100 protein-coding genes and 12 pseudogenes (2 of these 112 cut by a window edge) are annotated in these 115,343 nt (G+C 61.3%); 58 read left to right on the top strand and 54 right to left on the bottom strand.

Features of this window, described 5'->3' with window-relative positions:
• A protein-coding gene (gene poxB, locus V1289_RS02065) for a ubiquinone-dependent pyruvate dehydrogenase (RefSeq protein WP_334395422.1) crosses the window boundary here: on the top strand, positions 1-1,016 show its 3' portion. Its footprint begins 721 nt before the window's first position; 1,016 of the gene's 1,737 nt are visible here — the last part of the coding sequence; its start codon lies off the left edge, out of view; the stop codon is at positions 1,014-1,016.
• Positions 1,017-1,037: 21 nt separating this feature from the next.
• Here the strand turns inward: poxB and V1289_RS02060 are convergent, their stop codons facing one another.
• The gene (locus V1289_RS02060; RefSeq protein WP_334395421.1) at positions 1,038-1,592 is read right to left on the bottom strand and encodes a PAS domain-containing protein; all 555 of its coding nucleotides are present in this window, start codon (positions 1,590-1,592) and stop codon (positions 1,038-1,040) included.
• A 453-nt stretch (positions 1,593-2,045) separates the two neighbouring features.
• Between V1289_RS02060 and V1289_RS02055 the strand changes: the two genes are divergently transcribed.
• Positions 2,046-2,840, top strand: a complete 795-nt coding sequence (locus tag V1289_RS02055; protein WP_334395420.1) for a rhomboid family intramembrane serine protease — start codon at positions 2,046-2,048, stop codon at positions 2,838-2,840.
• A 232-nt stretch (positions 2,841-3,072) separates the two neighbouring features.
• Positions 3,073-3,501: a CBS domain-containing protein gene (locus tag V1289_RS02050; protein WP_334395419.1), complete on the top strand. Its 429-nt coding sequence runs from the start codon at positions 3,073-3,075 to the stop codon at positions 3,499-3,501.
• On the opposite strand, the gene V1289_RS02045 is transcribed toward V1289_RS02050, so the two are convergent.
• Entirely contained in the window at positions 3,502-4,545 is a 1,044-nt protein-coding gene (locus V1289_RS02045) for a patatin-like phospholipase family protein (protein ID WP_334395418.1), read from the bottom strand.
• A 231-nt stretch (positions 4,546-4,776) separates the two neighbouring features.
• Here V1289_RS02045 and V1289_RS02040 point away from each other — a divergent pair, with 231 nt between their 5' ends.
• Complete coding sequence (locus V1289_RS02040; protein ID WP_334395417.1) at positions 4,777-5,841, top strand: hypothetical protein; 1,065 nt, start codon at positions 4,777-4,779, stop codon at positions 5,839-5,841.
• Between the two features lie 207 nt (positions 5,842-6,048).
• Here V1289_RS02040 and V1289_RS02035 read toward each other — a convergent pair whose 3' ends face one another.
• Together V1289_RS02035 and V1289_RS02030 are read right to left on the bottom strand one after the other, a co-directional pair.
• Positions 6,049-6,720 carry a hypothetical protein gene (locus tag V1289_RS02035; protein ID WP_334395416.1) on the bottom strand — a complete coding sequence of 224 codons (672 nt, stop codon included), beginning with the start codon at positions 6,718-6,720 and terminating at the stop codon, positions 6,049-6,051.
• A 313-nt stretch (positions 6,721-7,033) separates the two neighbouring features.
• Positions 7,034-7,684, bottom strand: a complete 651-nt coding sequence (locus tag V1289_RS02030; RefSeq protein ID WP_334395415.1) for a hypothetical protein — start codon at positions 7,682-7,684, stop codon at positions 7,034-7,036.
• 939 nt (positions 7,685-8,623) lie between these two features.
• On the opposite strand from V1289_RS02030, the gene V1289_RS02025 reads away from it, so the two are divergent.
• Positions 8,624-11,098 carry a putative bifunctional diguanylate cyclase/phosphodiesterase gene (locus V1289_RS02025; RefSeq protein WP_334395414.1) on the top strand — a complete coding sequence of 825 codons (2,475 nt, stop codon included), beginning with the start codon at positions 8,624-8,626 and terminating at the stop codon, positions 11,096-11,098.
• Positions 11,099-11,107: 9 nt separating this feature from the next.
• Here the strand turns inward: V1289_RS02025 and V1289_RS02020 are convergent, their stop codons facing one another.
• The 3 genes from V1289_RS02020 to thrS form a co-directional block, all read right to left on the bottom strand.
• Positions 11,108-11,671, bottom strand: a complete 564-nt coding sequence (locus tag V1289_RS02020) for a nitroreductase family protein (RefSeq protein WP_334395413.1) — start codon at positions 11,669-11,671, stop codon at positions 11,108-11,110.
• Positions 11,672-11,825: 154 nt separating this feature from the next.
• On the bottom strand, positions 11,826-12,032 hold the full coding sequence (locus tag V1289_RS02015; protein ID WP_334395412.1) for a hypothetical protein: 207 nt from the start codon (positions 12,030-12,032) through the stop codon (positions 11,826-11,828).
• A complete protein-coding gene (gene thrS / locus V1289_RS02010; protein ID WP_334395411.1) occupies positions 12,032-14,080 on the bottom strand; it encodes a threonine--tRNA ligase in 2,049 nt (682 codons plus the stop codon). The genes V1289_RS02015 and thrS overlap by 1 nt, the downstream gene beginning before the upstream one ends.
• Before the next feature lie 527 nt (positions 14,081-14,607).
• Between thrS and V1289_RS02005 the strand changes: the two genes are divergently transcribed.
• Positions 14,608-15,789: a hypothetical protein gene (locus V1289_RS02005; RefSeq protein ID WP_334395410.1), complete on the top strand. Its 1,182-nt coding sequence runs from the start codon at positions 14,608-14,610 to the stop codon at positions 15,787-15,789.
• Between the two features lie 75 nt (positions 15,790-15,864).
• On the opposite strand, the gene V1289_RS02000 is transcribed toward V1289_RS02005, so the two are convergent.
• From V1289_RS02000 to V1289_RS01985, 3 genes and pseudogenes are all read right to left on the bottom strand, one after another.
• Entirely contained in the window at positions 15,865-16,104 is a 240-nt protein-coding gene (locus tag V1289_RS02000; RefSeq protein ID WP_309177742.1) for a hypothetical protein, read from the bottom strand.
• A gap of 118 nt (positions 16,105-16,222) precedes the next feature.
• Positions 16,223-17,984 (bottom strand): annotated as a pseudogene (locus tag V1289_RS01995) (IS1634 family transposase).
• 126 nt (positions 17,985-18,110) lie between these two features.
• On the bottom strand, positions 18,111-19,553 hold the full coding sequence (locus tag V1289_RS01985; RefSeq protein WP_334395407.1) for a S8 family peptidase: 1,443 nt from the start codon (positions 19,551-19,553) through the stop codon (positions 18,111-18,113).
• Positions 19,554-19,835: 282 nt separating this feature from the next.
• Between V1289_RS01985 and V1289_RS01980 the strand changes: the two genes are divergently transcribed.
• Entirely contained in the window at positions 19,836-21,002 is a 1,167-nt protein-coding gene (locus V1289_RS01980; RefSeq protein ID WP_334395406.1) for an MFS transporter, read from the top strand.
• On the opposite strand, the gene V1289_RS01975 is transcribed toward V1289_RS01980, so the two are convergent.
• Both V1289_RS01975 and V1289_RS01970 read right to left on the bottom strand, forming a co-directional pair.
• Positions 20,999-21,325, bottom strand: coding sequence for a GrlR family regulatory protein (locus V1289_RS01975; RefSeq protein ID WP_309177739.1), 327 nt, complete (start codon positions 21,323-21,325; stop codon positions 20,999-21,001). The genes V1289_RS01980 and V1289_RS01975 overlap by 4 nt on opposite strands.
• A 164-nt stretch (positions 21,326-21,489) precedes the next feature.
• A complete protein-coding gene (locus tag V1289_RS01970; protein ID WP_334395405.1) occupies positions 21,490-22,767 on the bottom strand; it encodes an alpha/beta hydrolase in 1,278 nt (425 codons plus the stop codon).
• A 309-nt stretch (positions 22,768-23,076) separates the two neighbouring features.
• On the opposite strand from V1289_RS01970, the gene V1289_RS01965 reads away from it, so the two are divergent.
• Entirely contained in the window at positions 23,077-24,447 is a 1,371-nt protein-coding gene (locus V1289_RS01965; RefSeq protein WP_334395404.1) for an APC family permease, read from the top strand.
• Between the two features lie 41 nt (positions 24,448-24,488).
• Positions 24,489-25,676: a hypothetical protein gene (locus tag V1289_RS01960; protein ID WP_334407220.1), complete on the top strand. Its 1,188-nt coding sequence runs from the start codon at positions 24,489-24,491 to the stop codon at positions 25,674-25,676.
• A gap of 22 nt (positions 25,677-25,698) precedes the next feature.
• On the opposite strand, the gene V1289_RS01955 is transcribed toward V1289_RS01960, so the two are convergent.
• Together V1289_RS01955 and yidD are read right to left on the bottom strand one after the other, a co-directional pair.
• Positions 25,699-25,866 (bottom strand): hypothetical protein, encoded by a 168-nt coding sequence (locus V1289_RS01955; protein WP_334395403.1) that lies wholly within the window; start codon positions 25,864-25,866, stop codon positions 25,699-25,701.
• Positions 25,867-25,969: 103 nt separating this feature from the next.
• Positions 25,970-26,314 carry a membrane protein insertion efficiency factor YidD gene (gene yidD, locus V1289_RS01950; protein WP_309177734.1) on the bottom strand — a complete coding sequence of 115 codons (345 nt, stop codon included), beginning with the start codon at positions 26,312-26,314 and terminating at the stop codon, positions 25,970-25,972.
• A 248-nt stretch (positions 26,315-26,562) separates the two neighbouring features.
• Between yidD and V1289_RS01945 the strand changes: the two genes are divergently transcribed.
• Positions 26,563-27,483 carry a hypothetical protein gene (locus V1289_RS01945; protein ID WP_334395402.1) on the top strand — a complete coding sequence of 307 codons (921 nt, stop codon included), beginning with the start codon at positions 26,563-26,565 and terminating at the stop codon, positions 27,481-27,483.
• Between the two features lie 169 nt (positions 27,484-27,652).
• Here V1289_RS01945 and V1289_RS01940 read toward each other — a convergent pair whose 3' ends face one another.
• Positions 27,653-28,108 (bottom strand): iron-sulfur cluster assembly scaffold protein, encoded by a 456-nt coding sequence (locus V1289_RS01940; protein ID WP_074275379.1) that lies wholly within the window; start codon positions 28,106-28,108, stop codon positions 27,653-27,655.
• 232 nt (positions 28,109-28,340) lie between these two features.
• Here V1289_RS01940 and folE point away from each other — a divergent pair, with 232 nt between their 5' ends.
• From folE to V1289_RS01890, 10 genes are all read left to right on the top strand, one after another.
• The gene (folE, locus tag V1289_RS01935) at positions 28,341-29,033 is read left to right on the top strand and encodes a GTP cyclohydrolase I FolE (RefSeq protein ID WP_334395401.1); all 693 of its coding nucleotides are present in this window, start codon (positions 28,341-28,343) and stop codon (positions 29,031-29,033) included.
• A gap of 34 nt (positions 29,034-29,067) precedes the next feature.
• Positions 29,068-29,484, top strand: a complete 417-nt coding sequence (gene hisI / locus V1289_RS01930) for a phosphoribosyl-AMP cyclohydrolase (protein WP_334407218.1) — start codon at positions 29,068-29,070, stop codon at positions 29,482-29,484.
• A gap of 207 nt (positions 29,485-29,691) precedes the next feature.
• Positions 29,692-30,303 carry a c-type cytochrome gene (locus V1289_RS01925; RefSeq protein ID WP_442896159.1) on the top strand — a complete coding sequence of 204 codons (612 nt, stop codon included), beginning with the start codon at positions 29,692-29,694 and terminating at the stop codon, positions 30,301-30,303.
• A gap of 80 nt (positions 30,304-30,383) precedes the next feature.
• Complete coding sequence (locus tag V1289_RS01920) at positions 30,384-31,571, top strand: c-type cytochrome (protein WP_334407216.1); 1,188 nt, start codon at positions 30,384-30,386, stop codon at positions 31,569-31,571.
• A gap of 10 nt (positions 31,572-31,581) precedes the next feature.
• A complete protein-coding gene (locus V1289_RS01915; RefSeq protein ID WP_334395399.1) occupies positions 31,582-31,758 on the top strand; it encodes a hypothetical protein in 177 nt (58 codons plus the stop codon).
• Positions 31,759-31,760: 2 nt separating this feature from the next.
• Positions 31,761-32,324: a cytochrome C oxidase subunit II gene (locus V1289_RS01910; RefSeq protein WP_334395398.1), complete on the top strand. Its 564-nt coding sequence runs from the start codon at positions 31,761-31,763 to the stop codon at positions 32,322-32,324.
• Positions 32,314-33,939: a b(o/a)3-type cytochrome-c oxidase subunit 1 gene (locus tag V1289_RS01905; RefSeq protein ID WP_334395397.1), complete on the top strand. Its 1,626-nt coding sequence runs from the start codon at positions 32,314-32,316 to the stop codon at positions 33,937-33,939. Before V1289_RS01910 ends, V1289_RS01905 begins: the two co-directional genes overlap by 11 nt.
• Positions 33,936-34,727: a c-type cytochrome gene (locus V1289_RS01900; protein ID WP_334395396.1), complete on the top strand. Its 792-nt coding sequence runs from the start codon at positions 33,936-33,938 to the stop codon at positions 34,725-34,727. Before V1289_RS01905 ends, V1289_RS01900 begins: the two co-directional genes overlap by 4 nt.
• A gap of 130 nt (positions 34,728-34,857) precedes the next feature.
• Complete coding sequence (locus V1289_RS01895; RefSeq protein WP_334395395.1) at positions 34,858-35,895, top strand: transglycosylase SLT domain-containing protein; 1,038 nt, start codon at positions 34,858-34,860, stop codon at positions 35,893-35,895.
• Between the two features lie 314 nt (positions 35,896-36,209).
• A complete protein-coding gene (locus V1289_RS01890; RefSeq protein WP_334395394.1) occupies positions 36,210-37,385 on the top strand; it encodes a DUF2336 domain-containing protein in 1,176 nt (391 codons plus the stop codon).
• A 146-nt stretch (positions 37,386-37,531) separates the two neighbouring features.
• Here V1289_RS01890 and V1289_RS01885 read toward each other — a convergent pair whose 3' ends face one another.
• From V1289_RS01885 to V1289_RS01875, 3 genes are all read right to left on the bottom strand, one after another.
• Positions 37,532-38,110, bottom strand: coding sequence for an Hpt domain-containing protein (locus V1289_RS01885; protein ID WP_334395393.1), 579 nt, complete (start codon positions 38,108-38,110; stop codon positions 37,532-37,534).
• A gap of 27 nt (positions 38,111-38,137) precedes the next feature.
• Entirely contained in the window at positions 38,138-38,683 is a 546-nt protein-coding gene (locus tag V1289_RS01880; protein ID WP_074814934.1) for a response regulator, read from the bottom strand.
• A 118-nt stretch (positions 38,684-38,801) separates the two neighbouring features.
• Positions 38,802-39,581 carry an NAD kinase gene (locus V1289_RS01875; protein ID WP_074275390.1) on the bottom strand — a complete coding sequence of 260 codons (780 nt, stop codon included), beginning with the start codon at positions 39,579-39,581 and terminating at the stop codon, positions 38,802-38,804.
• A 185-nt stretch (positions 39,582-39,766) separates the two neighbouring features.
• On the opposite strand from V1289_RS01875, the gene V1289_RS01870 reads away from it, so the two are divergent.
• The gene (locus V1289_RS01870) at positions 39,767-41,326 is read left to right on the top strand and encodes a S10 family peptidase (RefSeq protein ID WP_334395392.1); all 1,560 of its coding nucleotides are present in this window, start codon (positions 39,767-39,769) and stop codon (positions 41,324-41,326) included.
• 291 nt (positions 41,327-41,617) lie between these two features.
• Here V1289_RS01870 and V1289_RS01865 read toward each other — a convergent pair whose 3' ends face one another.
• Positions 41,618-42,415, bottom strand: coding sequence for a substrate-binding domain-containing protein (locus V1289_RS01865; RefSeq protein ID WP_334395391.1), 798 nt, complete (start codon positions 42,413-42,415; stop codon positions 41,618-41,620).
• Between the two features lie 146 nt (positions 42,416-42,561).
• Here V1289_RS01865 and cnbZ point away from each other — a divergent pair, with 146 nt between their 5' ends.
• Positions 42,562-43,311 carry a 2-amino-5-chloromuconate deaminase CnbZ gene (gene cnbZ / locus V1289_RS01860; RefSeq protein ID WP_334395390.1) on the top strand — a complete coding sequence of 250 codons (750 nt, stop codon included), beginning with the start codon at positions 42,562-42,564 and terminating at the stop codon, positions 43,309-43,311.
• Between the two features lie 78 nt (positions 43,312-43,389).
• Here cnbZ and V1289_RS01855 read toward each other — a convergent pair whose 3' ends face one another.
• The gene (locus tag V1289_RS01855; protein WP_334395389.1) at positions 43,390-44,316 is read right to left on the bottom strand and encodes a LysR family transcriptional regulator; all 927 of its coding nucleotides are present in this window, start codon (positions 44,314-44,316) and stop codon (positions 43,390-43,392) included.
• Positions 44,317-44,529: 213 nt separating this feature from the next.
• Here V1289_RS01855 and V1289_RS01850 point away from each other — a divergent pair, with 213 nt between their 5' ends.
• Genes V1289_RS01850 through V1289_RS01825 form a run of 6 tightly spaced genes read left to right on the top strand, consistent with a single transcriptional unit; the run spans position 44,530 to position 50,690 of the window.
• Entirely contained in the window at positions 44,530-47,712 is a 3,183-nt protein-coding gene (locus V1289_RS01850) for an efflux RND transporter permease subunit (protein WP_334395388.1), read from the top strand.
• A gap of 14 nt (positions 47,713-47,726) precedes the next feature.
• Complete coding sequence (locus V1289_RS01845; protein WP_334395387.1) at positions 47,727-48,923, top strand: efflux RND transporter periplasmic adaptor subunit; 1,197 nt, start codon at positions 47,727-47,729, stop codon at positions 48,921-48,923.
• Between the two features lie 12 nt (positions 48,924-48,935).
• A complete protein-coding gene (gene opgC / locus V1289_RS01840) occupies positions 48,936-49,544 on the top strand; it encodes an OpgC domain-containing protein (RefSeq protein WP_334395386.1) in 609 nt (202 codons plus the stop codon).
• Positions 49,541-50,293 (top strand): COG4280 domain-containing protein, encoded by a 753-nt coding sequence (locus V1289_RS01835; protein WP_334395385.1) that lies wholly within the window; start codon positions 49,541-49,543, stop codon positions 50,291-50,293. The genes opgC and V1289_RS01835 overlap by 4 nt, the downstream gene beginning before the upstream one ends.
• Positions 50,290-50,496, top strand: coding sequence for a hypothetical protein (locus V1289_RS01830; protein ID WP_334395384.1), 207 nt, complete (start codon positions 50,290-50,292; stop codon positions 50,494-50,496). The genes V1289_RS01835 and V1289_RS01830 overlap by 4 nt, the downstream gene beginning before the upstream one ends.
• Positions 50,497-50,537: 41 nt before the next feature.
• Positions 50,538-50,690 (top strand): hypothetical protein, encoded by a 153-nt coding sequence (locus tag V1289_RS01825; protein ID WP_334395383.1) that lies wholly within the window; start codon positions 50,538-50,540, stop codon positions 50,688-50,690.
• Between the two features lie 181 nt (positions 50,691-50,871).
• Here V1289_RS01825 and V1289_RS01820 read toward each other — a convergent pair whose 3' ends face one another.
• Complete coding sequence (locus V1289_RS01820; protein ID WP_309177711.1) at positions 50,872-51,420, bottom strand: tetratricopeptide repeat protein; 549 nt, start codon at positions 51,418-51,420, stop codon at positions 50,872-50,874.
• 22 nt (positions 51,421-51,442) lie between these two features.
• Positions 51,443-51,985, bottom strand: a complete 543-nt coding sequence (locus V1289_RS01815; protein WP_334395382.1) for a tetratricopeptide repeat protein — start codon at positions 51,983-51,985, stop codon at positions 51,443-51,445.
• Between the two features lie 285 nt (positions 51,986-52,270).
• On the opposite strand from V1289_RS01815, the gene V1289_RS01810 reads away from it, so the two are divergent.
• The 4 genes from V1289_RS01810 (at position 52,271) to V1289_RS01795 (ending at position 54,635) form a co-directional block, all read left to right on the top strand.
• Complete coding sequence (locus V1289_RS01810) at positions 52,271-52,588, top strand: His-rich protein BRANT (protein ID WP_334395381.1); 318 nt, start codon at positions 52,271-52,273, stop codon at positions 52,586-52,588.
• 206 nt (positions 52,589-52,794) lie between these two features.
• Positions 52,795-53,217, top strand: a complete 423-nt coding sequence (locus V1289_RS01805) for a hypothetical protein (protein WP_074278430.1) — start codon at positions 52,795-52,797, stop codon at positions 53,215-53,217.
• 265 nt (positions 53,218-53,482) lie between these two features.
• Positions 53,483-54,199, top strand: a complete 717-nt coding sequence (locus tag V1289_RS01800; protein WP_309177707.1) for an outer membrane protein — start codon at positions 53,483-53,485, stop codon at positions 54,197-54,199.
• A gap of 196 nt (positions 54,200-54,395) precedes the next feature.
• The gene (locus V1289_RS01795; protein WP_334407214.1) at positions 54,396-54,635 is read left to right on the top strand and encodes a hypothetical protein; all 240 of its coding nucleotides are present in this window, start codon (positions 54,396-54,398) and stop codon (positions 54,633-54,635) included.
• 38 nt (positions 54,636-54,673) lie between these two features.
• On the opposite strand, the pseudogene V1289_RS01790 reads toward V1289_RS01795, so the two are convergent.
• Positions 54,674-54,910: pseudogene (locus V1289_RS01790) on the bottom strand (hypothetical protein); the annotation flags it as partial.
• Between the two features lie 201 nt (positions 54,911-55,111).
• Between V1289_RS01790 and V1289_RS01785 the strand changes: the two are divergent.
• From V1289_RS01785 to V1289_RS01775, 3 genes are all read left to right on the top strand, one after another.
• Positions 55,112-55,225 carry a glucose transporter gene (locus V1289_RS01785; protein WP_334395380.1) on the top strand — a complete coding sequence of 38 codons (114 nt, stop codon included), beginning with the start codon at positions 55,112-55,114 and terminating at the stop codon, positions 55,223-55,225.
• 111 nt (positions 55,226-55,336) lie between these two features.
• Positions 55,337-55,705, top strand: coding sequence for a hypothetical protein (locus V1289_RS01780; protein ID WP_334395379.1), 369 nt, complete (start codon positions 55,337-55,339; stop codon positions 55,703-55,705).
• Positions 55,702-56,457, top strand: coding sequence for an alpha/beta fold hydrolase (locus tag V1289_RS01775; protein WP_334395378.1), 756 nt, complete (start codon positions 55,702-55,704; stop codon positions 56,455-56,457). The genes V1289_RS01780 and V1289_RS01775 overlap by 4 nt, the downstream gene beginning before the upstream one ends.
• 118 nt (positions 56,458-56,575) lie before the next feature.
• On the opposite strand, the gene V1289_RS01770 is transcribed toward V1289_RS01775, so the two are convergent.
• Positions 56,576-56,992 (bottom strand): hypothetical protein, encoded by a 417-nt coding sequence (locus V1289_RS01770; RefSeq protein WP_334395377.1) that lies wholly within the window; start codon positions 56,990-56,992, stop codon positions 56,576-56,578.
• 345 nt (positions 56,993-57,337) lie between these two features.
• Positions 57,338-57,511: a GGDEF domain-containing protein gene (locus tag V1289_RS01765; RefSeq protein WP_334395376.1), complete on the bottom strand. Its 174-nt coding sequence runs from the start codon at positions 57,509-57,511 to the stop codon at positions 57,338-57,340.
• 49 nt (positions 57,512-57,560) lie between these two features.
• On the opposite strand from V1289_RS01765, the pseudogene V1289_RS01760 reads away from it, so the two are divergent.
• The 10 genes and pseudogenes from V1289_RS01760 to V1289_RS01715 all read left to right on the top strand — a co-directional run.
• Positions 57,561-57,803, top strand: a pseudogene (locus tag V1289_RS01760) (CAP domain-containing protein); the annotation flags it as partial.
• Positions 57,804-57,947: 144 nt separating this feature from the next.
• Positions 57,948-58,193 (top strand): hypothetical protein, encoded by a 246-nt coding sequence (locus V1289_RS01755; RefSeq protein WP_334395375.1) that lies wholly within the window; start codon positions 57,948-57,950, stop codon positions 58,191-58,193.
• Positions 58,194-58,383: 190 nt separating this feature from the next.
• A complete protein-coding gene (locus V1289_RS01750) occupies positions 58,384-58,770 on the top strand; it encodes a helix-turn-helix domain-containing protein (protein ID WP_334395374.1) in 387 nt (128 codons plus the stop codon).
• 144 nt (positions 58,771-58,914) lie between these two features.
• Positions 58,915-59,871, top strand: coding sequence for a hypothetical protein (locus V1289_RS01745; protein ID WP_334395373.1), 957 nt, complete (start codon positions 58,915-58,917; stop codon positions 59,869-59,871).
• Positions 59,868-60,857: an aldo/keto reductase gene (locus tag V1289_RS01740; RefSeq protein WP_334395372.1), complete on the top strand. Its 990-nt coding sequence runs from the start codon at positions 59,868-59,870 to the stop codon at positions 60,855-60,857. The genes V1289_RS01745 and V1289_RS01740 overlap by 4 nt, the downstream gene beginning before the upstream one ends.
• 525 nt (positions 60,858-61,382) lie before the next feature.
• A complete protein-coding gene (locus tag V1289_RS01735) occupies positions 61,383-61,982 on the top strand; it encodes a hypothetical protein (RefSeq protein WP_334395371.1) in 600 nt (199 codons plus the stop codon).
• 1,133 nt (positions 61,983-63,115) lie between these two features.
• The gene (locus V1289_RS01730; protein ID WP_334395370.1) at positions 63,116-66,160 is read left to right on the top strand and encodes an ATP-binding protein; all 3,045 of its coding nucleotides are present in this window, start codon (positions 63,116-63,118) and stop codon (positions 66,158-66,160) included.
• 699 nt (positions 66,161-66,859) lie between these two features.
• Positions 66,860-68,035, top strand: coding sequence for a cytochrome P450 (locus V1289_RS01725; protein ID WP_334395369.1), 1,176 nt, complete (start codon positions 66,860-66,862; stop codon positions 68,033-68,035).
• Between the two features lie 363 nt (positions 68,036-68,398).
• Positions 68,399-69,385, top strand: coding sequence for an ABC transporter substrate-binding protein (locus V1289_RS01720; RefSeq protein ID WP_334395368.1), 987 nt, complete (start codon positions 68,399-68,401; stop codon positions 69,383-69,385).
• A gap of 841 nt (positions 69,386-70,226) precedes the next feature.
• Entirely contained in the window at positions 70,227-72,035 is a 1,809-nt protein-coding gene (locus V1289_RS01715; protein ID WP_334395367.1) for an adenylate/guanylate cyclase domain-containing protein, read from the top strand.
• A 698-nt stretch (positions 72,036-72,733) separates the two neighbouring features.
• Here the strand turns inward: V1289_RS01715 and V1289_RS01705 are convergent.
• The 19 genes and pseudogenes from V1289_RS01705 to V1289_RS01615 form a co-directional block, all read right to left on the bottom strand.
• Positions 72,734-73,753, bottom strand: a pseudogene (locus V1289_RS01705) (PAS domain S-box protein); the annotation flags it as partial.
• A gap of 24 nt (positions 73,754-73,777) precedes the next feature.
• Positions 73,778-74,713 (bottom strand): malonate decarboxylase subunit epsilon, encoded by a 936-nt coding sequence (locus V1289_RS01700; RefSeq protein WP_334395366.1) that lies wholly within the window; start codon positions 74,711-74,713, stop codon positions 73,778-73,780.
• 13 nt (positions 74,714-74,726) lie between these two features.
• On the bottom strand, positions 74,727-75,674 hold the full coding sequence (locus tag V1289_RS01695) for an AEC family transporter (RefSeq protein ID WP_334395365.1): 948 nt from the start codon (positions 75,672-75,674) through the stop codon (positions 74,727-74,729).
• Entirely contained in the window at positions 75,662-76,561 is a 900-nt protein-coding gene (gene mdcB / locus V1289_RS01690) for a triphosphoribosyl-dephospho-CoA synthase MdcB (RefSeq protein ID WP_334395364.1), read from the bottom strand. Before mdcB ends, V1289_RS01695 begins: the two co-directional genes overlap by 13 nt.
• Entirely contained in the window at positions 76,558-77,238 is a 681-nt protein-coding gene (mdcG, locus tag V1289_RS01685) for a malonate decarboxylase holo-[acyl-carrier-protein] synthase (protein ID WP_334395363.1), read from the bottom strand. The genes mdcB and mdcG overlap by 4 nt, the downstream gene beginning before the upstream one ends.
• On the bottom strand, positions 77,213-77,938 hold the full coding sequence (gene mdcE, locus V1289_RS01680; RefSeq protein ID WP_334395362.1) for a biotin-independent malonate decarboxylase subunit gamma: 726 nt from the start codon (positions 77,936-77,938) through the stop codon (positions 77,213-77,215). The genes mdcG and mdcE overlap by 26 nt, the downstream gene beginning before the upstream one ends.
• Positions 77,925-78,871, bottom strand: a pseudogene (locus tag V1289_RS01675) (biotin-independent malonate decarboxylase subunit beta). The gene mdcE and the pseudogene V1289_RS01675 overlap by 14 nt, the downstream one beginning before the upstream one ends.
• The gene (gene mdcC / locus V1289_RS01670) at positions 78,868-79,185 is read right to left on the bottom strand and encodes a malonate decarboxylase acyl carrier protein (protein ID WP_334395361.1); all 318 of its coding nucleotides are present in this window, start codon (positions 79,183-79,185) and stop codon (positions 78,868-78,870) included. The pseudogene V1289_RS01675 and the gene mdcC overlap by 4 nt, the downstream one beginning before the upstream one ends.
• 13 nt (positions 79,186-79,198) lie before the next feature.
• Positions 79,199-80,845 (bottom strand): malonate decarboxylase subunit alpha, encoded by a 1,647-nt coding sequence (mdcA, locus tag V1289_RS01665; protein WP_334395360.1) that lies wholly within the window; start codon positions 80,843-80,845, stop codon positions 79,199-79,201.
• 120 nt (positions 80,846-80,965) lie between these two features.
• The gene (locus V1289_RS01660; RefSeq protein ID WP_334395359.1) at positions 80,966-81,517 is read right to left on the bottom strand and encodes a cytochrome b; all 552 of its coding nucleotides are present in this window, start codon (positions 81,515-81,517) and stop codon (positions 80,966-80,968) included.
• Complete coding sequence (locus V1289_RS01655; RefSeq protein WP_334395358.1) at positions 81,514-82,635, bottom strand: catalase family peroxidase; 1,122 nt, start codon at positions 82,633-82,635, stop codon at positions 81,514-81,516. The genes V1289_RS01660 and V1289_RS01655 overlap by 4 nt, the downstream gene beginning before the upstream one ends.
• Before the next feature lie 141 nt (positions 82,636-82,776).
• On the bottom strand, positions 82,777-83,175 hold the full coding sequence (locus V1289_RS01650) for a tautomerase family protein (RefSeq protein ID WP_334395357.1): 399 nt from the start codon (positions 83,173-83,175) through the stop codon (positions 82,777-82,779).
• A gap of 111 nt (positions 83,176-83,286) precedes the next feature.
• Positions 83,287-84,261: an MBL fold metallo-hydrolase gene (locus tag V1289_RS01645; protein WP_334395356.1), complete on the bottom strand. Its 975-nt coding sequence runs from the start codon at positions 84,259-84,261 to the stop codon at positions 83,287-83,289.
• Between the two features lie 120 nt (positions 84,262-84,381).
• Positions 84,382-85,152 carry an alpha/beta fold hydrolase gene (locus V1289_RS01640; protein ID WP_334395355.1) on the bottom strand — a complete coding sequence of 257 codons (771 nt, stop codon included), beginning with the start codon at positions 85,150-85,152 and terminating at the stop codon, positions 84,382-84,384.
• Positions 85,153-85,354: 202 nt separating this feature from the next.
• A pseudogene (locus V1289_RS01635) lies at positions 85,355-86,503 on the bottom strand (ATP-binding protein); the annotation flags it as partial.
• Positions 86,504-86,529: 26 nt separating this feature from the next.
• Positions 86,530-86,949, bottom strand: a pseudogene (locus V1289_RS01630) (transposase); the annotation flags it as partial.
• A gap of 55 nt (positions 86,950-87,004) precedes the next feature.
• Positions 87,005-88,141 (bottom strand): annotated as a pseudogene (locus V1289_RS01625) (ISAzo13 family transposase); the annotation flags it as partial.
• Between the two features lie 309 nt (positions 88,142-88,450).
• The gene (locus tag V1289_RS01620) at positions 88,451-89,464 is read right to left on the bottom strand and encodes a c-type cytochrome (protein WP_334395353.1); all 1,014 of its coding nucleotides are present in this window, start codon (positions 89,462-89,464) and stop codon (positions 88,451-88,453) included.
• Positions 89,465-89,707: 243 nt separating this feature from the next.
• Entirely contained in the window at positions 89,708-91,492 is a 1,785-nt protein-coding gene (locus tag V1289_RS01615) for a PHA/PHB synthase family protein (RefSeq protein ID WP_334395352.1), read from the bottom strand.
• A gap of 241 nt (positions 91,493-91,733) precedes the next feature.
• On the opposite strand from V1289_RS01615, the gene V1289_RS01610 reads away from it, so the two are divergent.
• A complete protein-coding gene (locus tag V1289_RS01610) occupies positions 91,734-91,889 on the top strand; it encodes a hypothetical protein (RefSeq protein ID WP_334395351.1) in 156 nt (51 codons plus the stop codon).
• A 991-nt stretch (positions 91,890-92,880) separates the two neighbouring features.
• Here the strand turns inward: V1289_RS01610 and V1289_RS01605 are convergent.
• The 3 genes from V1289_RS01605 to V1289_RS01595 are packed head-to-tail and all read right to left on the bottom strand — an operon-like array spanning position 92,881 to position 95,814.
• Positions 92,881-93,921, bottom strand: coding sequence for an alpha/beta fold hydrolase (locus V1289_RS01605; RefSeq protein ID WP_334395350.1), 1,041 nt, complete (start codon positions 93,919-93,921; stop codon positions 92,881-92,883).
• Between the two features lie 44 nt (positions 93,922-93,965).
• Positions 93,966-94,997, bottom strand: a complete 1,032-nt coding sequence (locus V1289_RS01600; protein WP_074274787.1) for a glutathione S-transferase family protein — start codon at positions 94,995-94,997, stop codon at positions 93,966-93,968.
• Between the two features lie 37 nt (positions 94,998-95,034).
• Positions 95,035-95,814 (bottom strand): SDR family oxidoreductase, encoded by a 780-nt coding sequence (locus tag V1289_RS01595; RefSeq protein WP_334395349.1) that lies wholly within the window; start codon positions 95,812-95,814, stop codon positions 95,035-95,037.
• 126 nt (positions 95,815-95,940) lie between these two features.
• Here V1289_RS01595 and V1289_RS01590 point away from each other — a divergent pair, with 126 nt between their 5' ends.
• The 7 genes and pseudogenes from V1289_RS01590 (at position 95,941) to V1289_RS01560 (ending at position 105,986) form a co-directional block, all read left to right on the top strand.
• Positions 95,941-96,843 carry a LysR family transcriptional regulator gene (locus tag V1289_RS01590; protein ID WP_334395348.1) on the top strand — a complete coding sequence of 301 codons (903 nt, stop codon included), beginning with the start codon at positions 95,941-95,943 and terminating at the stop codon, positions 96,841-96,843.
• A 115-nt stretch (positions 96,844-96,958) separates the two neighbouring features.
• A pseudogene (locus tag V1289_RS01585) lies at positions 96,959-97,487 on the top strand (ribonuclease Z); the annotation flags it as partial.
• Positions 97,488-97,920: 433 nt separating this feature from the next.
• Entirely contained in the window at positions 97,921-99,075 is a 1,155-nt protein-coding gene (locus tag V1289_RS01580) for a nuclear transport factor 2 family protein (protein WP_334395347.1), read from the top strand.
• A 685-nt stretch (positions 99,076-99,760) separates the two neighbouring features.
• Positions 99,761-100,714, top strand: a complete 954-nt coding sequence (locus V1289_RS01575; RefSeq protein WP_334395346.1) for an integrase core domain-containing protein — start codon at positions 99,761-99,763, stop codon at positions 100,712-100,714.
• 490 nt (positions 100,715-101,204) lie between these two features.
• Positions 101,205-103,148, top strand: coding sequence for a PrkA family serine protein kinase (locus V1289_RS01570; RefSeq protein ID WP_334395345.1), 1,944 nt, complete (start codon positions 101,205-101,207; stop codon positions 103,146-103,148).
• A gap of 13 nt (positions 103,149-103,161) precedes the next feature.
• Positions 103,162-104,445, top strand: a complete 1,284-nt coding sequence (locus V1289_RS01565) for a YeaH/YhbH family protein (protein WP_334395344.1) — start codon at positions 103,162-103,164, stop codon at positions 104,443-104,445.
• On the top strand, positions 104,442-105,986 hold the full coding sequence (locus tag V1289_RS01560) for a SpoVR family protein (RefSeq protein WP_334395343.1): 1,545 nt from the start codon (positions 104,442-104,444) through the stop codon (positions 105,984-105,986). Before V1289_RS01565 ends, V1289_RS01560 begins: the two co-directional genes overlap by 4 nt.
• A gap of 39 nt (positions 105,987-106,025) precedes the next feature.
• Here the strand turns inward: V1289_RS01560 and V1289_RS01555 are convergent, their stop codons facing one another.
• The 4 genes from V1289_RS01555 to pqqA all read right to left on the bottom strand — a co-directional run bounded on the left by V1289_RS01555 (position 106,026) and on the right by pqqA (position 108,673).
• Positions 106,026-106,235 carry a hypothetical protein gene (locus V1289_RS01555; RefSeq protein ID WP_334395342.1) on the bottom strand — a complete coding sequence of 70 codons (210 nt, stop codon included), beginning with the start codon at positions 106,233-106,235 and terminating at the stop codon, positions 106,026-106,028.
• A 603-nt stretch (positions 106,236-106,838) separates the two neighbouring features.
• The gene (locus tag V1289_RS01550; protein ID WP_334395341.1) at positions 106,839-107,402 is read right to left on the bottom strand and encodes a transposase; all 564 of its coding nucleotides are present in this window, start codon (positions 107,400-107,402) and stop codon (positions 106,839-106,841) included.
• 569 nt (positions 107,403-107,971) lie between these two features.
• Positions 107,972-108,424 (bottom strand): hypothetical protein, encoded by a 453-nt coding sequence (locus V1289_RS01545; RefSeq protein WP_334395340.1) that lies wholly within the window; start codon positions 108,422-108,424, stop codon positions 107,972-107,974.
• Positions 108,425-108,592: 168 nt separating this feature from the next.
• A complete protein-coding gene (gene pqqA / locus V1289_RS01540) occupies positions 108,593-108,673 on the bottom strand; it encodes a pyrroloquinoline quinone precursor peptide PqqA (protein WP_074277799.1) in 81 nt (26 codons plus the stop codon).
• A 212-nt stretch (positions 108,674-108,885) separates the two neighbouring features.
• Between pqqA and V1289_RS01535 the strand changes: the two are divergent.
• Both V1289_RS01535 and V1289_RS01530 read left to right on the top strand, forming a co-directional pair.
• A pseudogene (locus V1289_RS01535) lies at positions 108,886-109,113 on the top strand (aminotransferase class I/II-fold pyridoxal phosphate-dependent enzyme); the annotation flags it as partial.
• 153 nt (positions 109,114-109,266) lie between these two features.
• Entirely contained in the window at positions 109,267-110,268 is a 1,002-nt protein-coding gene (locus tag V1289_RS01530) for a hydrogen peroxide-inducible genes activator (protein WP_334407210.1), read from the top strand.
• A gap of 481 nt (positions 110,269-110,749) precedes the next feature.
• Here the strand turns inward: V1289_RS01530 and V1289_RS49455 are convergent.
• Positions 110,750-110,899, bottom strand: a pseudogene (locus V1289_RS49455) (SOS response-associated peptidase); the annotation flags it as partial.
• Positions 110,900-111,301: 402 nt separating this feature from the next.
• Here V1289_RS49455 and V1289_RS01525 point away from each other — a divergent pair.
• Positions 111,302-111,505 carry a hypothetical protein gene (locus V1289_RS01525; RefSeq protein WP_334395339.1) on the top strand — a complete coding sequence of 68 codons (204 nt, stop codon included), beginning with the start codon at positions 111,302-111,304 and terminating at the stop codon, positions 111,503-111,505.
• Positions 111,506-111,587: 82 nt separating this feature from the next.
• Here V1289_RS01525 and V1289_RS01520 read toward each other — a convergent pair.
• A pseudogene (locus V1289_RS01520) lies at positions 111,588-111,984 on the bottom strand (SOS response-associated peptidase); the annotation flags it as partial.
• A gap of 539 nt (positions 111,985-112,523) precedes the next feature.
• Between V1289_RS01520 and V1289_RS01515 the strand changes: the two are divergent.
• Both V1289_RS01515 and V1289_RS01510 read left to right on the top strand, forming a co-directional pair.
• Complete coding sequence (locus V1289_RS01515; protein WP_334395338.1) at positions 112,524-114,311, top strand: adenylate/guanylate cyclase domain-containing protein; 1,788 nt, start codon at positions 112,524-112,526, stop codon at positions 114,309-114,311.
• Positions 114,312-114,632: 321 nt separating this feature from the next.
• Positions 114,633-114,812 carry a hypothetical protein gene (locus V1289_RS01510; protein WP_334395337.1) on the top strand — a complete coding sequence of 60 codons (180 nt, stop codon included), beginning with the start codon at positions 114,633-114,635 and terminating at the stop codon, positions 114,810-114,812.
• Between the two features lie 494 nt (positions 114,813-115,306).
• Here the strand turns inward: V1289_RS01510 and V1289_RS01505 are convergent, their stop codons facing one another.
• On the bottom strand, positions 115,307-115,343 hold the 3' portion of the coding sequence (locus V1289_RS01505) for a superinfection immunity protein (protein WP_334395336.1). 296 nt of this gene lie beyond the right edge of the window; only the last 37 of its 333 coding nucleotides appear in the window; its start codon lies off the right edge, out of view; it ends in the stop codon at positions 115,307-115,309.

The following is a 115,343-nucleotide window of genomic DNA, read 5'->3' as shown; positions in this document are numbered from 1 at the left end:
AGCACGTCGAGTTCGATAACCCCTACGATGTCGGCATGACCGGGTTTATCGGCTTCTCGTCCGGCTACGCAGCGATGCACGCCTGCGACGTGTTGCTCATGCTGGGGACGGACTTTCCCTACAAGCAGTTTCTGCCGGCCGACGCGAAAATTGCCCAGATTGATATCCGGCCCGAGAATCTGGGCCGCCGGTGCAAGCTCGATCTCGGCATTGTGGGTGACGTTGGCGCCTCGATCGACGCGCTGCTGCCGAGATTGTCGGCAAAGACCGACACCAAACATCTCGACGACAGCCTGAGCCACTACAAGAAGGCCCGCGCAGGACTGGACGAACTTGCCCGCGGCACGCCCGGCCAAAAGCCGATCCACCCGCAATATCTGGCGCGCCTGTTGAGTGAGCTCGCGTCCGAAGACGCGGTCTTCACTGCCGACGTCGGCACGCCAACCATCTGGGCGGCGCGTTATCTTGTCATGAATGGGCGGCGTCGCCTGGTCGGATCATGGGTTCACGGCTCGATGGCCAACGCCATGGCCCATTCGATGGGCGTTCAGGCCTCGCAGCCGGGGCGGCAGGTCATTTCGATGTCGGGCGATGGCGGATTCGCCATGTTGATGGGCGACCTGATCACGCTGACGCAGATGAAGTTGCCCGTGAAGGTCGTGATCTTCAACAATGGCGTACTGGGTTTTGTGGCGCTGGAGATGAAAGCCGCGGGATTTATCGAGTCCGGTGTTGAATTGCAAAATCCCGATTTCGCGGCCATGGCCCGCGCAATGGGTATTCACGCCGTGCGGGTCGACGATCCAGGAGACCTGCCATCTGCGATCCGCGACGTATTCTCCCACGACGGCCCGGCGGTCCTCGACGTCGTCACAGCGACGCAGGAACTGTCCATGCCGCCGACGATCACCGTGGAACAGATCAAGGGCTTCAGCCTGTGGGTGCTCAAAGCCGTGATGAGCGGCCGCGGCGACGAGGTCTTGGACCTGGCAAAGACCAATCTGTTGTCGCGTTGACGTGAACCGGCGCTCGCGGCGCTAGCTCAGCCCTTCATACACCATGAAGCCACGGGCGATCGCGAGCTTGCGCAGGGCACGGGGAACCAGTTTTTCCGGCCGGTGCAGATAGCGCCACGAAGTCAGCCTGAAATCCCGCAATTTACCCAGATCGCCTTCGAACGGCGCCAGCGATCCGGTCAGGCTGATCGGCGCATGCGCGCGGTTGTTGAACGGCAGCAGCAGCAGTTCCAGATGGGCCGGGCGGCCATCTTCGGAGGTGGCGGTGATGCCGGCGACGGCGGCCAGCATTTCCTCGGCAACGCAGGTGATGATGTCTTCGATCTCGCGCCGGCCGTCGTCCGCAAACAGGCCGGAGAAGCTTTGATCCTTCAGATCGCGGCCGAGCAGGGCGCAGACACGGGTTCCGGCCACCCGAAAGGGATAGCCGGCGTCGTTATCGTAGGAGAGCACGAAGATATCGCCGAGCAGGTCGCGTACCGCGCCGGGCTCGATCTCGCTGCGGTCCGGTGCGCGCGCATTGCTGCGTTTCGCGTCCCAATAGGCGAAAAACTCGCGGCTTGACGGATGTTTCATACCTAATCCTTGCCCCGTGCCTGCCTCGGCGGGACACATCTGTCCCGCTTTCGCGCACGCGCCTTGCCTTGGTTGTTGTGCAGGACAGGCTTTGCAGCGTCCATGCCGCAGCCGCGTTTTGGGGCGGCTTTGCGTTGTTAACGTTAAGTTAACTATGAGCTTGGTGATTACCGTCTGCCGTGAGTAGGGTGGAACGCATCAGGTCGCGCCGGCTTATCTCCAGGTTACCGGCGCGGTTGGTACACAGGTGGCGTCAAACAGTTTGGTCATCGCGCGGGGAGGGGTGGGGATGTGTCCCCGTTCCCTTTGGGGCGCGACAAGATCGGCACATCAGGGAGGGCTTTCTCAGAGCCCTCCCTTTTTCGTTGCGATTTGTGCACTTGCACAGTGCGGGTAAAGCCGCCTATCTCAGTCCATTGCTCGCCGAGCCATCCGTCTGAGGTCCTGGACCCCTTGGAATCCCAATTCGAATCTCCGCCAGAATTGCCGCCGGACACCCCGCGCGAGCCGATCCTGACCCTGCCGGGTGCGCTGACCGCCTATGTCGCGCTGCTCGCGGTCGTTCACCTGCGGGTGTTGCTGCCGCCGGAACTCGAGAACTGGACCATTGACGTCTTCGGTTTCATCCCGAAGCGCTACGATTCGACGCTGCTCGACATCACCTTTCCCGGCGGCGCCGGCGCCAAGGTCTGGACCTTCGTCACCTATTCGCTGCTGCACGCCAATCTCACCCATATCGGGTTCAACGTGTTGTGGTTGTTGCCGTTCGGCAGCGCGCTGGCGCGCCGGTTCGGCGCTGTCAGGTTCTTCCTGTTCATGGCGGTGACGGCCGCGGCCGGCGCGCTGGCGCATTTGCTCACCCATGAACATGCGATCGCACCGATGATCGGTGCCTCGGCATCGGTGTCCGGCGCCATGGCGGCCGCCATTCGCTTTGCCTTCGTGCAGGGAAGCTTCCTTTCGTTCAGCCGGGGCGATGCCGACGCCGCGGCAAAAGTACCCGCGCTCTCGCTGGCGCACGCGTTGCGCAATGGGCGCGTGCTGGGGTTTCTGGCGGTCTGGTTCGGCGTCAACATCATCTTCGGGATCGGATCGATCGCGATCGGCGCCGACGGCGCCAGCGTCGCCTGGCAGGCGCATATCGGCGGATTCCTCGCCGGGCTGATGCTGTTTTCGCTGTTCGATCCGGTGCCGCGCGCAGCAGCGCATGCTGCACATGCGTCGCGGGACGGATCGGGCCGAGTCTGATTGGCAAGTCTGATTGGCAAGTCTGACTGCTGCGTCTGATCGCCGCTTGCGGCGAAAGGCGATTTCATCCATCATCTTCGAATGTTGTGACGAACACAAAGCCTGCTGCCGTGCATGACAGCCGTGCTTGCCTATCGCGCCCCGAAACGAAACCGGCGCGGCGCTGTTGATTGAAGACTCGCGAACAAAGTCGAGCCCTTGAAAGGGCACGAACGGATTCAGGGAGACGACAATGACGGTACGTTCAATTCTCGATACCAAAGGCCATCAGATCCTGAGCGTCGAGCCGGACGCCAAACTCTCGGCTGCCATCAAGACCTTGGGCGAGCGCAAGATCGGGGCGGTACTGGTGATTAGCCAGGGCCGCGTCGAAGGCATCCTGTCGGAGCGCGACATCGTGCGCGTGCTCGGCGAGCGCGGTGCAGCAGTGCTCGACGAGCCGGTCAGCGCCGTCATGACGCGCAAGGTCGTCAGCTGCCGTCAGTCGGACACGGTTGCCGCCATCATGGAGATGATGACGCAGGGCAAGTTCAGGCATTTGCCGGTCATCGAAGATGGCAGGGTGGTTGGCCTGATTTCGATCGGCGACATCGTCAAATGGCGGGTCAGGGAATTCGAGCTCGAGCAGGAAGCGCTGCGCGATTACATCAAGACGGCCTGATTATTCCTTGGTCTTTTCGACCGCCTTTTCGGCGTCGCGCGGCGACGGCGGCGCCAGGATGTGGATCGCCTCCTGGATAGAATCGATGGCACGCTCGGCTGCCCGCACGCCGTGGGCGATCAGGTCGTCGGCGCGGTGAAAATCGAACCAGCCGATCTCGCCGACCCGCGGCGAGATCAACAGGTCGGGCGGGTCACCGGCGAGCCGCGCGCGGGTGATGCGGTCCTGCATGATGTTGAAGGCATCGACCATGACGCTGGAGATGCCGGGCCGGCCGCCGCTGCCGAAGAACTCGCGCTTCATGGTGCGTTCGGCGGAGAAGAATTTTCCAAGGCCGCGTTTCGGCAGCTCGGGTTCGGGCTCCGGTACGACTGAGACGTCGGCCGACGGGCCGTGCGAATAGATCGTCGTGCCATGGGCGAAGATGTCGCTGGAGAGATTGGCGGCGATGACGATTTCCGCGCCAAAGGCGCGCGCCGCCGACACCGGCACCGGATTGACCAATGCGCCGTCGACCAGCCAGCGGTCGCCGACCAGCACCGGCGAGAAGATGCCGGGCAACGCATAGGAGGCGCGCAGGCCATCGACGACGCGGCCATGGGTCAGCCAGATCTCGTGGCCGGTGCGCACTTCGGTCGCCACGGCGGCGAATTTCACTGGCAGGTCCTCGATCAGGGCCTGTCCCATCGCCGCCTCGAGCTGGGCGGCCAGCTTGGCGCCGCCGATAAGGCCGGAGCCGTTGAGGCGGATGTCGAGATAGCCGAGGATGTTTCGCGGCTGCAGGCTGCGCGCCCATTGCTCCAGCGTGTCGAGATGCCCGGTGGCATAGGTCCCGCCGACCACGGCGCCGATCGATGTTCCGACCACGATGTCGGGAATGATGCCGTGGGCTACCAGGGTGCGGACGATGCCGATATGGGCGAGCCCGCGCGCGGCGCCGCCGCCCAGCGCCAGCCCGATCACCGGCCGGCGGATACTGCCGAGCCCTACCTTGTCGCGGCCGTCGGAGCCCTTTTGGCCGCGGCCCATCCAGTTATCCAACACCAAAACTCTCCTGCGGCCGACGATACGCGCCGCGACGTGGCCGCGCCAGATTCGCCCCCAGGCATTTCCGTATGCATGGTTTATGCCCAGCGAAAGCTGGCCTAGGCAGGGAATGTGACTGGACCACGACGGCTGACTAACATTTGGGTCTCGATGCCGGTTCCAAGGCGGACCTGCCTTAGTCGGGTCTGGAGGCTTGAATTTGCCGCGTTTTCAGTGAAAAGCATGGCCATGACTTCGCGGGGTAACGGTATCGGTGGATACAGGCGGGCCGGGCGGCTTTTCCCGGCGCTGGCGCTTGCGACCGCGCTGCTGATTCCGGCCTCAGGCTCAGCCCAGATGTTCAGCGACCGCCCGCCGCCGGTGCCGCCGGCCTCGGTTCCGGATGCGCCGTCGGGTGCGGCGATGAACCTGGCGCCGCCCTCCGGGCCGGCATCGATCCCGAGCCTGCCCGCGCCGTTGACGCAACCGACCATCGTGCAGCCGTCGATCGCCACCGTCCCGCCGGTGGTGCCGCCGCCGGGGGCGCCCACCGCGGGCCAGGCGGTGCTGTCGCTGACGGCGCGTTACGGCAAGGATCTGCCGGTCATCAACAGCGGGTTGGTGTGGCGGGTATTCGCCGACAAGCCCGACGACACCGGCACCTTCAAATTGATCCGCGAGGAGCGCGGCGCGACGCCGAACATCGTGCTGCCGCCGGGCAACTATGTCGTTCACGTCGCGCTTGGCCTCGTTAGCGCGGTGCGCACGGTGAGTCTGAAGTCGGAGACCGACCGCGAATCCTTCGTGCTGCCGGCCGGCGGACTGCGCATCGAGGGCCGTGTCGGCACGTCGAAGATCCCGCAGAACCAGATTTCGTTCGCGATCTTCAAGGGCAGCCAGTTCGAAACCTCCGAGCGCGGTGCGCTGGTGCCCAACGTCGCGGCCGGCGATGTCGCGCTGCTGCCGGAAGGGACCTACTACATCGTCTCCAACTACGGCGACGCCAATTCCGTGGTGCGTTCGGATATCCGCGTTCAGGCCGGCAAGCTCACCGACGTGATCGTCACCCATCGCGCCGCGGTGATTACGCTGAAACTGGTCAGCGACAAGGGCGGCGAGGCGCTGGCGAACACCGCTTGGTCGGTGATCACGCCGGGCGGCGACGTCATCAAGGAATCGATCGGCGCGTTTCCGCGCGTGGTGTTGTCGGAAGGCGAATACCGCGCCATCGCCAAGAACGAGGGCAAGGTGTTCGAGCGGCCCTTCAACGTCGTCAACGGCGTCGACGGCGAAGTCGAGGTCGTCGCGCGGTAAGAAAAACCGTTCTTGGTGAGAGGTGCGGCTCGAACTACGGGCGCGACGAGCCATAACGTGTGATGCCTGCGAAGGTGCAACGGGTCAATTGAGTGCACTGTCGTCGTAATTCGAGGGACACATGATTACGCGAGGATCGAAGCCGGCCGATGGCCGAGACGCACACGGCTCGGTTTAGGAGAGCCGATCCGGTGAAACCGGACGCGCTCATAAAACCGACAGGCATACATCCAGGTCACGAAGTTTGTAGGTGATGTCTTCGGGGCGATCATACGACGCTAAAGTCCCGCCGCCCTTGAACTCGCGCCCCAATTCAGTCAGAGGATCGGCAGTTTGCTTTTGTTCGATCCGCATACGAGCGACTTCAGGCCACGCGACCCAACAGGCACGGTCATCGAGACGGTCGTTCAGCGTGAACTTGGCCGTATAGCGCGGAATGACCATGAGTATCGGATGTCGTAATTCCGAAGCTCCATCTCCGATGCCTAGGGCCTTCGCAACCTGTTTGGCATTTCGGTCCGCGATCCAGCCGGAGGTGCGATCGACCCATTCGTTGGCCTTGAGCAGATTGAGTCGCCGGCTTTCGCGCTCCTTTGGCGACAGGCCGAATATGTCCGGCCACTTCAATTGAACCAGGGCAAGCGAGCCGGTCTCCCGATCAAGGATCGCCGCATCCGCGTCGGTGATATGGCTTCCATCCTTGCGGCGTAGCGTCATGCCATGATCCGGCACGAGAAAGCGTGGCTCGTCGAATTGGTTCTTGATGTCTCTGCGGAAATACAGTTCGCGCTGATCAACGACTTTGTCCCAATCGCGGGTGTGCCTAAGGCGCAGCGTACGGACAAGGCCGCAGATTGGGTTGAGGAGCCCGCCGAACAACGGAAGAAGTTACCACCCCCCGCCAACATCCACATAAAAAGGAGCAGGAATCTCATGGTGGAGCTGCCAGGGTCCGACGGACTGTGCATCCAGGGCCAAGTGGGAGATCGTATCGTTCGCATGTTCCGGGCGGTCTCCCGCTTCGATCCAGACAGCTCGGGCATCGCTCTGTAGCACGGGCACCGTCAGCAGGTTTCGGATCGACAGAGCGGGAAACGCGCCCTGAGACGTGAGGCGTAGGCGACGTGATTGAACACCCGACCAAGCGCGGCCACACAAACCGCACGCCATTCCGCAAATGGCCTGCCACCGATCATGGCTTCGTGAGGCAACGCTTCGGCTTCGACGCAACCAAGAACTTCAACCATCGCGCGTTGACGGTAAGTTTCGATGAGGTCGTGATGACCCTCGTAACTGACAAACCATCCGTCATGCACACTGGAAGTCGCGTCGAGCAGGCCTTCCATGGTGGCGGACCCTGCATAAACCCAACGCGGCGCATGGTCTCGCCGTTCAACCAACGCGCAGCATGCCGGTCCATCAGCTCCGCCACACCGGCCTGCATCTCCAACCGCATCGTTGCCGCATCGACCATTTCGCTTCGTGACAAGCCATATCGCTCCATGGCGGCAAAGCGCTGCAATCGAGCTAGCTTGCCGAACTCGATGAGCATTGAGTCGATCCAGTCGGCAATTTGAGGTGTGGCTGGGCCAAAGGGCAGTCCCTTGCCCCCTTTCATCAAGGGCAGAAAGGTGGCAAGCGTGGGCGCGACACTATTAAGGATCAGCCGCAGCTCGTCCAAAGACTCGTCGCCGGACGAGCTATGGATAATATAGGCCGCATAGTCAGCGGAGCGGACGATTTCAATGACGGCTTCGCGTTCAAGTCCGCTCCACGCCTTACGAGCCTGGGCTTGCAGCTCCGCAAGCTTCTCCCGCAAAATGGGTTCGGCAACACTTGTCATGGGCGCAGTCTAATGGAGTTTCGAACCCGCGTACTAGGTGATGTCGTTGCGCACGTCTCGCTCTGGTTGGCCCGGTAGCTGCCAACCTAATCCTGAAGATGACCTTAAGAAGTGGCTTTCTGCTTTCTGAGTGGTTGCGCGAGTCCTTAGGTCGGGTTCCGATCGGGCCTCGGGGCTGAATGCGAAACGCTGACTGGGTCGGCTCGCACGCAAGCACAATCTCGCGACCCGCGTGCGACAAATCAACCCGACGGGCAAATCACTTCGGATTTTCCGAAATTCTGTCAAGCCCAAGAATCAAAAATATTTCGCTTTCGCCGTCGGGCAAATCAGCGGCATGAATCTGCCCGTCTCACCCGATAAGAGGGGCGGATCGCGAGTCGTCACGAACGCGCGGTGGGATGCGGTGGACGCGAAGCTTGCGGAAGACGAACGCAAACTGCGCGGACGGCGAAGACGTGTGGTTCTGGCGCCCGAAAGCTGGCGTCAAGTTCGCGGGAATTATCTCGCGGGCGACGGTGGCAACAGAGCACGGCTCACCGGGAAGAGCGCGTTATAAGCCGTAACCCATTGCGCAGGGAAGGCCGGATGTTCTCCGCTGAACCTGTATGCTCGTGTGCGCAATTTCTTGTGCAAATTGCACACGAGACCGCGGGTGCAGCGCGCACCCGGCTTTCCCTGCGCCCTCTGATTTCCGGGTGCGGCAAACGAAAAGCAAGACTCGGGCGCATCGCGCCGCGAGATCGTGGATTTGTATCTGGATTTGCTGATCGCTCGGCGTTTCAGCCGCTGTCATAGTTGCTAACGGGCACTAACCATCGCATGACTAAAAACTGTCATAATCGCCGCACTGGCGTACCGCGCGCGCAATTTTTACACCCCCTTAAGCCCGACGGAATTGGATGCGATCCGATAAGCGTTGGGGTTGCGGGGACAGTCATGATTGCGGCGAAGAAGTCGTCCGGAAAATTCAATACCGTGATGTTCGGTGATGTCCCGGTCCTGCAACGCAAATGGCTAGCCGCGTTACGCCCGGGCGAAAGACTGCCGCGGTATGAAGACGTGATGCTCGGCAGCCTAGGTCGGCTGGCCGATCATATCGCGCTGCTCCGGGATCACGACGAAACGCTCTGCGTATCGCACACCGGCCGTTACGTTCAGCAATGGCTCAACGACGATCGCTGGGACATTCCCTTGAGCGCGCTGCCGCCGGATTGCGCGACGGCGCTGGGCGAAGCCGCGTCAAGCGCGCTTGCGAACGGGCGTCCCTATCTCGCCGCCGCCCATTGCGTGCGCGACGGGCTGGTCAAGACCTACGACGTGCTGGCGATGCCGACGTCTTCGCGCTGGGGCGGCACGCTGATCGGCGCTTACGTCAACGAGCGCGACACGCAGTATAATCTGCTGGATACGATCTTCTCGGCAACCGACGAAGGGGTGTTGTCGCTGGCGGCGATTCGCGATGCAAGCGGACAGCCGTTCGATTTCCAGATCGTCCATCTCAATCAGGGCGCATCGCGGCTGCTCAAGCAGCCCTCGACCGAGCTGTTGTGGCGCCGGCTCGGCAGCGGCGGAAACCTGCTGGGATCGCCGGAGGTGATCGAACGGTTGCGCGACATCATCGGCAATGGCTGTGGCGGGCAATTCGAAATCGACAGCGATGATCGCTGTCTGAAATTGGGCGCAACCGCCTTCGGCGACATGCTGTCGCTGACGGTATCCGATGTCACGGCGATCAAGCGGCGCGAAGTCTCGTTCCGGCTGCTGTTCGACAACAACCCGATGCCGATGTGGGTGTTCGATGCCGAGACCACGAAGTTCCTCAGCGTCAACGACGCGGCGGTGCAACATTACGGCTATCGCCGCGAGACATTCCTCGGCATGAAGCTGCAGCAGATCTGGCCGGAAGATGAATGGGCATCCCACAGCGAGGCGCTGCGGGAGATCGGCGAAGTCTATCAATCCGCCCGCGACTGGCGGCATATCCGGGCCGACGGCAGCGAGGTCCATGTGTTGACTTTCGGACGGCGGGTGGTGTTCGACGGGCGCGACGGCTATCTGGTGGCCGCGGTCGATATCACCGAGCGCCGCAAGGCCGAGGCGCGGATCGCCCACATGGCCCATCATGACGGCCTGACCAATCTGCCGAACCGCGATTTCTATCAGGATCGCCTGCGCCAGGCGCTGGAACGCAGCCAGCCCGGCAACAAGCGGGTGGCGGTACTGTGCGTCGATCTCGACCTGTTCAAGAACGTCAACGACAGTTTTGGCCATCCGATCGGCGACCGCCTGTTGAAGCAGGTCGCCGAGCGGCTGAGGTCCGAGGTTCGCGGCGATAATCTGGCGGCCCGGCTGGGCGGCGACGAATTCGCGATCGTGCTGGTGTCCGACGTCTCGCCGAACGAGGCCAGCGATTTTGCCGACCGGCTGATCGCCGTGCTGAGCGCCTGCTATGACATCGACGGCATCGAGGTCGTCGTCGGCGCCAGCATCGGCATCGCATTGTCGCCGGGCGACGGCGCGACGTCGGAGGAGTTGATGCGCAACGCCGACATGGCGCTGTACCGGGCGAAGTCGGACGGCGGCGGCGTCCATCGCTTCTTCGAGCGCGAGATGGACCGGCAGGCGCAGACGCGCCGCGACATGGAGCGCGATCTGCGCCGGGCCTCTGCCAATGGCGAGTTCGAACTTCACTATCAGCCGCTGGTCGATATCGCAGCCGACCGGATCAGCGGGTTTGAATCGCTGTTGCGCTGGCGCCATCCGGACAACGGCATGGTCTCGCCGGCGGAGTTCATTCCGGTCGCCGAGGACATCGGACTGATCATCCCGCTCGGCGAGTGGGTGTTGCGGCAGGCTTGCTCCGAAGCGATCAATTGGCCCGCCGACGTCAAGGTCGCCGTCAACCTGTCGCCGGTGCAGTTTCGCGGCCGCAATCTGGTTCAGGCGGTGATTTCGGCGTTGGCGCATTCCGGCTTGTCGCCGCGGCGGCTGGAACTGGAAATCACCGAATCGGTATTCCTCGCCGAGACCGAAGCCAACCTCGCGATCCTGCATCAGCTCCGCGAACTCGGCGTCAGCATCTCGATGGACGATTTCGGCACCGGCTATTCCAGCCTGAGCTATCTGCGCAGCTTTCCGTTCGACAAGATCAAGATCGACCGCTCGTTCGTGAAGGATCTTGCGCGCCGCAGCGACTGCGTCGCCATCGTCAGGGCGATTTCAGGCCTTGGCCGCAGCCTGAACATCACCACCACCGCCGAGGGCGTCGAGACCGTCGATCAGCTGGACTGGCTGCGGGCCGAAGGCTGCAACGAGGTGCAGGGCTTTCTGTTCAGCGCGGCACGGCCCGCGGGCGAGATCGAAGCGTTGCTGGCCGGATTTGGTACGCGGGCGTCGAATGCGGCCGCGTAAGGCGCTGAATCAAAACCGCGTCACGATATCCGACAGCGCCGGGCGCGGGCGGTCTTCGCTCGGCTTGGTCGGCGTGCCGATATGGATCAGGCCGGCGAGCTTTTCGTCCGCCTTCAATCCGAGCCCGTCGAGCACGTCGCGATCGAACACGAACCAGCCGGTCAGCCAGCATGCGCCGTAGCCGAGCGCGGTCGCCGCGGTAACGATGTTCATCGCGCTGGCGCCCGCCGACAGTTCCTGTTCCCACGGCGGCACTTTTGGATGCGGTTTGGTAAAGCTGACCACGCCGACCACCAGCGGAGCGTCGGTGAGCCGGTGTTTCTCGACCTCGATATCGGCGGCCGGCGCGCCCGGATTTTTTCTGGCGAACACCCTTGCGATGACATCGCCGGCACGGCCGCGGGCGTCGCCTTCGAACACGATGAAGCGCCAGGGCGCCAGCTTGCCGTGATCGGGCACCCGGGCACCGATGGTGAGGATGGTATCGAGTTCGGCAGGCGAGGGACCGGGCGCCGTCATCTCGCGTGGTTTCATCGAGCGGCGGGTTTTGAGGAGTTCGATGGCGTCGGGCATGGGTCTTCCTTGATCGGGCGCCGCAAGGCGGCGCCCCCGGATATATCGGGTGGAAGGACGACATTGGCAAGCGAGGGAGTCTAAACTCACCGGACCGTCGCTGCCGAGTGAGATTGATCCGGCAGGGTGGATGCGATTGCAGAACTGACGGCGGCTAGGTTTGATGCCGTTTGAATGGCATCCTTGCCGCTCGCTCCAAAAGATCCTTGCCGAGATCCTCCAGAATCTCCCGCGTGGCCAAAAACAGGCTATGGCCTTGATCCGTTTCGATGGCCAGCGCAACCACGGTCGGCTGATTGGGATCCGGGATCAACTGGTAAGCCCTGATCGGATAGGCCGGCAGTTCCTGTTCGTCGGCCATCAGGTCTCCAACCGGGCCCGCTTCACGTCCGGCGGCGTCGCTTCCTCGACCAAAGCGGCGATCGCCTCGTCGGTCGGCATCACCTTCTGGCCTTCGCTGCCGAGACGGCGGATGGAAACCGAGTGGCTTTCGGCTTCCTTCTTGCCGACCACCAGCAGCGCCGGGATCTTTGCCAGCGAATGCTCGCGGACCTTGTAGTTGATCTTCTCGTTGCGCAGGTCGATCTCGACGCGCAGCCCGGCGCGTCGCGCGGCGGCGGCGACCACCTTGGCGTATTCGTCGCCTTCGGAGGTGATCGTCGTCACGACGGCCTGCACGGGCGCCAGCCAGAGCGGGAAGTTGCCGGCAAAATGCTCGATCAAAATGCCGATGAAACGCTCCATCGAGCCGCAGATCGCCCGATGCACCATGACCGGGGCTTTCTTCGAGCCGTCGGCGTCGATGTAGAACGCGCCGAACCGTTCCGGCAGGTTGAAGTCGACCTGGGTCGTGCCGCACTGCCAGTCGCGGCCGATGGCGTCCCGCAGCACATATTCGAACTTCGGCCCGTAGAACGCGCCTTCGCCGGGATTGATCGCGGTCTTGATGCTTTGATTGTGGCTCTTCGCGGCGATCTCCGAGAGCACGGTCGCCATCACGCGCTCGGCATGGTCCCACATCTCGTCGGTGCCGACGCGCTTCTCCGGCCGCGTCGACAGTTTCACCGTGAGTTCGCCCTCGAAGCCGAAATCGGCGTAGGTCGACAGGATCAGATCGTTGATCTTCAGGCACTCGTCGGCGAGTTGCGCCTCGGTGCAGAACACATGCGCGTCGTCTTGGGTAAAGCCGCGCACGCGCATGAGGCCATGCATCGCGCCGGACGGCTCATAGCGATGCACCACGCCGAATTCCGCCAAGCGCAAGGGCAGGTCGCGGTAGCTCTTCAGGCCGTGCTTGAAGATCTGCACATGGCCGGGGCAGTTCATCGGCTTCAACGCAAACCAGCGCTTGTCCTCGGCCTCGTCGCCGGCGGATTGCGCGGCGAACATGTTCTCGCGATACCATTCCCAATGGCCTGAGGTTTCCCACAGCGCCTTGTCGAGAATCTGCGGCGCGTTGACCTCGCTGTAATCGCCGGTCAGCCGCCGACGCATATAGGCGATCAACGCCTGGAAGATGGTCCAGCCCTTGGCGTGCCAGAACACCACGCCCGGGCCTTCTTCCTGGAAATGGAACAGGTCGAGCTCGCGGCCGAGCTTTCGGTGGTCGCGCTTCTCGGCTTCCTCGATCTGTTTGAGGTAAAGGTCGAGGTCTTCCTGCTTCGCAAACGCGGTGCCGTAGATGCGCGTCAGCATCGGATTGTTGCTGTCGCCGCGCCAATAGGCGCCCGCCACCTTCATCAGCTTGAAGGCGTTGCCGACCTTGCCGGTCGACGTCATGTGCGGGCCGCGGCAGAGATCGAACCAGTCGCCCTGGAAGTAGATCTTGATCGGCTCGTTGCCGGGAATGGCGTCGACCAGTTCGACCTTGAAGGCCTCGCCCTTGTCGCGGAACACCTGCTTTGTCTTTTCGCGATCCCAAACCTCCTTGGTGAAGGGTTTGTCGCGCGCGACGATCTCGCGCATCTTCTTTTCGATCGCAGCAAAATCTTCCGGCGTGAACGGCTCGTTGCGGAAGAAGTCGTAGTAAAAACCGTTCTCGATCACGGGGCCGATGGTGACCTGCGTGCCCGGCCACAAGGATTGCACGGCTTCGGCCAGCACATGCGCCGCGTCATGCCGGATCAGTTCCAGCGCGCGCGCATCGTCGCGGTTGATGAATTCGATTTTGGCATCGTGCGCGATCGGATCGTTGAGATCGGCGACCACGCCGTTGAGCGCCATCGCCACCGTTCGCTTGGCCAGCGACGGCGAGATGCCCTTGGCGATATCGAAACCGGTGATGCCTAACGGGAGTTCGCGGGTCGCGCCGTCGGGGAAGGTGATCGCGACTTTCATCTGGGGTTCGGCCGGTTTCAAATTCGCAAGGCCATATTGGAATCCAGATGCGGGGGAACTGCTGTCAGGCATTTTCGTCTCCTTTAGCTCACTCCTGCGAACGAGCGCAGGTAAGCGGGAAGCAGCGGTATAGCAGGGGATTCGGCTCCTGCAATCCGGCAATATCAAGAAAATGGGCGGCCAACGGCGTTGGGTCGAACGTGCCGGCTGCCCCACGCAACCAACGCGGAGATGATACAAAAGGCCGGTAACGGCGCTGACATCGGAAATCCTGATGGCGGACCAGACATCCGCGACGTGCTGTGGCCACGATATCTCGATGCAACAAATTTCATGCAGCCACTGGTTGCCGTTGCACGGACTTGGTAGCGTCGGCTTGTTAGCCTTTTCGAACCTATTCGATTTCCCCCGGGATTATATTGAACGCGCCATCCTTCATGACCTTCCGCATTTTTCCGGCCGCAGTTCTTTTCCTCGCTTGCGGACCTGTGCCGGCTGTTCCCACCGCACAACCGGCGCCCGCCACGGCGCGGCCCGCGCCCACCGCGCGGCCAGTGCCTATCGCGCGGCCGGCACCCCGCGTCGCGCCGACGGCGCCGATGACCTTCTATGTTGCCAAGGGCGCGCCGGATGCGTGCGGCCGCGGCTGCGACAGCTGGATCGCGGTCGAGGGACAGGTCGATTCAGCCGCGGCGCCGCGCTTCCGGAAATTCTTCCAGAAGGTCAGGGGCCGCAACCTGCCGATCTATTTCTCCTCGCCCGGCGGCAATCTGGACCAGGCGCTGGCGATGGGCGGCATGCTGCGTGAAAAGCCCGTCACCGCCCGGGTGGCGCGCACGGTGGTGAGGGAGTGCGGCTTCGAGGCGCAGGACAGCGACGTCTGCCTCAAGCTGAAGCAATCCGGCCGCGAACTCCACGGCGAACTCTGGACCCGCGGTGCGACGTGCAACTCGGCGTGCCCCTATCTGATGCTGGGCGCGACCACGCGCGAGATTGCCCCCGATGCGGTGCTGGCGGTCCATTCGCCGAAAGTGGTGGTGCATTTCAGCGGCCTCGCTACGCCGACCCGGGAGATGCGCGCCGCCGCGACTGAACGCGGGCACGAGCGCGCCGACCGCATGGTTGCGAGCTATATTGTCAGGATGGGCGTCGATATCGGATTGCTCAGCCTCACAAGCACCGTGAAGTTCGAGGACATTCATGCCCTGACCCGCGAGGAGATCATCCGCTTCGGCATCGACCGTCGCGAACGGGTGGAAACACCGTGGATATTTGAAAACATCGGCCGCAGCACGGTGCGCAAGGTCGCCACCCAGAAGGACGACGGCGATAAATCCTATCGCCTGTCGCAATGGCGGCTGTTCTGTGTCAGCACCGACCAGTTCGAACTCGATTTCCAGCGTCCGGCAGCCACTTCGTCGGCTTTTCCAACGGTCCTGATTTCCAACGGCGGTGCGACCTCGCTGTACTTCAAATCGCCCCCTCTCAAGGCGCAGGGCTTTGAAATCTGGGGCGTGCGCATGAACAGGGCTTCGCTTCAATCGCTGGCCGATGTGCCGCAATTCAATTTCACCGAAACGTCGCAGACGCTGGACGGGCACCGGCTCGCGCATACCGCGACATTCTCCAGCGAAGGACTGGCCGGCGCGCTGGACAGTCTGCTGGCGACCTGTCCGCCGGCAAAGCCCACGGCTCCTTTCACGGCAGCTCCCTTCACAGCTTGCAGACCATCGGGGCGCGCGACGCTGCTGCGAAATAGCCTAGAGCTTGATCGGTTCTGATTGAACTAGAACCGAAGCTCCAGATTCTTGTATTGACGCGTTTTCTTTCCGATTTCCACTTCGCTTGAAAACGCTCTATTCGGATGGCGGCTTCAGGACTTTTTCGCGCGTGCTCGGGGGAGGGGTCTTGGTCTCGGCCGTCAGCCTCCACCCCTCCGCGAGCGCCTTGCTGATCGTTTGCTTGGCGCCGGTGACCAGCAGCATATTCGGCTGCTCTTCCACGATCTCGACGCCTTCCGCCCTCAGCCGCGAGGCGACCTTATCCGACGACTCCGAATTGGGGTCGGCGCGGAAGACGACAGTGCGTTCAGCCATGGACAGCGATCCTGCTCTGCCCGCGGACATTCGGGGTCAACTGCTAGGCCGAAGTTTTCACCCATGAATCGCATAAGTATCTGATGCGGTTTGATCATTCGTCCGCGAGGCTACTCGGTTACTGGACACGAACGGGATTGAGCCCGAGCAGATCGAAGGCCGCCTCCTGGAGGGCGGTTGGTTTGGAGTGAAGGGTAAAGCGGTGCTTGGGGCGCGCGGGCACGTGCATGGTGTTGCGAGCGAGTGTTCCGAGATGCGCAATGAGGTCACCGAAGCTCATGACGCGCTGACCGTCTGCCGATCGCCTGGTTGTCTTCTTGACCTTGACGACGTCTGACGGTGCGGTGGCCGCAACTGGAGAAGTTCGCTCCGCTTTGGCTGCTGCCAGATCGGTGTCGTGGAACAACAGCGGCGCTAGGGCCTCCCGTAGGAGCCACTCGACATGGTAGGCGAGCATGCACAGGAAGACATGAGCCCGCACCCTGTCCGCGGTCCAATGACGGATCGGCCGGATTTCCAGATCGACGCTCTTCAGGGATCGGAATGCCCGTTCGACGTGCGAGAGATCCTTGTAGGCCTGAACTGCTTCTGCGGCATTCAGATGCTCGGCAGGCATGCTGGTTCGGATCACATAGATGCCGTCGAGGCGCGCCTCTGCCTCGATCTGATCGAGCCGTCTATGCCAGGAGAGATGACCATCGCGGATCGTAACGACGAAGTGCTTGGCCATCTTTCTTTTGTTAAGAACCGCGCCGACCGCCAGACCTATTTCGGCAGCGTCACGCAAGGGAGCGTTCCTGCGCCGGACCTTGGCTTCGATCCGGGCCAGTTCGCGTTCAGTCACTGCTAACAAGTCCTCACGCTTGCGCGCCCGTTCGGCGGCGAGGTCGTGATTGCGGCACGCGATCAGCCGTTCGCCTGGGAACATGTCCGGCGCGCTGATTTCGGCGAGATCGCGATCATCGAACAACGACAGCTGTAACGGCCCATTTTCCGCGGCCAGCGCCTGCACCGCCGGTGCACGCAGGCAGGTGATCCAATCGAGATTCGCGGGCCTAAGTTCGTCGCGAATGCGGGCCGAGGTGATCATGCCGCGATCTCCGACCAGCACCAGACGACTGATCCTGAAGCGATCCTTCACCTTCTCGATCTGCGCGCTCAAGGTTGAGGGATCCGCGGTGTTGCCGTCGAACACCTCCACGGCGATCGGCAGTCCCTCGCGTGTGCAGAGCAGCCCATAGACAATTTGCGGCCGGTCCTTGCGGTGATCCCGGCTGTGGCCATAGCGCGCCAGCGGGCAGCAGCGGGCCCTCGAAGTAAGATGAGCTGACGTCATAGAGGACCAGCACGCCGTCTTCGAGATGCCGCCGCGCCAAGCCATTTTCGACGCGGCCCTGACGTTCGAGCAGCCAATCCAGCGCCTCATAGGCCTCCCGCTCCTTGACCCGGCCAAGGTGCAAGACCGCGCCCAGACTCGATACCGCCGTCTCCTCATCGATCGCGCGGACAAAGCCCAGCTTCGATCGTGGCGCAATCAACCGATCAACCACCATGGCGACAACGAGATCGCAGCAGCGTCGCGAGGCCGGATCCTTCGCCGCACCCAGAATCAACCGGTCGAGGCCAATCTTGCGGATCATTCCAAGCGCCGCCGCAACATGGCCGTGCGGCAATGAGCGCTCGACTTCCAGTTCCTGCGGACCAGTGCCGATGACCGTTCCGCCCTTCAGCACCGCCTTCAACGTATCGATCATATCACGCGGCAGCTTGCTGAGATTGGCCAACGTCCGCTTCTGCGAACGGCCTTGCTCGTCGCGATAACTCTCCCGCAGCAACACCGCAGGCGGAGAGTCTCGATTGGGCACCATCTCGATGAACATGCCCGAATCGAATCATATCCTCGCCGATTTGGGAATCCCCTTACATGGACACAATCACAGGATCATTCCCACCCTAACCCACTGCACTGACTCAAGTCTCTCCTGACGACACGAGCAAACTTCGGGCTAGGGTGTCGGGAGTCCGAACCCTTCATAGTCACGGCCGAAATTCTCAGGCTTGCAAGCCGCATATAAGACGTCCTTCAGTGCCCGGGAACGGGCGGCCCCGACTTTTTGTTTCAAAGTTGGATCCTTGGCGAGCAAATAGGCCGCAAATCCCGCCACCGCCGGCGACGCCATCGATGTTCCGCTCATCGAACCGTGACCGGTTCCAGGTAGCGTCGATACGATCTCGACCCCGGGGCCGGTGGTGTCGATTTCGGATCCGAAATTGCTGAAATCGGCAATAAAGTCCTTGATTGACGGATTTCCCTTCGGTGGAGCGATACTGCCGGTTCCGATCGCGTTTTTGGGGAACGACCCGACCCGCCCCATGGCGGATACCGCAACGCATTCCGGAAACGCCGCGGGGAAGGACACAGGCTTTCGGTTGTCGTTCCCGGCCGCCACGACGACGACGACACCGGCGTTGAGCGCGCGGTCAATCGCCAAAAGTGTAAGGTCGTCCTTCGGACCGCCGCCGAGGCTCATATTGATGATGTCGCATTTGTCTGCAACGGCCGTATCGATCGCCTTGGCGATGTCGAAATTACTTGCGCCGCCACCGGCATCTGGGAATACACGGTAACTTCGCAAGGTGACGCGAGGCGCTACCCCGCGGAAACCGCTCGTCGATCCTTTGCCGCCGACGATGCCTGCAACATGAGTACCGTGTTCGCCTTCGCTCAGCGCAGGCCGCCAATTCTGGGCCGCCGCGGGATTGCCGCGGGTTTCGTCACCGACGCAATTGAGCCCGCCCGACACATTCTTCAGGTCGGGATGCGTACCATCGACACCGCTATCGACGATCCCGACGGTGACGCCATCACCGGCATTCGCAGGCAATGAACCGTAAAGTTGGGTCAGCGGCAGCGAGGGATCGGTGACGACAATTTTCGCCAGCTTGATTTTCGATATCTGCGCGCCTGTGGTGCCGGTCGTGAAATACCCCCACGAGCCTGCCGGCGCGTAAACATAAACGCGTTCGAGTTTTCGGCTTGGCGAGAGGCCGTTCAGGATTGCGCTTCCGTTTGCGCCCGTCATAGCACTCGCGCCCTGGCGCGACGCGAAATCCGTGAACGCAACGATCTGAGCGCCCTTTATCGCGGCGCCGCTGGAAGCGTCGGTTACCGAGACGGTAAAACTCGCAGAGGCAACGGCCGCTTTCGCTACCTTCATCGCGCGGCCACCGGCCTTTTTCACGGCCTTCTTGGCCTTCTTGGCCGCGGGCTTTGAGGGGCGCTGGTGGATTTTGAAACGTTCCCACTGGCGATGGTAAAATACCTCGGGTACGATTTTCAGTCCGGGGACGCTAAGACGCAGACTTAGTTCGCCTTCCGGCGGCATTTCAACGAGCTTCGGCCCGTTTTCGTGCAGCGAGTCGAGCACCCGCATCTGCGGAGCCGTCACGGCCTCCGGGGGGGGCAACCGCGACCATGTTGGCGCTCGGTTTGAAGTTGTCAGCGGTGAGTGACGCGCCCAAATAGCCTTCACTGCTCATAATAATGTAGCGGCGGAGATTTTGCTTTTTCTGTGGCATCGCGAAGCTCCCAAATTTATACAACCTGAAATAGATTTATTATGCGCCGATAATTTGCGGGGACAGCAATAGAAATCGGTTTGCGGCGAATCGTAGCATCGCAGCAGGTTTCGCGCCTTTCATTTCCATGCGCACGACCTACATGCACATGCATGAAGAAACCGCCCGATTTTTTCGTCCGCCGCTTCGCTCCCACCGCATTGATGCTTGGAAATATCGTCACCGGCTGCTCCGTCCTGGCGCCGGCGGGCATGCTCGTCGAATTGTCCGGCGGTCTCGACGTCAGCATCCGCACCGCGGGTCTGCTGATCACCTTTGGCGCGATCATGCTGTGCGTCGGCTCGCCGGTGACGGCGTGGCTGACCAGTCGGATCGAGCGCCGCAGTCTGCTGACGGCGACGCTTGCGGTGCTCGCGCTCACCAATGCGGCTTCCGCCTTCGCACCCGACTACACGAGCCTGCTGATCATCCGTTTGATCATGCTGGCGGTCGGCGCGCTCTATACGCCGCAGGCGGCCGGGACGGCGGCCCTGATCGTGCCGGTGGAAAGGCGCGGCAGCACCATCGCCTACATCTTTCTCGGCTGGTCGCTGGCAGCCGCGATCGGTCTGCCGCTGATTACGTTGGTCGCCAGCCGCTACGGCTGGCGCACCGTCTATGGCGGCATTGGCGTGATGGGCTGCGTGAGTTTCCTGCTGCTGATCTGGCGTTTGCCGCGCGGTCTGGTCGGCGCACCCGTCGATCTCAAGACCTGGACCGATGTCGGGCGCAACCGGATGATCATGCTCTTGCTGTCGATCACGACGCTGCAGATGTCCGGCCAGTTCGTGGTGTTCACCTTCATGGGACCGCTGTTGGCGAAGCTGACGGGGGCGGGGCCCGACGCCATCGGGCTGGTGTTTGCCTGCTACGGAATCTTCGGCTTCATCGGCATTGCGATCGCAACCCGCATTGTCGATTCCTGGGGAGCCTGGAAGACCTCGGTGCTGTTCACGGTGCTGATGCTGCTGGGCGTGACCGGCTGGGCGCTCAGCGCCGGCATTTATCCGCTGATGGCAGCATCGGTGGCGATCTGGGGGCTGGGCTTTGCGTCCACCAATTCGATGCAGCAGGTGCGGCTGGTCGGCGCCGCGCCCTCACTCGCGTCCGCTTCGGTGTCGCTCAATACATCGGTGCTCTATGTCGGACAGGCCGTCGGTTCCGCGGTCGGCGGTTTGCTGTACGCACGCGACCTCGTGCATGCCGCGGGTTATGTCGCGGCGGTCTTTGTTGCACTGGCGCTGACGATGGTGATCCTGACCAGGCCGAAACGGGTCTAATCCGAAATCCGCGTCAGCACCGCCTTGAAGGTGACGCCGGGCAATTGCAGCGCGGTGCCTTCGAAGTCGACCATGTCGCCATTGGCGGTTCCCTTCAGCGTCAGCGTGATCATGTCGGTTCCGAACAGCGGCTTGAATGCAGGATCGGGATTGTGGCGTTGCGTCGATATCTTGACGTGAATGCCGTCGCTCTTGTCGGCGTAATTGCCGATGAAGGCGAACGCAGAATTGCCACCCCGAAGCTTGCCGTTGACGGCATAAATCACGCCGCTGCCGGTCCCATGAACAGTATGAAATTCAACCTTGTATAAGCCTTCCTGCAATTTCCGTCCCCAGAAGCTGTCAACTCATGCAATGCAAGCACCGTATGGCGCGGATAGGTGTCGAACAATGCGCGCGGGGCGAAATCGCGCGGCCATCAACATTACATTTTCGACGAGTGGTATGATGAGAAGGCGGGCGCCATATGACGGCGCTGAGCCGCCTTCTATTGGCCCGCAGGCGAAGGCGCGCTCGCGATTCTGGTCAGTGCCGGCGCCATCTTGACCAGCACTTCCTTGACCGGGTTCTCGGTCCAGGCTTGGGTGACGTAATCGCGATGGGTGACGCCATCGCGCGTCTGCACGAACACGACGCTGCCCGGCCGCAACGGGGCATCCATGTTTTCGGTGACGGTGATGCCCTTGTTGCGCAGCATCTCCATCAATTCGCGGTCATGCCGCTTGGTGTAACGGGTGTAGGAGCTGACGAAGAAACCGGACCGGTTGTTCTCGATCCAGGAAGCGAACTTGTCCAATTCGCCGTAGACGGCATCGAGCAGGAACACGCCGCGGACGCGGCCCGTGACGCCGCCGACTTCGAGGCTCCAGGCGGTCGGCAGGAACCCGCCGCTATAGCCGACGATGACGATCGGCATGCTGGCGAACGCCTTGGCCGAGCTGGGATCGCCGGTAAGGCGGGCGAGTTGGCCGGCGGATTCATCCATGAAGCGTTTGAAGCCCCCCGGCTGCCAGAACTTGCCGGCGCTGGAATCGGGGGCATCGACTGCGAACTGGGGCGCCAGCAGCACGGCATTGACGCCGGAGTCCGAGATCTGCTGCGGCACCATTTGCCGATCGCGCACGTCACGCTCCAGCGTCGCGCCATTGCCGTGGAAGAACACCACGATCACGCCGGGCTTGCGGACGTCGAACGTCTCGGGGACGTGCACCAGCACGCGGTTATCGTTGTAGGTCTCGTCCTGCCAGTAGACCCGGCCATTATAGGCGCGGTGGCCGCGGCGATCGCCCTTGCTGATATTGAGGAACGGCGCCTCGGAGCGCGGATTGTTGCCGAAATAGGGGAATGCGGAGGACTTCATGCTGACCAGCGTGGTCAGTTCCTCACGTTCGGACGGCTTTGGAAGCGTGATCGTCGGCGTCAGCGACGCAACCCTGACCGGCTCGGTTCGTACCGTGCGCTGCGGCCGGGCGAGGGCGACTTGCCGCTGCACCAGGCTTTCGCTGGCGGTCGGGAAGCGATCGTTGAACTGCGGCGTCGGGAAGCGGTCGACGAAGCTATCGCCCGACGAAGCCGGCGTGTTGGCGGCCAAGAGGCCGGCGCTGGGCGCCTTGCCGCATTGAACCAGGACGAGCGATAGCGGGACAAAGACAGAGGCAATCGCGACCCAGCGCCATCGCAGGGGCCGGACATGCGGCCGCGCGCCCGGTGATGTCACCCGGTTCGCGCGGTCACGTATTTGGAATTTCGGTTTTGCCCCGACCATCCACCCACTGCCCCAAGATCCACCGGCGACCGGCGTATGTCCGCTAGTGTTTAGGCGACGTTAAGCTTCCGGAACAAACTCCCCATCCGGAACCCCCAAAAGAGGCCACACAATCGTGTCGCGATTGTGGGGCTGCCATCATGTTTTCGCAAACGCCGTAGTGCCACGGTGAACCCTGATTTCGTTTTAGGTATTTAGATACCAAAAACATCTATCGATTTAAATCATTGTTAACGCTGCTTGAATTGAGGGACGCCAGCCTGCACCATACACAAGTTCAGGCGTGCGGCGCTGAAGGTACGGTGCGACATGGCGGCATCAGAAACGGGAAGCGCGGCATGGCCCCGCCCGCTGCCCGGCGGCGGCCCGACCGTTTCGGTGCTGGTAGCGGCGGCTATCGTCGTGGCCGACATGGTAGGCGTCGGCGTCTTCACCAGCCTCGGCTTTCAGGTCAAGGACATCCCCTCCGGTTTTTCGATCCTGTTGCTGTGGACCGTCGGCGGCGTGGTCGCGCTGTGCGGGGTGTTTTCCTACGGCGAGCTCGGCGCGATGTTTCCGCGCTCGAGCGGCGAGTATAATTTTCTCAGCCGGGCCTACCATCCGGCGTTCGGCTTCCTGGCGGGCTGGGTGTCGGCGACGGTCGGTTTCGCGGCACCCGTCGCGCTCGCCGCGATGGCCTTCGGGGAATACGGCAAATCGGTCTTTCCCGATGCCCCGCCGCTGGCGCTCGCCATCGGCGTCGTCTGGCTGGTGTCGCTGGTCCAGCTCACCGGCGTCAGGCACTCCAGCACCTTTCAGTTGATCGCGACCGTCCTCAAGGTGCTGCTGATCATTGCCTTCCTGGTGGCCGGATTTGTGATCGGTACCCCGCAGCCGGTGTCGTTTGCGCCGTCGTCCGCGTCGCTCTCGCAGATCGTCAGCGCGCCGTTCGCCATCAGCCTGGTGTTCGTGATGTATTCGTTCTCGGGCTGGAATGCAGCGACCTACATCATCGGCGAGATGCATCTGCCGGAGCGGAACCTGCCGCGCGCGATGCTGGCGGGGACGCTGATCGTGCTGATCCTGTACGTCGCGCTCAACGCGGTGTTCCTGCACACCGCGCCGATCGACAAACTGGCCGGCCAACTCGACGTCGCCCGGATCTCCGGCAGCTACATCTTCGGCGAGATCGGCGGCGGCATCGTCAGCGCGATGATCTGCATCGGGCTGATCTCCTCGATCAGCGCGATGATGTGGATCGGGCCGCGGGTCATGATGACCATGGGCGAGGATATTCCGGTGCTGCATATGTTCGCGCGGCGATCGACTGGCGGCGCGCCGGCCTATGCCATCCTGTTCCAACTCACGGTCGCGAGCCTGATGCTGTTCACGCGCAGTTTCGAGAAGGTGCTCGATTTCATCCAGTTCGCGCTGCTGTTTTGTTCATTCTTCACCGTGCTTGGCGTGATCAAGCTGCGCATCACTCATCCCGGCCTGAAGCGACCGTACCGCGCCTGGGGATACCCGTTCACCCCTGTGGTTTTCCTGCTCGTGACCGGCTTCATGATGTACTATCTTTTGACGGAACGCCCGCTGCAGTCGGCGCTTGGTATTTTGATCATGATTTCAGGCCTGTTGATTTACGCTATTTTCCGCAAGCGGGAAGCTCTCCCTGCGGCCGCAGTTCCGGGTCGCGAATGAACAGGCTTTGGTCTCGAAGAGGCTTGGCGCTGGCTGCTGCGATGTTGTTCGCGGCAGCCTTGCCCGCGCGCGCTGCCGATACCGTAACCGCCGACGATACCGCGAAATTTCTTGCGGGCATGCAGCCTTCCGCCGACTCGCCGCTGACGCCGTTGACCAGGGATCCTTCCTGGCAGCGGCACGCCAAATTCTTCGATGCGGCTTTCGCGCAGCTCGAACAGCGCCAGCTGTCGAAAATCCGCGCCTGGGCCGATGCCAATCTGGCGGCGCCGAAGCCGACCATGTTCTACATGTTCTCAGGCCCGGACTTCCTCTACGCCGACGCGTTCTATTCCAAGGCGACGACCTATGTGCTGAGCGCGCTTGAGCCGCCGGGCTCGGTGCCCGATCTGACCAGACTGCCGCGCGGCGGCGTTGGTGCCGCGCTCTACAATGTCGAGCGTTCGCTCGGCTCGATCCTGAGCTTTTCCTTCTTCATCACCAAGCAGATGAAGGTCGATCTGCACGCCGGCCAGATCAGCGGCACCCTGCCGATCCTCTATGTGTTCCTGGCGCGCTCGGGCAAGACCATCCGCAGCGTCAGTCCGGTCGCGCTCGACAACAACGGCGCGGCGTATTTCGGCGACGAAAATCCGGGAGCGAATGCGGTGCGTGGTGCGCGCATCATCTTCGCGGGCAGCGATGGCGTGGAACGGACGCTGTATTATTTCTCGACCGACCTTTCCAATTCCGGCGTCAGGGCTTCGGGCTTCCTGAAATTCTGCTCGACGCTGGCGCCTGGCAACAGCCTGCTCAAGAGCGCGTCGTATCTTTTGCACTCCGGCAACTTTAGCACCGTGCGCGACTACATTCTCGCCAACAGCGCCACGATCATTCAGGACGATTCCGGAATTCCGCTCGCCTATTACAGCCCGAAGAAATGGCGGTTCTTCCCGTTCGGCCGTTATGCCGGCCCGATCGCCGAATTCCCGGGCAGGTATCAGGAATCCTACGCCGAACTGTTCGGGCGAGCACAGCCGATGGATTTCGGCATCGGCTATCGCTGGCGCTCGCATGAATCGAACCTGTTATTGTCGATCAGATTGCCCGACGACGGCACCGCCAGCCCGGAAGCGACGTCATCGACCGATGAGCCTCCGCCGCCGCGCGCGCCGCGCGCACGAGTGCCTCGTCCGCCGGCGCCGGTCCAGCCGCAGCCCAGAGGCGGCTTCTTCTGGTTCGGGCGTTAAAAGCCTCTCGCGAATAGCGCGTTCACCATCGCACGCTCTGGCTGGGCTCGATGAAGGCCGTTGGGCTCGACGGTTCGGGGTGGCCGCCGAAATAGTGGTAGGCGGCGACGATGATGATCAGGAGCGCGAGCACGGCCAGGAGATCGATCTGTCTGGGGTCATGACCGTGGTGGCTGATTTTCCAGCGCATTGTTGGTGTCCTCCCTGCGGAAGCATCAAATCAATGCGATTGTGGAACCAAAGTTCCCGTGTGGCAGCAATGCGCGCGACGCTTGGAAGCGCCGCAGTAGATTCTACGCCGCGTTGACGCCGCGCCAGCGTCCGTATTTCCACGGCAGGTACCAACGCGCGCCCGGCGGCCGCGCCAGCGGCACGTTGTCAATGCCGGAGGTGCCCCAGGGCTGACAGCGCAATAGCCGCGCCAGTGTCATCCATCCGCCGCCCCACAATCCGAACCGTTCGATCGCCTCGTCGCCGTAGACCGAGCAGGTCGGCAAATGCCGGCAGTTGTATCCGACCAGTGGCGACAGCGTGTGCCGGTAAACCCAGATCAGCGCGCGGCCGGCATTGCGCGGCAGACGCCGAACCGTACCGGCACATTCTATGCATGAAGATGAATGTGAGAACGAATGCTTCATGGGGGTACCCGGTCGGAACAATATCCGTAACTCTGCGGGGGTTCCAACGCTGGGAACCGAGCGCTCGCAGATATTTACGCCACAGTTCAAAATTATCCAAAGGTTTGGGGGCGATGCAGCAAAGGTACTATGGACGGCACAGGTCAGCACGATTACCGTTTCGATAACGCTTCAATGACAGAATCATGTGGCGTTGAAATTGGGCCATTGCCGCTGCTCACACTCGAGCCTTGGGGGAAGGAATCAAATTGAGGTTTGTGACGTCGCTTCGCTTTCGCGGCCTGACGCTCCTCGGCGCCGCCGCCCTTTGTATCGCATTGCCCGGCTCCGTCGCGACGCTGGGCAATTCGGCGCAGGCCGGCGTCACCCTCGAAGAACGCAAACTACCGATGCACTTCAAATGGGTCGCGTGCCAGCCGAACTGCAAGGGCTGGGTCTCGGCCGTTGGCATCGTCACCGCGGACAGTCCCAAGGATTTCGAGGATTTCGCGCGCGGCCGCCAGCTTGGCGGCGCCACCATCGTGCTCGATTCCTCAGGCGGTTCGGTCAACGATTCCATTACGCTCGGCCGCAGGTTCCGCGGTCTCGGTGCATCGACGACGGTCGGCGTCAGCGTCGTGAACCAGACGCCGCAGGGCGGTCGCCCAAGCGTGGTACCGGAGGCCTATTGCGAGTCGATGTGCGTGTTCCTGCTGTTGTCGGGCAAGACCCGCTACGTGCCTGAAGACGCGCATGTCCGCGTGCACCAGATCTGGATGGGCGACCGCGCCGACGACGCCAAGGCAGCAAGCTATACCGCGCAAGATATGATGATCGTGGAGCGCGATATCGGCCGTCTCGCCAAATACACGTTTGAGATGGGTGGTGCCGGTGACTTGCTGTCGCTCGCGCTGAGCGTGCCGCCCTGGGAAGATTTGCACGAATTGTCGCCGACCGAATTGCGGCTGACCAATATCGTGACCACCGATGCGGTGGCTGACGTGCTGCCGCGCGACAATGCTTCTGTGCCGGTTGCCGAACTGAAATCCAAACCCACGCAGGATCGTTTTGTCAGCAACGCGGTCGAAGGCAACGCTTTGCCGCAAGCGACGAAGTCGACCAAGACCGCTGAAGCGACGGTGCCGACCGGCAGTGTGGCGGCGGCCGCCCCGGTTCAGCCGCAGAAATAAGTTTCACCGCATCGGTGCTGTCATCGCCCGCGAAGGCGGGCGATCCAGTACGCCGCGGCGCCTGTGTTTAATCGAAAATTCCCGGCGTACTGGATACCTGCTGGAGCCTGTCATCGGGCCGCCGTTCGGCCGGCCCGTTGGCGGGCATAACGACGGTGTGTGGCTGGGCCTACCCCTGTGCCGAAGCCGGCTGCTTCGCCTTGGCCTCGATCTGGCCGATCGCATCGACCACGGCGTCGAAGGTCAGCATGGTCGAGGCGTGGCGCGCCTTGTAATCGCGGACCGGCTCGAGCAGGGCGATGTCGGCCCACTTGCCTTGCGGCGGCTTGCCGTTTTCCTTCAGCATCTTGCGCACGGTCTCGCGCAATTCGCGCAGCTCATCCGCCGATGACCCCACGACGTGGCTTGCCATGATCGAGGAGGAGGCTTGTCCCAGCGCGCAGGCCTTCACATCATGGGCGAAGTCGGTGACCACCGGCCCGTCCATCTTGAGATCGATCTTGACGGTCGAGCCGCACAATTTGGAGTGGGCGGTGGCGCTGGCGTCGGGGTCGGGAAGCCGGCCCAAACGGGGGATATTGCCGGCCAGTTCGATGATGCGCTTGTTGTAAATGTCGTTCAGCATAGATCGGGGTCTCGGGTCGCGGGCGGAGGCGCCCTTGGCTGCCGGGTTTCACCGTCCTATATATGGACGGCAATGGCGGAAATACAGTCCGGCCATGTCGCCACTGCGGCCTAATTGGAAGCCAATTCCGCTGGTGTGATGCTAGGATAAGGGGATTCAGGCGTTCGGCGGCAAAGCTGCCCCGTCTGCCCGGTGACACTCCGGTCTGAACGACCGGTCGAACGGAGAAGACATGGACGCCTTGATCAAATCTATCCGCCCCAACAAGCCAGACACCAAGACACCGGAAACCCGCCCGGCGGAACTCGATCCTGCCGAATTTCTGGCGGCTGCCGTCCGCGCCGATCAGCCGCGCCCCTCACGGGCCGAGGCCGAGCACGCGGTGCAGACGCTGCTCGGCTATATCGGCGAAAACCCCGCGCGCGAGGGTCTGTTGGATACGCCGCGCCGCGTGGTCGAAGCCTTCGACGAACTTTATCAGGGTTATCACCAGTGTCCGGCCGAGGTGCTCGACCGCACCTTTGGCGAGACCGCGGGCTATGACGATTTCGTCCTGATCCGCGACATCGAATTCACCTCGCAATGCGAACATCACATGATGCCGTTCTATGGCAGGGCGCATATCGCCTATACGCCGGTCGAGCGGGTGGTGGGATTGTCGAAGCTGGCGCGGCTCACCGATATCTTTGCGCGCCGCCTGCAGACCCAGGAGCACCTGACCGCCCAGATCGCCGCCGCGATCGACGAAGTTCTCAAACCGCGCGGCGTTGCGGTCATGATCGAGGCGGAGCATACCTGCATGTCGGTGCGCGGCGTCGCCAAGCATGGCGCGATGACGTTCACCAGCCGCTTTACCGGCATGTTCCGCGACAATCCGGCGGAGCAGGCGCGTTTCCTGTCCATGGTGCGAGGACCGAACCGGTAACCTCGCTTGAAAATTTGCGAGGCTACCCGTGTCTATATCCGCACACTCCCATGATCGCGAGGAAGGGCTGGAATTCCAGCCCAAATTCGATGCGTCGGGTCTGGTGACCTGCGTGGCCACCGATGCTGCGAGCGGCGACGTGCTGATGGTCGCGCATATGAACGACGAAGCCCTGCGCAAGACGATCGCGAGCGGCGAGGCCTGGTATTTCAGCCGGTCGCGCAAGGGGTTGTGGAGAAAAGGTGAGACTTCAGGTCACACCCAGCGCGTGATCGAGATGCGGATGGATTGCGATCAGGACGCGGTCTGGATTCGTGTCGAGCAGACCGGCGCTGCCTGTCACACCGGACGGCGGTCGTGTTTCTATCGCAAGGTCAACGGCGACGACACACGATTGTCATTTGTCGACGCCGAGCGGCTGTTCGACCCGGAAAAAGTCTATCGCAAATAGAGATAATTGATCTAGATCAATTACGCCACTTCGAACGTGCGCTTCGTTGCCTCCGTCGGCCTGATTTGAGAAAAGTTTAGCCTCGTCATTGAGCTGGGGCGAAAGACGGTGACGCATCGCTTTCTGCCAATTGTCACTTTTCTCACCTTGATCGGGCTTGCCTGGGGGCCTGCGCAATCGCAGACCGCTGAACGTGCGCCTGACACCATGGCGGCACGGGTTCTCGCCTGCGCGTCGTGTCACGGCGCCGCAGGCGAGGGCACCAGCGACGTGTATTTCCCGCGGCTTGCGGGCAAGCCGGCCGGGTACCTCTACAATCAACTGGTGGCGTTCAGGGACGGGCGCCGCAAATACCCGCCGATGAATTATCTGCTGGAGTTTCTGCCCGACGCCTATCTGAAGCAGATCGCCGAACATTTTGCCTCGTTGCGGCCGCCATTTCCGGCGCCCGCGATCCCCACCGTCAGCAACGACATTCTGGCGCGCGGCGAAGCGATTGCCACCCATGGCGATCCGCAGCGCGGCGTTCCGGCCTGCGCCGGTTGCCACAGTCCGACCTTCGGCGGCATGGAGCCGGCAATCCCCGGTCTGCTGGGCTTGCGCGCCAGCTACATCAGCGCGCAGCTCGGCGGCTGGCGCTACGGCACGCGAACCGCCAAGGATCCCGATTGCATGCAGATCGTTGCCGGTCTTTTGACCGAGGATGACGTCAAGGCGGTCGCGGCGTGGCTGTCGTCGCGGCCCGCGCCGTCGGATCCGTCATTTGCCAAGCGCGGCAGCCTGCCGATGCCGCTGTCGTGCGGCAGCGAGCCGAACTGAGGGAGATCGCGCAGATGCCGAAAACCCTGAAAGCTCTGCTCCCGGTTCTGGCCGCAACCTGCTGGCTATTGTTCGGCGTCATGCCGGTGACGGCGCAGCAGGATACCGCGCTGATCGCCAAAGGCGAATATCTCGCCCGCGCCGGCGACTGCATCGCCTGTCACACCGAGCGCGAAGGAAAGATCTTTGCCGGCGGCCTGCCGATGAAGACTCCGTTCGGCACGCTCTACACGTCGAACATTACGCCGGATCCGCAGACTGGTATCGGGACGTGGTCGTCCGATCAGTTCTTTCGAATGATGCACAACGGACGTTTTCCGGATGGCGGGCTGGTCTATCCGGCGATGCCGTTCGCCTCCTATACCAAGGTGACGCGCGAAGACAGCGATGCGATCTATGCCTATTTACGCTCGATTGCGCCGGTGAAGCAGCCGAACCGGCCGCACGATCTGACGTTTCCCTTCAACAACCGCTCGCTGATCATCGGATGGCGCACGCTGTTCTTCACGGAGGGCGAGTTCAAAGCTGATCCGACCAAATCGGCGGAGTGGAACCGGGGGGCTTACCTGGTCGAAGGCCTCGGCCATTGCGGGATGTGCCATACCGCGATCAACGCGCTTGGCGGCAGTTCGGATTCGCAGGCGTTTGAGGGCGGTCTGATCCCGATGCAGAACTGGTACGCGCCGTCGCTGACCCAAAACAAGGAAGCCGGCCTCGGCGATTGGACCATCGAGGAGATCACGGACTATCTCCGCAAGGGCGTATCGACCCGCGGCGCGGTGTACGGGCCGATGGCGGAGGTTGTCTACAACAGCACGCAATATCTCAACGACGACGACATCCGCGCGATGGCGATCTACCTGAAGGGGCTCGCGCAGGGCACCTCGCCGGAGAAGCCGGCGGTGCCACTGCCGTCGGCCGAGAGCAGCCTGTTGCTCAGCCTGGGCAAGCAAATCTACGACCGCGAATGCGCCAGCTGCCACGGCGCTGTGGGGCTGGGCATGCCGCCGCATTACCCGCCGCTCGCCGACAACCAGTCGATCCAGATGGTATCGGCTGTGAACGCGATCCGGATGGTGCTCAATGGCGGCTATCCGCCGGGCACGGCGGGCAATCCGATGCCCTATGGCATGCCGCCGTTTGCGCACCGGCTGTCCGACGACGAGGTCGCGGCGGTCGTGACCTACATCAGGACGTCCTGGGGCAATCGCGGCGAGCCCGTTTCGGCGCGGCAGGCCAACGAACTGCGCGCGGCAACCCTGAACTAAAAGGCGTGTCATGATCAATTCATCCTCGACGCAGGCGGCTACACCCGGCTCCGAAGACGAAGCGGTCGAGACCATCGTCCGTGCCGGTCCGAGCGGCGCAGTGGCGGTGGCCGGTGTGGCGACTGCCGTTGTGCTCGCGCTGTGGTTTGCGTTTTATTTGCTGGTCTTCCTGCCGCGGAGCGTCTGACAATGGCTGTTGAGACCGATCACGGCATCGGCGAGGCGGTCGCGGCCCGCATTGAGCGGCGATGGGCCACGCTGTCGATCGTGATCGTCGGCATTCTCGTCGGTATGGCGACTTTCATCGGCATCCATCAGGCGACGATGCCGCAGGGCCGTGTCGAGACCGCCGATCCCAGGACGTTGCATCTGTCCGGCGAATTCATCGAAAGCAATCTCGGCAGCGCGGTCGAGGCCGACGGCTCGGTCACCGTGCGCGCGATCGGGCAGCAATATTCCTTCACGCCGCAATGCGTGGTGGTGCCTTCGGAAACCCCGATCAATCTTCGCGCCACCAGCGCCGACGTCGTACACGGCTTGCTGATCGAGGGCACCAATATCAACACCATGCTGGTGCCGGGCTATGTTTCGGTCCTGCCGATCCGCTTCAAGGCTGTGGGCGAGCACGTCATGCCGTGCCAGGAGTTCTGCGGCATCGGGCATCAGGGCATGTGGGGTAAGGTCCAGGTCGTTGACAAGACAGCATTTCTCAACATGACGGCGGCGAAGCGGAGGCTGACCTGTGTTGACTAACAAGCGGCTGATTCTTTCGCATTTCTGGCTCGCCTTCATCGTGTTCGGCGCCGCCTTGGTGCTCGGCGCGTGGCAGATGTTTGAGCGCAGCCCGCTCAATGCATGGCACTTCAATCCGGAGTTTTACTATCGCTCGGTCACCGCGCATGGCTCGGCGATGGGCTACGTGTTTCCGACCCTGATCGCGATGGGATTCGGTTACGCCATCACCGAGGCTTCGCTGGAGAAGCCGCTGGTCGGTCGCCGCTGGGCGTGGGCGGGCTTCTTTCTGGTCGCCGTCGGCGCCGTCGTGGCGATGATCCCGGTTTCGCTGGGCCTCGCGTCCGTGTTGTACACCTTCTATCCGCCGATGGTCGGCAATCCCTTCTATTACATCGGCGTGGTCATGGTCGTGGTCGGCTCATGGATCTGGGTCGCGCTGATGCCGATCAACATGGCGGTCTGGAAGCGCGAGAATCCGGACAAACCAGTGCCGCTGGCGATGTTCGCCAACGTCGCGGGCTCCTATCTCTGGGGCTGGACCGCGGTCGGTGCGGCGCTGGAAATCATCTTCCAGATCTTGCCGGTGGCGCTCGGCCTCAAATCCACCATTGACGCTGGTTTGGCGCGGGTGTTCTTCTCCTGGACACTGCATGCCATCGTCTATTTCTGGCTGATCCCGACCTACATCGCCTATTACACCATCTTCCCGCGCGCGATCGGCGGCCGGCTTTACAGCGACGCCATGGCGCGGATCTCCTTCATCATGTTCGTGGTGGTGGCGATGCCGATCGGCGTGCATCATCTGTTTGCCGATCCGCAGGTCGGCGCCGGCTTCAAGTTCATGCATTCGGTGTTCACCGGGCTTGTGGCACTGCCGACGCTGCTGACGGTGTTCACCATCTGCGCGTCCGCGGAGATCGCGAGCCGCCTGCGCGGCGGGAGCGGGGCGTTCGGATGGGTGAGGGCGCTGCCCTGGCAAAACCCGATCCTGCTGGCGACCGCGCTGTCGCTGGTGATGCTCGGTTTCGGCGGCGCCGGCGGGCTGATCAATATGAGCTATCAACTCGACGCCAGCGTCCACAACACGCAATGGATCACCGGGCACTTCCACCTGATCTTCGGTGGCGCCATCGTCATCATGTATTTCGCGATCGCCTATGATCTGTGGCCGCATCTCGCCGGCCGCGCGCTGGAAAGTTTTGGGCTGATGCGAACCCAGCTTTGGCTGTGGTTCATCGGCATGATCGTCACCACGTTCCCGTGGCATTACGTCGGGATTCTCGGCATGCCGCGCCGCATGGCGTTCTATGACTATGCCAATCCCGCGATCTCGCCGCAGGCGTTTTCGGTGTCGATGTCGACGGTCGGCGGATTGATGCTGCTGACGTCGGGCGCCCTGTTTCTGATCGTACTGATCCGCGGCCAGAGGGCGCCGGCGAGCGACGCGGGCGCCTATCGCTTCAGCGTGCCCTTGCACATGCCGGCGCGGATTCCGGTTGCGCTCAATTCCTTTGGGCTTTGGCTCGCCTTGATGATCGGCCTCACCGTTGTGAACTACGGCTATCCGATCGCACAATTGATGGTGCTGAACGAAACTAACGTGCCCGCGGTCTATGTCGGAGCCAGCCGATGAGCGAGCAAAAGCTGTTCTCGGTTCGCAATCCCTGGTTCGGCCTCAGCGTCGGCGTCACGGCCGCCATCGCGGTGCTTGCCGCGCTGGCCGGCCTGATCTGGCTGCCGCTGGCGCAGCCCGATCTGAAGCTTAGCGGCATATGGGACGCGATCTGCAGCGCCGCAGGCGTCCCGCGCGCGTCCTCGCAAGGCAATCCCATCCAGCCCGATTTCAAGACCTCCAATGTCGTGATGACGTCGGAGATGCTGACAAGGTCAAATCAGGTCTCAATCGGCCGCGGTGCGACGCTGGCGCAACGCTGCGCGATCTGCCACGGGCCGCAGGGCGTCAGCGACGCCAATTCGCCGAACCTCGCCGGGCAGTTTGCCGCGGTGACCTACAAGGAACTGAACGATTTCAAGACCGGCGCACGGGTCAACGTGGTCATGAGTCCTTTCGCCGTGAACATGAGCAACCAGGACACGCTGGATATCGCGGCCTATTACGCCTATTTGCCGCGGGTGCCGTCGAACCAGCTGGATGCAGAGCTTGCGGCGCCGCCGATCGTGGTCACGGGGGCGCCGATGCGTAATATCCCGCCCTGCGGCTCCTGTCATGGCGACATCGACAACAAGGCCGGCAGCCCGTGGCTCGGCGGCCAGTCCGCGGTCTACATCAAGGCGCAGTTGCACGCGTTTGCGTCCGGCACCCGCCGCAACGACATCAGCCAGCAGATGCGCAACATCGCCCGCCAGATGACGGCCGAAGAGATCGACCAGGTGGCCCGCTATTACGAAGCCCAGCCGTAAGGTACCGGGGGAGGCGCGTTCGTTAACCCGCCATTAACCATAATTGTCCCAGGGTGGCGCGGTATTAGGCGCTGATTGCCAGTGCGCACAGGCCGCGCGGTCGTTTCGCGAGGAGCGGGGCACCAAGGACATGTCGGTCGACACAACAAACGCCACGGCTGCGGCAGGTGTCGACCCAACACGTCTCAAGATTGCGGGCTCCATCAAGCAGGCCGCCTCCAGCACCGGTGCCAGCTTCGAATATCTGCTCACCACCGCCAGGATGGAATCCAACTTCAATCCGAAGGCCGGCGCCTCGACCTCGTCGGCGCACGGGCTCTTTCAATTCATCGACCAGACCTGGCTCGGTACGGTCAAGGAAGCGGGCAGCCAGCTTGGCTACGGCAAATATGCCGACGCCATCAGCAAGAACGGCGACGGCGGCTATTCGGTCAGCGATCCGACCGCGCGGGCCGCGATCATGAAGCTGCGCGACGATCCCGACGCCGCGTCCTCGATGGCGGGGGTGCTGAGCCAGTCCAACAGTTTTAAGCTGACCGGCAAGATCGGCCGTCGTCCGACCGACGCTGAATTGTATATGGCGCATTTCATGGGCGTAGGCGGCGCCGCAAAATTGATCTCGAACGCCGAAGACAATCCGCAAGCCTCAGCGGCGCGGATGTTTCCCAACGCCGCTGCGGCGAACCGCTCGATCTTCTATGATCGATCAGGCAACGCGCGCAGCGTCTCCGACGTCTATTCGGTGCTGAGTTCGCGCTACGCCGGTGCGGCCAATTCCAGGGACACGCGCACGGCGTTTGCTGCGCTCGGCGGCGATCCGCAAAAGGGGATTGCGCTCGCGAGCGCCGTGCCGACGCCCGCGCTGTCGATCGACAGCGCCGCGTATCTTTCGAGCTTTCCGGATTCGCGCGCCGTGACGCCGGTCTCCGCGACATCGCAGACCGCTTCGGCGCAGCCCAATCCGATCTTCCGATCGCTGTTCCAGGCCGGCGATCGCACCCAGCCGATTTCGCCGGCGGTGCAGGAATTGTGGGGCAACTCGTCGTCACTGACCTCGGTAGTCGCGTCGGCAACGCCTGTGTCGTCGCTGTCCGGACAGACCCCCGAGGTTCGTCCGCCGGGCCGGCTCGATCTGTTCAGCGACCGCAGCGGGATGTTCAGCAGCTGATTCCTCATGGTGAGGAGGCGCGTCCTCGCGCCGTCTCCCGGACGATGCTTCGCATCGCCGAGGGAACCATGAGGCCCCGGTAGCGCCCGCGGCCATCCTTCGAGACGCCGCGCGAGATGCGCGGCTCCTCAGGATGAGGTTCGAGCCAGTGGCAAGCGCTTCCGCGAGAGGCCGCGGGCTCCCTCCCACCCTTAACAAAACGTCAATAAAACCAGCCGTTTATGGTGAACCCTTTGTTAAGCGTCATGGTTTATTTTGTATGACAGTGGCATCGCGTCACGGTGTCGTTTCGGGTTGCGTAGGCCGGCAGGACCATGATCGTTCGGCAGTTCATCAGTTGGATTCGTACCGCTCCGGCGGGCGAGCGGGCCGAGGCGACGCGGTCGCTGGCGCGGGCCTGGTTGATTTCAGATCTTTCAGAAGACGATCGCGGCGGCGCCGAGGGCGCGCTTCTGATGCTGCTCGACGATCCGTCGCCGCTGGTGCGTCAGGCCATGGCGGAAGTGTTTGCGCGCAGCGCTGAGGCGCCGGCCGCCATCGTGCAGGCGCTGTCGCTCGACCAGCCCTCGATCGCACTCCCAGTGCTCGAATATTCACCCCTTTTGATCGACGCCGACCTCGTCGACATCGTAGCTACCGGCAATAGCGAGACGCAATGCGCGATCGCCCGCCGCATCAATCTGCCGACATCCGTCAGTGCAGCGATCGCCGAAGTCGGCTCACCGGCCGCAGCACTCGAACTGATCGAAAATGCTTATGCGGAGCTGGCGCCATTCTCCTGGGACCGCATCGTCGAGCGTCACGGCCATCTCGCTGCGATCCGGGAATCGATGCTGGTGCTGGAAGGCCTGCCGGCCGCGACGCGGCTGGCGCTGGTGGCAAAGCTCTCCGACACGCTGGCGCAATTCGTCGTCGCCCGCAACTGGCTGAGCGCCGACCGGGCGGAGCGGGTTGCCGGCGAGGCGCGCGAGCGCTCCACCGTCAACATCGCGGCGCGCTCGCGCGGCGAGGACATGCAGGGCCTGGTGCGGCACCTGCGCGCCAGCGGGCAGTTGACCGCCGGATTGATCCTGCGCGCGCTGTTGTCGGGCAATCTCGAACTGTTCGATGCTTCGCTCGCCGAATTATCAGGCCTGCCGCACGCCCGCGTCACCGCGCTGCTGCATGACCGCGGCGGCGCCAGCCTGCAGGCGCTGTTGATCCGCGCCGGTTTCCCGGAGTCGACTTTCGCGGCGTTCAGGGTGGCGCTCGAGGTCAGCCACGAAACCGGTTATGTCGACACGGTTGGAGGCGCGGCGCGGCTGCGCCGCCGCATGGTCGAGCGCGTGCTGACCCATTGCGAAACCGATCGGCAGGCCGCCGAGCCGCTATTGATCCTGCTGCGCCGCTTTGCGACGGAATCGGCGAGGGAAGAAGCCCGCACGTTCTGCGACGAGCTGATCGCCGAAGAGGCGATAGCGCCGCCGGAGCACGATCTGATCGCGGCGTAGGCGAAACTCCAGCAACATATCAGCTGTCGTCGCTGCGAAAGCAGGGACCAATAGCCACCGTCGCCAATTGTTGAAAAAGGCAATTACCACATCGCTTCACGGATAAGCCGCGGCGTATGGGTCCCTGCTTTCGCAGGGACGACGGATCACTCCGCCGGAACGATGCTCGGCGCGAGGATGGCTTCGAGGTGCTCGGGACGGTCGCGATTGGCGTGGGTGAGGAATACGTCCGCGATGCCGCGGAGCTGCTTGCTCAGCGCACTCGCCGTCACGGCGGTGTCGAGCTTGGTGCGCTCGCGCACGATGGCCTGAATGGCGTTGATGTGATGCGCGATCAGGTTCGCCGGCACGGCGGCGAGATCGGGAGCATGCTCAATGATGCGGCACAGGCTCTCGGCGGCGGCGCCCGCAGAAGGGAAGCCGAACGTAGCGGCGTCGCCCTTGATGTCGTGGGCGGCGCGAAACAGCTCTTCGCGGGCCTCGTCGGTGAAGCCGTCGTGCAGCACGGCGGCGTGGGCCGCGGAGAGCCGGTCGGCTTCGATCGCCATCCAGTTCTTGAATTCGCCGGACAGGCCGGCCAACGCCTTCTCGGCGCGTCCGACGGGATCGTCGAGATCGCTTTCGGGGACGCGGAGCAATACCTTGCGCAGCGGATTGGGTTGCGTAATCACATGATGATCGGCGAAGCTTTTGACCTGTAGCTTGCCCGGCTGTTCTTTTGCCATGGTGATCTCCTTAACGAAGCTCGCGCGCTAAACGCTGGATCGCGCCTTGTCCAGCAGCGACGGCTGCTGCATGACTTCCACTTCGCCGCCGATGCGGCGCTCGGGACCGATATAGGCGTTGTTGGTGTTGCGCCGGCGGTCCGGACCGAAATAGGTCTTGGTCTTGATGAAGGGCCGCGGATTGGCGACAACGTTGAGGATACGCTGATAAAGGCCCTTGGCCGAGATCGGCTTGGCCAAAAACTCTGTGACGCCAGCGTCGCGCGCCACGGTCACGCGCCGCTTTTCCGAATGCCCGGTCAGCATGATGATCGGCGCGTACGGGTTACCCTTGGATTCCGGCTGCCGGATCATCTGCGCAAGCTCAAGCCCGTCGAAGATCGGCATCGACCAGTCGGTGATGACGATATCGGGCACGTAATGGCTGTACATTTCGAGCGCGGTGGCGCCGTCCTCGGCCTCATAGGCCTCGCGCGCGCCGAACGAATGCAGCAGCGTCCGCAGGATGCGGCGCATATGCGGATTGTCGTCGCAAATCAGAAATCGCAGCTTGTTGAAGTCGATGCGATACATGGTCCGGCCCCGAAGGGCATACCCGGCCAAACGGTATACCCGGCGTTAACCATATCGCGGCGCGGGTTAACGAATGGTTGCCAAAGGCTGCCAACAGGGGCCGCGGGGGACGACCAGACTAGTGCCCGAACTGCTCGCGCAAAATGCGCTCTTCGAGGCTGTGGCCGGGGTCGAACAACATCCGCATCGAGATCGTCTTGTCGGACAGCACCTCGACGCGGCGGACGTCGCGCACCTCGTCATGGTCGGCGACCGCCGCGACCGGGCGCTTCTCCCCCTCGAGCACCTCGATCACCACGAAAGCGGTATTCGGGAGCAGGGCGCCACGCCAGCGCCGCGGCCGGAACGCGCTGATCGGGGTCAAGGCCAGCAGCGCCGCGTTGATCGGCAGGATCGGTCCCTGCGCGGAAAGATTATAGGCGGTCGAGCCGGCCGGCGTCGCCACCAGGATGCCGTCGGCGATCAATTCCGCCATCCGTTCGTGCTCGTCGATCAGGATGCGCAGGCGCGCGGCCTGATAGGTCTGGCGAAACAGCGCGACTTCGTTGATGGCATGATGCAGATGCACCGCGCCATGGGCGTCGGTGGCGCGCATCAACAGCGGGTGGATCAGGGATTCGCGCGCGGCAGCCAGCCTGGTGTGCAGGTCGTGAGTCGTGAATTCGTTCATCAGGAAGCCGACGGTGCCGCGATGCATGCCATAGATCGGCTTGCCCGAGCGCATGTGGGCGTGCAGCGTCTGCAGCATCAGGCCGTCGCCGCCGAGCGCCACCACGACGTCGGAATCGTCGGCGTGGTGATTGCCGTAGAGGCTGGTCAGCTGCGCCAGCGCCGCCTGCGCCTCGGTGCCAGCGCTCGCTACGAAGGCGATCCGGTCATATCGCTTGGGGCGGGTCATGGGGCGGCGTACTCATCTCGCGCGCGGGTACTGGGCGCGCCGCGCTCGTCTATACAGCTTGGCCGGGCTTGTCGAGATGGTCCGTGGGCCCTTGCGGGCGCCGCCAAGCTGTCGCAGTTTTGGGCTACAACTCGCGGCCGGCGCCACCGGCGCCGCCTGATCGCGGGATCCAGGGAGTGAAGTACATGGCTATCGGTTTTGCGGCGCGCATCGGCGTCGCGCTGCTGGCGCTGTCCCTCGCCGCCGGAGCGCGGGCCGACGATGAGCAGGAGACGCCCAAGCCGCAACCCGCGGCGACGCCCACGCCTTCAGGTCAAAAGGGCGGAGCGGGGCGCGGCAATGCCGCCACGACGCCGCCGCCCGCCGAGCAACATCGCCTGCCGCCGGATTCGACGACAAAACAGACGCTCGCGCTGCCCGGGCGCACGCTGGCCTTTACGGCGACCGCGGGCTCGATCCGCCTCTTCGACGACAAGGGCGAGCCGCAGGCCGATATCGCCTACACGTCCTACCAGCTCGACGGCACCGAGAAGGCCAACCGGCCGGTCACGTTCCTGTTCAATGGCGGGCCCGGCGCGTCCTCGGCCTGGCTGCAGCTCGGCGATGCCGGCCCATGGCGGCTGTCGATCGGCGGCGATGGGGCGGTCGCTTCCGCCTCGCCGGACTTGCTGCCCAATGCCGAGACGTGGCTCGACTTCACCGATCTCGTCTTCATCGATCCCGTCGGCACCGGCTACAGCCGCTTCGTCGCCTCGGGCGAGGATGTCCGCAAGCGGTTCTTCTCCGTCGATGGCGATGTCAGTTCGATCGCGCTGGTGATCCGGCGCTGGCTGGAAAAATACGACCGTCTGCTGTCGCCGAAATTCGTTGCCGGCGAAAGCTATGGCGGCATCCGCGGACCCAAGGTGGTTCACAACCTGCAGACCCAGCAGGGCGTCGGCGTGCGAGGGCTGATCCTGGTGTCGCCGGTGCTCGACTTCCGCGAATATCAGGGATCGAGCATGCTGCAATATATGACGAGCCTTCCCACCATGGCGGCGGTGGCGCGCGAAGCCAAGGGGCCCGTGACGCGGAACGATCTCGCCGACGTCGAACGCTACGCGCAGGGCGAATTTCTGGTCGACCTCGTCAAGGGACTGGCGGACACCGAGGCCACGACGCGGCTTGCCGACAAGGTGGCGGCCTTGACCGGCATCGACCAGGCCGTGAGCCGCAGGCTTGCCGGGCGTTTCGAGGTCGGCGAATTCCGCCGCGAGTTTGACCGGCGCAACGGCAAGGTGACCGGTCGTTACGATGCGTCGGTCGAAGGCTTCGATCCCTATCCGGATTCGAGCTACTTTCATTTCGGCGATCCATCCGGCGATTCACTGCTGGCGCCCCTGACCAGCGCGGCCGTCGATCTCACCACGCGCAAGCTCAACTGGCGGCCGGATGGGTCCTACCAACTGCTCAGCGACACCGTGAACAAGGCCTGGGATTTCGGCCGCGGGCAAAATCCGGCCGAGTCGGTTTCCCAGCTGCGGCAGATTCTGGCGCTCGACCCGAAGATGAAATTGCTGGTCGGGCACGGGCTGTTCGACCTCGCCACACCTTACTTCGCCTCAAAGATCATCCTCGACCAGCTGCCGGCCTTTGCCGGCCCCGTCAGGGTGAAACTCGCCGTCTATCCCGGCGGCCACATGTTCTACTCGCGCGACGGGGCGCGGCAGGCATTTCGGAGCGAGGTCGAGGGGCTGATGAAGTGAGGCAAGCCAGCAACCTATGGATTGAGCTTGCCGCGGCGCCAGCGAAGTCGTGAACGCAATCGGTACATCGCCGACCGGGCCGACCGGGCTTTCAGCACGAATGTGATAATCCACTCCGGTGCTCCCAGATACCGGAGCGCTTCTAGGCTTCCCTCGAGCTCACGTTGCCAGAAGTTCGCATCGGGAAATGATCATGATCGCTGACGCACCATTCCAACGCGCATGACCATACGATGAGTTCCGGCATTCGCCGCAACGACAAGTCGCGGATTGGCGCAATCCGATTGCGCATCAGCGAGCCGAGGGCGGCATCAGCCCGGCCTTCGAGATCACGGGCGCGGCCTCGGGCGAGGCGAGGAAGCGGAGCAGGGCGCAGGCCGCCTCGGGCTCGCGGACCGTACTGGTGAGCACGCCGGCGAAAGAAAACATCGGCTGGAGTTCGGCCGGGATCGCCCCGACATAGGTAACTCCAGCGACATGGATCAGCTCGGCGACCTGTTGGAATCCAATCTCCGCCTCGCCACGCGCGACAACGTTCGCCACCGGCTCGCCGGACGGCGGTCCGCGCACTTTTCGGCTCTTGCCCGCGATCTGGTCGGCGATGCCGAGCTTTGCAAACAATGTCGTCGACAGATAATTGCCGCTGCCGCTGTCCGAATACGCGATGGACTTTGCCGCCAGCAGCGTATTGCGGAAGGCCTCGACCGTGGCGATGTCAGGCTTTACAGCCCCTTCGCGCACGACCATGCCGACCAGCGAGCGCGCGAGTTCGATCTTGCTGTCGGGGCGCACCAGTCCGCGTCTGCCCAACTCGTCGGCGGCGCCGCCATCCAGTATCACGACATCGGCGGCTTCGCCTCGGGCGAGCCGGGCGGGGATCGCCTCCGGCGAGTCGCCCATCGACGGACCGCGCGTCGTGACCAGATGGTGACCGCTGGCGCGCTCGAAAGCCGGGCCGAGCTCCGAATAGGCCCCGTGAAAGCCGGCCGAGATCATCACGTGCACATCGGCGGCAGAGGCTGCCCCGACCGTCGACAGGGCGGCAGCACCGATCAGGGCCAGCAAACGAAAAAGCGAGCTCGGTTTCATTCGGCTTCTCCTGCCACGGTCACGCGCAGGCGTGGACGAATCCAGTGCACTGTCGCCGCAATTGTGATGAAGAGAGGTAGCCGAACGCGGCAACTCGCGCCACAGTCATTGCAGGCGCGACCTGTCCGCCGCAGCAAAGAGGCGTCATGATCGAGACCGTTGAAGCTGAACACAGTGGCTACCGTTTCGTGCCGGGCGTCAGCCAGTACTCCTGCGGCATCGCAGCACTTGCCGGCTTTACCATCGAGCGGGTGCGCTTCGCCGATCCAGTGCCGCTGAAGGCGGGTTTTGAGCGGATCGCGAAAATCCTCAAAGCGGCCGGGCGTCCGCTGACCGCCTTTGGCGCCTGCGAGTTGCGCTCGCCGGCGCCGTTCACCGAAGAAGGTTTTCGAGCCTTCAACGAGATCTACATCAAGACGCTGATCGAATGGGGTGTCATGAAGGATGGCGTCAATCCAGTGGCGCGCAGCAATGTCTGCCCGAAAATCGATCCACCCGCCGAGCCATGCTTCCACGCGTTCGCCTACGCCGTGCCGGCAGCGCACGCGCCGCAATCCTTCGTCATTGCCGGGAGCGGCGAGTCCGTCGAAGGCAAGGCGAACTACCGCGACCACATCGTCAGCCCCGGCGACACCAGTCCGGCCGGCATGCTGGCAAAAGCAAAATGGGTGCTCGACGAAATGGAGCGCCGCATGGGCGCGTTCGGCGGCACCTGGAAACAGACGACCAGCGTGCAGCTCTATACCGTGCAGGACGTCTATTCGATTCTAGAGAGCGAACTCGGCCGCCGCGGCGTGTTGAGGTGCGGCCTGACCTGGCATTTCAACCGGCCGCCGGTGGTCGGGCTCGACTACGAGATGGACTGCCGCTGCGTTCACATCGAGCGGGTGGTCTAGCGTCTGCGTTCGGTGCAAGGCGGACATTTGGCAATTTGCCCGCTTGTTCAGGTGGTTTTTGTTGGATTGCTGGAGGATTTATGTAGCACGGAAGTCGTTGGCGACACGGTCGATAACTTCCCGCAGCCACGCATGCGCAGGCTGGTTGTCTAGCCGGCGCAGCCAAATCGTGGCGGCTTCGACCGGTTTGGGCGGGCGCGATAGTTGACGGAAAGCAAGCTGGTGAGACTTTACTAAGCTTTTGGCGACGTTGAGCGGAAGCACCGATACCAGATCCGATGACGCCAGTATCTGCGCCGCTGACAGGAACGGCGCGCGCATGGCTGGCTTCAGGGCAGGCTTTGATTTTCCGAAGCCCGCGCCAATAAAATCAGGTCCAAATTGAGCAGACGAAATTTCCAGTTGGGCGAGAGTTGCCAGCTTCTCCGTCGAGAATTCCGGTTCTCTCGCCGCCGGATGACCCTTGCGATGCACAACGACGAATCGATCCTGCAGCAAGCGCCTGAGAGAAAATCGCTCGCCCTGGACGCCGGGCGGACCGATCGCCAAATGCAGTTCGCTTCGATCGAGCTGTTCGAGAACGTCCAACGTGCCACTGGGCCGGAAATCCAGCCTCACTCCAGGAGCAGTCCTGGCGACATGTGCCGCGATCGGCGCCACCAGAACGATGGCCGCATAATTATCGACAGCAATGCGGAATGTTGCCGTCGCCTTTGACGCATCGAACTGCATCGGTTCCAGCGATTGTTGCAATCCGTCGAGGGCGACCCGGATCGGCGTGGCGAGCTCCTCGGCCCGCGGGGTCGGCGCCATTCCGTTCGGGCTCCGGACGAACAATTCGTCCTTCAACATGTGACGCAGTCGGGTGAGCGCATGGCTCATCGCGGGCTGACTGAGCCCCAGTCGCTGCCCCGCCCGGGTCACCGATCGGTCCCGCATGATGGCGTCGAACACCACCAGCAGATTCAGATCGATCGCGGCCAGCTTGGGCATCGTCTTGGTCAAGCGACTGGAACTCCACCACAATTCAAAACACGCATGTGATGATGAAGAGAATGCATTTTACGAATGCGAAACTCAACCCTAGATTCCGACTTGTCGATTGGAAGATTGCACCTCGCGAGGCCGCGAGAGGGCAGGTGGGTTGCGGGCGCTAAGGCGGTCCTAAGAATCGGCGGCTACCGCGACAACGCATCGTTTATCACCTGGGAGAGCGTTATGATCGGAATCGTTCGGCTCGCCTTGCGGCGGCCGTATACATTCGTCGTCATGGCGGTGCTGATCCTGATCTTCGGCACGGCGTCGGCGCTGCGGACGCCGACCGACATCTTCCCGAACATCAACATCCCCGTCATAAGCGTGGTGTTCAGCTACACCGGCCTGCCGGCCGACGATATGGCCGGCCGCATCGTCACGTTCTACGAGCGGTCGCTGCCCAACAGCGTCAACGATATCGAGCATATCGAATCCCAGTCGATCGTGAACTACGGGATCATCAAGATCTTTTTTCAGCCGACCGTGAACATCAATGCCGCGCTGGCGCAGGTCAACGGCATGTCGCAGACCGTGCTGAAGCAGATGCCGCCGGGCATCACGCCGCCGCTGATCCTGAGCTTCAATGCCTCGAGCGTCCCGATTCTGCAGCTCGCGCTCTCGAGCGACCAGATGTCCGAAACCCAGATTTTCGACTCGGCGCTGAATTTCATCCGCCCGGCGCTGGCTCCGGTTCCCGGTGCCGCGCTGCCGCTCCCGTTCGGCGGCAAGGTGCGCCAGGTCCAGGCCGACCTCAACCAGCAGGCGCTGCATCAATATGGCGTGTCGGCGAACGACGTCATCAACGCGCTTTCGCTGCAGAATTTGATTACGCCGGTTGGAACCCAGAAAATCGGCTCATACGAATACACCGTCAACCTGAACGACTCGCCAAAGGCGGTCGAAGCCTTCAACGACCTCCCGATCAAGACCGTCAATGGCACCGTCATCTATATGCGCGACGTGGCCTATGTGCATGACGGCAGTCCGCCGCAGACCAACGCCGTTCACGTCAACGGCGCCAGCGCCGTGCTGCTGACCATCATGAAGGCCGGCACAAGTTCGACGCTCGACATCATCAATGGCGTCAAGAACCTGCTGCCCTCGGTGTCCAAGACGCTTCCCGGCAACCTGAAGCTGACGGCGGTCGGCGATCAATCGGTTTTCGTGACCGACGCAGTATCCAGCGTCGTCAGGGAAGGCGTGATCGCGGCGGTGCTGACGGGGATGATGATCCTGCTGTTCCTCGGCAGCTGGCGCTCGACGCTCATCATCACGCTCTCGATTCCGCTGGCGATCCTGGCCGCGCTGACCGGGCTTTCGCTGCTGGGCGAGACCATCAACGTCATGACGCTCGGCGGTCTGGCGCTCGCGGTCGGCATCCTGGTCGACGACGCGACCGTCACCATCGAAAACATCAATTGGCATCTCGAGCAGGGCAAGGAGATCGAGCCCGCGATTCTCGATGGCGCGCACCAGATCGTGGTGCCGGCGACCGTGTCGCTGCTCTGCATTTGCATCGCCTTCGTGCCGATGTTCGGGCTTGGCGGCGTCGCCGGTTACCTGTTCCGGCCGCTTGCCGAGGCGGTGATGCTGGCACTTGCCGCTTCCTACGTACTGTCGCGCACGCTGGTGCCGACGCTGGCAAACTATCTCCTGCGCAATCAACACGTCCACGGCTCGACTGACGAGGCTGGTCACGCCAACAGCCGCAATCCGCTGGCCCGCTTCCAGCGCGGCTTCGAACATGTGTTCGAAAACATCCGCAACGGTTATCAGGGCCTGCTGCAGCTGTGTCTGCGGAACCGGGTCAAGGTGATCGCCGGTTTCCTGGTCTTCAGCGTCTTGTCGTTCGGCCTTGCGCCCTACCTCGGCCAGGACTTCTTCCCGACCGTGGACGGCGGCCAGATAAAACTTCATATCCGCGCCCCGACGGGAACGCGGATCGAGGAAACAACGAGCCTGACCGACCGGGTCGGGACCGCGATTCACGGCATCATTCCATCAAACGAGCTCGACGGCATCGTGAGCAATATCGGGCTCACGGTCTCGGGCATCAACATGGCCTATAACAATTCCGGCACCATCGGCGTCGGCGACGCGGACATCCTGATCAGCCTCAAGCCCAATCATGCGCCGACCGACGACTACATCAAGACCATGCGCGAGAAACTGCCGCAGCAGTTTCCGGGTACGAGCTTTGCCTTCCTGCCGGCCGATATCGTCAGCCAGGTGCTGAATTTTGGTGTCCCGGCGCCCATCGACCTCCAGATCGCCGGCAGGGATCTCGTGGCAAATCGCAAATATGCCAATGCACTGCTGACGAAGGTCAAAGCGATCCCGGGCATCGCCGATGCGCGCATCCAGCAGGCGTTTCAGCAGCCGACCCTCGACGTCAATGTCGACCGTTCGCTGACCTCGCTTGCCGGCCTTACCGAAAAGGACGTCGCCACCGCCATGCTGACGACGCTGTCGGGAAGCTCGCAGTCGGCCCCAACCTATTGGCTGAACCCGGCCAACGGCGTTTCCTACGCGGTCTCGGTTCAGACGCCGCAGCGCGACATCAACACCATGACCGGCCTGCAAAACATTCCGGTGACGTCCGCCACCGCCGCCAACACCCAGCTCCTTGGCGGCCTGGCGCAAGTCCAACGCACCAACAGCAACGCCGTCGTGTCGCACTACAACGTTCAGCCAGTGATCGACATTTTTGCGACCCCCCAGGGACGCGATCTCGGTGCGCTCGCGTCCGACATTCAAAAGGCGATCCACGACACGGCAAAGGATCTGCCCCAGGGCGCGAGCGTCGTGCTGCGGGGCCAGGTGAGCACGATGACCAGCGCCTATCAGCAGCTGTTCGTCGGTCTCGCGGCAGCGATCGTGCTGATCTATTTGCTGATCGTCATCAACTTTCAGTCCTGGGTCGATCCCTTCGTCATCGTGATGGCGCTGCCGACTGCATTGGCCGGCATCGTCTGGATTCTGTTCGGGACCGGAACGACGCTTTCGGTTCCCGCACTCACCGGCGCGATCATGTGCATGGGGGTGGCGACCGCCAACAGCATTCTGGTGATCAGCTTTGCCCGCGATCGAATGGCGGCGGGCGCGAACGCCATGGCGGCGGCATTCGAGGCGGGCGGTTCGCGGTTTCGTCCGGTCCTGATGACGGCGCTCGCGATGGTCATCGGCATGCTGCCGATGGCGATCGAGCCCGGGCAGAACCAGCCACTGGGGCGCGCCGTGATCGGCGGACTGATCTTTGTCACCTGCGCCACGCTGTTCCTGGTGCCCACAATCTTCAGCCTGGTGCACGGCCGGAAGTCTCACGCCGTAAATCAGGCGAACGCTGCAACCTCATCATCGCATTAAGCGGAGAACAAGAAATGTCCCCGGAAGACGTCAAAGCCCCTAGTCGGCGCAGCCTCCTGACGGCCGCCACGGCAGGAGTTCTCCTTGCCAGCGTCGTGGTCGGCTACGGCTTCGTCAACCGTGCGCAGAGCAAGCAGGAAGTGGTGAACTGGACCAACGCGCAGAGTATCCCGACCGTTGCCCTTGCCCAACCGATCCCCGGCAGCTCGCAACAGACGCTGACGCTGCCCGGCAATATCCAGCCCTTCAACCGGGCGGCGATCTTCGCGCGGGTGAACGGCTATGTGAAGAGCTGGGATCACGACATCGGAACGGCGGTAAAGGCCGGGCAGGTGCTGGCCACCATCGACGCTCCGGATCTCGATCAGCAGCTCAGCCAGGCCAAAGCGACATTGGCGAGCGTCAGGGCCAATCATCAAATTGCCTCGCTCACCGCCAACCGGAACAACATCCTGTTGCAAAAGCAGATCGTGGCCCAGCAGCTTGCGGACCAGACCACCGCCGACGAGAAGGCGAAGGAGGCCGTCGTCGACGCCAACCAGGCCAACGTCCGGCAGCTCGAGGCGATGCAGTCGTTCAAGACGCTTTCCGCGCCCTTTGATGGCGTCGTGACCGCCCGAAATGTCGAACTCGGAATGCTGATCAATTCGGGAGGAGGTTCCGGTCAGGCGCTGTTCGAGGTGTCGGACCTGCATCGCGTCCGCATTTACGTGCAGGTACCGCAATCGTTTTCCGCCGGGTTGACCGTGGGAATGAAGGCGACATTCGAAATGCCGCAATATCCGGGCGCGCAATTCGACGCGACGCTCTCGCATATTTCCAAGTCGATCAATCCAAATTCGCACAGCATGCAGGTCGAGCTCCAGGCCGACAATGCAGCCGGAAAATTCTTCGGCGGCAGTTACTGCAATGTGCATTTCGAAATTCCGACGGACGCGAATTTGGTAACAATTCCATCTACCGCGCTTGTGACCGGGAATCAGGGCACGCAGGTCGCAACCCTCGACAGCAACAATAAGGTCGTCCTCAGGAGTGTGCAGTTGGGCCGCGATCTCGGTGACAGTGTGGAGGTCACTGCGGGCCTGTCCCGGTCCGATCGGATCGTCAACAATCCTCCGGAGACATTAACGGCAGGAGATACGGTTCACGTGGCCGCTGCAGCGCCGCAGGCCGGCGTAGCCGCATCGTCTTCGAAAACGGTAAGGCAATAAGAGGCACGTTCCATGCGGCTTTGTGCAGATCCTCCTCCCGCAGCACGAGACGTCAGGCTTGACCTGTTTCGCGGCTTGGCGAACTGGGCGATCTTTCTGGATCACGTCCCGCACGAGGTGCTGAGCTGGACGACAATCAAGCATTATGGATTCAGCGACGCCGCCGTGTTCTGGCTGGCCATCGCTACCCTTGTCTTCTCTTCCGTCGTGACGATGGCAATTCGGACACCGGATCTCGGTGGTCTTGTTCCGCATTGGATCCTGCAGCCATTCCATCCCAACGATAAGACCTATCTCGCGCCCCACCGTATCGTTCACTTCATTGCTCTCGCTGTCGTCGTCACGCGCTTCCTGCCGGTGGATTCGCCCCTTCTGCAAAGGCGCTCGCTGGCACCGCTGATCAAATGCGGCCGGAACTCGCTTCAGGTCTTTTGCACCGGCTTCGTGCTGTCGTTTTGCGCCCATGCCGCGATCGAACTAAGCTTGAACTCCCTCTGGGTTCAGATTCTCGTCGGTGCGACAGGAATAGTGCTCATGACTGCGATCGCATACTACTGGACGTGGTCCAAACGGCGGAATCGCATGCTTCCTTCGCATGCTCGACTCGGAGGCATCGCGTGACAAGTAATTTGGCGCTCGTTTGGCCGGCGGTGACGGCCGCGTTCCTGGCCTCGCTGGTCGAGGCGGTCGAGGCTCTGACGATCGTGCTCGCCGTCGCCATGGTTCGCGGCTGGCGGCCGGCCGGACTTGGCGCCCTCGCTGGCCTGCTGTTGCTGGCGCTCATTGTCGTGGCGCTCGGGCCGTTGCTCGATCAGGTGCCACTGCACCTGTTGCAGCTCGTCATTGGCATTCTGCTGCTGCTGTTCGGCATGCGGTGGCTGCGTAAGGCGATTTTGCGCGCGGCCGGCGTCATCCCGCTGCATGATGAAGCGGCGGCGTTCGCGACCGAGACGGCGGAACTGCGCGAGCAGGCCCGCCGCAACGAGGCGCGGCTTGATTGGATCGGGGGACTCACGACCTTCAAGGCGGTCCTTCTCGAAGGGCTTGAAGTCGTTTTTATCGTGATTGCGCTCGGCGCCGGTCGCGGAATGCTCGTTCCCGCAAGCGTCGGCGCCGTGGCCGCATGTCTGGCGGTTGCAGCCGTCGGCTTGATCGTGCATCGGCCGTTGGCGCGCGTTCCGGAAAACACGCTCAAATTCGCGGTCGGCATCATGCTTTCGGCGTTTGGCGTCTTTTGGACTGGCGAAGGTCTCGGCGTGGCCTGGCCGGGCGCGGATTTCGCGATCGTCGGATTTGCGGCGATGTTTCTGGTCGTCAGCAGCGCGGCAGTCGGGCTCGCGCGCCGTCCCAAGGCGGAGCTTCAGTCATGACGGTCCTGACCAACGCGTTGCGCGAACTGGCCGGACTGTTCGTCGATGACGGCGCGCTGGCGCTCGTGATCATAGCCGTCGTCGTCCTCGCCGGCATGGTGGCGACGCTGATGCCGGGCGCTCCGTTGGCGGCGGGCGCCATCCTGTTGTTTGGTTGTCTCGCTGCGCTGCTTGCGAGCGTGGCTAGAGCCGCGCGGCGTTGACATCATCGCGCGTGGCGATTGCGCGTTCACGAAACGGCGCCTTGAACTATTCGGCCGCCTCGATGCGTTTGCCGCTCGCACCCGGCATTTCCCTGCGCCCTCTGATTTCTATGGGCGAATGTTTCCCGCACGACTCGGGCGTATCGCGCCGCGAGGTCGCGAAATTAGGTCTGCTCGGCAATTTTGAAAATTGAATCAGAAACTGTAGCAGAGGCGCGGTGCAGCGGTTGTGCGCGTATCATCAACGTCATTGCGCGGAGCGTAAGCGACGAAGCAATCCAGTCTGCCTTCGCAGCTCTGGATTGCTTCGCGGAGCCTGTCATCGGGCGCGCATTCGCGCGACCCGTTGGCCCGCAATGACGCCTGGGGGTGCAATCAGTAAACCAGCCCGGTGCCGGGCGGCTTCTCCAGCGCCGCGGCGAGCGAGCGATACTCCTCGCTGCTGGTGCCGGCGAGCGCTGCGATCCGGCTTAAGTGATATTGCGCCTGATCGCGGTTGCCCTGCTCGACCTGCCAAAGCCCGTAATACTGCCAGGTCTTGACGTGGTTCGGATCGGCCTTGAGCGCGCGCTCGTACCAGATCTGCGAGACCTTGTAGTCGCCGAGCTTGCGATAGGAGTAGCCGATCAGATTGGCAACGGCGGCGCTGTCGTCATGCCCGAGCGCCTTCAACTGCTCGATTGCGGTGGCGTAGTCGTTGCGATCGTAGATCGTGGCGTAGGCGGTGCGATAGCCCTTCGCGAACGCGGTCTCTTCGATGCCCGGGCGAATTTCGGATCTCTTCGCTTTCTTGCCCTTGGTTGGGGGCGGCGTCGGCGGCGGATCGTTGTCGGGCGCGGCATAGACCGCGGTGACCACGGGGGCCGCCGCCAGCGTCAGCGACAAGATGGCAAGCGTCAAAAGCCTGATCGCGAACTTTTTCATGCGTTTCTCCTGTTGACGTCGTTCAGTAAACCAGACCGGTACCCGGCGGCTTTTCGAGCGCGGCTGCGAGCGAACGATATTCCTCGCTGCCGGTGCCGGCGAGTGCTGCGAGCCGGTTCAGATGATATTGCGCCTGGTCGCGGTTGCCCTGTTCGAGCTGCCACAGGCCGTAATACTGCCACGTCTTGACGTAGTTCGGGTCGGCCTTGAGCGCGCGCTCGTACCAGATCTGCGAGACCTTGTAGTCGCCGAGCTTGCGATAGGAGTAGCCGATCAGATTGGCGACGTCGGCGCGGTCGTCATGTCCCAGCGCCTTCAACTGCTCGATCGCGGCGGCATAATCGTTGCGATCATAGATCGTGGTGTAGGCTGTGCGATAACCGGCCAGGAATTTGGGGTCGTCGATGCCGGAGCTCTTGTCGCCCTTCTTCTTCTCTTTCTTGGTGTCGGAGGCCGGCGGCGCCGGATTGTCGCTACCTGCGGCGTAGGCCGAGAGCAGGGGCACGGCGACCAGCGCCACCGTGAACATCGCCAACGTCAAAAGCCTGACCGCAAGCTTGCGCATTCATCTCTCCTGGTTTCTGCGACCGTCGGCGATCCTACACCGAAGCCTGCTTCCTTGAACACCCGGCGGTCCGGAACATTCCCGGCCGCTAGCCGCAATTCAGGTATTTTGCGCGGGGGCAGGTGCTGCCTGTGGAACATGACAAACTTGTCATCGAGATGAACGAAGTCCGTCAACGCGCTTCAGGGTGGGTTCAGCGCGCGCTCACTAAGGTCGTCTGCATGATCAGCGAGCCCGGCCACCCGACCGGCCACCCTCGCGATCCCCTGCAAAGAGGAGACAACCATGTTCAAGACCATTTCCGCAGCGCTGCTCGCCGTTTCCGTTATCGCGGCTCCCGCGCTTGCCGCTACGGCAGACAAGACAACTCCTGCGCCGGTCACGAAAACGACCCAAGCGCCGGTAGCCAAGACCACGACCGCGCCGGTCATCAAGGCCGACCAGTCGAAATCGAAGCTGCTGAACGCGAATGCCAGGATGGGCCGCCATCATCACAAGCACTATGCCCATCATCGCCACCACAAGCACATGGCTGCGCACAAGACCCACGCGTCGCCGAAGGTTGTGACCAAGCACGTTACGTCCCCCGCCAAGCGCGGCTGACACTGTTCCGCCGGCGTGGTTCGATCCACGTTGCCCCGCCGCGCCAGCGGATATCAGGCCCGGCCCGTCCGTCACTGCTTCCCCAGTGACGGCGGGCCGGTACTGCTTTTGCCCCGCTCGAACCTCCCGCCAATAACCCAGAAGCGAATTCCAATTCGGCTCGGGGCGGTTTAAGACAATCCCGGGGGCAGGTGGAAGAATTGCGCTTGGGGACATCAACAAAAATTGCGGCGATTCTGTTGCTGCCGATCGCGCTTGCGGCCTGCGCGGACAGCGAGGGCAGCAGAAGCATCACCTATACCGACGACCGCGGCGTCGCCAACCAGCCTTATCCCAATAATTATAAGGTTGAGATCGTGTCGTTCATGAAGACCTACCTCAACAACCCCGTCGGCGTGCATGAGGCTGCGATGGCCGATCCGGTTCAGCGCGTCGTCGGCGGTCGGCTGCGCTATGTCAGTTGCCTGCGCTTCACCCCGCGCGAATCCGACGGCAGCTACCATGAACCGCGCGAGCGCGCCGTCCTCTATGTCGACGGCCGGCTCGACCGCATCATCGAGAACGCCAGCGAGCCCTGCGCCGGCGCGGTCTACGCGCCATTCCCGGCATTGGAACAGATGACGCGGTAGGGGCCGCCCTGGTGTTCGAATCCTTAAGCGGCTCCGATCACTTTTCGGCGAGCTTTGAACCTCACCTTCGCCATCTTTGACACACGCTCGGCCGCAAACCGTCTGCTTAACGGGCAAAAAAACCTTCTGTGTCAGGGAACAAACACGCTTTGTTGCCGCGCCGTCACAGCTGGGAACGATCACGGCTCCGGCATTGCCCCAAAGCAACCTAATTGAGGTCACGTTGTTTGGATTGATAGCGCAACGTTGGTAATGGGGAACAGACATGAAGAAGATTTTGCTCGGCGCCGTCGCGCTGGCCGCATTCGCGGGGCCGGCGTTTGCGGCTGACATGCCGGCACGCACCTATTCGAAGGCGCCGCCGCCCTATACGGCGCCCGCCGTGATCTATAACTGGACCGGCTTCTACATCGGCGGCCATGTCGGTGGCGCCTTCGCCGGCGACAACACCTTCCAGAGCAGCGACGCGCGCTTCCTCGGCGGCGTGCAGGGCGGCTTCGACTATCAGTTCGCGCCGAACTGGGTGGTGGGCGCCGAAGCGCAATATAGCTGGCTGACCGGCAGCAACAATAACGGGGTGCTCTTCCCCGGCGGTACGCTGGTGACCTCGAAGAACGACCAGCTCGGTTCGGTGACCGGCCGGCTCGGCTACACTTGGGGTCCGGCGCTGGTCTACGCCAAGGGTGGTTACGCCTGGCGCGACAACAGCAATATCGGGGCATCGGTTGCCGGCACGCCTGCGGCCTTCACCACCGACGGCAACCACAAGGACGGCTATACCGTCGGCGCCGGCCTCGAATACATGTTCGCGCCGAACTGGTCGGCCAAGGCCGAGTATCAGTATTACAATTTCGGCAAGACCACCTTCACCTCAGGGCCGGCCGATATTGTCGGCGTCAGCTCCCGGAACGACGAGCACACCGTCAAGGTCGGTGTGAACTACCGGTTCGGTTGGGGTGGCCCGGTTGCCGCCAAATATTGATACCGGTTGGTATCGAGACCAGAAAAGGCCGGCTCAAGCCGGCCTTTTTTGCGTCGATGGTGTCGAGCAAAGCCTTGGGCGTTGAACAAAGCCTTGCGGCTTTCGCTTCCCAGGCATGCCAAAAATAATTCCTGCAGTGCACGCAACTATTGTCATGATCAGCTATTATGGTCGCGCCGGCTGGTGGACAACGAACATGCGTGCATTTGCGTTAGGACTGATCTTTTCCGCGGTGTCTTTGCCGTGCCTTGCCCAGACCGTGCTGAAATCCGAGCCCCTTATCCTTGCCCCCTATGAGATCGCCTTCGTTCAGGACGCCTCCTGTCCGGTGGGGAAGGTACTCAAGGTGACCGGCGCGATCAGGGGACTGCACCGGCGCAAGGCCTGCGTTTCGCTGGCGTCGGAACAGGCCTCGCTGGCGACGGCAACGCCGTAAGATTGGCGATCCAAAAAGTCTCGCAAACCCCGCTGCGGCTCCAGTTGCGCCTTGCGCTCGGCGTCGGCCTTGTTCCTGGCGGGATCCTCATGCGGGTCAGGCCGGCACGACCTGATCTCATAGTCGTTGTCCAGCACCGGCCGGGGTGACGGCTTTTCCTCGTCCGTGGCCACGTCGACCACGAGGCCGCACTTCCTGGCCTGCTTCCAGACATCCGCCTCGGTCGGATAGGCCTTGCTCAGCTTGGCTTCGTGACAGAACAGCGCGTAGGGCATGGTTTGCTCCGCTAAAAGCCGTCAACGCCGCCGACGCGTAGGGGTTTCGCTCCGCGCCGCATGGAAGCCCTTCGCGGGCGAATGGGGAAATTAGTCCGTTTCGGCCCTTTTCCCGGAGTCCCTGAGTCTTTAACGAGTCCTGAATCCCGCGAAAAAGAATCCCCGAGACTCCCGGCCTAGAATCGCCGGATGTTTCCGGCCATGAGAACGGTCCCGATCCTCCAGACCTCCTGCGAGCGTGTCCAACTCACGCTGACCGTCGCGCTGCTGGCGGCCTGCGCGGCCAACGTCGCGCTGGTATGCGCCTGGCTCTAGGGCCGGCCGGGCCCCGGCGATTGACCCCACCGCCTATCCACACCCATCATGGAACGTAACGGACGCGGCCTGCGAATTGCGGCCGGTCGAAACCAAAGGGGCGGGGGCGGGATGATCGAGGTGCTGCAGCAGCGGGTCAACGGCGATGAAGGGCTGGTCCGGCGTGGACGGTATCTGACAACCACATTCCTTCTGGAAGTCGGCCCGACCGCGTGGCTGATCTCGATCTTCGAGGGCCGTGTGGTGTCGGTAACGCGGGGACCGTTCGTGATGCCGTCGTCGGCCTTCGCGCTCAGGGCACCGGAAGAGGAATGGGCGAAATTCTGGAGCCGGAGGCCGCCGCCCGGCTCGAATGATCTGATGGCGCTGATCAAGCGGCGCGTGCTCAAGGCCGACGGCAATCTCCAAATCTTCATGGCCAATCTGCGCTACTTCAAGGAGGCGCTCGCCAAGCTGCGCAGCGAAAGAGCCGCGGCATGAGCGCGACCTTCGAGCCGATCACCGGCCGCTACATGCATCTGGACTTGTTCGGCCGGCCGCACCGCATCTATGTCGAGCAGGCGGGCGAGGGCACGCCGCTGCTCTGCCTGCACACCGCCGGCAGCGACGGGCGGCAATACCGCGCGCTGATGAACGACGCGCGCATCACGCGCAACCATCGCGTCATCGCCTTCGACATGCCCTGGCATGGCAAATCGTCGCCGCCCGCCGGCTGGCACGACGAGCAGTATCAGCTCACCTCGGCGCAATACACGACCATGATCCTCGAGATCGCGGCCGCGCTCGATCTCGACAAGCCGATCGTGATTGGCTGCTCGATCGGCGGCCGCATCGCGCTGCATCTGGCGCTCGAACACCCGGAAGTGTTTCGCGCCATCATCGGGCTGCAGGCCGGCGCGCATGTCGATCCGTATTACGACCTGAATTTCCTGCACCGGAGCGACGTGCATGGCGGCGAGGTCGCCGCCGCCATCGTCTCCGGGCTGGTCGGTCCCGATGCGCCCGACAAGGAGCGCTGGGAGACGCTGTGGCATTACATGCAGGGTGGACCCGGCGTTTTCAAAGGCGACCTCTATTTCTACAAGATCGACGGCGACATCCGCGGCCGGGTCGCCGAGATCGACACCAAACGCTGCCCGCTGTTTTGTCCGGCGAGTACGACTATTCCTGCACGCCGGAGGAAACGCTGGCCGTCGCCGGCAGTATTGCGGGCAGCGAGGTCACCATCATGAAGGGGCTTGGCCACTTCCCGATGAGCGAAAACACCGGAGGTATTTCTAAACCATCTGCTGCCGGTGCTGGAGAAGATCGGCCGAAGCTGAGGTCCCGCAACCGGACCGCGCCTGAATGCTATTTGCCGAGCCGTGAGGACTCGGAGTGCTCGCCGAGGGCGGCGCGGACCTTGGCCATGGTGGCGCTGCAATAGGCCTCGCGCTCGCGGTTGAACTTCTCCTGATGGGCGCGGAAGTTGGCGACCCGCGTCCGTATCTCGGACTGGAAGTCGTCCCGCAGCTCGATTCGCGCCATCGGGACCGGCCTCGGCAGCTCGGCAACGGGCGCTATCTCGGCAAGGCTCGGCTTGAAATCAGAGGTCGGCGCGGCCGCAAAACTGGGCGCTGGCGCGTTAGATGGCAGGCGGACGTCGACCGGCTCGAAAGCGCCCGGGGTCGCAACGGGTTTATCGGCAGCCGGCGTCTTGCCGGTTACCGATTGCACGAATGCCATCGTCTGCGCGATCAGAAGATCGCGTTCTCGCATCCATTTCATGGCACACCTCAAGCCCAACCAGCATTTCAGCAAAGCGCCCTTGGGGAATCAAGCGTATGCCGTGACGTTGCGCGGCTTTGGCATCAATTTTTGCGCGCGAGGTGACAAAAGGGTGACACCGCGCGCCTCCGGCAAGGGGGTAGCCCGCGCGTTTGGTCGCCGTAATGTCGACGATCGCGCCGGGAAACAGCTCCGGCCGGCCGGATTTGCTTGCCGTGCCGCTGCCGCAGGACGACGAGCCCAAGAGGTAATATCCCGGACGTGGCGCAGATAATCTTCTTCATTGCATCTGCGCCGAAGCGGTTTGTCCTGCCGACTACCGTCTTCGGACGATGCCCGATCCAGTCATGCCGCCCATTTGTTCCGCAACCGCAACATGGGCGGCGCCGCGATACTGCGGTCGCGTCCGGCGTGCTTGGCTTCATAGAGGGCAAGATCGGCCGATCTGATCAGGTCGTGCGGCGCAAGGCCCGCCTGCGGTGTCATCGCAGCCGCGCCCACGCTGACAGTCGGAGACATGTCGGGGCGTCCCTGCTGTTGCGCACGCAACGACAACACGCTGGAGCGAATCGACTCTTCTGGGCACCGCAAGAACCTACTGTTGCACAATGCATCCCGCGTCGGGGTTGCGAGCGCTAAGGATGCAAGCGGCAAGCGCACTTACTGGGCCATGGTGATCGCCGGTGATTACGAGCCACCGAAGGGCAAAAGAGACAGGGAGCCTCTTGTTGCTGTGAAACGTGAGGCCAAGCCTTTAGGCCGACCCAAATCCAACGGCTGCCACATCAAGGTGCTCAGCCTTTGCATTTGAGGCGAATGGCGAAGTCCGAAGCGCAATAGGTGGGAAAGCGACAGCAGTATCGATATGGTCATTGCTCAAGCCCCTCAATCGCGCCATCCTGACTGTACGCTGACCGCGTCCGTACTTCGACAAGCCTGCCCATGGAGGCTGATAATGCTGCGCTCATCAAGTTGTTTCTGGATTTTGCTTTCGATATTTCTTTTAGCAAGCGATGTCGTGATGGCTCAAACGGCCTCGACCGCACAAAGCGCACCAAGCAAATCGGCGCTCCGTCATCAAGATCGCGACGAATGCACCAAGCAAGCGGTCGAGCAAAATATCGCCAAGCGCGACAGGGCAGGACCAATCAGCAAATGTATGGCCGAACGGCAGGCGTCAAGAAAGGCTTCGAAAAAGTAGAAGAAGTCCGGCCTGATCGCAGACTTCTGCAATGGGTCCGTTTGCGGTCCGCGCCGTGAATGAGCTTGAATTGCGCCAGCCGGGGTCCGCTTCGATCAAAAACTGACTTGGCGGGAATGACCGCTTCTGGCGGTGGGTTCAACTGGTCAGCGCAACACACTAATCTTCTAGCAGAGATGGAGTGTGGGCCATGAAGCAGCGACGTCGCATTTATTACCCGGCGGCTCAGCGATCTGAAATCTGGGATCGCTGGCAAGCTGGCGAGCCGATGAGTTCGATCGGACGCCGATTTGACCGGGAATCCTCTTCGGTCTTTTCGGTGATCTCGCCAAGCGGCGGCATTCGTCCACCAGCTCGGCGACGAGCCAGGAAGGCGCTCAGCCTTACTGAACGGGAGGAGATTTCCAGAGGGCTCAGCAGGCAATGTTCGTTGCGCTTGATTGCCCGCCAATTGGGACGATCTGTATCGACCATCAGCCGTGAAGTCAGTCGCAATGGTGGATCGGATCGGTATCGGGCTGCCCGGTTCGAGGGTTTTGAGGTTCGCCAGACAGTAGGACGCAGCAAGGTCGCGTAATACGCACGGACATTTTGCTGTCCATCGACCCTTGGCGGACATCGGGTTGTCGCTAAATGACCGGTAAGTGAAGCCCCCAGGCTCTTACAATGTGCTAATTTGAGCCGGCACGATCCACTGTCTTCAGCCCGGAACCGTTGCACCATGACCGATTATCATAATCCGGCATGGACCAAGGAAAGCCGCTTCCGCGGTAGCCTCGACGATGTGATTATCATCCCACTCGTTGTTGTCGCGCTCGCCGCCAACAAAATCCTGCGTTTCATCCTTTCGATCCTGATGCGGTTGCTCGACTACGCCTTCCCTTTGGCAATGCAGATCGTCTGGCTTCCGCTCTTCGCCGCCAGGGTTCTTGGCAATGTCATCGTTACTGCCATAGGCGGCGCGTTACGTCTTGTTCCCCTTTCCGAGACGAATCGTCGGCGCTGGAGCATATCGATCCGCCGGAACTGGTCGTGGCTTCGGCGGAAGATTAGCTATCAGGCGTTCGAACGAGCTGTGCATACCGCCTTTGAGAGCGGCATGGCATGCGTGTTCCGGAAATGCCGGCATCTCACGCCGAACACCGCACTGCTCGTGATCCTGGGCGCGGTACTTTGGCTCCCGATCTCTTTCGGGGCAGCAACGGCGATGCACGCGATATTGTTTGCGAAGGTCACGTCCTGGCCGGCGTGGATGCAACTCTTGCATCCGCTGGCAACGGTCATCGCGAAGAGCAAGCTCTTGGTGCTGCCGGTGTACCCGGCAGCCTGGCCACAGGCTAAAAGACACCCCCTCGTTCAGCTCGTATTCAAGGGCTATGAAACCCTCAAGCGCATGTATGTGATCAAAAAGGTCGGCTTTCGCTATCGGCAGGCAGAGATCGCCGGCATCGCAGTGGTTGAGAGGCTCGAGCGTACCATCGGCATCGCATCGGCGGTGAAGTGGCTGCGCAACGCGCACGTTGTCGAACATTTCGGCGTCGAGAAGCCCACTCAGAGATTGCAATCGTTCTTCTCGCGATGGTCAATCAAGTTCTCGGCCGAATACTACGAGGCGAAAGAACAGCAAGCCTCAGATGTCCTATCGTTAAGCAGCCGCGCGCTGCGAACGCTGAGGTGATCGTCAATCTCAAAACCGTATGCGGCCGTAGTCGCTATGGCGTAACCTTGAAACGCCAGCGTCATCACACCAACCAGCCAACGGCGCTCTCGCCTTGTGAGAGGTCAGCGATGCCCGAAAATCATGATCCGCGCCATGATACGCGCCCCTTGGGTCGAACCGGCATCCATGTGCTGCCCTTGGGCATCGGCACGAACAAGTGGCGGCGTGCCGATCGTGAGGCCGTGTTGGAAACGTACAGGACCATTTATAATGCCGGCCCGTGCATGATCGACACGGCTGAGATCTATTTCTCGGAGCGCGTCGTGGGCGACTGCTTGCGCGCCGGTCCCACCCGCGCGGTGATAGCATCGAAATTCCTCCCCTTTCCAGGCCGAACCTCTCCGCGCCGCCTGATGAGTGCCCTTGACGGTTCGCTCGCGCGCCTGGGCCTCCCGACAATCGATCTCTACTATGTCCATTATCCGCTGCCCTTCATCGACGTGGGAGTGTTCGCCGAAGGCCTTGTCGAAGCGGTGAAGTCCGGCAAGGCACGCGCGGTCGGCGTGGCAAATTTCAATGCGGACCAGATGCGCCGCATCGCCGATCACCTCGCAAGGGCCGGCGTTCCGCTCGCCGCTAATCAGGTCAACTACAGCCTGCTCCGACGAGCAGCGGAAACAAATGGCGTGCTCGAAGCCTGCCGTGACCTCGATGTGGCACTGGTCGCGTATTTTCCCCTTGCGTCCGGCCGCCTCACGCAGCCGTCGGACAGCATGGGAACGAAAGCGCTGCTGACGTGTCTCGCCGATATTGCCCGCGCGCACGACGCCAGCATCAGCCAGGTCGCCCTGAACTGGCTGTTGGCGCGCGACAGTCACGTGATTCCCATCCCCGGCGCGACCAAGCCTCATCACGCCAGGACCAATCTGGATGCACTCGGTTGGCGCTTGAGTGAGACCGAGTTCGACGCGATCGACCGAGCCTCAGCGAAGAGTGGTACATGAATTCGGCGCCCATCAAACCCCTCATCTCCACCTCTGACCTCGGCAAGATCGACGTCCGTATCGGGACCATTTCTCGCTGTCGAGGACGTGGCGTATTCGGAGACGCTCGTAACGCTGCGTGTCGCCGCCCAGACGGCGGCAACGAACTCCGCGGGCACGGCGTCATGGAAAAGGTCCGACATCGAGTTCACGAATAACGATGGTCCCCCAATGTCGAACGACGAGTGGGAGAAGGAGTTCTGCACGCCGGACTAAGGAAGGGCCTCAGAAAGTGCCTTCAGGATGCCGCCAAAGCGCCGGACCCGCGAAACCATGTCCGTTATCGGCGCAAGAGCGGAAAACATGTGCTCGGCGAGAGTATTTCGCCTTTTGACCCATTTCGGAACTCGCAACTTCTTGTGTGAAGTCCGGTCAGACCGCGGACCACTCTTAGGTTTGATATTGACTCACATCAAAAATAGCTTGGCGCGGCGTGTTAACCAGCAACATGGGGCGGCACCATTCGACATTCATGGAGACGAGCAAATGGTTACGCAAAGCAATATCCACTTCTTTACAAATTGGGCCAAGGAGCGTCTCGACGAAATGGACGCAACGGTGACATCGCTTGAGGGCAAGGCTGCCGAGGTGCAGGCCGATGTCCGGGAAAAGGCCAAGAAGGTTCTTGCTGACCTGCGTAAGCAGCGTGATGACTTTCGCGACACCATGAAGAAGCAGTCGGAAGCTAACGAGGCCGCCTGGATCCAGGCAAAAGCAAAACTAGATGCTGACTGGCGCTTGTTCGAGGCCGAGGTCAAGAAATATGTCGAAGGCTTCGGCAAGCAAATCGAGCACCAGCAGGCGACGTTCAAGCTTCAAGCCGATGCCCAATTGAAAGCGTGGCGCGAAGCAGCCGACAAGCTTGGCAGCGATGCCAAGAAATTCGCTTCTGAGCGTCGGGGCGATATCGACGCCGCCGTTAAGCGTATGAACGCCGATGCAGTCGAGGCGGAGAAAAAACTCGAGAAGTTGAGCCAGGCGGGGACCCAGTCATGGTCCGCACTCATGGCGGCTTTGACGGAAACGCGAACTGCCTTCGATCTCGCCAATGAGGCTGCGCGGGAAGCGTTCAGGCGAGCTGCTTGATCGAGCATCGGTTAGACTCGGAGAGACCGCCGGGAGGCGGTCTTTCTTTTTTGCTCGACGAGGATCAAGAAATGACATTTGGCGGACTTCCGATTTTGGCACCAACCGGACCAACCGGGCCGGTCTGATGATGTCCGTTGATCGGGGTAGACCGGAGTGCGCCGGGAGACCGGCAAGGAGTAGATGGTGCAAGTCCATCACCGTGAAGGAATAGCGAACCGCATCGACCCCGAGTCATGCGCAGGTGCCCGCGAGGGTATCGGCGAAGCGTTGACGGGGGAGCGCATAGGCCAGCCATTGAGCCGCGAAAGTACCCTCATCCTGGGTGCCGACGTCGTTCCGGTGACGGAAGGCAACACGGATGGGCGCGATAACGCGAGCGCCCAGACGACCCGGCGTGGTCTTAGACACTGGCATGTGCGGACGCTCTTTGCTCGGGAACCGGGAGATCTCATGGTCGGCCAGCGCCACATGCGTGTAGCACTGGTCCGTGTCGGGAAGGCGAGGAGCCGTAGCCGATGATGTACGATCATGAGAAGTCTGACCCCGCCATAGTAGCTGTGAAGCCGACGAACAAGGCCGTGCAACCGGCTGCGGAGTTGGTGGAGCCAAGGGCGGGGGCCGAGGGGAATGTGAGTCAGCAAAGCACGGGCCGGGCACAGTACCGGGGAACCGCGTCACAGGCGCTGAAGCGCATACGGAATTTCGTGAGAATATCACGACGCGCCGTTACACACCCGAGGTGGGAGCCGTATGCCCGAATTGGGCTCGTACGGATCTGTGCGGGGGGCGCGAGGTAACTCGCGTCCCTACCGCGAAAGTCGCGTTTCAGGGCCGTCCGGACCATACATTAGCGGACCTCCCGGCCATTCGGCAAGTTTGAAGCAATCTGTTTTCAACTCACAAAAAGCTATAACTTGCGCTGAGCCGATGAAAATCAGACAAGCCTGAAGGCGATAGGCGGATTCACAATGCGATGTCGGGCATGCGATTACGACAATGAGGCCACGAGCACGTCCTGCGTGGCCTGCGGCGTCTCCTTCGCTTCAGTGTGTGCCCACTGCGGGCGGGATTTCCCGGAAACGGCCCGCTTCTGCGCCTGGTGCGGCGAGCCGCGAAAACCTGACGCGCGCGTGGCCGACGTGCCCGGCGAGCGTAAGCAGGCGACCATTCTGTTCGCGGACGTCGCCGGTTCGACAGCGCGGATCGCCGACCTGGACGCCGAAGGGGCGATGAATTTCTTGCATCCGATCGTGATGGCCATGGCGCGTGCGGTGCACCGCTTCGATGGCACGGTGCTTCGCACATTAGGCGACGGGCTCAAGGCCGCGTTCGGGGTGCCGCAAGCGCGCGAGGGGCATGCGGTGCTCGCCTGCCATGCCGCGCTCGCCATGCGTGCCGCCGTCGCCGCGCTGCCGGACGCTCCCACGATCCGGATCGGCCTACACTCGGGGGAGGTCGTTTCGGGCAAGCTCTACACTGGTTCCATGATCGAGCAGGATGCGACTGGCCTCACGGTACATATGGCCAGCCGGATCGAGCAGGAAGCCCCGCGCGGTGAGATTTGCCTGAGCCGCGATTGCCAGACTCTGCTCGGAGCATATTGCGATACCGAGCCGCTCGGCCCGCGCACATTGAAGGGTATTCCCGATCCGGTGGAGATCTTTCGGTTGATCGGCCTGAAACCGGCCGTGAACAGCGAGCATTTTCGTGGCGCGTCGCTGATGCCTTTGCGTGGGCGGACAGTGGAACTGGAGACATTGCAACGTGCGCTGCTGGACACCGCGCCTGGCTCGTCACGGGTAATCGGTGTGTCGGGGCCGCCCGGCGTTGGCAAAAGCCGGCTTTGTTTCGAGTTCAGTGAGTGGTGCCGCGAACGTCAGATTAAGGTCCTGGAAGCGCGCGCGCAGGTTTACAGCCGGGCGACGCCGCTACTGCCGGTGCTGGAAGCATTGCGCGCCTTCTTCCGCATCGAGCCTGGTATGGACGCGAACTCAGCGCGTACGCGGATTGAGCAGACTCTTACGACGCTCGCGCTGCCGGTGGCGGAGGATCTTGCGATTCTGGCGGATTTTTTAGGATGCGCGGAGGCGGAGCCAACAACTCGGGTCATCGACCCAACGACACGGCGCGCGCGGTTGCGCGCCAGCGTCGGCCGGATCGTGAAGGCGGCCGGATCGCAGACTTCGGTGATCATTATTGAAGATTTGCACTGGTTGGACGAAGCCAGCCAGGAGTTTCTGGAAACCTGGATGGCGGCGGTGGAAGGCACCAGCATCTTGATGGTGTTGACCTTCCGGCCCGATTGGTCGTTGCCTTCGCGGCCCGCCTGGTATTGTGAATTGGCTCTGCCGGAGCTTGGCCTGGGCGAGGTCGGTCAGGTCATTTGCGATCTGATCGGAGACGGCGCCGGACTGGACCAGGTGGTGGCGCACGTCGCGGAACGATCCGATGGCAATCCGTTTTTCGCGGAAGAACTCATCCTCTCGCTGGCGCAAAGCGGCGTATTGTTGGGAGAGCGGGGCCGCTATCGGCTGGCACCGTCCGGCTGGCAAAATCCGACCCTGCCGACTACTGTCGAGGCGGTGATTGGCGCGCGTATCGATCTTCTGCCCGAATCCGAAAAGGCGCTGTTGCAGACCGCTGCGATCATAGGAAAGGAGTTTCCGTTCGAGGTGGTTCGGGCGGTCATCGACCTGTCCGATACGGCCGCTCGGCCGCTGCTGAGGCGGCTTCGCGCCGCCGAACTGATCCAGCCGCGGGAAACGGCGATGGGAGAAAGCTTCGCGTTTCGCCATCCTTTGATCCAGGAGGTGGCCTACGCGATGCAACTGCGGTCCACGCGCACGAGTCTGCATGCCGCCGTGGCGCAGGCGATTGAGGGGCAGGGCTGGGGACAGCGTGACGAGTTCGCCGGTTTGTTGGCGCATCATTACGAGGCCGCGGGGAATATGGTTGCCGCTGCGATGCATTTGCAGCGTTCGGCGCGTTGGGTTGGGCGGACAAATTCCGGACGGGCGTTGGCGGATTGGAAAAAAATCCGCAGCATGATGCGGGATCAGCCCCGGTCCAAGGAAAATGATGAACTGCGGGCTTTGGCTGGCGGACAGTTGCTGACCTTTGGCTGGCGCGAGGGGATACCGGTCGAAGAAGCCAAGACCTATGTCGAGGAGGCGTTGGGGTACGCTCGGGAAGCCGGGAACCGACGCCACGAAGCGCTGCTGATCGCGGGTTACGGACGGATCATCGCGGGAAGCGGTTCGGCGGACGAGTATATTCGATTGGTTCGCGAAGCGCTGGCCGTCCTAGATGCGGAGGCCAACCCGGCGGAGGCACTGCTGCTGAACGGGTTGTTTTGCCAGGCCAACATGCTGGCGGGCTTCCCCGGCCATGCCCTGTCGGCGAATAGCGCGGCCCTGGATCTGATCGACGACGAGCGCCGAGGCAAGGCGGGCGTCGTCCTTGGCCTGACTGTCGGCCAAATGGTTGGCTTCGATGTTCCCTATTGGATGAAATGCCTTCAGGTCAGGCCGTTGGTCATGCTGGGGCGGTTTTCTGACGCGGATGAGCGGCTTGCCAGGCTGTTCCAAGCTGAACAGGCCGATGCTGAGACCCTTCATCAAGGCATCCCGCACTGGTCTGCCGTTGAACTTGCCTGGTTTCGCAACGACACGCTCGCGGCGACGCGACACGCTAATCAGCTTGCCCGCTTCGCCACTCAGGCGGCAAGCCCGTACTGGTCCGTGGTCGCGAGTTTCTGCCAAGGTCTGGCAGACTCGACAGCAGGAGACTTCAGGGAGGCCGACGGCTTCTTCCAGCAGGCCTTGGACGCATCGCGCCGCGGCAAAGCAGGCCTGGAGTTGGAGGCCAGAATACTGGCATTCCAGGCCGACAATCTCATGCGCGCGGACGATCCACAGCGCGCCGGTGAAGTTGCCGCGGCGGCGATTGGCGTGGCGCGGCGGAAAGCGGATCGCCTGGCCGAGTGCCACGCGAGCCTTGTCGCGGCCTGGGCGTGTCTGAGCGGCTCTCGACACGCCGAGGAGGCACGTGGCTTGCTGAACCGTGCCAATGCCCTGATCGACGAGACTGGCGCGAAGGCCTATGAGGCCATGATGTTGCGTGTACGAGCCCAGGCAAGCGACGAAAAAGGCCTTGCGGCCATACGCCGCTCGTGATGTGTTTGTACGGGAAGCGTCATAACCGGGCAACGTAAGGGTGAGGCGATGGGTGGAGGCTTAGACGAAAGAGCGGCGATCATATGCGACGGCGATGACGTCCTCGTCGAGTTGAACCGCGTGTTTGGGAATCCGAATTCTCACAGATATAAGCACGCGAAGAACAACAACACCTTTGGCGGGATTAAGAACGCTCCGGGCAATTATACCGACCTTATCGAAGCTTATAGGACAGCGGGACTTGTGGTCAGCCCAGGGTGGCGTCGTTACCTCAAGCTCCTGGGTACAGTGAGTATGCCGGGGCCGGAGCAAGGACCGCAAAACATCTACGACATCGCCCAAACTCGTTACAACGGCCTGATGAATGACGTGCCAATGTCGACAGTCGTGCACGAACCGAAGGAGGGCGGACACGTCCATACGAAGCCGGGATCACAGCCGGGCGATCCAACCACGATTGATTCACCTTGCCCTCTGCCGCCAGCGTAACGACTGGATCGTAGCGACAAAGAACGGCGGTAGCGAATGAGTAGGCGTCCCGCGGCGGTCACCGACTCCGAACCCGCGAGTTCGCGTCCCGCGTGTGATGAGCGATTGCCGCCAAACGCGGCGACCGACTCCCAATTGCAAGAAGCCGCCCGCTTCGTCATCTCCCCCGATGGTCACGCCGACGACGCAAGACTTCAGGCCGCGTTCAAATTGCTGCGCGCCGAGGCGCCGGTGCTTTGGGTCGATACCCCGGGCATGCGCCCCTTCTGGCTGCTCAGCCGCCACGGCGACATCTCGACGGTGGAGCGCAGAGGCGCTCCCTTCACCGCCGCCCCGCGCACCTTCCTCTCCAGCAGGATGGCCGAGGAGCGTCTCGAGCGGATGCTCGGTAAGCCCTATGTGCTGCGTGGCCTGCTGCAGATGGACGATCCCGACCATGCCGCCTTCCGCGCCGTGGCGCAGCCGTGGTTCACGCCGGCCGCCCTCGCCGCCATGGAGCCATGGGTGGAAAGCTGGGCGGACCACATCGTCAGCCGCAACGCCGGCCGCACCGACCCGTTCGACTTCACCAGGGAAATCGCGGTCCCGTTTTCGATCCGCGGCATCATGCGCCTGCTTGGTCTGCCGGAGGCCGACGACGATCTGATCCTGAAACTCTCCTGGGGGCTGGTCGGACCGGAAGATCCCGTGCGCCGTCTGGCCGATCACCCGACCACGGCGATCTGCCGGGCCGGCTTCGGTTTCAAGGCCTATTTCGATCCCGTCGCCGCCGACCGCCGCGCCTGTCCGCGGCATGACCTGAGCAGCGTCATCGCCACTGCCCAGATGCAAGGTGAGGCAATGCCCGACTACGAGCGGTTCTCCTATTACGCGATGATCGCCACCGGCGGCCACGACACGATTGCCTTTTGTCTCAGCGGTGGCATGCACGCGCTGATCGAACACCCCCAGCAATTGGCCAAGTTGCGCGCCGACCCGTCCCTCATCGATACCGCGATCGAGGAAATGCTTCGCTGGACGACGCCGGGCCGGCACATCGTCCGCACCGCGACGGAGGACATCGAACTCGGTGGCCGAACGATCCGGGCAGGGGAGGCCGTGGCGCTTTTTTTCAATTCCGCCAACCGTGACGAGACTGTTTTCGCGGACGCGGACCAGTTCCGGATCGACCGCCGCCCGAATCCCCATCTTGCCTTCGGGCTGGGTCGGCATCACTGCATCGGGGCTCATCTGGCGCGGCTTGAAATGCGAGCGCTGCTGAAGACCTTGCTGCCGCGGCTGGAGTCGGTTGAACTCGCCGCGCCTCCCCGCCGTACCTGTTCCACCATGGTCAGCGGCATCTCGTCACTCTCGATCCGCTGCGCCTGGCGCCCGCCTGACCTTTGACGCCGCGTCCAGTGCGAAGTGAGCCGAACTCGGAGCCCGTTTGCAAGATGTGGGCGTTGGCCTTTTGGCCGGAGGCAAATTTCTCTTGTTCGGCAACGAACGGCGGATCTGACCGCAACAGCCACTGCCTGCGCGAGCGGTAAGGCCGCTTTGTTGGCCGACGTTCCTAACTCCTATGTCTCCTTTTGGCACTTTTCGGACCTAACGCGCCGGGCGGGCCATGTTCGTTCCTGAGGGCAAAGCGGACTTACCAATCGCGCTCCCGGACTTCTCAGTTTGACCCAACTCGGACGTCGGACCGCTTGGACCTGTGCTGAAAATCTGCTTACGCTCGGGTTAAGAGCATCGGGGGCGGAATTGGCAATGAAGCGACGTGGGTTCATCACGCTTTTTGGTGGTACGGCGGTGACGTGGCCGCTTGTGGCGGGCGCGCAGCAGATCGAACGGGTGCGACGGATTGATGTTCTCATGACCACAGCTGACGATCGTGAAGGCCAGCGCCGGCTGGGTGCGTTTCGAGAAGGTCTTGAGAGGCGAGGCTGGGTGGAGGGCAAAAACATTCGCATCGAAGTGAATTGGTCCGTGAGCGATGCGGAACGGGCGGGGTCCGTACTCAATGAATTGATAGGCCGTGCTCCGGACCTCATCCTGACCAGTGGGACGCCGGCGACAGCTGCATTGCATCACGCGACGGCTGTAATTCCCGTTGTATTCACCGTTGTAAGCGAGCCGATCGAACAGGGTTTTGTGCAAACCTTGGCGCATCCAGGTGGCAATATCACTGGATTTACGAACTTAGAGCCGAGCCTCGGCGGCAAATGGATCGAGCTGCTCAAGGATATCGCGCCGACCGTTACCCGCGCCGCGATCATCTTCAACCCTCAGACCGCTCCTGCCGCCATCGTCACGTCCCGATCGGCAGACCAGGCCGCCGAAAAGCTGGGTATCGAGCTCATAAGGTCTCCGGTTCATGATCCATCCGAGATCGAGGCCGCGATCACCAGGCTGCGCCGCCAAACCGATGGATTTGTTATGCTGCCGGATACCTTCTTGAACATTCACCGCAAATTAATTGTAGAAATGGCGTCTCGCTATCAGCTTCCTGCCGTCTATCCGTCGAGTTATCTGGTTACCGAAGGCGGCTTGGCGTCTTACGGCATCGATCTCGCCGACTCGTTTCGCCAGGCGGCGGTCTATGTCGATCGGATATTCCACGGTGAGAGACCTGCCGACCTGCCAGTCCAGCAACCCACGAAATTCGATCTCGCCATCAACCTCAAGACAGCCAAGGCACTCGGCCTCACCGTGGCGACCACACTGCTTGCCCGCGCCGACGAGGTGATCGAATGACGGTACAGTTTGCTTCAGTGCATGAGTCCATTGTTGGCACGAAACGGTCATGGCGGTGCAGTCACCGCATGTCTGTTGTCGGGGGCAAAGCGGAAAACATCTACTCGGGATGAGTATTTCGCATTTTGACCCGAACGGAAATGCTTTAGCTCGTCCAGTTCATCGGCACCGAGCTGGGTGCCGATGTCGACCCCTGGTCAGAGACTATTCGGTGTAATTGCCATTAACGAAAGCCGCCGAGCAAATCGGAGGCTCCTGAATGTCGGCTTGCCCACTGCTGCCTGAGCGACTTACAGGGGTTGCGGCCCGGGCGACTTGCAAGGGTTGGTTGGCCAAGAGCAATATCCCGAAGGTCCCGGGACGATGGTATCCACTGCCTTTTCCACCACCTTACCGATAGCGCTCGAAACGGCACCGATGGTATCACTGATGGACCCGCCGTTCACTGCGTCGAGTTCAGCATCGTCGAGGACGCACGACTCATTCTTCGCCTCAGTCTTCATCGCCTTCGTAATCATGATGATTCCTTTCGCTGCGTTGGTTGCTGTGTGTTCACGGCCATTTTCGTTGGCCGTCGCTAGTCTCTTGCCACAACGCCCCATCGCGCCGATGTGACCGAAATCACAGAATGATTTCTGCCAAGCGCGACGGGTTGATCTTAGCCTGGGAGGTAATGACAACTACGTCGCGTCGGTTGGCGCGGTGCAGCGACAGGTCCGGAGTTGAGGTAAAGTCGGAAGTGCCTGGCCGACCGTCAAAGTGAAGCGAATGACCCATAGCCGACGTTGACCCCTAGCCCCCTAGCCCCTAGCAACCTGTCATGCTTTGATGGGGCGGGTAATTGGGCATTTGGTCATCGATGGTGGGCAACCGGGTAGCGCGGCGACTGGCGGCGGTGCTAGCGGCGGATATCGCCGGTTATTCGCGGCTTATGGGTGCCGACGAGGTTGGTACCCTCGCGGCCTTGAAGGCCATCCGGCGCGAGATCGTCGATCCGGCCATCACCGAGCACAAGGGGCGCATCGTCAAGACGACGGGCGACGGGATGCTGGTCGAGTTCGCCAGCGCTGTCGATGCGGTGACATGCGCGATGCAAATTCAGGACAAACTGCCTGCACGCAATGTACACGCAACGGAAAAGATCATGTTCCGCATCGGCATTAATGTGGGTGATGTAATTATCGACGGTGACGACATTTTCGGTGACGGCGTGAATGTGGCCGCCAGAGTTGAGGCGGAATGTGAGCCGGGAGGGGTCTGTCTTTCTGCGAATGCTTACGAACAGATACGAAGCAAAACGTCGTTCTCATTCGACGACATGGGGGAGAAGCAGCTAAAGAATATTGAGCGGCCCGTTCGCGTATATTTCGTCCGCGTAAGTCAACCGAAGGTCGATCCGAAAAGTGGAGAACGACCAACAATCATCGGCTCGCAAGACGTAGGCAAACCGCTCACGCTCCCCGACAAACCCTCGATCGCCGTGCTGCCGTTCCAGAACATGAGCGGCGATCCGGAACAGGAATATTTCGCTGACGGCATGGTGGAAGACATTATCACTGGGCTGTCGCGATCTACGTCGCTGTTCGTGATCGCACGGAATTCAAGTTTCGCCTACAAGGGCAAGGCGGTCGATATCAAGGTGGTAGGACGCGAACTTGGTGTTCGCTATGTGCTTGAAGGCAGCGTCCGCAAATCCGGCAATCGGCTCCGGATCACCGGCCAGTTAATCGACACGGACACCGGCATCCATATCTGGGCAGATCGGTTTGATGGCGGGATCGATGACTTGTTCGAACTACAAGATCAGGTGACAGGGAATGTCGTAGGTGCGATCTGGCCGAAGTTGGAGCTCGCGGAAATAGAGCGATCCCGCCGTAAGCCGACTCAAAACCTCCGCGCTTATGATTATTATCTTCGGGCGATTTCGCACCTTTATAGATTTGAGAAAGAAGCGAACGAACGGGCTCTTGAGCAACTTAACCAAGCCATCAATCTCGATCCCGAATTTGCCTTGGCATATGCGCAAGCCGCCAATTCCTACGCGCAACGAAAAGTAATGCGCTGGAACGCAGACCCCGCATCTGAAGCCCGGGAGGCCGAGCGACTCGCCAGGACAGCGTTGAACCTCGCCAAGGACGATCCCGCAGTTCTCGCGCATTGCGGGATGACGTTGGCATTCGTCGCTCGTCATTTGGAGGAGGGTGCCGCTTATCTGGCGAAGGGCACGGATATTGATCCAAACTTCGCACCGGGTTGGTATTGGCGCGGATGGGTACAGCTCTATTTGGGCGAAGCAGGAGCAATCGGATTTTTTAGTCGGGCAATTCGCCTCAGTCCGCTGGACTCTCGAATTGTCATTGCTCACACTGGATTGGCATATTGCTATTTCTTCGCTGGGCAATATGAGGAGGCACTCTCCTGGGCAAAAACAGCTCTGAGAGAGAGCCCAAAATACGTATCAGCCCTCCGCGTTGCGGTGGCGTCCCAAGCCCTGTTAGGAAATTTGGTCGAGGCAAAGGCAACATTTGCACGGGCAATGGAACTCGATCCGAACCAACGAATAGCAAATATCGGAGATTCGCCCTTTCGACGGGATGAAGACGTAACCAAACTAGCACAGGGCTTTCGGCTCGCTGGAATGCCCGAATGACCGTTGTTGGCACGAAACCGACATGCCCGACTTGGTCGGCGATGTCCGATCTCGGGGGTAGTGCGGAAGTCAGACGTCGACGCCTTCAGGGTAGCTTTTGACCCAGAGCTGAACTCGCGGCGGGGCCGCCCGTTCTCTGGTCGGTTTACGGCGAGACTTACGACGCTGTGTCTGCGTTCAGCGGCAGGGTGAGGTGAAACGTGGCCCCGTGGGGTATGTTTGCCGTGGCCCATAGCCGGCCACCGAGCGCTTCCATGATCGAACGGCAGATCGAGAGTCCCATACCCATGCCGCTGGCTTTGGTGGTGAAGAAGGCGCTGAAAAGCCGGTCCGCATTCTCGGAGGAGATCCCCACGCCACAATCGGTTACACTTACGAGCACCTGTTCGGTCTCGTCCTGGCTGGATCGGATCACTAGTTCGCGTGGCCGATCCGTGACCGATTGCATCGCTTCGATGCCATTCATCACTAGGTTGATGATCCACCTGCTGCAATTGGACCCGATCGCCGAGGATCACGGGTAGAGCGGGTGCGAACTCCGTTCGAACCGACACCTGGTGGCTGATTAACTCACCCCGTACCAGCGCGAAGACCTCCCTGACGACCTCATTGGCGTCGAGCGGCACCTTCTCAATGTCAGTCTTTTTCGCGAGCGCACGGACGCGCCGGATCACCTCACTCGCCCGATTGCCATCGTCTATGACCCATTCCACCGAGCGGCGCGCTTCGTCCAGGTCGGGAGTTTCGCGGTTGAGCCAGCGCAGACAGGCCTCGGCATTGGCGAGGACGGCAGCGAGCGGCTGGTTCACTTCATGGGCGATGGAGGCCGTCAGTTCGCCCAGTGTCGTCACGCGCGTTACGTGTGCTAGTTCCGCTTGCGCCTTGCGCAATGCCTGTTCGGCGTGATCTGCGCGGATCGACGCAGTAATGTTGGTGCCGCTGCCCCGATAGCCGAGAAAATTGCCGTTTGTGTCATAAAATGGCTTGCCGCTCGTTTGGATGTATACCGGAGATCCAGTCCCGACGGTGTACACGAAATTGCGAAATGGCTGACGGGCGTCGAGCATCGCCCGATGCAGTCGCCATTTTTCGGGTTCCGATTCCACATCAGTTGCAATCTCCCAGCGAGCCACGCCAATTAAGCGTGAGGGTGGGATGCCAACATCATAGAGGTCCGATAGGCGGGTGATCAGGTGGTCAGGTCCGGTCTCCCAGAGCCAGTCGGAGGCGGTCTCGGCGTAATCCCGAAAGCGCTGCTCACTCTCGCGAAGGGCTTCCTCAGTCCGCTTGCGGTCCTCGATGTCGGTAGACGATCCGTAGCATTTGACAATGTTGCCCGACTCATCGCGCAACGGCACGGCTTGGAACAAGAACCAGCGATATTCACCATCGAAGCGCCGGAGCCTGGCTTCAAGCCCGCCTGGCATGCCTGATGCCCATATTGCGGCCCACTTCACCAACATGCCCTTCTTGTCGTCAGGATGAAAAGCGCGAGGCCAGTCAGTTTCGGCCTGGTCAAGTGAGAGGCCTGTGTAGTCGAGGGCTGTTTGATTGAGGAAATCGGGGACTCCGTCCGGTCCGGCGCGCCAGACCAGCGTCGGGATTGTGTCGATGACCAGTCGAAGCCGATCCTCGGACTGCTTGATTTCGTCAAAGGCTTTTTGCAGCGCCTCCCTTGCGAGGTGCTGCTCGGTGACATCGATATGCGTACCTACCATCTCGGTCGCGTCTCCTATCTTAGTTCAGTTGACGACGCGCGCGAGCCACGCACGCGCGCCTTGTAGCGTTCTGAAGTCTTCCAGGCTACGAGCCGAGATATCGGGATAAGCGCCGGCGGCCATTTCGTTGAGTGCCCGGCCAGGGCCGAGTTCGAAGAAAACGCTCGCTCCTGCTTCCACGCAGCCTTCCAGGCAGTGCGCCCACTGGACCGTGTGGGAGATCTGTTTGGCCAGCTTGTTCAAGCCGGCTGAGATGTTGACAACAGGAGAACCATCGATCCCGCTAAAGAGACGCACATTCGAGTCCGGCGCAAGTTTCGTCGGAGTTTGGTCTAAAATTTTGCGGAACTCCGACGAGACCGCCGCCAGGCCCGGGGTGTGAGAGGCCACGTTCACCGCTAACCGAACGGCGCGTGCGGCGCCCATCCTTTTTGCGACATCAGCTATGATGTCCAGCGCTACACCGGGGCCGCCGAGAACGAAGGCGTCACCGGGATTGACGATGGCGATCGCTGCATCGTGGCGATTGCACAGATCTTCGACAGCGCCATAAGACAAGCCGCGGACGAACAGCAAGCCGTCTCCGGGCCTGCGGGGTGCGTCCATGGCGTTGGCACGTCGCGATACAAGGTCGAGGGTCATCGTGGCGTCCATCAAGCCCGCGACACTCCAGGCCGCCACTTCGCCCACGCTGTATCCTGCAATGATCAGCCTGCGAGGCCAAGCATCGCGGAGGGTCGCCGTCGCAGCCAGCGCCTGCAACGTACAGAGAATTTGTCCGACGCGGTTCTGGTGCAGAGTGTCATCGGGATCGGCTTGAACCATTTCGCGTGGGTCGCGTCCGCCGAGTAGGGTCGCCGCATGAGCAAAGAGGTTCGCGGCTTCCGGTGCGTCGCCGGTCAAGGCAAACATATTGGACCGCTGTGGCCCCTGTCCGGAGCATAAGACGGCAAGTGTCATCGACAGCACCTCATTAGGGAAAGAGCACCGCGATGGTGATTGCGAGCGTGACAATACTGAACACGGTGCTCGCGATCACCGTGGAGCCTACTGGGGCCGAGTCCAACCGATAGTTCACCCCGAACAAGATGCCGAAGAAACCCGACGGCGCAGCCGCCAGTAGAATGGATACCTTGGCAATCTCTGAGGGGATCGGAAGCACATGAACGATCGCGGCGACCAGCAGGGGCCGGACCACGTTGGCCGTCCCGGTCGCGGCTACGACCTGCCGGTCCAGGCGGAGCGACTGGGCCGACAAGATCAGGCCCGTCAGGAACAGCGCCACGCCGCCCGCCGTCTGTCCGATAAGATCGAGAGAGGCTCCCGCGACGGTACCCAAATTGAATCCGGACAGCGAGAGCAGTATCCCCAGCGCGGGGGCTAGGACGACGGGCGTAGTCAACGCGTGCCGCAGAGCCCGGCGCACCCGTGCTGCAGAGGTCTCGGCATCGCTCTGTCCCTTGCCAACGGACAGTTCGAGCAGCATTAGTGTGAACGGGATCACCAGGATCGAACCCGCCGCGAGAGCGACCGCGACGGACACGGTCGCGGTTGGGCCAAGGACCGTACTCGTGATAGGCAGCCCGATCCCAGCATAGTTCGGAACTGCCACCGTCAGGGCTTGTAGCGTAGCTTCACCTCTGGATCTTCTCGAGGCCTTACGCTCGAAGAGGTACCAGAGCAGATAGATAATCAGCATGACCGCACCGAGGATTGCGAAGAGCGGCCCTTGCGCCATCATCTCTCCGCGCGGGGCAGAGCCGGTCGACGCGAACAGAGAGGCCGGCAGCGCAAAATCCATGACGAGGGCGTTGATTTCTCCTACATGATGGTTGTCGATGGTGCGCATTCGCCCGGCGACATAGCCGAGCGCCATGACGAAGAAAATGGGCGCAAGCACCGTGAAGATCACCTGCGGCATGAGAAGAACTCTGCTTCGCAGGCCTGGATGAAGAGTGTCATCGCGAGAAGGTCTGCCGACCCGCCCGGACTGAGCCGGCGTGTGACGAACGACTGGTGCACGACGTTAGCCCGCTCGCGCCAGTTGCGTGTACCCACGCCGCCATCATCAAGAAAAACGCGGGCGGCGCACTGGGCATAGCGGAGGCCGGACATGCCGCCCCGGTGCAGAAGGTTGGTGTCCTCAAGAGAGGCGATCAACGCGAAACAGGCCTGTACGCGGGCTGCTTCGGTGTCGCCTGGTGCGATCAGGGCGCCCCATTGTAGGGCGGGCAAACCGACCTCATAGACGCTCAGAAAACCTTGAGCGGCCTCTGCTCGCGCACCGCCAGCTCCATAGTGTCGGCGTGCCTCGCCACCATGGCTGTGCAGCTGCACAGGCCCATCCAAGATATTCCTGCCCCACAGCCTCACCACCACATCGCCGAGCGGCATCGTGGGATCGGCCAGCCCGCCTGCCTTGGCGCCGGCAGCCGCGCAAAGCAAACCCAATCCGAAGATGGCACCCCGGTGTGTGTTGATACCCCCGGTCGCGGCAAACATCGCAGCTTCGGCTTCAAGACCGATGATCCTGAGACGCCCCATGCCACGACCCTTGGCACCAGCTTCTGTCAGGGCGTGTAGATAGGGCTTGATCGCGGCGACGCTGCGCTGGAATGTGCCAAAATTCATATCCGAATGGCTGCCGGAGTCGACATGGCTGACAAGCCCGGGCTTGGGCCAAGTCTCCAACTCGCGCAGAAGGCACCGGACGGCAATGGCGGCGATGGCCTCTGCCTCATAAACGTTCGCAAACCTCGCCTCGGACGGGCCGCTCTGGTGTGAGTGTCGTGCTAGAGCGACTGTCATGACTGGATCCCATTGCTGAGGAAGAGGTTCGCGTCGAGCAAGGCGACGCCATCGGTGGTCTTGACCAGCAACTCGCGCGCGCCAGTGTGGAGTTCGCGCCAATTCACGCCCGCACCGTCATCGCGCACTAATTCGCCGTCCAGGCGCATAGGCGCCGTAGCTTCGATTGCAGCAAGATCTGCAGTCAGCCCTACAAGATCGCTGCCACAATGGATCGGCAGGAGAAGATCGAGGTCCGAAGTGTCAGTCAGGTAGTCCAATCCTGTGAGTGTGCACCACGCCAGACTGCCGAAGATTCGCGCCTCCACGCCATACCGGGAAGCCAGGCTCACCACTGCGCCGAGTGTGTGCTGCCACCGATTCGGTGCCACGCTGATGGCGGCGCTCAACCCGGGCGGCGGTGCTGTCGAAACGATATCTTCAGGCTGGATGAGAACCGAAAGCCGTCGTTTGCCGGCGAATGGTGGCAAAGGTAAACCCAATGGCAGCCCGTCCGCCTCGCCGGGCAGGGTGCGCCGTGCGACGAGAGGCCAGCCCCGATCGACCCACTCGATGACCAGCGGCTCTCCGGCAAGATCGTCTCGCGTCTTAAGCAACGAGCGCCACGCCACCGGCGACACGAAGATGAGATCGTGGCGGCGTGGCCTCCGATTATTTTGATTGGAGTGCGAGATCATGCACACGCTCCGCGATATCAGCCGCCTTCGGGCGTCCCCTACGAGTCTTGCCGAGACGGTCGCGCCGATCGCCACCATCCTGATCGCTGCCGAGCAGCGTCTGAAGCTGCTCTGCCAGTGAGGTTTTCTCGTCCCAGGTGGAAAGCACCGCGCCGGTCTGAGCCAGGTTGTCCAACCCCGGGGCGAAAACTGGCGTGGACTTGGCCTTCTCCTTGAGGACGTCGATAGAGAGCTTTGTCACCTTGGACATCGAGGGCAGGTCCATAACCTCTGGCTCGGCCCCGGGTAGCGCCACAAGGACCCGGGTCGCCAATGCCGTCGCGAGGAAAGCGCCGGCGGCGCTGTGACCGTAAAGCAGGCCCACGGTTTGGCAGCCCTGCATGTCGGCGTAGATCAGGCACTTGGCGAGATGAGCCAAAAATTCATTCAGTCCTAGAAGCTCGTCGCGTTTGCTCATCCGCTGGCTGTCACTATCTACCAGCACTAGAATGGGACCAGTGCCGCCACGCTCCGTCGCATTCAGCACGTGGCGCGACAGACGGATCGCCTCGTCCACGCCGACCGCGGTTCGATGGGCGATGCCGATCACCACCGCGCGGCCACCGGTCTTCAACGACCCCGAACCCAGCAACACACCGTCGTAGTTCCTGACGTCGTGGCCTTGCGGAAACAATGAGGCGAGAATGTCATCGAGCGTCATAGCGTGGGTCCCCACCTCTATTGGCAAGATCGACAAAGTCCGAGGAAGACATGATCGGAACGGCTTCCGCGTCGAAGATGTCTTCGGCCCTCCAGATATCCATGGCGTCGGCACAGGTGCCGAAGCGTTGGAGGCGTTCCTCCAGGCGAGCCTGCTCGGCTTTCAGAACGTCCAAGCCGAAGCCCGGTACAGACCCGATCAAATGCAGCGTGATGTTACGGAAGCTCTGTATCGTGTCGTCGACGAAAGCCTCGGCGCCGCCTAGCAACCGCCGGTGTTTGCCACCCATCGTGCGCCACACCAGCGCGCGATCCCTGGAGTCGAACTCCTCAACTCCGCGATTGGTCTCGATGACCTCGGGACCGGAGACACTGATGCGGCCCTGTTCGGACACGGCAAGCGCCGAGCAACAGCCAGCAATCAATCCGCCACCGCCGTAGCAGCCTGCCCGGCCACCAATCAGACCGACAATCTTCACACCCGCCATCCGAGCCTCGATGAGCGCGCGCATGATCTCGGCGATAGCCAGTTCACCGGCATTGGCTTCCTGCAGGCGCACCCCGCCGGTGTCGAACAGAATCAGCACCGGCACCGACTTGGTGTCCCGCGCGGCGCGTAGAAGGCCTGTCAGCTTGGCGCCGTGAACCTCGCCGAAGGCGCCGCCCATGAAGCGCCCCTCCTGAGCAGCAAGGATATAGGCGTGCCAGCAATCCTGCCGCGCCCGACGACGATGCCATCGTCGAACTGCGTTGGAAGATCGAACACCCGCAAATGCGGACTCTGTTCACGCTGCTCCGGGCCGATGAACTCTTGGAAGCTGCCGGCGTCGAGCATCAATCGGACCCGCTGGCGTGCGGATGCCTCGTACCAGCTCCCGGTCTTGCTGTTTGCGACGCGCGACACATCCGGCGCCTCCAATTTTCGAGCGTTCATCGATCTTCCTCCTCGATCAGGCGGACGGCCTGTGCCAGTCGCAGGGCGACCGTATCTGGACGCGCACCCCCATCGTTGACGGAGAGCCTCAAGCCGCCGGGTGAGCGACGCTCGACGAAGTCGGCAACGACCGCTTCCCACACCGCACCGAAGCCCTCAGCCGCGGTGTTGATGTCGACCTGGCATTCCGTATCGGGCAACGACCGCTCAACCAGGACTTCCAGATTTCCGGAGGCGACGACGCCGATGATGGCCAATGATTTGGAGCCAGCGGCGCGCTCTTGCGCCTTGTGGCGATAGCTCAGGGTTTCCATCGCAGCTTCCTTCTCACCAGTTGCGGAATTTGGAGGGCGGCGCATAGAGGCCACCGGACCATCGGACGAGATCCTTGATAGAACGCGCCGCTAACAGACTCCTGTCCGCATCGAGCGGATCGATGCCGAGGTCTTCCGGCCGACGGATGACGCCCCGCTCTCGCAGGCGCCGAACCATCTTCTCATCCCGGCCGCGGCCGACATCGGTGTAGCCCGCCACGCTACGGATCGCCTGCTCGCGCTCATCTTTGTCGCGGCAAAGCAGGAGATTGGCGATTCCCTCCTCCGTGACGATGTGGGTGACGTCGTCGGCGTAGATCATCAGAGGAGCGAGTTCGAGATTCAGTTTCTCGGCAAGCGTCAGGGCGTCGAGCTTCTCGACGAACAGTGGGATGTTCTTGTCGCCGAAGGTCTCGCCGATCTGCACGACCAGCTTGCGGCCCCGCCGCAGGGGTGGCGGGCCGTCGGGGTCGGCCTCCTTGCCCGCCTGCAGCCAGGGCGCGCTCGGATGGCGGCGTCCCCGAGCATCAGAGCCCATATTCGGCGCCCCGCCGAAGCCAGCAACGCGCGAGGTGGTCACGGTGGAGGAATTCCCCTGCAGGTCGATCTGCAGGGTGGAGCCGATGAACATGTCGCAGGCGTAGAGCCCGGCAACCTGGCAGAAGGCGCGGTTCGAACGCAGCGAGCCATCGGGGCCAGTGAAGTAGATGTCCGATCGGGCGCGGATGTAGTCGTCCATCCCCACTTCCGAACCGAAAGAGTGGATCTGCTCCACCCAGCCGGACTCAATCGCCGGGATTAGCGCGGGGTGCGGATTGAGTGCCCAGTGGGTGCAGACGCTCCCCTTCAGACCGAGCTTCTCGCCATAGGTTGGCAGGAGCAGCTCGATCGCGGCGGTGCTGAAGCCGATGCCGTGATTTAGTCGGCGTATGCCATAGGGCGCATACAGCCCCTTGATGGCAAGCATCGCCGTAAGGACTTGAGCTTCAGTGATCGCCGCCGGATCGCGCGTGAACAGCGGCTCGACATAGAAGGGTTTTTTCGCCTCGACGACGAAATGCACCTGATCGCCCGGAATGTCGACGCGGGGCAACCTGTCGACGATCTCCGCCACCTGCGCCACAACGATGCCGCTCTTGAAGGTCGTCGCCTCAACGACCGTCGGCGTGTCTTCGGTGTTGGGGCCGGTATAGAGATTACCGTCCCTATCCGCGCAGACCGCTGCGATCAGCGCAACGTTCGGCGTCAGATCGACGAAGTAGCGGGCAAATAGTTCTAGATATGTATGAACAGCTCCCAGTTCAATTTTGCCGCCGAATAGCAACCGCGCGACGCGGGCTGCCTGCGGACCGGAATAGGAATAATCGAGCCTGCGCGCGATGCCCTTCTCGAATACATCGAGATGCTCGGGCAGCACGACACCTGACTGGACCATATGAAGATCGTGGATCTTGGCGGGATCGACGTCGGCGAGCGCCGCGGCGAGGACGTCCGCTTGTTTCTGGTTGTCGCCCTCCAGACAGACGCGGTCGGCGGGCCGAATCACCGCTTCAAGGAAATTCGGCAGATCCACGACTTCGATAGTCTTGCCCGAAGCGTACCTGCGTCCATCGGCGAGGCGCTCCGCCAGGGTAGTCTTTTGTGCGTTCCAGATCTTCATTCCTGATCTCTCTTATTCTAGTGGCTTTCTTCCGCGGTCATGCCGCGATCGTATCGCCATGGTGCAGCCTCCAACCGCTGATCCGTGCAAGGGGTATGCGGATCCCACGATGGATTTGCCTCATTTCGATGCCCTGCTACGCCATGACGCCATACTCTCGAACACTCCATCGCGGCGGATCAGGCCGTGGAAAAGGGCTGCACCGAAATGGGCGAGGAACGTGAAGAAGAGCAAATAAGCGAGATAGGTGTGCAGGGATCGCAACCACGCATACAGCGCGACGTTGTGTGGCAGGATCGAGGGTAGCTGAAGCGGCCCGTAGAGGACGATCGGGTAACGTTCAGCCGAAAGCATTCCCCAGCCGACTAACGGCATCGCGACCATCGAGGCGTAAAGCACGATGTGGGAGGCCTTGGCCGCCCAGCGCTGGACGGGCGGGACCGTGTCGGGCAGCGCTGGCGGCGGATTGAGGCAACGATTTACTAGGCGGACGACTACCAGGATGAGGATGGCGATCCCAAGCGGCCTGTGGATCGAGACCAGAAGCTCGTAGCGTTTGGAGACCGTGGCAACCATGCCGATGCCGATGAACAGCATCGCCAGGATCATCGCTGCCATCAGCCAGTGCAAGAGCCGCGACAGGATCGGGAAGCGCGCCGCGTATGCAGTCATGACTTGCCTCCTGCCTGTACGTCCTGCCGCGTGATCGCACTCGGGGGCTTTTCCGCCTCCTCGCCGGCACGAAGAGTGAAGGAGCGCGAATAGGCCGCCGATCGAGCACTTAGCAGCGGGTCGTCGGATGGCGCGATGCCGGACGGCAACACCAGCGGGTCGTAATTGACGTAGGCGCAGGGCCCTGTGTCTTCACTCGACACCTCGTCAATTGTCACAGTGCCGGCGTTGATTTGCTGCCGATCGGCAGGCCAGGGCAACGTCGCGTCGTCGGTGGGGTCTCCAGGTTGGCCAATGGTAATCATCAGGCGCCATCGCAACGGATGCTGGTGAATCTGCTGGATTAGGTCGTCGAAGAGATAGTTCTCGTCGTTCGATGCCGACCGCGCCGCAGACTCTGCCGCGAACGGCTGCATCGGCACTGTGGCCCAGCGAACCGGAATGGACGCACCGGCCGCGTTGACGAGACGGAAGGCGTTGAGACTGTTGAAAGTTGAATCGGCGAAGCCCTGGGACGGCGGGCTTTGCTTGATGACCGCCATGGCCCGAACGGTCTCGGGGTGGGCAGCCATGAACGCCTTGACCTTGGCGGGATCAGGCTTTCCGGTGGCCGGGTCAGGGATGGAGGCGAGGACCTGGTCGCGGAAACCTTGCGCGGAGTTCACACCAAACACTGCCTCGTTGTTCATCGCAATCCGCCATTCCCCGGCCCCGGGCAGCAGGAACTTAACGGCCATGCTGCGCACGATTGCTGGCTGATCGGCCTGGAACGGGTTGGCGCCGGAGAGGCCGAAACGGCCGACGATGGCTGTGCGGCCCGGCTTGAACACGGTGGCCGTGGAAAACGAGACTGCCTGTCCGTTGGCGTCGAACCACCCGCTGACGCAGACGCCTTTCGCGTGATTCCGGCGAAACCCGGGGTGCAGACCTTCAGCGTCCGTGAAAGCCGCCAACATCCGGTCCTCAGTCAGCCGGCGAGGCGAAAGCCAGCCCCCCGTGTAAGCGAATGCGCCGGCGACGCAGAGCACGGCTACGCCAATTGCACCCAACCGGATGACCACCCCTGCGGTCGTCAATGGCCGTTTGCTAGTGGTTTCTCCTGACGGATCATCCGACATCTCATCAAACTCCTGCATAACCGGCTAGCGACGCCATTTCGGCGTTGGCTTCCAAACAAGCATCACGACCGGCTCGTTTCTTGCTAGTGCCTCGCCCAATGCTCTTTCGTTGCCTCCACGAGCTGGTCCCGCTTCGACGGCTTAGGCATCCGCGGTCGCCTCTCGCCTGATCAACGCAGCAGGAAAGCGCGGGAGGTTCGGTTCCACCTCGTGGAAGACGAATAGGATGTCCTGAGGCGCGAGGTGTAGGCGCTCGCCGAACAGTCTGACCGCTTCGTCCGCAATGGTGGCGGCGGTTCCTGTCGGCCTCCCGCTGGAGATGACTACCTCAACGACCATGAACCGATCGGTTCTGTCCGTTGCGTAGTCGGGGAAGCGGGGATCTACCAGAAGGTCATCCTGGTCGGCCTCAAGAAAGCGGTGAAAGCGGTCGGCTCGGTGATAGCCGGCGGCCACCTGGGCTTCTAACATTGCCTCCGATAAGCGGGACTTGTCGGCGGCGCTGAGGCCGCGCCGGACGGTGAAGGTTACAAACGGCATCTCCAGTCTCCACGGTTTAGGATGTACCAATTGCGTTGATGCGCTGAGTGCGCGCGCCTTAGGTGCCATCCTGCAATTTGAGAGGCACACCGCCCCCGCCCGGCGTGGTGGTCAGGTCGTCCACTGCCAATCCGCCGGCAGCCAGCGGTAGCCGCTCGCCTCGCGTACTACGTGCCCGAAGCCAGGAAAGGGTAGATGGTAGCTACCGACCAGCGTCTTGTCGGCTGCTGCGCGGTCGAGGAAGGCCATGCGCGCCTTTGTTGCTTGTGGCACGTCTAGGTCGAACCCGAACGCCCACTCCGGATGCTGGAAGCCGATCGCCGTGTCGACTACGACGTCGCCGGTGAGGAGCATTTCTTCCCTGCCGGAACTGATATGCACCGACATGTGGCCTGGCGTGTGACCGGCGGTGTCGAAGGTGGTCACGCCCGGCGCCACCTCCGCTCCGGCCTTGATCAGGCGCAGGCGGGGGCTGGCCAATTTCAGATTCGCCTGGGTAACCAGCGGCTGCTGCTTGGCGGACACTTTGCCGACCAGATCGGGGGCGCTCCAGAAGGCGACCTCGGTCTCGCTGGCGACGAATTCGGCCGAGGGAAACAGCAGCGACGCGTTCTTGCCGTCACTGATACCCCACAGGTGGTCGAAATGGCAGTGAGTGAACAGGATCATGTCGATATCGCCCGGGGCGTAGCCCGCGCTGGCGAGATTGCCAAGCAACCTGCCGTTCGTGTTCTGGAACTTGTCGACGCCGCAGCCCGCGTCGATCAACACCAGCTTGTCGCCGGTGTTGACAAGGATAGTGTTGATTTGCAGCCCCACCGGGCTAGACGGCTGGAACGTGGATGTGAGCAGGCCTCTTGCGTCCTCGGCCCGATCGCCCCACAGCGTTTCGGCCGGGAACGCGAGCGTGCCGTCGCTGACGACGGTGATCTCGATGGTGCCGAGCTTGAAGCGGTAGAAGCCGGGCTGCGCCTGCTTGCCCGCCTGGGGCGCACGGGCGAGGGCGAGGGCGGTGGGGGCGAGTGCGGCGGCCCCGACGGCGGCAGAGCCGGCACGCAGGAGCGTCCGGCGGTCGAGCGTGAGCATGTCTGTTCTCCATTGTTGCTAGTTGCGTTCTATGACAATTGTAATCTAAAGTAGTATCGCGGTTTAGATAGTTCGCCGCAACTCATCAGCGAACAGCCCGTGCACGAGGACGCACACCTGCTAAGCGGGCTGTCCGGCGGCTTCCAGGATCAACCGGGTGATCTCGTCCGGTTGGGATATCAGCGACAGGTGACTCGCCTTCACTTCGATGGTCTTGGCGCCCATGCGCTTGGCCATGAAGCGTTCGAGATCGGGATTGATCGTCCGGTCTTCCGTCGAAACCGCATAGAAACTCGGCTTCGACCGCCAGGCCGCATGCGTCGTCTTACCCGAGAGCAGAGCCTTGTGGAACGGCTCCTGGACCGCATAGAGCACCTTTGCCTTTCCCGCGGGCAAATCGCCCGCGAAATCCCGCAGGAAGGCCTCCTCGCTGAGGCGTCCTTCATCGCCGTCGAAGACAATCCCGGCGGACGCCGGTGGCGTCGGAAATGTCTTGGCCAACGCCGCGTAATCCTCGCCCGCATCCGGCGCTCGCGCCGCCACATAGACAAGAGCCGACACGTTCGGATGCATACCGGCCTCTGTCACGATCATTCCGGAGAAGGAATGCCCGACCAGGACGGTCGGACCATCCAGTCGCGCCAGCACGCGCTCGGCCGAGGCTACCGCTTCAGGCAGCGTTGTCAGTGGGTTTTGCACGGCTGTGGCATTGAGCCCGGCTGCCTGCAATCGTGCAATCACCTCGGACCAGCTTGACCCGTCGGCGAACAGCCCGTGCACAAGGACGACGTTTCGGGCCTTCGGCGCGGACTGCGCAGCGGCGGCGTTGCCCTGGAAAAGAGTGCTTGCCGCCCCCGCAGCCACCGTGTTCACGAATCTCCGTCGATTCATTGGATACCTTGGCCGAAGATCGTTTTGGCTATTCATGGAAGTTCTCCTTTGCGTAAAGTTGGAGTTGGCTCGCAACTTCGCGCTGAGAACGAATCCCTCGCCGCGGACATTGCGAATCATAGGGACTTCGTTCGGTCCGTCGATCTTTGAACGCAGCCGACCCATGTGGACATGGATACGGTTGGTCTCCGGGACGAAATTATAATGCCGTCCGGCGGCCGCCGGTCAACATTTGCAGGCGATCATCCAGGCCTGCAGCGACTTGGTGCAGTCCGAGCGAGGCGACGCGGGTGGCCGCAAAATCGATGGCCAGCGGGATGCCGTCGAGGCGCCGACAGATCGCCGCGATCGTCGCAAGGTCGTCGCCATGCGGCGAGAAATCCGACTGCGCCGCCCTGGTCGTGGCGATGAAAAGCTGCACCGCGCTGTGAGCGGATATGTTTGCGGCTTCCTCATGCTGGGGCGGCACATTCAACGGCGGAACGCGGTAAACGTGCTCGCCCTCGATGTTCAGGATCTCCCGGCTTGTGGCCAGAATGGTCGTTCGTGGGCACATGCGTATGACAGTTTCCGCCAACCTGGCTGCTGCGTCGATCACGTGCTCGCAATTGTCGAGAACCAGCAGAAGCTTCTGTGCTCCGATCGCCCGAGCGACGGACTCGGCGGATATCTGGTCGCCACCGAGCTTCAGGCCGACGCCCCCCGCCACGGCGGAGGGCACGAGACCAGGATCCGACAGCGAGGCCAGCTCGACCAGCCGGACGTCACCCTGGAAGCTCGGAAACAAGCCGCGGGCCACCTCTAATGCAAGCCTGGTCTTTCCGATGCCCCCGGGTCCGGTCAGCGTGACTAGCCGGTAGGCGGACAGAAGATCGCGCAGATGCCGCACCGCCGTGGTTCGGCCGACCAGCTCGGATGCTGCCGCAGGCAAATTGGTCTGAAACGGCTCGGCGGCGATCTGCACCGGTTCGAGGTCGATCGAACCAATTGGTGACGTGCTCTCCTGCCGGAATGTCCAATCACCGAGCAGGCGATAGCCACGCCCGGACGCCGTCCTCAGGAGTTCACGATCCGGGCCGAGCGCCTTGCGAATTGCCGATATGTGAAACTGAAGTGCATTGTCCTCGACAATCGCGCCCGGCCATACGCGACTCGCGAGATCGTGCTTGGTGACGAGCCCGCCGGCCGAGCGAACCAGAACTTCGATGATGTCGAACGCGCGACTGCCGATCGGGACGGGAGCTCCACGGGCCCGCAGTTCACGGCGAGCAAGATCGATCTCCCACTTACCCGACTCGTACACCAGTCGTTGGCCTTGCGTCGCCACATCGCGCTCCTTCGCTGTCCTCATAACGAAAGCTAGGAGGTTATAATTGATTATATAAACGGTATTTTACAATATGATTGATCGTAAAATAGGATCAATCGCATGCGTTTGACCAGCACCGCCCAGGCGATCCGGGCAAGCTTGTTGGCGAGCGCGATCGCGAGCGCGTTGTGGTGCAACCGCCTCTTGGCGGCTTCGATCCAGGATTTGAGCCCGTAACGTTCCCAGTCCTTTATCCTGACCAGCACAACCCATGCCGCCTGCACGAACAGAACGCGCAGGTAGCGATTGCCGCGCCTGGAGATTTTGCCGAGGATCGTGCGGTCTCCCGTCGAGATCTGCTTGGGCACCAGTCCGAGCCAGGCGCCGAAGTCGCGGCCTTTGGAGAATACGTCTCCAGTGCCGATCGCGGCCACCATGGCGCTCGAAATGATCGGCCCGATGCCGGGCACCGTCATCAGGCGCGAACACCGTGTAATTCCAACGCGGACAAATTTCGTGCGCAGACAACGCGAGTTCCTTCAGTTGCCGATCTGTAACTTTGCGACCCTTTCGGTAGATTCCGTGATCAAGATAAGCTTCCACTTTGAGGCCGGTGGTTGTCGTCGTGCCCCTGATGAATGCGAGCATCATATCGAGGTCGAGAAGGGGCTGGCCCGCCCAGTTCATGCTGATGTGGCTGAAGAGCCGATATTCTACCGGATTCCATTTTGAACACGCTGGAGGATAATGGCTCAGCGTAACTGTCAACCCGAAAGCGTCACACAGATTGTCTTGCAGGTCTTTTTTCCATGTCCGAAGATTGTATCCGTTGCCGCCACCTCCGTCGGCAAGAATCAGCACCCGGTCGGCGTTTGGATATCCTGATCGGCCATAACGTTTCCACCAGTTTACTAGACAGTTGACCGCGAACTCAGCGGTATTGGCCGATGTTCCGGCTGCAACATATCCAGCATTTTGAGCGATGTCGTAAATCCCAAAGGGAATCGCTACACACTTGGCATAACCCGCGAAGAAAGAGTCGGTCTCTATCGGCTTGCGGCGCCAAGTCTTTCCCTCTCGTCTGTAGTTTCCGATCAGTTCCTTCTTTTTTGTGTCGATGCTGATCACGGGGAGTCCCTCGCGAAGGAACTGTGCCTTGAGGGCGGCGATATACCTAAACTGCTCGTCACGTTCGGGGTGCTCGGCTCCCGCCTGCTTCTTCTTGTTGACCTGTAACGAATAGCCCATCCTGCGCAGCAATCGCGCAACGGTGCCGTGGCCGACTTTGTGACCCTGCTCTTTCAGTTTCTTGCTGAGATTTCGAATGCTGCTGCGTATCCATTTTTGTCGACCCATCGGATCGCCAGCAACTTCATCGGAGAGCAGTCGGTCAAGCGCGGGAGCAATATTGGGGTCCTTTTGCTCGACCAGCTTTCTGCCCACGCGACCAAGTCTCTGATGATGCACGAGGCTTCCCGCAGCAGCCGAACTCGTCCCTCTGAGTCTAATTCTCCGTGTCGCGATAGTCTGAACCGAGAGGCCGGTTACTCGGGAGAGCAGCACACACCCGCGGTAACCGATCGCTTCTGCTTCTGCAGCAGCCCATAAACTTCGCTGACGTCGATTCAAGTAGGGGCTAAGTAGCCGCCACTTTCTGAGAATCTGTGCGTGATCTCCCATGACCACCCGTCCTCCCTTTTTCATGTAGCGACGGTGGACGCGACGCCGGAGCCAGCGCAGGCTCTCAACGATTTCGTGGCGCGTGTCGCCTATTGGCACTTTTCGGACCTGCCAAGCCGATCTGACGATTTCCGTTGACGGGAGTAGAGCGGAAGTCGGCGGTACGTGGTCAAACCGGCGCTTTTGACCCACAGCAGACCTAGTTAGATAACTGGCGTCGCGGGCGACGCTTGGAATGGGCTTCGGCGCCGCTTCCGCAGCAGGGTCGTCCTTCATCGCTGGCTCCGATTGGGCAGATCGACAGCCGCTTCACGGGTCGAGTGAAGCAAGATAGGCTACAATCGCCAGCATATCGTTCTCGTCGAGGTTGCTCACCACCTGTGCCATCAGGGGGCTCCACTCGCCGGTCCGCGCGCCATGCGCGAAGTCGTAGAGCTGGCGAAACATGTAGCTTGGTGAGCGGCCGACGATGCTCGGCAAAGGACCGAGCCCCTTGAGGTCCGGACCATGGCACGGGGCGCATTGGAGCGTCTTTCCCGGCCCGCCTTTATTCACCAGCGCCTCTCCTTTCGCCAGGCTGTCGACCGGAACATACGCGGTGAACGTCGACCGCGGATCGCGGCTCTCGAACTGAATGAGATCGTCGGGAATTTCGAGGATGCGCTGCCCGAGCGGTTCGCGTTCACCGTTCTCCGTCGCTGCCCAGACCAGACCAGCGATGTAGCTTTTTGGCACCATGTCGCTCTCGACTACCTTGATGCGCTTGCGTGGCTTCAGGGCAGAGAAATAAGCCGCCGCCGCTTCCACCTCGACATCCGTAATCGGCTTGGAAAGGCCGATCATCAGAGTGGGCGGCAAACGACTCGAGACGCTGGTGACCCGCGCGCCCCTCTTGTACTCAGCCATTTGTTGGATGAAGTAGCTCTTTGGAAGGCCGGCGAGATCGGCGTTTTCCGGACCGCCGGGCCCGTCCGCACGATGACAGAACCCGCAGGCGAACACGTTGGGATCGCGCCCTTTAGCTACGATATCCGGTAGTGGCCCATGGTCCTCCGGGTGCCAGACCGGCGCGATGAATCGGGTCCGGAGCTGAGTCCAGGTATAGCCGGCCGTGCTGTTCGGCACGCGCAAAGGTTTGCCGTCGTCGGCCGGGGGCTTGTAGTTGGGATTGTTCTCCGGATAGGCCCACTGCGGTGGGGAGTCGGCGGCTTTGGCCGTGGCCTGGGTTTGTCCGTAAGTCGGTGTGGTGACCACCAGAACGCAAAGCACAGTTCCGGCCAGTGACATTGAGAATGACGGCGACACGGAACGAACGAGGTTCATCTGTTCCTCCCATTATGTGTGCTTCTGCTGTGAGGCCTGCGGCACTAACCGCTCGAGAGATAGGCTACATCAGTCGAGCAGGACGGCGGAAGAGGCACTAGTCGCCTATTGGCACAACCTTGACCTGCCGTCCCGTCCAACGCATGTCTGCTGATAAATAAGGGCTAAACGGACTCGGCGCGGACGTCGCTTCTGGTCAGTTCATGACCCGCCGGAGAAATCGGTAAGCCGCAACTTTGTTTTCTACGCTGCCCATCTCACCCGCACGTAAGAGCCGGGCGCGTCTTCTATAATCGTGAGCTTGCCACCGCCAGGTTCACGCGCAGGAACGCGGCCCGAGTCGAGTTGCGTTACCCATTCGTCCCAGACCGGCCACCACGACCCCAGATGAGGCGTAGCACCAGCGAACCATTCGTCAGGGCTCGGCGGTAAATTGTCGTTCGCCCAGTGGTCACACTTGCTGCCTGGCGCGCTGATCACGCCAGCCATATGGCCCGAAGCCGACAAGACGAATTTGACCGGCCCGGAATACAAGCGGGTCGCCGCATAGGTCGATTTCCATGGCGCAATGTGGTCTTCGCGCGTAGACAGGATGAAGGTCGGCGTCTTAATTGTCGACAGATCGATCGGCGTACCGGCGAGGCTGATCCCACAAGGCCTTGCCAAGAGATTCTGCTGATACATCTTACGCAGATAGAACGAATGCATTGCCGCTGGCATCCGTGTCGAATCGGAATTCCAAAACAAAAGGTCAAAGGGCATTTGTTCCTTACCGAGCAGGTAATTGTCGACGACGAAGGACCAAATCAGGTCATTCGCGCGCAACATATTGAACGCCGTCACCATATCTTGCGCTTCCAGATACCCGCGCTCCTGCATCCGTCTTTCGAGAGAAACTAATTGCTCTTCGTCGATGAAGACGGCCATGTCACCCACGTCGGTAAAATCGACGAGCGTCGCGAAATAGGTGGCACTTGCGATACGGTCGTCGCCCTTCGCGGCCAAATATGCAGCCGTTGAGGCGAGTAGAGTCCCGCCGAGGCAATATCCAATCATGTTGACGTTGCGCTCTCCGGTCGCTGACTCGATCGCAGCTAGCGCCGCTAAAGGTCCCTCGAGCATATAATTTTCAAAGCTTTTTTCAGCGAGCTTCTGATCGGGGTTTACCCAGGAGATAACGAATAGCGTGTGTCCTTGATCGACCGCCCATTTAATGAAGGAATTCTTCGGCTGTAGATCGAGAACATAAAACTTGTTGATCCACGGCGGCACGATGAGCAGTGGCCGCCTTCGGACTTCTTGCGTCGATGGCCTGTATTGAATCAATTGCATGAGCTCGTTCTGGTAGACGATTTTTCCTGGAGTCGTTGCGATGTTTTCGCTGAGGCGGAAAGCCTTCAGGTCCGTCATCGTAATCGAAAGCCGACCATTGCCGCGTTCCAGATCGACGAGAAGATTCTCCAAGCCACGTAGCAGGTTCTGCCCGCCAGACTGTAGGGTTGCGGTGAGGACCTCCGGATTTGTTGCGACGAAATTGGAAGGCGACAAAGCATCGACGAATTGGCGCGTGTAGAAATCTACCTTGCGCGCGGTGGCGTCGTCCATGCCTTTGACTTCGCGGACTGCCGAAAGAATCGACTTCGCAGCAACGAGATAGCTCTCTTTCACAAAGGTGAAGATGGCATTCTCGCTCCATTCCGGATGCTTGAAGCGTTTATCTTTCGGGGCATCGGCTTCGTGTGCACGCAGCATGAGCATGCGTTGGGCGGCGTTTTGCCAGACTCTCAAAGTGTCGTTAAATAGATCGATCTGAGCGCTGGCGACCACCGCCGGGTTGATCATCATCTTCGTCATGAGCTCGAAAAAATAGAACCCGAGGCTCGACGTGTCACCAATGCCAGGCTTGATCGCGGCCGGCTGATTAGACAGGAAACGTTGCATCAATGTCTGGCTTTGTTTCGCGATTTTCTGTAATTGCGCCGCAAGGACGAGCGGGTCCCATGTGGGCTGCATCAATTTGTCGGCCATATTTCTCCCCTAGGGGTTGTCAGGCCTGTACCAAGAGCGTTGGCTAGTTCTGAAAGACGCGGGGCCGTCGCCCTAGGGCAGAGCGGCGGTCCCTTATCGCGGGGTACGCATGGCCGGTTTGATGGAGCGTCGGCCAAAATCCGCACGACTATCGACACGCTAAAACTTGAAATGCGACTGGCAATTGCAATTTCGAAGTAACCCTTAAGTACGGCGCTGTCGGAACCTTTCAGCATCGGACATGAGCAAGGCGAGGTTCAAGAAGAGCCTGCTCGCCGGCTTCAAGCGTGTGAACGATCGGGAACGGGCCCGGCAATTCGGCTTTGCCGGCGAATTCTGGGAAATCGAATACAACTTCGTGCTCGCGCCGGCTGGCAATCGGATGCGGCTGGCTTGATGCTTGCGAGGCTGCCGTGCCGGCACAGGCTCGTCGCTCCGGCCAAACGCGTGTTGTCGTTCATCGATCAGAATTGGCGCCTGGACCAATGTTCGGCGAGGCGAGTAAGCGGCCCGCTGTATGATGGTGACGCCCTTGTTCGCACCTTTTCCGTTTCCTCAATATCGGCGGCATCCGCGACACAATCGGACTTCGTCGGATCGACAAGGTGACGGCGAGGTACTTCAGGACTTGCTGTGGAATTGGAAGCTGCCCGCTGGCGCGAGAGGCAAATCACAACGAAATTTCAATCACATATGAGTTCGCGGTTTTATTCTGAATGGCGCGCCATTAATCCGCTGACATCTAGAATGTCTTTGGATTTCGTCCCTATTTGCTTTTTGCAGGTTGCCGACGGTTTGCAAAATACCACGTAATCCGAGTTGAAGGCAGGGATTTGCGACCGGCGCGTCGATCACGTCTGTCCCGGCGTGAGATCGAAAGCATTGAGCGGGCATTATGATTTCATCTGGGCAACCGCGTTCCAGTTCGAGGTGTGATGGATTCGTTAATTAAATTCCTAATGACCGCTTATGGCGCAAAGCGGCCGTCCATGTGTCAACCTTTGTCGGTAGGCACCATGTAAAAAGGGGACCAACTGATTGGAGAAATGCAACGCGTTCTGGCCTGGCACTATGCCTTTTGATCGCTCTCTGTGCTTCTGCCAACGCCGCCGCAAGAGCGCATCCAAGTTTGGCGGCGCTTGATCTGCGGTGACCAGATGAAATGTACGCGTGCCATGGCTCAAAGCTGAAGCCGGGCGGGTATAATCGCAACTGATAAGCAAATTACACAAAGCTTATCAGTTTGCCGGGGTGGTTGTATCAGCCGCAATACGTTTCAATCCCATCGACGGCCGCGCTTGCGATTGCTCCGCTTCGGGTTGTCTGGTTTGAGGCGTTGACGACTGATTGGCTTAGTCACGAGAGTACTCTGAATGTGAAGCTATGGCTCAAGGCAGCCTCGTGGCCAGAAACGCCACGAGAACCGCATCGAATTCGTCCGGCTTCTCGGCGTGCGGGACGTGGCCGGCGTCGCTGATTTCAATAAGCTTGCCGTCGGGAAGTTCCTTGAGCGCGTCGCGACCGAGCACCGGCCAGTTGCCGAGGGGCTTGATCGCCTCGGGCGCGGCATAGCGGCGGAAGAACACGCTGCGGTCGCCTTGGCCGATCACGAGAAGGACCGGCATCTTCAACAGACGGTACTCGTGGCGGATCGGCTCGTTGAAGATCATGTCGTAGGTAAGCGCCGACACGCGCGCCCAGCGCGGGTATTCAGGGCTTTGCAGCACCCGCGAGAAGATCTCGGTGTAATGCTGTGCGACCGGCGGCCAACCGACGAAGAACGCTGCCATGAAGGCGCGGAAGCTCTGCGGCGTCTGTGACATCTCGGTCTTGATCAGTACCGGTTGCGGCGGGATGGCGCTGCGATAGTCTTCGAGACCGATCGGGTTCTCCAGCGCCAGCACCTGCGTGGTCTCCGGATAGTTGCGGGCGAAATAGACGGCGAGCATGCCGCCGAAGGAGTGACCGACGATGGCAGCCCTGGTGACCCCGAGGCTGTCGAGCAGTGTCTTGGTGTTGCGTGCCAAAATATCGAAGTGATAGCGGATGTCGGGCTTCGACGATTTGCCGAAGCCGATCTGGTCCGGTGCAATGACGCGGTAGCCCTGGCCCGTCAGCGTTGCGATCGTATGGCCCCAGTAGTCGCCGGAGAAACTCTTGCCGTGCAGCAGCACCACGGCCTTGCCGTTCGCTGCCGCGGCCGGCGGAACGTCCATATAGGCCATGCGAACCGGCTGGCCTTCGAGGGTGAGATCCAGATAGTGCACCGGATAGGGATAGTTGATGCCCTCAAGACCGATGCCGAGCGGCGCTAGGTCGGCCGATTGGATCAGTGCTGCGGGCGCCGCCGGCGTCTGCGCCCCTGCGGTACCGCTCAACGCGGCGGCCGTAAGCAGGGCGATGAAGATTGTCCGAACACGATTGGTCATGACGACGTCTCCAGAAGGTCCGCGGGTGGATGATTCAGGGACAATCAAGCCGCCGACCGGGACGAATGCCGATGGTGCAACGGCGGCGTGCTGGCCTCGGCTAAGTGCTCGCGCCCGTGCGGGGCGGTGAAATCAAGCGGAGGACCGACGGGAACGATCCCGGTTGGATTGATCGAGCGGTGGCTCTCGTAATAGTGCCGCCGGATATGTTCGAAATTCACCGTCGCAGCGATGCCGGGCCATTGATAGATGTCGCGCGTATACGCCGACAGATGGGGATAGTCGGCGATGCGGCGCATGTCGCATTTGAAATGCCCGGCATAGACCGCGTCGAAGCGGATCAGCGTCGTGAACAGGCGAATATCGGCTTCGGTGAGGCTGTCGCCGAGCAGGAACCGGCGGTCAGCAAGCCGCTGCTCGAGCCAATCGAGCGTGTCGAACAGCGGGATGATAGCGTCTTCGTAAGCTTCCTGCGTCGTCGCGAAGCCGGCCTTGTAGACGCCGTTGTTCAGCGTGTCATAAATGCGGGCGTTGACCGCGTCGATATCGCCGCGCAACGCTTCCGGGTAATAGTCGCCGGACTTCGCACCGATCGCGTCGAAGGCCGAGTTCAACATGCGGATGATCTCGGACGATTCGTTGTTGACGATCGTGCGCGCATGCTTGTCCCAGAGTACCGGAACGGTAACGCGGCCGGTGTAGTACCGATCGGCTTCACTGTATATCTGGTGCATGAACCGCGCATGGTAGACGGTGTCCGGGACGACGCCCGGGCCGTCCGCGAAAGTCCAGCCGTTTTCGAGCATCAACCAGTGCACCACCGAGACGGAGATCATGTCCTCGAGCCCCTTCAGCGAGCGCATGATCAGCGTGCGGTGCGCCCACGGGCAGGCGAGGCTGACGTAGAGGTGGTAGCGGCCAGCTTCCGCCTTGAAGCCGCCGATGCCGCTCGGGCCGGCGCTGCCGTCGGCCGTGATCCAGTTGCGGAAGGCTGCATCCTTGCGCACGAAGCGGCCACGCGTCGACTTGGTGTCGTACCAGGCATCGTGCCATTGACCTTCGACCAGCAGTCCCATGTCAGCCTCGTCGTTGCCCTGTCGGGTCGCGCCCCGCTCAGGTGCGGGTGATGGAAAGGCCGCCGTCGATCAGCGACGCGGTACCGGTGACGAAGGCGGAATCGTCGGATGCCAGGTAGAGGACCGACCGCGCGACTTCCTCCGGCCGGCCGACGCGCTTCAGTGCATGAAGATTGGTGATGAAGGCCGTCTTGTCGGGGGTGTTGTTCATCTCGCGATACATGTCGGTGTCGACCGCGCCGGGCAGGATCGCGTTGACCCTGATATTCTGCGGACCGAACTCGGCAGCCAGCGTCTGCGTCAGTCCGATCAGGCCGGATTTGCTCGCGGCATAGGCGGCGACACCGGGAAAGGATGAAGTGTGCCCGACAAAGGTCGAGGTGAAGATGACCGAACCGCCGCCATGCTTGACCATCTCGGCGATCTGATGCTTGGCGCCGAGAAACGAACCGGTGAGATTGATGGCGATGGCATCGTTCCAGCCGGCTTCGGAAACGCTTGTCGAGGGACCGCCTTCGCCGAGCGTGCCGGCATTGTTGAACGCAATATCCAGCCTGCCGAACGTCTTGACGGCCAGCGCGACTAGGGCCTGGGCATAGGCTTCGGAGCGCACGTCTCCGGCAAGTGCCACCGCTGTCCCACCGTTGGCCTTGATTTCGTCCACGAGGCTCGCGAGCTCGGTTTCGCGCCGTGCACCGACGACGACCTTGGCGCCTTCGGCTGCGAACAACTTGGCGGTGGCCCGCCCCATGCCGGAGCTTGCGCCGGTGACGATCGCGACCTTGTTGTGAAGGCGCCCTGTTTGCTGCTGTGCCATGTCCGTTCTCCCTATGCGGCTGCGTCCATCGCGGCCCGATGCAGAGTGGGTAGACTCATCAAAGCATTGAAAGAAGGGACAGAAACTGGTTACATCATTCATCTTTTGTGAATGATCGGATAGGGCATGGACCGGTTACGGGCTTTCGAGGTTTTCGCCACCGTCGTCGGCCAGGGCAGCTTTACCCGCGCCGCGGATAAGCTCGACACCTCGCCGGCCAACGTCACCCGCTACGTCAACGAGCTGGAGGAGGCGCTCGGCGCCCGTCTGCTCAACCGCACGTCGCGGCGGCTCTCGCTGACGGAGACCGGAAAGACGCTGTACGATCGGGCGCTCTCCATCCTCGAGGACGTGGCCGAAGCCGAAGCAATCGCATCTACCGCCGCGATGCAGCCGCGCGGACGGCTGCGGGTCAATGCGCCATTGAGTTTCGGCATTCGTCATCTGGCGCCGCTCTGGCCGCGCTTCTGCGCGCGCTATCCGGATATCGAGCTGGATATCAGCCTGGTCGATCGGGTCGTCGATCTCGTCGAGGAGGGCTACGATCTGGCCGTCCGCATCTCGCGCGGCGGGTCGCCGGCCCTTGTCAGCCGCAAGCTCGCGACCACGCGCCACCTGATCTGCGCTTCCCCCGACTATGTCGCGCGCCACGGCGCGCCGGCGAGCCCCGAGGACCTCAAGGATCATGCCTGCGTTGCCTATGTCTATTCGGATTCCATCGACGAGTGGCGGTTGCTGGACAATACGGGCAAGGAACATTCCGTCGCGGTGCGCCACATCATGCGCACCAACAATGGCGATACCGCCCGCGCAGTAGCGCTGGCCGGCCTTGGCATTGTCCGGCAGCCGACCTTCCTGATCGGCGAGGATTTGCGGCGGAAACGGCTGGTGCCCTTGTTGACCGGCTACCGCATGCCTGAAACCGACGTGCTGGCGGTCTATCCCAGCCGCCGCCACCTCAGCGCCAAGGTGCGCGTCATGGTGGATTTTCTGGCCGAGGCGTTTCGCGGCACGCCGCCGTGGGATTAGGAGTGTGGGCCCTGCGGTCCGCGTTGGGCGATCCCTGCTTCATCGTGATCGGCCTGGAGCCACAACCCGGTGACCGGCAGCTATTGGCGCTAAGCGGCCGCTCATGGCACCGGAGCCCGGTTGCGACGGGACGAGTAGGTGGCTACGCCAAAGTGCCGAGGTGATGATGATTCACGGGGGCCTAGACACGCTCGAAGTCGTCATCCGGATGCTCGCCGGACTGTGGGGAGAGGGACGAGCGCCCATTCCGCTGGAACTCGTGTCGTTGACGGAAGGTCGGGTCCTCGACGCCGGCGAATTCACGATCGGTTGCTTTCCGGTCCGGCGTCGCGACAACCGGCAGCTTCGGATTCTCCTTCGAAAGCCAGGCCCGCCGTCATATTAGGCCCCGCCTCGCGTCCCTCGGCGTGCCGGACGGCCCGGTGCGCAAGGAGTTAGCGGAAGGAAGGTCGGTGACGCTGGCGGACGGCAGAACGATCGATCCCGGAGACGTCCTCGGACCGCCAGAGGGCCAGAAGAAGCTCGTCATCGTGGGTGATGCCGAAACCACCGGGGGATTGGTCGAACACGCTCGCGACGCCGACGCCTTGGTGATCGAGGCTACCTTTCTCGACCGCGATGCAGCCATCGGTGCGCGGATCGGTACTTGATTAAACTTTACAATCGTGCAGTATAGTAGAGCTTGACCTCGTGAACGAAGCTCCAATGGGAGCGACGTGGGCGAACCGTTGCGGAACGACAGGATCCGGAATGTCGACAGCCATCGATAAGGGGTGACGCATGCCGAGCGCTTTCGCGATGCGACCTCAACGAACGCGCCAAAAAGAGCGCCGCTTCACCAGAGGAACGCAATGCCCGGACGGACAGCAGCCGAACATGAGCAGCAGCGGCACCAGGATTACTGCAACACGCGCAGACGATAGGCCGTGAAGCAGACGGCAACCAATACGAGAGTTTCGGTGAGGCCTGCTCTGTATTGATGCGAGCGACCTCCCAGGAGGCGTGAAAAACCACGATCAACAAATCGATCGCTGGCTGGATCAGTTTTGGAGAGTGCGATCAAAAGGGAGGTAAATCATGCATAGTTTGAACAGAAGATCTGTTCTTCGCTCAATCTCGGCTGCAACTCTGGCCGTCCCAACATCAGCAATTCTGACTGATCGGGCGATGGCCGTATCCGCAGCTTCGTCGGTCTCGATTGACCAGCTCATATTCGCGCAACGACAGCAGGAAGAGACTTGGGCCTTCTTCCGGTCCTTCTACAGCGACAAAGACAACGTGGACGTACCGAAGTTTTTGTCGCATTTCGTGAAGTCCGGACTGGACCAGTATCAAGATGCGACCTTGGGCCTCGTCATAGCGGGATACGACGTGATTGCAGCCAATTTCACCGGCTTTCTCAACGCGGTGGCGTCCGCATTAGGCAAGGGCCAGTTCTCCAAGGTCTTTCGTGTCGTTGGTGACATGCGATTCGGTGCCGTTGTCGAATATGTCGACTTGAAGAGTACATTCTACGCGACGAACGGTATAACAGTTCAAACAGTCTTCGATCTCGATAATGGCTTGATCGCGCGCGATACTGACTATTGGGATTCAAGAGAGCTCGGTATGTCCGATATCGTCGGACCGGCTGCCACCACTGGCGTCGCGGTTCCGCTAGGTGCAGTTCATGCGGGAGGCGTGCCTCGAACAGCAGCTTCTCCAGTACCTCCCGGACCGATGCAACTGGCGATCGGCCCCACCGGTCGACCCTCGGCATCGAGCGAAATGGTGTCATTCGTGAAAATGTTTCACGAAGCGCTGCGCCAGGGCCGACCGGAAGAGGTCGCGGAGTTTTTTACGGAGGACGCGTTGTATGTGAACCCGCTCATCCATCAAGGAGCCGTGGGCTACGGCAATTTCGATCAGTCCATCCAGATAAGGGGACGTCAGCTCATAGCGAGGCTGCTGCAAGCCGCGTCGCAGTTATTGCCCGATTGCAAGGACTCAAAGCTGACTCACATCGTGGGAGGACCGGCAGGCGGCGGCTTCGAATGGAAAGCAGGTGGAATCTACAACTACACCGGGTTGGATCGAACCGGGCTCGTGGGTTGCACGGCGCTCGATCTGTTCGGAAATCGCATTCAGCGGATGTCGGTCAAATTCGATACTTTCCAAATGAGCGCCAAGCAATACGACAACATACGGAGTGCACTCTTGCAAGCCGGAGTGGTGGATCAACGGCAGACTTGAACGAATTGAAGCAGATACCGTCAGCGCTGCGATCCAGAAAAAGCGATCCGTTCATATGCGTCCGTTTTCGCGAGCCGTTGGCGGCGTGGCGGGCTTTGTTGCCCCTCAGGGGTGTTCGGTTTGTCGGATGAAGCTAATCGATGCGAAGCTTCGATTGGCCATATGCCATATAATGCCCCGCTTTTGCCGGAACTGTTCCGAATGGCCGACAATTGCCAGAGCCCGAGCCTGCGTCGCCTCCTTCACGGGGGCGTGGATCGAAACTGTATGAGGTGCCTTACCCATTTCGGACTTGTATGTACCGAAAACCTCATCCGAGTTGATGCCGTGATGGAATAGCGTAAGTTGACGGAATGATCGGGCTGTTCTGTTTCGTTCTTGCCGTCCTGGCCCGCCATTCAAGTCGAAGTTGCGGCTTGAAGCCGAGAACGCGGTGCTAAGACATCAGTTGATCATATTGAGGCGTAGGCTGCATGGTCGCGTCCGGCTGACGAACCATGATCGATGGTTCTTTATCCAGCTGTATCGTTGGTTTCCAGCAATCCTCAGGGTTCTCACGATCATGCGGCCCGAGACGCTCGTGCGTTGGCACAGGGCCGGCTTTCGTCGCTACTGGCGTTGGAAATCGCGTCGACGGGGAGGGCGGCCGCCAGTCGAGACGGAGCTGCGCGCGCTGATCCGGCGGATGAGTATCGAGAACCCACTTTGGGGCGCGCCACGCATTCACGGCGAGCTGCTCAAACTGGGATTTGAGGTCGCGCAGTCGAGCGTCGCCAAGTACATAGTCAAGCGGCGAGTGCCACCTAGCCAAGGATGGCGCACCTTTCTGCGTAATCATGCTCCAGACATTGCCGCCATGGACCTGTTCGTTGTCCCGACCATTGGCTTCGATCTGCTTTATGCGCTCGTCATCGTGCGGCTGGATCGCAGAGATCTCGTTTGGATTAACGTCACAACCAACCCGACGGCGGAGTGGGTTGCACGTCAGATCACCGAGGCTTTTCCTTGGGACATGGCCCCGGGTTACATGATCCGAGACCGCGATCGGGTCTACGGCACCGTCGTCACACGCCGATTGCGTGCCATGGGCATTCGGGACAAGCCTATTGCACCGGCCTCACCCTGGCAGAACGGCTTTGCCGAACGGCTGATCGGATCGATCCGCCGGGAGTGTCTGGACCACATCATTGTCCTGGGCGAGGTGCATCTGCGCCGCATTCTGAAATCTTACGCTCGCTACTATAATGAGACGCGCACGCACTTGGCCTTGGATAAGGACGCGCCCCTATCGCGCCACCGTGAAGAGGGCAGGGCGCATTCTTTGCCGCCCGATCCTCGGCGGATTGCACCACGAATATGTTCGGATTTGATTTTCGACAGGCACAGGTCAGCGGTAGTTGAATTGTTCTTGGGCGACATGGGCTCCATGCAACGGGAGTTACGGCCTTCTACTCAGAGAGAAGATCAGCTGACCATGGAAACGAAACTTGAACAGATAGCAGTGAAAGCTGTGAACCAACTGCCGAAGAGCGTGGTGCGGGAAATCCGCACGCCACGTTCTGTGGGAGCCGGGGGCGGGCGACCGCCTCCGGCGACCCGGTGGGCGAGGAGAAATCCTCGTCCCTACCGCGACCACTAGCGAGGCCGGTTGATCTGGAGAGATGCGGTACACCAAAAGCAATAGGCGGCTCGAAATGTCCGCATCGCGAAGTGCGAAAATCGAAGTTCCATCATTTGTGATTGCTCTCACCCGACCTGTAGAGGGACCGGATTGAGCGAGGAGTTCGAAAATGTCGATGGCTGGCACGCTCCGTGTTTCTACGGAACACAGCACAAGCGGCGGGCGGGTCGTCAACTCCGGCGGCCGCGCTCGAGGGCTTAGGTCGATCGTTGCGAAGTGGTTGCATCTTCAGAAATCCGTATCGTATTCGGCGATGGAAAGCCCTCGTCGCCCAATTATTCAGCGATCTGCCTCCTTATGAATCAGTCAGTGCCCGCGTTGTGGATTGCGCGGCGGAGTCTGCCGCGTGTTTAATCGACGGACATGCAGATTCTGATTCGTGACGAGGTGCGCAGGGTGCCTTGTCGAGCGTTGCAGCGACGCTGCAAACCACATGAGGAGATGAATCATGTACAACGATTCTCTGTTCAATGCTTTTGCTAGATCTTTCGAGGCCAGAAGTGAAATCGACATGTCGATGGCCGAGTATCTGGAGTCGTGTCGAGGCGATCCGATGCGATATGCCAATGCCGCCGAACGATTGTTAGCAGCGATCGGTGAGCCTCAGATGATTGATTCGGCCAAGGACCCCCGCCTTGGCCGTATTTTTTTGAACCGGACGATACGCGCCTATCCGGCCTTCGCGGGGTTCCACGGCATGGAAGACACGATCGAGCGCATCGTTGGCTTCTTTCGGCACGCCGCCCAGGGTCTGGAGGAGCGCAAGCAGATACTGTACCTGTTGGGACCTGTTGGCGGCGGCAAGTCGTCGCTTGCCGAGAGAATCAAGTCCTTGATGGAGGTCCATCCCATCTATGTGTTGAAGGCCGGGGACGAGATCAGCCCGATCTTCGAGAGCCCCCTCGGCCTGTTCGATCCGGAATCGCTGGGGCCGATAATCGAAGAAAAATACGGCATTCCGAGCCGGCGTCTGAACGGGCTTATGAGCCCCTGGTGCTACAAGCGGCTTGAAGCGTTTGGGGGCGATATCTCTCAATTCCGCGTCGCCAGGATTCAGCCGTCGCGGCTGCGCCAGATCGCAATCGCAAAGACGGAGCCCGGCGACGAAAACAATCAGGACATTTCCTCGTTGGTCGGCAAAGTCGATATCCGCAAGCTGGAGACCTTCGCCCAGAACGATCCTGACGCCTACAGCTATTCGGGCGGCCTTAATCGGGCCAACCAGGGCGTGCTCGAATTCGTCGAAATGTTCAAGGCGCCGATCAAGATGCTGCATCCGCTGCTGACGGCGACGCAGGAAGGCAACTATATCGGCACCGAAAATATCGGCGCGATTCCCTATACAGGCATCATTCTGGCGCATTCGAACGAGTCGGAATGGCGGAGCTTCAAGACCAACAAGAACAACGAAGCCTTCATTGACCGCATCTGCGTCATCAAGGTTCCCTACTGTCTGCGAGTGACCGAGGAACAGAAGATCTACGAGAAGCTGATCCAGGGGTCCGAGCTTGCTTCCGCGCCCTGTGCGCCGGCGACGCTCGAGACGCTGGCGCGCTTCTCCGTCATGTCACGCCTGCGCAAGCACGAGAACTCGACGCTGTTTGCCAAGATGAGGGTCTATGACGGCGAAAGCCTAAAGGAGACCGATCCAAAAGCCCGCAGCGTCCAGGAATACAAGGACGTTGCGGGCGTGGACGAAGGCATGGACGGTGTCTCGACGCGCTTTGCGTTCAAGATTCTCGCCGCGACGTTCAACCACGATACTGCCGAGCTTGGCGCCGATGCCGTCCATCTGATGTACGCTCTGGAACAGGCAATCCGTCGCGAGCAGCTTCCCGAAGAAGCCGAGAAGCGTTACCTCGAATTCATCAAGGCAGAGCTTGCTCCGCGCTATGCCGAGTTCGTCGGCAACGAGATCCAGAAGGCCTATCTCGAATCCTATTCGGATTACGGCCAGAACCTCTTCGACCGCTACCTCGACTACGCTGACGCCTGGATCGAGGATCAGGACTTCAAGGATCCCGATACCGGCCAGTTGCTCAATCGCGAGCTTCTGAACCAGGAGCTGACCAAGATCGAGAAGCCCGCCGGCATCGCCAACCCGAAGGATTTCCGCAACGAGGTCGTCAAGTTCTCGCTGCGATCGCGGGCCCACAATGGCGGCAAGAATCCGAGCTGGACCAGCTACGAGAAGGTCCGCGATGTGATCGAGAAGCGGATCTTTTCGCAGGTCGAAGACCTGCTTCCGGTGATCTCGTTCGGTTCGAAGAAGGACGGCGAGACCGAAAAGAAGCACGGCGAGTTCGTCGCGCGGATGGCCGAACGCGGTTACACCGAGCGCCAGGTCCGTCGGCTCGTCGAGTGGTATATGCGCGTAAAACAAGCCGGTTGAGGCGGATGCGAAAGTGGCCATTCATATCGTCGACCGGCGCCTGAATCCGGGCAGCAAGAGCCTTGAGAATCGCCAGCGGTTCTTGCGGCGTGCCAAGGCACTGGTTCAGGGGGCCGTCAAGAAATCCTCGCAAGATCGGGACATCAAGGATGTTCTGGAAGGGGGCGAGGTCAGCATACCCCTCGATGGCATGGATGAGCCGCGCTTCCGGCGCGAGGGCGGCACCCGCGACATGGTGTGGCCAGGTAACAAGAAGTTTGTCGAGGGCGATATGCTTCCGCGGCCGAGCCAGCGCGGCGGCAAAGGGACCGGCCCGGGCGAAGGCGACAGCGAAGACGCGTTCCGCTTCGTTCTGAGCCGCGACGAGTTCGTCGACCTGTTCCTCGATGACCTGGAGCTGCCGGACCTCGCCAAGCGCAAACTCGCGGAGGCAGAGAGCGAGGGAATTCACCGGGCCGGCTACGCCACGTCGGGCTCGCCCGCGAATATTTCGATCAGCCGCACCGTGAGCCGCGCGCTGGCGCGGCGGGTGGCGCTGCGGCGGCCGCGGCCCGAAGCGATCGCGGAGCTTGAGGCGGAGGCGGCAGCGGCAGACTGCGACGAAGCACGCCGCGCCGAGCTGATGGCGGAGATCGAAGCCCTGAAGGCGAAGGCCCGCCGGATTCCATTCATCGATCCCATCGATATCAGGTACCGCCGCTTTGAAGCCACGCCGAAGCCGGTCGCCCAAGCCGTCATGTTTTGCCTAATGGACGTGTCCGGCTCCATGTCCGAGCACATGAAGGATCTGGCCAAGCGCTTCTATATGCTGCTCTACGTGTTTCTGAAGCGGCGCTATCGCCACGTCGAGATCGTCTTCATCCGTCATACTGACCGGGCCGAAGAGGTCGACGAGGAGACGTTCTTTCACGGGCCAGCATCGGGCGGGACGCTGGTGTCAAGTGCGCTGCAGGCGATGCACGATATCATCAGGTCGCGGTTTCGTCCGGCGGACTGGAACATCTACGCGGCCGAGGCCTCCGACGGGGACAATATAAGCTCCGACAGCGCCGTCACCGGGCAGCTCCTAACCGACATGATCCTGCCGGTCTGTCAGTTCTTCGCCTATCTGGAAGTCGGCGAGGCCGCCAACTACACGTTCGATATGCCGGACTCCTCGCTTTGGACGCTTTACGAGCGCCTGCGCGCCGAGGGGGCGCCGTTATCGATGCGCAAGGTCAGTGAACGCAGCGAGATATTCCCGGTGTTTCACGATCTCTTCCAGCGCCGCGGAAAACATGAGAGGGCCGCGCCATGACCGCCACAGCCGACCGACTGTTTCAGGGAGCGGATTGGGATTTCCCGACCTTGCAGCGCATTCACGATGCCTGCGACGAGATCGCGCGATCCGAACTGGGGCTCGATGTCTATCCCAATCAGATCGAAGTCATCACCGCCGAGCAGATACTGGATGCTTATTCGTCGGTCGGCATGCCGCTGTTCTACAAGCATTGGTCGTTCGGCAAGCATTTCGCCTTTCAGGAGGCGTCCTACCGCAAGGGCCTGATGGGGCTCGCCTATGAGGTCGTCATCAATAGCTCGCCGTGCATTTCCTATTTGATGGAGGAAAACACCGCGACCATGCAGACGCTGGTGATCGCGCACGCGGCGTTCGGCCACAATCATTTCTTCAAGAACAATTATCTCTTCAGGCAATGGACGGACGCTGACGGCATCCTGGATTATCTCGAATTCGCTAAGGGCTACGTGGCGCAGTGCGAGGAGCGCCATGGCCGGCAGGCGGTCGAGCATACGCTCGATGCCGCGCACGCGTTGATGTCGCACGGCATTGACCGCTACCCCGGCAAGAAGAAGCTCGAGCTTCGCGTCGAGGAGAAGCGGGCCGGTCAGCGCCGGTTGCACGAGGAAAGCGTGTTCAACGACCTGTGGCGGACCGTTCCGACCAGGCCGGCCAAGAGCAACGCGGTGCTGAGCGTCGAGCGCCGCCGTACGCTGCTTGGGCTGCCGCAGGAAAATATCCTGTACTTCCTGGAAAAATCCGCGCCGCGCCTGCAGCCCTGGCAACGCGAAATACTGCGCATCGTACGGCACATCGCGCAGTATTTTTACCCGCAGAGCCAGACCAAGGTGATGAACGAAGGCACCGCGACTTACGTCCACTATCGGATCATGAACCGGTTGCATGAGCAGGGAAAAATTTCCGACGGCAATTTCCTCGAGTTCCTGCAATCGCATACCGACGTCGTGTTCCAGCCCGACTTCGATGATCCCCGCTTCTCGGGCTTCAATCCGTATGCGCTCGGATTTGCGATGATGCAGGATATTGAGCGCATCGTTACCAGCCCCGATGATGAAGATCGCGAATGGTTTCGGGAGATTGCCGGAAGCGGCGATACGATGGGCGTACTGCGCCGCGTCTGGGCCAATTACCGCGACGAAAGCTTCATCACCCAGTTCCTCAGCCCGCGACTGATGCGGCGGCTGCGCCTGTTCCATCTGCATGATGATCCGGCGGAAACTGCCGGCATCCGGGTCGACGCCATCCACGACGAGCGGGGTTACCGCCGCGTTCGCCGCGAACTGGCGCGGCAGTACGACGTCGGGTTCATCGACCCCAACATCGAAGTGGTCGATGTCGATCTTGCGGGAAATCGACGTTTGATATTGCGACATACCGTCGTAAAGGGAGCCCAATTGAACGAGGTGGATGCGAAGCGCGTGCTTCAGCATCTGGCCGATCTCTGGAGCTATGACGTATCGCTCATCGAAGTCGATGCTGCAGACACGATCCTCAAGGAGTACATTTTAAGCCCGCGCGGCCTCGCCGCAGCGGCTTGAATGGTTGCCGGCCACGGCGGCGGAGGACGCCGCGTGATCTCATTCCTTCAGTTTGAATTTCTTTCGCAGCTCCGAGGCTATCTTGTCGGCGAGTTCCTGCGCATTTCTCGCATGTTTCGGCGCAGTTATGACGGTCGGTCGCCAGCCAAGGATTGGATCTCTGCGGACCGATACGAACACTCCGCCGATCAACAGCTTCTGAAGAATCATTTCTTCGAGCTCGGCGTCTGTTTTTGCTTTTTTTTCCACCGTATCCTGTTCTGTCGCCAACCTCATACTGACGCTGAAATCTGACGATTTTGCGGAAGAAAAAGACTATTTCGAACCTCGTGCGCCGCCTGTCCCTGTCGGAAACCTCATCTGGCTGGCGGTTGACCGAGAATCGGGCGATGCTGTTGTTCAATGAGGGATCTTTTCAGGCTCATTGGTTGGACGGTTGTCGATCTATTTCGGTCGCGGGCAGCGCTTGAGGCAGAGATTTGGACATTGCGGCAGCAAATAAACGTTCTGCGGCGGACTGCTCCTAGCTAGGAGACTCTCGTTCAGCGTCTTCGACCACTTGGTATTCGTTGGTCTCTATCGGTTGTTTCCAAAGATTTGCGATGCGCTGGCGATCGTGAAGCCTGACACCATTGTTCGTTGGCATCGCGCGGGTTTTCGGCTGTATTGGTGCTGGAAGTCGAGACGCCGCGGTGGCCGGCCCACGGTGCCGCTCGAAATACGAAAGCTGATCCGCGAGATGAGCATCGCCAATTCGCTCTGGGGAGCTCCACGGATTCATGCAGAGTTGCTCAAGCTCGGTATCGAAATTGGGCAGACCAGCGTAGCCAGGTATATGGTGCCTGTCGTAAATCAAATCCGAACATATTGGTGGTGCAGCCCGCCCAGGACCGGGCGGCAAAGAATGGTCCCGGCCAGTTTGACGGCGCGCGAGACCGGCGCATCCTTCTCCAAAGATAACAGCAGTACATGACGGAGGTGTCGCTCGCCGAACACAACAACGTGGTCAAGATACTTCCGTCGGATCGAACCGATCAGCCGTTCGGCATATCCGTTTTGCCATGGGGAGTGCGGCGATGTCGGCCGGTCACGCATGCCCATTGATCGAAGCCTTCGGATGAAGACCTCACCATAGGCCCCATCCCGGTCAGGGATCAGGTAGCGGGGAGCCTCTTCCCAACCGCATGCTTCCGTGACCTGATTTGCGATCCATTCTGCAGTGGGGTTAGCTGTGACGCCAAACCACAAAATTTGTCGTCGGCCGTGCCCCATGATCAGCAATCCACAGAGCAGGCGAAACGAGATCGTCGGCACGACGAACAAATCCATCGCCGCGATGCCGTCGGCATGGTTATGAAGAAACGTCTTCCAGCCTTGCGACGGTGGCCCTCGTCTCTTCACCATATACTTGGCCACGCTCGTCTGGCCGATCGATGCCGAGCTTAAGCAACTCTCCGTGGATCCGCGGCGCTCCCCACAGCGGGTTGGCGATGCTCATCTCGCGGATAAGCTTGCGTATCTCTGTCGATAAGTTTGGTCGGCCACCACGACGTCGTGACCTCCAGCGCCAGTACGATCTGAACCCGGCGCGGTGCCACTTTATAACGGTATCTGGCTTCAAAACCGCCAGAGCGTTTAGGACTGTTGGCGCCAATCGATACAGCCCGGCAAAGATCAAGCGGTCCATGGCGCTGAACGTCTGCCTCTTGGGCGAATGCCGTCTCAGTATGTTAATCTGATGTCGAAGGACCAGGATCTCGGCTGCCAACGAGCCCCGCGATCGGAACAATAATACCAGCGCCGACCAGATCAGGCTGCAAGCTTCTCTCATAAGATAGAAACATTGCGCGATTCGGCTTCACTTGCCAGCCGAATTAGGTTTCCGACAGGGACAGGTGGAGCGGCAGTGGGTCCACTCGTTGGATTAGGCGCCGATGCCAAGGGCATTTGTGCATAGGCCCTTCGAGCTGCCGGCGAGCGGTCGCTTACGTTTGCGTCTGGCTCCGCCGTAGCCGACCTACGGGAAGCTCGATCGTCTCAAACCCCAGGTACTCGCAATGGACGGTCCCGCGGTGTAACCCACAATAGGCATCCTGGAATAAATCCTGCCCGGCAAACGTATCCTTGGCGTCGAGCACCGTGATCTTCGACCGCGGCTTGTATTGCTTGAAATAAGCGGCGATCAGGGACACCCGTTCGTATGGCGCGGGCGGGCATGGAAACGGATCGGGCGGCGCAGCCATTACGAACGGTCCGCCATCCGGCATGCTCTCCAACTGTCGCCGCAGCGTCAGCGTTTGCCCGCACGCCTTCCAGGCATGCGGCATCACTTGCATAGCTGCTTCGTCATAGCGCTCGATCGCGCCGGCACGGATCGTCGAGCCGACCGTCACGACCAGACGGTCATAGGAGAGCGTCGCACCGCCGCCAAGCCGCACGGTCCGGGCAGACGGATCGATCGCCGTCGCGAGGCATGAAAGACGCCCTCGAGAACTTCTTCGAGAAGTCCGAGAATCTTTCCGCTTGCATATTGGGCCCCTCAGGCGCCTGCCTCAATTCGAAAGCAAAGATTGCTTCTTGAACCGGGCAGGTCACCCCACTGAGGCTTACTTGCGCGCTGCGCAGGCGTACATGTTGATTTCCATGCCCACCGACACTTCGACAATCTTTGGAACCTTCCAGGCCATTTGAACCTCCATTTTGAAAGCGTGCACACGAGATCACAGTTCCAGAACGGCCAGAAATCAGAATTGCTTTTCGTAGCATTAAGCAAAACTGATGAGCATCCCGTGCGGAAATGATGGATATTAAAAAAACTTATCGCGTCCCGCCGCGAGAGCGAGACGCCGGAGGATGCGCGGCATCAGTCAATTTGGCGACCTTGCGTTCCATATAGATGGATCCGCAAATGAGCAAGGCGGCGAGCGATCTGCTGCTTGAACGACACGGCATCTACATCCAGCCAATCAACTATCCAACCGTGCCGAAGGGAACCGAACATCTTCGCATCACCGCGACGCCCCTGCACGGTGAAGCCTTGATCGATCAACTCTGCGCCGCCCTTGTCGACGTCTGGACCACGCTCGCGTTGCCGCTTCGGGCTCGCGCGTTCGCATCAAACCAATGAGATCCTGGTTGGTACCATGTTACGAGCCAACCCCTCCCGATCCTCTCGCGTGCTGCGCCGCATCATTGCCCGCTCGGTCGTGACCGAGCGCGGGGCACACCAAACGTGCAATCCATTTGCTTTAGAGATCGCTACAGCATTAGTGTTTCGCCTATGTTGACGATACGGCAGCTTCGATATTTCGACGCCCTAGCGCGATGCCAGCACTTCGGACGCGCGGCAGAAGAATGCGCCGTCAGTCAACCGGCCCTGTCGATGCAGATTCGCGAGCTTGAGGAATTTCTCGGCACCGAATTGTTCGAACGGCGCCCCGGCGCGCTGATACTCACCGAGGCCGGGGTGGAAATCGCCCAACGCGCCGGCGCTATTCTTAGCGCAACGCGCGATCTGATCGACCTGGCACAACATCGCAACAAGTTGCTGAGCGGCAGCTTGCGCCTTGGCGTCATTCCGACGCTGGCTCCGTATTTGTTGCCGTACGTTCTGCCGCGGCTGCAGCGCGAGCATCCAGCTTTGCGACTGGATCTCGTGGAAACGCAAACTAAGGTATTGCTCGGCGAATTGACACGAGGCGCGCTTGACGTATTGCTGATGGCTCTCCCGGTCGACAATCCCGAACTGGTGTCGCTGCATGTCCTGACCGATCGCTTTCTGCTGGCAGTGCCGGCAGACGATCCGCTGCCCGAAAATGCCCGCGTCACACCGAGTGATGTGGAAGAGCGCAAGCTCATCCTGCTCGAAGAAGGCCATTGCTTGCGAGATCAGGCACTGGACTATTGCACGCAGGCGCGGAGCCGCGTGAACGCCAGCCTCGGTGCCACCAGTCTCGCGACTATCATGCAGATGGTGGCATGCGGCTACGGCGTCACGCTGGTGCCGGAAGTCGCGATCGACGTCGAGTTGCGCGACGATCGCGTCAAGCTGTTGCGGTTTGCCGAACCACAGCCAAGCCGCAGTGTGGGGCTGGTCTGGCGACGAACCTCGCCCCGAGAGCTTGATTTCAAGAGCCTCGGTCAAATGATTGCCAGCTCATTGAATGGCCCACGACAAGACATGCGCGCCACCGGACCACCGGTTCCGCCCTGTGCACTAGAAGGCGAATGCGCGGCAGACAAAGGAAGGCGGATACCACGTAGGAAGGAAAGTCGTCCTTGAAACCATGCAAGTGTGCTGTGTTCACGCGCCGATGCCAATCCAGACAGTGCACCGCATCCTCATGCGGGATCGAACATGGCGACCCGCGCTGGGCGAATGTATGTTTGGGCGTCGTCGTCCGCGACTGGCCGCGAAGATAGCGACGGATCTCCGTCATCGATGACTGCTCGGGCAGCTCTTCCTCAAACGGGGGGTGCGATCCCTGAAAACGACGCTGAATGCCCTGAGACGGGCGGCGTGTCTCTCGACTATCGGGGATATGACGGGAAACCAGTGCGCACACATTTCCGGTTCTACGATGCCGGGAAAGTCACCCTCACCGGGTTCGCGACGATCAAACAAGCTGCTTAGACTTTTCGCCTGATCGTGTAAGCCGTCTGGCGCCTCGCGGGGACTTGTGACGGTGCAAGCTCAAGAGGTAGCCTGCGCGAGAACGGCTATCGTCTCAAGCAAGGACCATCGCGCTCCTCGTCCGTCGTCAGGATAGGATCACCGGCATCGCCTTCGGATGGATCGGCTCGACCACCGCATTCGGCGAGGTCGTCAGGAAGCCGTAGACGAGATGCGGCCCGCGAATCGGCTTGGGCTTGGTACCGCGCTCGCCTTTGAATTCGGTCCAGATGCCCGCGAAGCCGTTTTAATCGGTAACTCCCTCAGCTTCCGCACGTAATAGCCTTGCCTCTGAACCGCCGACTTAATCTCGTCACTGACTTTGAGAACCTTCTTCTTGGATTTGCGCCATCGCCCCGACTTGCCAGTGGGTATAGGAAGTCCCTTCCTAACAACGAGCAGATCGCGCTTTCCGCTCAAATAAACGTCGAACATATGCCACCCCCGAGCCAATGAACGTTATCGCTTCGGAGCGAAGTTCGGGTTGCGAGAATACAACACCAAGCCGCTTGTTCGCCGCTTCACCGCAGGGCTCGGCGCTCCGACAATAGCAGTTGGCTATCGGCTTGTGTCCTGTGAATAGCGGGGAATACTCTAGGTAACCCCACAACCGAGCGTGGTTTTTTGCTTGAATGTTGCTCGCATGTCACGCGTGTATAGAAACAGTTTGCTCGACCAGTACGAGCAGGATGTGGACGAGATCGTCGCCGCCTGTAACGGTGATCTGCGTGGCGCTGTCAAAGCTCTGATGCTCGTGAACGAGCAGTTGGAACAAAGACTTTGGCTAATGAGCGCAGAACTCGTTGAGCGGCGGCCTGATCATCGGGTGCTGAAGTCGATGCACTAAGCTAGACCGTCCCGATCGTCATTCAGAACCAACCTGCCGAAACACTTTTTGCACGTACCGCAAGCAGCGGAGGTGTGACCCGCGGCTTGGACTTGGTGCTGCGATCGCCCTTAAACTCGGTCCAGCTGCCCGCGAAATGCGAACAGCGCCCAATCCTTATTGAGCGCGAACCAGACCAACGTCTTTCTTTTTCGTCACCGGGTTCGGTTCGGGCGCGTATTCAGCGAAGCTGTTGGCCTGGGACCAAGCAACGTTTCTCCGGCTTCAGCCACATCCGCCAGTGCGGTGAGCCGGTGTTGCGGATGTTGGTGACAGGCGGACCGCCAGCGCGCGGCGGTGGCGGCATGCCCACGCGCCGGATAGTCGGGGAACACGCCTACGCCCGGCATCGGCGGCAGGTTGCCGACGTAGCGATTGATCACGCGGAAGAGCGCGCGGATGGCCTCTTGGTTGGTGGTGATGCTGTAGAGATTGCACATTCGCTGTCAGGCCTTTCATCCAGGAGAGAACGGGACTGCATGCCCCCTCATGTCACGCCAGTTCGGCACGATGTTCACCGATCCCGCCGCACCGCACTCGTTGCACACCAGGCGCCAGCCGACCTGAGACCAAAGATAGACGGTCGAGACTGACATCCACCATACGGCTGCAGCCGTGGCACTGCACGTTGCAGGAGATGTGGCCGGACGGGAATCCAGTCCGCCGGGCTGCCTTTTGGGTAGCGACCGGCCCATTTGGTGTATCGACGACTAGGCAAACCGCGATCAAAGCGCTGCGCGGCCACGCTGGCAAATTATCAATCTATTGGGGATAGGATCGGCGCCTGACTACTGGGCGTCGGGGGTGTGGATAGGTCTGCCGTTATGGGGAGATCGGACCTGCCTCGTTCGACCTTGAACCGCCCGCGTTTGCCCCATCTCGGACATCGCTAAACGGGGCCGTTTCCCGGCTGCCAGTAGCGCAGGTAAGGATTTGGGCTGTATGCTCTAGTCACGAGCGTTAAGCGACAGAGGGTTCTGTGTCAGGCGAGCGGGTTGAGCGACGACTTGCAGCGGTACTGGCAGCTGATGTGGCCGGTTACTCACGGCTGATGGGAGCCGATGAGGTCGGGACCCTGCGAGCCTTGAAGGCGCATCGCAGCGAGCTGATCGACCCTTCCATCACGGTCTTCAAAGGCCGCATCGTCAAGACTACCGGCGACGGCATGCTTGTCGAGTTTCCCAGCGTAGTTGACGCGGTGACCTGTGCCATGGCCGTGCAGAGTAAGATGGAGGAACGTAACGCGACCGCCACTCATAAGATCACCTTCCGTATCGGCATAAACGTCGGTGACATCATCATCGACGGTGACGACATCTTTGGCGACGGGGTGAATGTCGCCGCCCGTGTCGAGAGCGAATGTGAGCCTGGTAGCGTTTGTTTGTCCGGCAGCGCCTTCGAGCAGGTTCGAGGCAAAACCGAGTTCGCGTTTCATGACCTCGGCGAGAGACCGTTGAAAAACATTGAACGCCCGGTGCGGCTGTATGCTGTTCGCAGAACGGAAGCTAACGCCGAAGCCGTTCCTCTTCCCCAGACAACTCCCCAGAAGAGAAGCACAGTACTTCCGCGCCCCGATAAGCCGTCGATTGCCGTGTTACCATTTCAGAACATGTCGGGCGATCCAGAACAGGAGTACTTTGCTGATGGCATCGTCGAGGACGTCATCACCGCTCTGTCTCGCTTCAAATCCTTATTCGTCATCGCCCGTAACTCTACCTTCACGTACAAGGGAAAGGCGGTTGAGATTAAGCAAGTGGGTCTAGAACTGGGGGTTCGTTACGTTCTCGAAGGCAGCGTCCGAAAAGGAGGTGGACGAGTTTGCATTACTGGCCAGCTCATTGACGCAGCGACTGGCGCACATCTTTGGGCAGACAAGTTTGATGGCTCGTTGGCTGATGTATTCGACCTACAAGATGGAGTAGCTGAGAAGGTCGTTTCAGCCATTGCTCCCGCCGTGGAAGTCGCCGAGATGGAGCGGGCAAGGCGTAAGTCAACTGAGCAGCTCGACGGCTACGAGTTATTTCTGAAAGGTATGGCGCTGTCATATCAAAGGAGGTCAACTTCGACCATCGAACAAGCCTACGATGCATTCAAGGGGGCTGCAGCAGTTGACGGAAGGTACGCCTCGGCACACGTAATGGTGGGTTTCAGTAGCATGGTGTATCAGGCTTATACTGGCGTTCGATTGTCAGCCGCCCGCCTAGAAGAAGCACTCCGATACGCCGAAACGGCGGCAGCGTTGGATGAGGATGACGCCTTTGTACAGGCGAGGGCGGGTCACGTGCTTGTGTATCTGGGGCAGCAGTACGATCTCGGTCTTTCGCTTGTGGACCGCGCGGTCAAGCTCAACTCGAACCTTGCTCCAGCTTGGTATAGCCGGGGCGCTGTCTCGGTGATGTGCGAGAGACCCCAAGAGGCAATCCGAAGTTTTGACCATGTGATGGGGCTTAGCCCTCGCGATCCTCTGCTCGTCGCCGCTTGGTACATGACGGGCTGGGCACATTTCTCGGCCGAGAATTACTCAGAGGGAGTAGCGGCTGCGGACAAGGCGGTGCAAAGAGTGCCTGATGTTCACTCTCTGAGTTCGCTCGCGGCAAACGCAGTTCGGGCCGGGAGAGTAGCAGAGGCCCGACGAGCCGCTGAACGGTTACTTCAGTTCCAACCCGGTTTCAGAGCATCGCATGCACATTACCTGTTTCCGATAAGATCGTTAGACATACGCGACCGCATCCAAGCAGCGCTGCGAGATGCTGGCGTGCCGGAGTAGCGAGAGACGGCAATAAAGTTCACAGGTCGTACACCACTAAAGTTGACGGAATGGCGGCTTTTGGCCCCATAACCGACCAACCAGCATGTTTAGTCGACAGTCCGCTGTCAGCGCCGAACCGACTTGGCTGACACCTTGCTGATCGGCATTATTCGCGGCACGGACGCGGAACCAAGTTCACGAACGCAGCTTCCCCGGCTCGGCAGCCGATCCAGCGGCAAGTTGCACGGATTTACTAGATAGAAACCATAGAAAATGATCCGAAAATTTTAGCGAAACGATAGTGTAGCCTCTGCGTCGGTTTGTCGGAGGGCACAACTCATGACAAAGCGCCAGTTCAGAGAGCAGGAAGTTCAGATCGCGCACTATCAGCATTTGTCGCGGGAGGTCACTGATCCGCTTGCCGCGTGTTTGCTACGGGTCATTATCGAAGAACTTGAAGCCGACCTGCGAAGGGATCGCGACATCGGTCGGAGCTGTTCTGAAGGGTCGCGCCGGTAAGCTCGCTTGCGAGCAGCCGTGGCAACAACCATTACGATGTTGATCTCTCGCTCCATTACCGCACGCTCTAAGGGCCGGAGATCGATAAGATCATCTCGGATGTGGAGGCGCGCAAGGCGTTGGCAACGGGGCGTCAGCGCCGGGCCGACTGGCGTAAGCGCGAGCTGGCCGCGAGCCGCTTTCGCGCATAATGTGATTACCTCGATTGGCGCGGTTGCCACATCCAGCCCTGGTCAGGTACCGTAATTAGCGACGCTCGTGATCGGACGGCGCGGCGGAAGTACCCGTGCCTGCTGATCCTGGATGGCCCCGACGAGCGATCTCGTCGGGGCCATTGTTTCTTGGTCGGCGTCGTCTCAACCTTCATGGGTTGGCCGGCGGGGGAAATGAGGCGTGCGCCGCTCGGCGAGCCACAGCGGGTTGGCTTCTGGCTCAAACATCCGCAAGCATCGGCTTCATTCTGCTTCGCTGTGATAGCTACGAAAGATTGGTCATCAGTTGCGGTGCTTCTTAGGCGGGTCAATTTTGGCC

The organism is Bradyrhizobium sp. AZCC 2289, from assembly GCF_036924615.1.
In the GTDB taxonomy this organism is placed as follows: Bacteria; Pseudomonadota; Alphaproteobacteria; order Rhizobiales; family Xanthobacteraceae; genus Bradyrhizobium.
Note: the sequence above shows the minus strand (reverse complement) of the source record. Positions and strands in the feature narration are given on the sequence as shown.

What these genes read in the sequence shown, in the direction of transcription:
- V1289_RS02060 (WP_334395421.1), bottom strand. Translation starts at nt 1,592, where the DNA reads ATGAAACATCCGTCAAGCCGCGAGTTTTTCGCCTATTGGGACGCGAAA.
- V1289_RS02050 (WP_334395419.1), top strand. Translation starts at nt 3,073, where the DNA reads ATGACGGTACGTTCAATTCTCGATACCAAAGGCCATCAGATCCTGAGC.
- V1289_RS02040 (WP_334395417.1), top strand. Translation starts at nt 4,777, where the DNA reads ATGACTTCGCGGGGTAACGGTATCGGTGGATACAGGCGGGCCGGGCGG.
- V1289_RS02030 (WP_334395415.1), bottom strand. Translation starts at nt 7,684, where the DNA reads ATGACAAGTGTTGCCGAACCCATTTTGCGGGAGAAGCTTGCGGAGCTG.
- V1289_RS02025 (WP_334395414.1), top strand. Translation starts at nt 8,624, where the DNA reads ATGATTGCGGCGAAGAAGTCGTCCGGAAAATTCAATACCGTGATGTTC.
- V1289_RS02020 (WP_334395413.1), bottom strand. Translation starts at nt 11,671, where the DNA reads ATGCCCGACGCCATCGAACTCCTCAAAACCCGCCGCTCGATGAAACCA.
- V1289_RS02015 (WP_334395412.1), bottom strand. Translation starts at nt 12,032, where the DNA reads ATGGCCGACGAACAGGAACTGCCGGCCTATCCGATCAGGGCTTACCAG.
- thrS (WP_334395411.1), bottom strand. Translation starts at nt 14,080, where the DNA reads ATGCCTGACAGCAGTTCCCCCGCATCTGGATTCCAATATGGCCTTGCG.
- V1289_RS02005 (WP_334395410.1), top strand. Translation starts at nt 14,608, where the DNA reads ATGACCTTCTATGTTGCCAAGGGCGCGCCGGATGCGTGCGGCCGCGGC.
- V1289_RS02000 (WP_309177742.1), bottom strand. Translation starts at nt 16,104, where the DNA reads ATGGCTGAACGCACTGTCGTCTTCCGCGCCGACCCCAATTCGGAGTCG.
- V1289_RS01980 (WP_334395406.1), top strand. Translation starts at nt 19,836, where the DNA reads ATGAAGAAACCGCCCGATTTTTTCGTCCGCCGCTTCGCTCCCACCGCA.
- V1289_RS01970 (WP_334395405.1), bottom strand. Translation starts at nt 22,767, where the DNA reads ATGGTCGGGGCAAAACCGAAATTCCAAATACGTGACCGCGCGAACCGG.
- V1289_RS01965 (WP_334395404.1), top strand. Translation starts at nt 23,077, where the DNA reads ATGGCGGCATCAGAAACGGGAAGCGCGGCATGGCCCCGCCCGCTGCCC.
- V1289_RS01960 (WP_334407220.1), top strand. Translation starts at nt 24,489, where the DNA reads ATGTTGTTCGCGGCAGCCTTGCCCGCGCGCGCTGCCGATACCGTAACC.
- V1289_RS01955 (WP_334395403.1), bottom strand. Translation starts at nt 25,866, where the DNA reads ATGCGCTGGAAAATCAGCCACCACGGTCATGACCCCAGACAGATCGAT.
- yidD (WP_309177734.1), bottom strand. Translation starts at nt 26,314, where the DNA reads ATGAAGCATTCGTTCTCACATTCATCTTCATGCATAGAATGTGCCGGT.
- V1289_RS01940 (WP_074275379.1), bottom strand. Translation starts at nt 28,108, where the DNA reads ATGCTGAACGACATTTACAACAAGCGCATCATCGAACTGGCCGGCAAT.
- folE (WP_334395401.1), top strand. Translation starts at nt 28,341, where the DNA reads ATGGACGCCTTGATCAAATCTATCCGCCCCAACAAGCCAGACACCAAG.
- V1289_RS01925 (WP_442896159.1), top strand. Translation starts at nt 29,692, where the DNA reads ATGGCGGCACGGGTTCTCGCCTGCGCGTCGTGTCACGGCGCCGCAGGC.
- V1289_RS01920 (WP_334407216.1), top strand. Translation starts at nt 30,384, where the DNA reads ATGCCGGTGACGGCGCAGCAGGATACCGCGCTGATCGCCAAAGGCGAA.
- V1289_RS01915 (WP_334395399.1), top strand. Translation starts at nt 31,582, where the DNA reads ATGATCAATTCATCCTCGACGCAGGCGGCTACACCCGGCTCCGAAGAC.
- V1289_RS01910 (WP_334395398.1), top strand. Translation starts at nt 31,761, where the DNA reads ATGGCTGTTGAGACCGATCACGGCATCGGCGAGGCGGTCGCGGCCCGC.
- V1289_RS01900 (WP_334395396.1), top strand. Translation starts at nt 33,936, where the DNA reads ATGAGCGAGCAAAAGCTGTTCTCGGTTCGCAATCCCTGGTTCGGCCTC.
- V1289_RS01895 (WP_334395395.1), top strand. Translation starts at nt 34,858, where the DNA reads ATGTCGGTCGACACAACAAACGCCACGGCTGCGGCAGGTGTCGACCCA.
- V1289_RS01890 (WP_334395394.1), top strand. Translation starts at nt 36,210, where the DNA reads ATGATCGTTCGGCAGTTCATCAGTTGGATTCGTACCGCTCCGGCGGGC.
- V1289_RS01885 (WP_334395393.1), bottom strand. Translation starts at nt 38,110, where the DNA reads ATGGCAAAAGAACAGCCGGGCAAGCTACAGGTCAAAAGCTTCGCCGAT.
- V1289_RS01880 (WP_074814934.1), bottom strand. Translation starts at nt 38,683, where the DNA reads ATGTATCGCATCGACTTCAACAAGCTGCGATTTCTGATTTGCGACGAC.
- V1289_RS01875 (WP_074275390.1), bottom strand. Translation starts at nt 39,581, where the DNA reads ATGACCCGCCCCAAGCGATATGACCGGATCGCCTTCGTAGCGAGCGCT.
- V1289_RS01870 (WP_334395392.1), top strand. Translation starts at nt 39,767, where the DNA reads ATGGCTATCGGTTTTGCGGCGCGCATCGGCGTCGCGCTGCTGGCGCTG.
- V1289_RS01865 (WP_334395391.1), bottom strand. Translation starts at nt 42,415, where the DNA reads ATGAAACCGAGCTCGCTTTTTCGTTTGCTGGCCCTGATCGGTGCTGCC.
- cnbZ (WP_334395390.1), top strand. Translation starts at nt 42,562, where the DNA reads ATGATCGAGACCGTTGAAGCTGAACACAGTGGCTACCGTTTCGTGCCG.
- V1289_RS01850 (WP_334395388.1), top strand. Translation starts at nt 44,530, where the DNA reads ATGATCGGAATCGTTCGGCTCGCCTTGCGGCGGCCGTATACATTCGTC.
- V1289_RS01845 (WP_334395387.1), top strand. Translation starts at nt 47,727, where the DNA reads ATGTCCCCGGAAGACGTCAAAGCCCCTAGTCGGCGCAGCCTCCTGACG.
- opgC (WP_334395386.1), top strand. Translation starts at nt 48,936, where the DNA reads ATGCGGCTTTGTGCAGATCCTCCTCCCGCAGCACGAGACGTCAGGCTT.
- V1289_RS01830 (WP_334395384.1), top strand. Translation starts at nt 50,290, where the DNA reads ATGACGGTCCTGACCAACGCGTTGCGCGAACTGGCCGGACTGTTCGTC.
- V1289_RS01820 (WP_309177711.1), bottom strand. Translation starts at nt 51,420, where the DNA reads ATGAAAAAGTTCGCGATCAGGCTTTTGACGCTTGCCATCTTGTCGCTG.
- V1289_RS01815 (WP_334395382.1), bottom strand. Translation starts at nt 51,985, where the DNA reads ATGCGCAAGCTTGCGGTCAGGCTTTTGACGTTGGCGATGTTCACGGTG.
- V1289_RS01810 (WP_334395381.1), top strand. Translation starts at nt 52,271, where the DNA reads ATGTTCAAGACCATTTCCGCAGCGCTGCTCGCCGTTTCCGTTATCGCG.
- V1289_RS01800 (WP_309177707.1), top strand. Translation starts at nt 53,483, where the DNA reads ATGAAGAAGATTTTGCTCGGCGCCGTCGCGCTGGCCGCATTCGCGGGG.
- V1289_RS01795 (WP_334407214.1), top strand. Translation starts at nt 54,396, where the DNA reads ATGCGTGCATTTGCGTTAGGACTGATCTTTTCCGCGGTGTCTTTGCCG.
- V1289_RS01785 (WP_334395380.1), top strand. Translation starts at nt 55,112, where the DNA reads ATGAGAACGGTCCCGATCCTCCAGACCTCCTGCGAGCGTGTCCAACTC.
- V1289_RS01780 (WP_334395379.1), top strand. Translation starts at nt 55,337, where the DNA reads ATGATCGAGGTGCTGCAGCAGCGGGTCAACGGCGATGAAGGGCTGGTC.
- V1289_RS01775 (WP_334395378.1), top strand. Translation starts at nt 55,702, where the DNA reads ATGAGCGCGACCTTCGAGCCGATCACCGGCCGCTACATGCATCTGGAC.
- V1289_RS01770 (WP_334395377.1), bottom strand. Translation starts at nt 56,992, where the DNA reads ATGAAATGGATGCGAGAACGCGATCTTCTGATCGCGCAGACGATGGCA.
- V1289_RS01765 (WP_334395376.1), bottom strand. Translation starts at nt 57,511, where the DNA reads ATGTCTCCGACTGTCAGCGTGGGCGCGGCTGCGATGACACCGCAGGCG.
- V1289_RS01755 (WP_334395375.1), top strand. Translation starts at nt 57,948, where the DNA reads ATGCTGCGCTCATCAAGTTGTTTCTGGATTTTGCTTTCGATATTTCTT.
- V1289_RS01750 (WP_334395374.1), top strand. Translation starts at nt 58,384, where the DNA reads ATGAAGCAGCGACGTCGCATTTATTACCCGGCGGCTCAGCGATCTGAA.
- V1289_RS01745 (WP_334395373.1), top strand. Translation starts at nt 58,915, where the DNA reads ATGACCGATTATCATAATCCGGCATGGACCAAGGAAAGCCGCTTCCGC.
- V1289_RS01735 (WP_334395371.1), top strand. Translation starts at nt 61,383, where the DNA reads ATGGTTACGCAAAGCAATATCCACTTCTTTACAAATTGGGCCAAGGAG.
- V1289_RS01720 (WP_334395368.1), top strand. Translation starts at nt 68,399, where the DNA reads ATGAAGCGACGTGGGTTCATCACGCTTTTTGGTGGTACGGCGGTGACG.
- V1289_RS01700 (WP_334395366.1), bottom strand. Translation starts at nt 74,713, where the DNA reads ATGACACTTGCCGTCTTATGCTCCGGACAGGGGCCACAGCGGTCCAAT.
- V1289_RS01695 (WP_334395365.1), bottom strand. Translation starts at nt 75,674, where the DNA reads ATGCCGCAGGTGATCTTCACGGTGCTTGCGCCCATTTTCTTCGTCATG.
- mdcB (WP_334395364.1), bottom strand. Translation starts at nt 76,561, where the DNA reads ATGACAGTCGCTCTAGCACGACACTCACACCAGAGCGGCCCGTCCGAG.
- mdcG (WP_334395363.1), bottom strand. Translation starts at nt 77,238, where the DNA reads ATGATCTCGCACTCCAATCAAAATAATCGGAGGCCACGCCGCCACGAT.
- mdcE (WP_334395362.1), bottom strand. Translation starts at nt 77,938, where the DNA reads ATGACGCTCGATGACATTCTCGCCTCATTGTTTCCGCAAGGCCACGAC.
- mdcC (WP_334395361.1), bottom strand. Translation starts at nt 79,185, where the DNA reads ATGGAAACCCTGAGCTATCGCCACAAGGCGCAAGAGCGCGCCGCTGGC.
- mdcA (WP_334395360.1), bottom strand. Translation starts at nt 80,845, where the DNA reads ATGAAGATCTGGAACGCACAAAAGACTACCCTGGCGGAGCGCCTCGCC.
- V1289_RS01660 (WP_334395359.1), bottom strand. Translation starts at nt 81,517, where the DNA reads ATGACTGCATACGCGGCGCGCTTCCCGATCCTGTCGCGGCTCTTGCAC.
- V1289_RS01655 (WP_334395358.1), bottom strand. Translation starts at nt 82,635, where the DNA reads ATGTCGGATGATCCGTCAGGAGAAACCACTAGCAAACGGCCATTGACG.
- V1289_RS01650 (WP_334395357.1), bottom strand. Translation starts at nt 83,175, where the DNA reads ATGCCGTTTGTAACCTTCACCGTCCGGCGCGGCCTCAGCGCCGCCGAC.
- V1289_RS01645 (WP_334395356.1), bottom strand. Translation starts at nt 84,261, where the DNA reads ATGCTCACGCTCGACCGCCGGACGCTCCTGCGTGCCGGCTCTGCCGCC.
- V1289_RS01640 (WP_334395355.1), bottom strand. Translation starts at nt 85,152, where the DNA reads ATGAATCGACGGAGATTCGTGAACACGGTGGCTGCGGGGGCGGCAAGC.
- V1289_RS01620 (WP_334395353.1), bottom strand. Translation starts at nt 89,464, where the DNA reads ATGAACCTCGTTCGTTCCGTGTCGCCGTCATTCTCAATGTCACTGGCC.
- V1289_RS01615 (WP_334395352.1), bottom strand. Translation starts at nt 91,492, where the DNA reads ATGGCCGACAAATTGATGCAGCCCACATGGGACCCGCTCGTCCTTGCG.
- V1289_RS01610 (WP_334395351.1), top strand. Translation starts at nt 91,734, where the DNA reads ATGAGCAAGGCGAGGTTCAAGAAGAGCCTGCTCGCCGGCTTCAAGCGT.
- V1289_RS01605 (WP_334395350.1), bottom strand. Translation starts at nt 93,921, where the DNA reads ATGACCAATCGTGTTCGGACAATCTTCATCGCCCTGCTTACGGCCGCC.
- V1289_RS01600 (WP_074274787.1), bottom strand. Translation starts at nt 94,997, where the DNA reads ATGGGACTGCTGGTCGAAGGTCAATGGCACGATGCCTGGTACGACACC.
- V1289_RS01595 (WP_334395349.1), bottom strand. Translation starts at nt 95,814, where the DNA reads ATGGCACAGCAGCAAACAGGGCGCCTTCACAACAAGGTCGCGATCGTC.
- V1289_RS01590 (WP_334395348.1), top strand. Translation starts at nt 95,941, where the DNA reads ATGGACCGGTTACGGGCTTTCGAGGTTTTCGCCACCGTCGTCGGCCAG.
- V1289_RS01580 (WP_334395347.1), top strand. Translation starts at nt 97,921, where the DNA reads ATGCATAGTTTGAACAGAAGATCTGTTCTTCGCTCAATCTCGGCTGCA.
- V1289_RS01575 (WP_334395346.1), top strand. Translation starts at nt 99,761, where the DNA reads ATGAGTATCGAGAACCCACTTTGGGGCGCGCCACGCATTCACGGCGAG.
- V1289_RS01570 (WP_334395345.1), top strand. Translation starts at nt 101,205, where the DNA reads ATGTACAACGATTCTCTGTTCAATGCTTTTGCTAGATCTTTCGAGGCC.
- V1289_RS01560 (WP_334395343.1), top strand. Translation starts at nt 104,442, where the DNA reads ATGACCGCCACAGCCGACCGACTGTTTCAGGGAGCGGATTGGGATTTC.
- pqqA (WP_074277799.1), bottom strand. Translation starts at nt 108,673, where the DNA reads ATGGCCTGGAAGGTTCCAAAGATTGTCGAAGTGTCGGTGGGCATGGAA.
- V1289_RS01530 (WP_334407210.1), top strand. Translation starts at nt 109,267, where the DNA reads ATGTTGACGATACGGCAGCTTCGATATTTCGACGCCCTAGCGCGATGC.
- V1289_RS01525 (WP_334395339.1), top strand. Translation starts at nt 111,302, where the DNA reads ATGTCACGCGTGTATAGAAACAGTTTGCTCGACCAGTACGAGCAGGAT.
- V1289_RS01510 (WP_334395337.1), top strand. Translation starts at nt 114,633, where the DNA reads ATGACAAAGCGCCAGTTCAGAGAGCAGGAAGTTCAGATCGCGCACTAT.